Below are 115,343 nucleotides of genomic sequence, written 5' to 3' on the forward strand. Positions count from 1 at the left end.
CGATACGGTGCTTCGCCTCGAGGAGCTCGGGGCCGACCTCGTCTTCAACTGGGACCACTTCTTCCCGCTGACCGGGGACCCGGAAGGCTTGCACTTCGAGGCGTGGACCATGCTCGGCGCCTGGGCCGAGCAGACCGAGCGCATCGAGTTCGGCACGCTCGTGAACTGCAACTCGTACCGCAATGCCGACCTGCAGGCCGACATGGCCCGCACGCTCGACCACATCTCGGCGAAGGGCGGCGCAGCCGGCCGGTTCGTCTTCGGCACCGGGGCGGGCTGGTTCGAGCCGGACTACGACGAGTACGGGTACGACTTCGGCACGGCCGGCTCACGCCTGAACGCGCTCTCGGATGCGCTGCCGCGCGTGCGCGCCCGGTGGGCGAAGCTCAACCCAGCGCCCACGCGCGAGATCCCCATCATGATCGGCGGGAAGGGCGAGCAGAAGACGCTGCGCATCGTCGCCGAGCACGCCGACATCTGGCACTCGTTCGTGCGCCCCGACGAGATCGGCCACAAGCTCGACGTGCTGGCTCGCTGGGGCGATCGGGTCGGGCGGGACGTCTCGCAGATCGTGGTCTCGAACGAGCTGAACCGCGGCGACGTGGCGCGGGCGGACGCCCTCTACGACGCGGGGGTGCGCCTCTTCACGCTCGGTATCTCCGGTCCCGACTACGACCTCGACGGCGTGCGCGACTGGCTGGCCTGGCGCGACGCCAAGAACGCGTGACCCGCTCCGACGCCGAAGACCAGGACGGCCGCCGCAGCGTGTGCGGCGGCCGTAGCCAGGTCGGGGATCGAGCTCAGTTCTCGAGGTAGTTGAGGTCGAAGTACTTCGATGGGTCGAAGTCGCCCAGCTCGCCGCCGTCGACCTCGGCACTGATGCGCGCCACGTTCGTGAGCGCCTCCTCGGGGAACGACAGGTCTGCGCTGAAGATCTCGTTCGTGAAGATGAACTCGTACGCATCCAGCGCGGCCGACGCCTCGACGGAGGCGTAGTCGATCAGCGTCTGCACGACCGCGTCCTCGTTCGACGGGTCGGCGAAGAACGCCGCGGCATCGGCCAGGCCCTGGGTGAAGCCGGCGGCGGCTTCCGGGTTCGATGCTGCCCATTCGGTGTTCACGATCGCCGGCGTCTCGAGCCAGTACTCGTCGTACCAGCCGAGCTCGACTGCTCCCGCCTCCACTGCCGTGGAATCGAACGGCGGAATGAGGAGTGCGCCGTTCACCTGCCCGTTCTGTAGCGCGAGGACGCGATCGCTGGAGTTCGGAATGGCCACCGGCACGAGGTCGTCGGTGGAGACACCCGCGTCCTGGAGCATGTAGACCATCAGGTCGAACGTGCCGCCCTCGGTGGCGCCTGCGGTGACCTGGGCCCCGGCCAGGTCGCCGATCTCGGTGACCTCGGTGTTCCCGTACAACCGGAGTGCCGGTTTCTGGATGAGCGCGCCCGTGATGGTGATCGATGCACCCTCGTCCACCGCCTTGATGACGTTGTCACCCAGGGCGATGCCCGTGTTCGCGGATCCGGATGCGACCGCCTGCACCAGCGCACCCGAGTTCTGCACCTGGATGGATTCGACCTCGACGCCGCGGTCTTCGTAGAATCCCTGGTCCACCGCGATGGCATGCAGCCATTGCAGCGACCCCGGGCCGAGGACGGCGACGCTGACCGGGAGCAGCTCCGTCGAAGCGGCATCGGTCGGTTCTGCGTCGGTGTCGGGACTCCCGGAGGCGCAGGCTGTGAGACCGATGGTCACAGCAGCCACGATGGCTCCTGCTCGGATGAGGCGGCGATTCATCTGTTCTCCTTCTAACGGGGTGGGGTGAGGTGGTTCAGTGTCCGGGTCCGACGCCGAGGCTGTTGCGGACCTCGTCCTCGATGAGGGACCAGATGTGGTCGACGATCGCTCCGAACTCGGGGGTCCGCTTCAGATGCAGGTCGCGAGGACGGTCGAAGGGGACGGTCACGATCTCACGGATCGTTCCCGGGTGAGCGGAGAGCACGACGACGCGGTCCGCGAGGTAGACCGCCTCGTCGATCTGATGCGTGATGAACACCACGGTCTTCTGGTCTGCCGACCAGATGCCCAGCAGCTCGGAGGACATGATCTCCCGGGTCTGTGCGTCCAGTGCTGCGAACGGTTCGTCGAGCAGGAGCACCTGTGGGTCGACGGCCAGAGCACGGGCGATGTTGACCCGCTGTCGCATGCCTCCCGAGAGCTGGCGCGGGAACTGCTTGGCGGTGCGTGCAAGCCCCACGCGTCCGAGTTGCACGGCGGCCAGTCGGCGGGATTCCTTCTTGCTCATCCCGGCCAGGCGGAGCCCGTAGGCGACGTTGTCCTCCACGGTCATCCAGGGCAGGAGGTTGTCACTCTGGAAGACCATCGCCTGGTCGTCACCGGGGCCTTGGACGAGTCGTCCGCCGACGCTCACCCCGCCCGTCGTGGCGGGGAGCATCCCATCGATGACGCGAAGCAGTGTCGACTTGCCGGAACCGGACGCGCCCACGACGCAGACGAACTCGCCGGGTGCGATGTCGAGGCTGACCCCCTCGAGCGCGGTGACCGGTGGGCGCCGCGGGGGTGTGAATGTGAGGCCGACGTTGTCGATGAGGATACGGCCGGACAGGGTATCGGTCGTCATGTCAGTCTTCCCTCCAAGGGGCGAGCCGCCGCTCCAGCGCGGTGAGGGCGATTGATGCGAGCAGGCCGACGGCGCCGAGGACGACGACGTAGCCCAAGAGGCGGGCGGTCTGGTACGACTGGGCCGCGGCGGCGATCGCGAAACCGAATCCGGCGATCGCGCCGAAGAACTCGGCGACGATCACACCGACGAGGGCGCGGGCGAACGCGACGCGGATTCCACTGATGATGAATGGCACCGAATGTGGCAGCGTCACGGTCTTGAGGGTCTGCATCCGCGTTGCACGGAAGGATCGTGACGTCTCGACCAGCGCGGGATCAGCGCTGCGAAGGCCCGCGTCGGTGTTGGTGATGACCGGGAAGATCGCCATCAGGATGATGATGGCGATCTTGCTGGCGATGCCGAAGCCGAGGCCCGCCGTGAACAGCGGTGCGAGGGCGACGATCGGGAGCGAGTACAGCGCGGTGAGCATCGGATCCAGCGTCTGCCGGACCGGCTTGCTCGCAGCGAGGATGGCACCGATGGCGAATCCACCGGCGACCGCGATGGGGAACGCGATCGCGAGCTCCAGCATCGTGGTGCTGAAGTGGGTCCAGAAGATCCCGGAGGCGATCTCTTCGCCGAGGGCGGCGAACACCTCCGTCGGCGGCACCAGGAGCAGCCGGTTCTCGATGACGTAGGTTGCGATCACGTGCCAGAGCACGAAGAAGAGCGCGAGGGACAACACCAGTCGAAGCGTGGCGGCGCCTCGGGTGGCGCCCCCCAGCCACCCGCCGAACGAGCTCACTCCGCCGCGCCGGGTGCTCGGCAGGGCAGCGGTGGTGGTGGTCATACGGTGGCCTCCGCGCGGACCCTGCGGCTCTGGGTTCCCGTACCCGGCTCGCCGACGACGTCACCGTCCTCGAAGACGGTGACCCCGCCCACGAGGGTCCGCACCGGGAGCCCGGTGTAGGTCTGCCCGGCGTACGGCGTGTACCCGATCTTGCTCAGCACCTCATCGTCGGTGATGGTGGCGGAGCGCACCGTGTCGATCAGCACCAGGTCCGCGTCGGCGCCGACGGTGATCTCGCCCTTGCCGTGCAGGCGGAACAGGCGTGCGGGGGCGGTCGCTGCCGCGTCGACGACGCGCTCGAGCGAGATCAGGCCGCGGTGCGCTGCATCCAGGAACATCCGGGCGTAGAACTGGGTCGAGGGGGTGCCGGTGTGCGCCTTCCAGCCGTCCTCCCACCCGACTTCCTTCTCCTCGCGGGTGTGCGGGGCATGATCGGTCGCGATGATGTCGATCGTCCCGTCACGAAGCCCTTCCCAGAGGGGCTCGACGTTCCGGCTCGGGACCCAGTACGACAGCGCATAGGAGCCGAGTCGTTCGATGTTCTCCCAGTCATTGCCGAGGAAGAGCGCCCACGGGTTGATCTCGGCGGTCACCTTCTGCCCGCGAGCCTTCGCCTGCCTGATCAGCTCCACCGAGCCGGCGGTCTGGACGTGGAGCAGGTGCAGGTGGACGCCCGTCGCCGCCTGCATCCGCAACAGGGTCGCGATCGCGGTCTCCCAGATGAGCCCGTCGTGCGCGGCGTACGCCTTGGCGTAGGCGAGCGCATCGCGTTCGCCGCGCTCCCAGTACTGGGCCTCGATGTGGTCCATCAGCTCCTGGTCGTGCGGGTGCACCATCAAGGGAACGTCGGCGGCTGCGCACATCTCCATGATCTCCAGCAGCTTCCCGTGGTCATGCACGCCGATGCCGGGCATGTGCGGGTAGTCGCGACCGGTGTCGACGACCATGAACACCTTGAACGCGGCGATGCCCATCTCGGCCAGCCGGGGGATCTCCTCGACGATCGTCCCGGCCGGATTGATGTTCCAATTGACGATCGCGGAGCGCTCGTACAGGCCGAACATGTCGGAGAGGATCTCGGCGGTGTTGGGCGGCGGGAACACGTTCGGCATCGCCACGGTCGTCGTCACGCCGCCCGCGGCACACGCGGCCGTCACCGAGCGGATGTCCTCCTTGTGCGTGAACCCCGGCTCGCGATGGTGGCTGTGCATGTCGACGAAACCGGGAGCGACGGTGAGTCCGGTCGCGTCGATCGCCGTCGCGGTTTCGGGACCTGTGCCCGGCTCGTGGAGGGCCACGATCCGGCCGTCGCTGATCGCGATATCCGCGGCGACGATGCCTCCCGGTGTGACGACTCGACCATTGGTGATCAGGGTGGTGCTCATGCAAGCTCCTCGGCGTACGAGCGGACAGATTGCTCAGCAAGCTACGCGGGAATTGAGTCGAATGCATTACAACTGAACACATGAGTGATTCGAATCCTGAATCTCTGGATGTGAGCTTCCGCGACCTCCAGATCTTCGTCTCGGTCGCGCGCACCGGCAGTTTCCGCGCCGCCGCAGAGCGCATGTACACCTCTCAGCCGTCGGTCACGCGCGCGGTGGCTCGCCTGGAGAGCACGTTCGGGGAGCAGCTCCTCGATCGAGGCCCTCGAGGAGCGGTCGTCACCGTGGCGGGGCAGACGATGCTCGAGCACGCGCGGCGGCTCGGCGCTCAGATCACCGATCTGCGAGCCGAGCTGAAAGGCGGTGTTCGCAGCTCACTTCGACTCGGCGCGGCGGCCACCGCGGCCGGATCATACCTCGCGCCATTCCTCACACAGTGGATACCCGCGCACCCCACCGTGCGAATCGAGGTGATCGAGGACGGATCAGTGGCACTCCGAGAGCGACTCGCCGCCGGTGAATGCGATCTCGCGATCGTCGCCCTGCCCGCGGGCATCGGGCTTGAATCCGTCGTCGTCGCGGAGGCCGGGGTGCGGGCCTACTTCCCTCCCGGTCATCCGCTCGACACCGGTGAACGTGCGGTGACGATCGAGGAACTCGCTGACCACGCCATCGTGATGAACACCGAGGGGTTCATCGCGGCGCGCCTGTTCAGCCAGGAGTGCGAAGCATCAGGGGTGTTTCCGGAGATCCGGTACCGGTCGCAAGTCGGGCAGACCCTCGCCGCCCTGGCCGATGCCGGTCTCGGGGTCGGGGTCTTCGCCGACTCCGTATCGCTTCGAGGCTTCCAACTCGAGTCCCGGCTCGTGCAGAAAAGCTCTGGCGATCCGCTCGCGTTCACGCTCGCCGCAGCATGGCCCCGGATCGGTACACCGCCGTGGATCGAGGAGTTCGGACGATCCCTCGCTCGGTTCACTCAGGCAACGAAGGGCGAACGCAGGCTGCTCAACCCGCCGGCTCGACCCTGATCGAGCCGTTCGAGGTGCGGAGGTCGATCAGATGGCGGCCGGTGTCGGAGGTCGGGATCCGTACCTCCTCGCGGCCGTTCGAGGTCTGGGTCTCGACGCGATACGACCCGTCGGGCACGCGCACGTCGATCGACCCGTTCGAGCTCTCGGCCGAGACATCCTGTGCGCTCGCCAACTCGAGCTCGACCGAGCCGTTCGACGTGCTGACCTCGACGCCCGTGCCGACCAGGCCCTCGCCCTCGATGCGTCCGTTGGACGACGACGCTCGTACACGGCCGCTGGCCCCGTCGAGCGTGATCCGGCCGTTGGTGGTCTGCATGTCGACCTCTCCGACGTCGGAGAGGTCGATCGCGCCGTTCGCGGTGCGGCCCGTCACGTCGACGCCCTCAGGCACCCGCACCGTGTAGTCGACCGAACACCACCGGCCGCACCCGCTCAGCACGAGCGTCGAGCCGTCGACGGAATACGTGGGCCCGATCGTGCGATTCGCGCGCGTGCTCACCACCCACTCGAGCGACCCCTCGTCGTCGTCGCTGCCGGAGACGTTCACCGAGCCCGATGACGAGTCGACCCGAACCTCGGTGATCGTGGTGTCGAGCTGCGCCGACCCCTCGGTGCGCATGGTCGGCCCGATGATGCCGCAGCCCGCGGTGAGCAGCACCGCCCCCGCGATGCCGGCCGCAGCGACCGAACGCAGCCAGATTGCACGCATGATGCCCTCCCTGCGCGCACAGGGTACCGCGATCCGGCTGCGGCCGCCGCTGCCGCGAACCGCTCGAACGGGCGGATTTCACAGGCGTCACTCGGCGTCGCCGAACCGGGATACTATTCGAAGGATGCCCGGACCCCTCGTGGTGATTCCCACGTACAACGAGCGCGAGAACCTCGCCACGATCGTCGATCGTGTGCGCCGCGCTGCGCCCGAGGCATCCGTGCTGGTCGTCGACGACGCGTCGCCCGACGGGACCGGCCGCCTGGCCGACGAGCTCGCGGCCGCCGACGCGGCCGTGCATGTGATGCACCGCCCGGGAAAATCGGGCCTGGGAGCCGCGTACCTCGATGCGTTCGGATGGGCGCTCGCGCGCGGATATGACCCGATCGTGCAGCTGGACGCCGACGGGTCGCACCGTCCCGAGGAGCTGCCCGCGTTGCTCGCGGCGTTCGAGGGTACGGATGCCTCGGATGGGCCGGTCGACCTCGTGATCGGGTCGCGCTGGGCGCCGGGAGGCCGCATCGAGAACTGGCCGAAGCATCGCGAATGGCTGTCGCGCGGCGGCAGCGCGTACGTGCGGCGGATGCTGAGGCTGCCCACGCGTGACACGACGGCCGGCTACCGCGCCTTCCGCGCGGACGCCCTGCGGCGCATGGAACTCACCGACGTGCACACTCGCGGCTACGGATTCCAGGTCGACACGCTGTGGCACGCGCGCGAGGCGGGCCTCGGCATCGTCGAGGTGCCCGTCACGTTCGTCGAGCGTGAACGTGGCCGCTCGAAGATGAGCGTCGGCATCGTGCTCGAGGCCATGGGCAAGGTCACCGTCTGGGGACTGCGTTCGCGATTCGGCCGCGCGCGGCGGGTGCGCCCGTCACGAACGCCCTGAGCGGGCCGTCGCATGGCGGATCGTCGAGCGCGCGACGTCGCCCGCGTGCGGCCAGGGGTTGCGCGCGTCGAGGGGACTACACCTAGGGCCGTCGCTCGGGGCCGATGGGCTGAAGCGTGGCCCCTCCCGCGTATGCCAGTTCCGCCTCAAGTAAGGCGGAACTGGCATACGCGTATTGGCGGGTGGCGGGTGGCGGGTGGCGGGTGATGCGTGGCGGGTGGCGGGTGGCGGCTTGCGGGTGATGCGGGGCGGGTGGCGGGTGGCGGGTTGCGCGTGGCCCTCGGCCGACTCCTGGGTCCGATTGACGCGTGCAACCCCTTGCCGCAGACGGGCGACGTCGCGTAGACCGGAGGGGACGCTGGAGGAGGGTTCCGCATGGCGATCACGCTGAATGAGACGGCGCTCCGACACGCGAGATCGCTGGTCCGCGACGGCAAGGTGGTCCGCGACGAGCGGGATGCGTGGAGCGAGGACGCGCCGAGTGCGTCCGACGAGAACGCGTTCATCGAGCGCGAGGGTTGGACCGCGTTCCGGCACTGGCACCTCGGCATCGACGACGACGAGAACGACGAGACCAAACAGGCGTACTCGTTTCCCTACGGCGACTTCCACAAGGTGCATCGTTGCGCGGTGATCTCGCTCGAGAGCCGCGCCGGTCAGTACGACCACGACGAGATCCGCGATGCGGCGCGCAAACTGCTCGAACTCATCGACTCGGAGGGATGACCATGGCGAACAGCCGTGAGGAACGGAAGCGCGCGAAGGTCGCGATCCGCCATGCGAAGGCGGCCGAGAAGGAGGCGAAGCAGCTCGCGAAGGAGCTGCCCAAGGGCTCGGCGCGCACGCGCGTCCAGCTGCTCGTCACCGAGACCCGCGCGGTTCGCCGCGCGGCGAGCGCGGACCGGAAGCGCGCACCGGCCCGCGCCGCGAAGTCCGCCGAACGGGTGACCATCGTGCTCGATCAGATGGCCGGGCGGCTCGTTCCCGGTGCCGAGTCGATCAGCGTCCGCACGAGGCGGAAGGCCGATGCCGCGGCGAACGCGAAGCGCCGTTCGAAGCTGCTGAAGAAGCGCCGCAAGCAGGCGAAGAAGATCCAGGGCTGGGCGAAGAGCATCGCGGCCCGTACGGTCGTGCAGTCGGTCACGACGCCGACCGAGGCCGAGGCCGCGAAGGCCGACCGCGCCCGCGTTCGGCGCGCCCGCCGCGAGGACGGCCGCGCCGCGGCGGGCCGGTAGCGACCCTCGCCGCACGGTGAGGACACCATTCGTGCGCCGGCGGGCCGGTGAGGACGCTATTCGTGTACCGGCGGGCCGGTGAACGAACGAATGTCGTCCTCACGGAGATAGCGTGGACGAAAGGCGTCCTCACGGGTCGGGCGACCGTTCGAGGAGCCCGGCTGGGAACCTGGCGGGTCAGCCCTCGGCGGGCTCGACGACCGCCTGGACGGTCGTCTTGCCCGCGGCCTTCGCGGCGGCCGGCTTCTTCGGCGCGGCCTTCGCGGTCGTCGCCTTCGCGGTCGTCGCCTTCGCAGCGGTCGTCTTCCCGGTCCTCGCGTTCGACGCGGCGGACTTGGACGACCCGGTCGTCGCCGTCGCGCGCGGCGCACGCACGGTCTTCGGCTTCGCCGCGACCGCCTGCTCAGCGGCGGCCTGCACGGTGCGCGGCATGGGCTGCAGACGTGCGAGCTGTGTGACGTGCTGCGGGCCGAGCTCGTCGAGCGTCGACACCTCGAGCAGCTTCATGGTGCGCTCGATCTCGGTACGGAGGATCTGGATCGTCTTGTCGACGCCCCGGCGTCCGCCGGCCATCAGACCGTACAGGTACGCGCGGCCGATGAGCGTGAACCTCGCACCGAGGGCGACGGATGCCACGATGTCGGCGCCGTTCATGATGCCCGTGTCGACGTGCACTTCGAGGTCCTTGCCGACCTCGCGCGCCACGTCGGGCAGGAGGTGGAACGGGATCGGCGCACGGTCCAGCTGGCGGCCGCCGTGGTTCGACAGCACCACGCCGTCGACGCCACGGTCGGCGAGCAGCTTCGCGTCTTCGACCGTCTGCACGCCCTTGACGACGATCTTTCCCGGCCACATGCCGCGGATGATGTCGAGGTCGTCGAACGAGATCGTGGGGTCCATGGCGGAGTCCAGCAGCTCGCCGACCGTGCCGCCCGTCGAGGAGAGCGACGCGAACTCGAGCTTCGGGGTCGTCAGGAAGTTGATCCACCACGCGGGGCGCGGCAGCGCGTTGATGACGGTGCCGGGCGTGAGTTGCGGGGGAATGGAGAATCCGTTGCGCTTGTCACGGTGACGCGCACCGGCGACGGGCGTGTCGACGGTGAAGAACAGCGTGTCGAACCCGGCCGCCGCGGCGCGGCGCACCAGCCCGTACGAGATCTCGCGGTCGCGCATGACGTACAGCTGGAACCAGTTGCGACCCTGGGGATTGGCCGCCTTCACGTCCTCGATCGACGTCGTGCCGAGCGTCGAGAGCGTGAACGGGATGCCCGCGGCCCCCGCGGCGCCCGCGCCGGCGATCTCGCCCTCGGTCTGCATCATGCGCGTGAACCCGGTGGGGGCGATGCCGAACGGCAGCGAGCTCGGCCCGCCCAGGACCTCACGGCTCGTGTCGACGACGGGCACGTTGCGCAGGATCGACGGGTGGAACTCGACGTCCTGGAACGCCTGCCGGGCGCGGACGAGCGACAGCTCGCCCTCGGCGGCGCCCTCGGTGTAGTCGAACGGCGCCTTGGGCGTGCGGCGCTGCGCGATCGTGCGCAGGTCCCAGATCGTGAGCGCCTTCTCGAGGCGCCGGTCGGTCGGGTTCATCGTCGGCTTCTTGAACCGCATGAGCTCGGCGAGCTCTTTGGGGTTCGGGAACTGGCGCTTCACCATGGTGCGTGTGTCCTTCGGTCGGGGTTGAGTCGGTCAGTGCGAGTCGGGGAGCGTCTCGGCGTAGTAGCCCGAGATGTGGTGGCGGATGCGGGAGCGCGCGAGCGAGACATCCGCCGCCGTGATCGCGGCGACGACGCCGCGATGCTCATGCCGGAGGCGTGAGCACGTCGCGCCCCAGTCGGCGATGCGGTCGAGGCCGTCGAGCACGTAGGACTCGATGCCGCCGCGGAGGCCGGCCATCGTCGCGGTGATCACCTGGTTGCCGGATGCCTCGGCGAGCGCCAAATGGAACTGCGCGTCGAGCGCGAGGAACTCGGCGGGCGACAGCGATGGCGCGTCCATGGCGTCGAGCAGGGATTCGGCGATGACGAGGTCGGCCGCCGGCGAGGCCTCGGCGAGGTCACTCACGACCTGGGCCTCGAGGACGAGGCGTGTGCGGACGATGTCGGCCACGGGGAACCCGCGGGCGGCGACCTGCAGGCGCATGAGTGCGCTCATCGCGCCGCCCGGTGTGGCGATGATGATGGCGCCGGCGTTCGGGCCGGAGCCCGTGGCGGTGCGGATGAGTCCCATGGCCTCGAGCACGCGGAGCGCCTCACGCACGCTCGAGCGGCCCACGCCGAGCCCGGCCGACAGTGCACGTTCCCCGGGCAGGTGGTCGCCGGGGGAGAGCTCGCCCGCGAGCAGGCGGGACTCGACGTGCTCCAGCACGCTCTGCCAGGCCCGCGCGGGCGCGACGGAGGTCTCGGACATCGTCGGCCCCCCTCGCTGTGTGGTCAGACCACAGTAGCAGATGTGGTCCGACCACACAGGGCGCAACCCCTTTCGAGGGCCCGTCGCGTCGCGCAGACTGGGTGCTGATCACGAGACCGCACTGCGACAGGAGGCATACGTGAGCGACATCAACACCCCGCACGGGCGCGAAGGCGATCTCGAGGGGGACGAGAAGACGCCGGCCGACGAGATGTCGTCGTATGACATCGCCCCGCCGGCCGACGAGGACGCTCCGGCGGTGCCTGACGAGGACGGTACGGCCGACGAGTGACCTCAGTCGACGACTGACATGAGTGTCGCTCTTCCGTTTTGGCCGGTGCTACGGCACGCTTGACGCATGAGCGGATACGGCGAACACCCTGCACCTCAGAACGACGAATCGAGCGGCTCGCGCGCGCTCGGCGGCCGCGTCGGCGCCACGATCATGGCACTCACACCATTCGTGGCGCTCGTGCTGTTCCTGATCTTCGGCTTCGGGCTCGGCGCGTGGGCTTGGGCGTGGGTGTGGTTCCTGCTGATCCCCGTCGTGGGCATCATCATCTACGGCCCCGGATCGAGCCGTCGAGGCTAGCCGCGCTCAGTTCTTCTTCGGGTGCACGCGGATCCGGTTGCCGGCTTCGTCGAGCTCGATCGCGCCCGCGCGTGAGCGCACGAAGTCGGTGAACGAGCCGAAGCCGAGCTTGCGCTCCTGAAACGACGGGTCCATGCGCTGCATCTGCGACTTCACCGCTCCGGTCGGCTGCCACTCCTGATCGTTCTTCGCACGGAGCAGCTCGAGCGACTTGAGCAGCAGGCGGCCCGGGTTGCGTGACGGCGGGGTGGGCGACGTAACGGATGCCCCGTCGGTCACGGATGCCTCGGACGGGGCTTCGGCTTCGGCTGCGACCTCGGCGTCCGCCCGGCGCTGCCGCGCACGCGCGGGACGCGTGGGTGCCTCGTCCTCGTCGACCGCCGCATCGGTGGTGAGCAGCGCGTCGTAGTCGGCGAACTCGTCGCACGCGGCCGCGAGCGCGCGGCTCGTGCCGCCCGCGACGCCGATGCCGACGACGTACCGGCCGAGGCGCTTGGCCTTCTGGGCGAGCGGCACGTAGTCGGAGTCGCCCGCGACGATCACGATGTGCGTGAGGTCGTCGAGCCGGAACAGGTCTTCGACGGCGTCGACCGCGAGCCGGATGTCCGCGCCGTTCTTCATGGACGCGACGAGCGGGAAGAGCTGCACGAGGTCGACCGCGCGGTCGATCAGCTGGCCGCGGTAGCTGGCGTTGACCGGCGTCGACCAGTCGGCGTAGGCGCGGGCCAGGGCGATCGTGCCGAACGTGGCGGCGAAGTCGAGCACGGCGTCGATGTCGACGGTGGCCTCGAGTAGGCGGGCGGCGGTCTGCGTGCCCGCGGCGGGGGCCTTGCCGCGTGCGAGGTTGCGGCGGTAGGCGCCGTCGCCGTGCAGCTGGTCGTAGCGCGAGATGACGATGTTGTCGAAATCGAAGTAGAGCGCGACGCGCGGCTCGGATGGGTTGGGTGCTGCTGGGGTCGCCATGCCTTGAGCCTACGCCGGCGGGGTGTTGGGCGGTGGGAGGCCGGTCGGGCGCGGGCTCGACGGTGGCGCCCGGTTCGAGCTGAGCCGAGTGCGGTCAGCCCGCGATGAGCTCGCGCTCGTGCAGCGCCTCGTGCACGGCCACCGGGGTGCCGTCGGGTGCGATGCCGGCGGCGAGCGACTCGTACTCGGGCGTGCCGACCGCGTAGATCGCGACGCGGCCGTCGTGGTCGGCGTGGATGCCCCAGCCGTACCGGCGCGCGAGCTCGCTCGATCTGAGGCACGCCTGCGGCCGGGCGAAGAACTCGGCGCGCACCTGCCGGCGCGCGATCTTGGGCAGCCGGCGCAGGTCGGCCCACACGGTGAAGATCACGTCGGACGCGCGCCAGCGGTACGGATGCTCCGCGATGAGCTCGAACGTCGCCGAGGCGACCGACGGCGCGTCGGCGGGCGGCACCTGGCCGCCCCATGCCGACGAACCCCGTGCCGCCGAATCGGGCGACACGGTGATGAACGTGTCTCGATAGTCGACGGCTTCCATGGCCTCAACCTACGTTCGACCACCGACATCGCGCACCGGTCTTGACGACGCGATGGTTTCAGCAAATATGAACAGCGGGTGCTCAGACCTCGTGACCCGATGCACGGTGCTGGTACTTCCAGCGAACGCCCCAGCCGAAGAAGTGGTTGTCCCACATGATGAAGCCCTCCTTGTCAAGGTACTGATACCCCGGGACATAGACGACTGTCTTGTTTGCGCCTCTCGGATAGAGCCACTCCTGGCCGTTGGCGTTGCTCTGCTGGGACGATTCGAGGATCTTCGCGATACTGTCGCGCTCGTTGCGGACCTGGGTGGTCAGGGCGCGGCTCTGCCACATCGCCGCGAAGGCATCGGCCGCCACGACATTGCGCATCCGCTTCCCGAGGCCGCTGTCCACGTGCACCTTCTTGGCGCCCATGTTCTTGCCGTAGTCGAGCTGGTTCGGCCGCACCTGTTGCGATGGTTCCCAGTCCTTCACCATGTTGTCGAACTTCTCGAGCTCGGCCCGGTGGCCGCTGTACGTCCAGCCTGGTTCGCTCGTGCGGAGATCTTCGACGATCCGGTCGTTCAGGCTCCGCGCGAGATCACGGCGGTCGGCCGTGATCCCGAACTTCGAGAGCTTGTCCTGTCCTTGCTTCGCGATCCGCCCGGCCCACTCGACCAGGTGCCTGGCTTCGTTCTCGGCGACGCCTGGGCCCAGCGCGAGGGTCCGGTTGATGTCGACGCGGGTGAGGGCGCGGGCGCCGATGCCGGCGATCGCGGTGGCGGCGCCTGCGCCGACGCTGGTTGCGCCGAGGATCAGGGCGGTCTGGTCGTCGAGGAACTCGGGCATGAAGACGTCGACGGTGTCGAGCACGGTGGCGGTCAGGTCGTAGGCGGCGACGATGCCGGTGCCGAGGAGGACGGCTTTGGTGCCGATCGTCATGGCCCCGATGGATGAGGCCGTCGCCACGGCGCTGATCGCCGTGCCGAACCCGGTCAGGGCGAGGGCGAGGCCGACGCCGGCGAGGAGGGCTTTCCCCCAGTCGGGTAGGTCGGGGATGCGGCCGGTGGGGTCGGCGAGCGTGATGGGGTTGAGTGCGGCGTAGTGGTAGCGGTTGTGCTGCGGTTCGGGGTCGACGCTGGTCAGCCGCATGGTCGCGGGGTCGTAGGTGCGGACCTGCAGGTGTTGGGTGCCGGTGGGGTTGGTGTACTCACCCGCGTATTGGAACGGGTTGCGGTGCGCGTCGCCGACCAGCGGGCCGGCGTCGTGCTCGTCGTCGGTGTGCTGCCTCGTCGTGGTGACGCCGTAGTCGGTGTAGTCGTAGCTGGTCGTCACGTTCGCGTCGGGGCCGGTCAGCTCGGTGACGTTGCCGTGGAAGTCGGCCTCGGAGAACACGGTCGACGCTGGGCTGCCGAGGGTGCGGGCATGCCGGCCGACACCGAGCAGGTAGGCGGCGGTGCCGGATGCCTCGGGGCTGGTGTGCGTGTCGTTGAGGAGGGTGGTGCCGTCCCAGTGGAACACCGTCGCCGCGGTGGTGTCGTCTTGGGTGTGGGTGGCGCGTTGGCCGCTGGCCCAGTAGCCGGTGCGGATCGTGACCCCGTCCGGGGTGGTCTCGGTGACGGGCTGGTTGGTCGCGTCGTACGTGTACCGGGTGCCGTCCAGCGCGAGCGTGAGCCGGTCGAACCCGTCGTAGGTGTACGCGGTGGTCGTCGCGGGTGTACCGGTGTCGGGGCCGTCGGTGGTGGGGTCGGGTCGGGTGTCGGTGCGGGTGAGCAGCAGCCCCAACCCATCGAACTCGGACACCACCGTGCTCGACCCATCCGTGACCGCCGTGACATACCCACCAGCACCCGCGGTCACCGCCGAACCAGACCCCGCCGAATCGGCCACACCCGAACCGGCCACGGCCGAACCAGACACCGCCGAACCGGCCACGGCCGGCACCTGCTGCGCGGGCCACCCCGACGCGAGCCCGGCCTGCGCGGTCCACTGCCTGGCCGACAGCTCGGCCCCGGTGGCCTGCTCGATCACCCGGACCCGGTCCACCGCGGTCTGCCCATCGACCAGGGCCTGCCAGGACACCTCGGTCGCCGCACCGGCCACCGCCGTGATCGTCTTCACCAGCCCGGCCGGCGTGTACCCGACCCGCACCCGCCCGCCCGTGGCATCCACCACCGCGGACACCCGGCCACCGTCCACCTCGACCGCGCCCGTCACCTGCGACGCACCCGCACCGGTCACCACCTGCACCCGCCCCGGATCCGACCAATCCAGGGTCGTCGTCACGCCCGAGACATCCGTCGCCCGCACCAGCCGGTGACCCGGCTCCCACGACCAATCCGACCGGTTGTCGTTCGCGTCCAGCCGCACCACCGGATCGCCTTCCGCGCTGAAGAACGTGCGCACCCCACCCAACTCGACCAGCTCGAACGCCGCATCCACCGCACCCCGCGACCCATCAGCGCTGGCCGGCACCTGCACATGACCCTGCCGGAACACCACATCGCCGAGCAGATACCCCTCGAGCCCGCTCGGCACCGACGCGTTCGCCACGAACACCCCACCCGACGCCGGCGACACCCGCATTCCACCCTCGGTGTCGACCTTCGCGACCCCCGCCACCGACCAGCCCTCGCCGAGCCCCGACCGGTCCACGCCAGCCGCCCGCGAATCCCACCCCAACGACACCCCCGCCACCGGCAACGCGAACGAGAACGCCCCCGACCGCGGATCGATCATGCCCTCGACCCCATCACCCAACGCGAACCCACCCAGCACCGCCTGCTCAGCGCTGTCAGGCCTCTCCGCAGCCTCGGCCCACGACGGCGACACCACACCACCAGTGAGCACCGCACCACACGCCACCACGCCCACCACAGCCAGCACGACACGAACCCGCGCGGGATGCGGCATGCGCATGGACGACGAGTCGAATATCCGAGTCATGCATGATAGTATACAGGTTACCCGGCGATCATACCGACCAGTCCACAGCCGGCGACACCCGGCGAGGTCGACGCCCCGCCGCGCACATCAGCGCCCCGCGGCCACCGCGTTGTGCAGCTGGTCGGCGTCGACTCCCGGCCGGTCGAGGCGGTTGGTGAGCAGCACGAAGCACACGCCGAGCGACGGCGTGATCCAGAACTCGGTGCCCGACCAGCCGGCGTGACCGTACGTGTCGTGCGCGAGCAGGCCGGGCGCGGCGTGCCGCACGTTCCAGGTGAAGCCCCAATCCTGACCGCGCTCGGCCGGGTACGGGTCGAGCTTCGGAAGCCCCGCCGTCAGCGGGCGTCGCATCGCCTCGACCGTGAGCGGCGACACGACCGCCCCGTCGTCGCGGAGCAGCGCAGACCCCAGTGCGAGCAGGTCCGACGCCCGGCCGAACAGCCCGGCGCCCGGGTGCCGCAACCCCCTGAACCGGTTCCAGTCGAGGCCGGCCTCGGCGGCGTCCACCGGAGCGTGCCGGCTCGCCTCGGCGTCGAACGTCAGCCCCGAGGCATCCGCTCGCCTCGCGACCTCGGCGACGCGCTTTTCCCACGGCGACCCGCTCGCGTGCTCGATGAGTGCCGCGACGCCCTCGAATGCGATGGTCGAGTACCGCGAGACGGTGCCGGCCGCGAAGTCGCGGCCGGCCGCGACGAGCGCGGCGCGGAGCCCCGGTGCGTCGATCGCGGGCTCGGCGATGCCCGACGTGTGGCTCACGAGATGGCGCAGCTGCACCACGTCGTCGCGGCCCGCGCCGAACCCGGGGACCGCGGCCGCGAGCGGCGTCGTCGCCGTGAGCCGGCCCTCCTCGACGAGCGTGAGCGCGGCGAGGCCGACGACCGGCTTGGTGACCGAGAACAGCGGGTAGTGATCGTCGGCGGATGCCTCGCCGAACGCGTCGAGCGCGACGACGCCGTCTGCGGTCGCGATGCCGAGCACCGCCGTGGGCAGGCGGCCGTCGGCGACGTGACGGCGGGCCCAGTCGAAGGCGTGATCGAAGGCGGGCATGCGGTCCTCCGCGGGTGGGCGATTCGGTGGGTGGGCGTCAGGAACGATAGACGACGTTGAGCGGCTCCTCGCCGCGGAGCATCCGCTCGACCTGGCGGCGCACGAGCCGCGCCATGCGCGGCATCATCGCGCTCGTCGCGCCCCCGACGTGCGGCGAGATGAGCACGTTCGGCAGGGCGAAGAGCGCGTGGCCCTCGGGCAGCGGCTCGGGCTCGGTGACGTCCACCGCGAAGCGCAGCCGACCTGAGGTCGCCTCGGCGAGGATCGCGTCGGTGTCGGCGACCCTGCCGCGCGCGATGTTCACCACGAGTGCGCCATCGGGCAGCGCGGCCAGGAACTCAGCATCGACGAGCCCGGCGGTGTCGTCGGTGAGCGGCACGCCGACGATCACGATCTCGGCGCTCGGCAGCAGCTCGGCGAGCTCGTCGATGCCGTGGATCCGGCCGCGCTCGTCGTCGCGGGCACGGCTCGCCACGCGCGTGAGCTCGACCTCGTAGCCGTCGAGGCGGTCCTCGATCGCGCGCCCCACGCCGCCATAGCCGACGAGCAGTACACGGCGGTCGGCGAGGCTCGCGTGCCGCGCGGGCGCCCAGCGGCCCTCGGAAGCGGCCCGCACGAAGTCGGGCAGGCCGCGCTGTGCGGCGAGCGTGAGTGCGACGGCCAGCTCAGCGGTGGACGCCTCGTGCACCGAGGCGGCGTTCGCGAACAGGTGGCCGGGCGGCAGGTTGGCGGGGACGTCGTCGTAGCCGATGCTCTGCGACTGCACGAGCCGGGTCGCGACGCCCTCGAGGGCGCCGAGTCGCTGCGAGGCGCCCATGTACGGCGGCACGACGAGGTCGATCGTGCCGGTGGGGGCGGGGGACTCGAAGTCCCAGAGGACGACCTCGACGCCGTCGGGCAGATCGCCGACCGCGGCACGCAGGGTCTCACCGGGCAGGGACACGACGAGGTGCGAATCGCTCATCCCGCCATCCTCTCAGAGGGTCGGCGCCGGTTCGGGCGCGGCGGCGGGCCGGTGTCCGCGGTCGTGTTGGGCGTTCCGCTCTCTTGCGCGCCAGTTCTGCACGCCCGCGCCAGCACTGATGGCGCGGGCGTGCAGAAGTGGCGCAGCGGACGCGGACGGGTGGGACGGAGCATCCGACCTCGTCGGCTGGCGGGGTCGGCCGGGGTCGGCTGGGGTCGGCTGGGGTCAGGCCGGGTCGGGCTGGGTGGTGGCGCGCCGTGCCGGGTCGTGCCGGGTTGGGCGGTGCTGGGCGGGCACTCAGGGCAGTTGCGCGACCTGGGCGCGGACGATGAGCTCGGCGATGGCTGCCGCGTCGGCCGGATGCTCCGCGATCTGGTCGAACCCGTGCAGCAGACCGTCGACGGCGAGCGAGGCGATGCCGTGGCTCATGGCGCACAGCTGCAGGAACGCCGTCTCGACGTCGCCGCCGATCTCACCGTTCGCGTGCACCTCGGCGACGAGCGCGCGCAGGCCGCCGAGTGCGGCCAGCCGTGCCCGGTCGAGCGTCGCATCGCCGTCGGGGGGCGTGGGCGTGCGGAACATGGCGTCGTAGTGCGCCGGATGCCGCCGCGCGAACGCGACGAACTCGAGCGCGTCGGCGATCAGCCGCTCGCGGCCGGGGAGGTTCGCGGCGCGCTCCTGGGCTGTGCACATCTCGTCGTCGAGGAGGCTGAGGCCCTCGAGTGCGAGGGCACGGACCATGCCGTACCGGCTGCCGAAGAAGTGGGTCGGTGCGGCGTGGGAAAGGCCGGCGCGGCGGGCGACCTCGCGCAGGCCGACATTGCCGACGCCCTGCTCGAGCGCGAGCTCTTCGAGCGCACGGAGCAGGGCGGCGCGGCCGGGGGAGCCGGTCGAGCTGGTCTCGCCGGGTTCGAGGCGGCTGCCGCTCGGCGCGGACGTGGTGATCTCGGTACTTGACAATGTAAAGCCGCCTCCCGTAGGGTTCTTTACATTGTAAAGCCTTGACAATGTAAAGCGAGGAATCGATCATGGTCGACATCAGCAGCGACGAGGTCTGGCAGGCCATCGCGAAGGAGTGCTTCATCGTCGTCGGCATGGTGTCCGCACGCGGCGAGGCCCGCACGGCCGGCGTCATGCACCACGTCCATGACGGCGTGCTCTGGTTCACGACGAACGACCGGGAATGGAAGGCGCGGCACATCGCCGCGAACCCCGGCGTCTCGGTGACGGTGCCGATCGCGAAGCGCGTGCCGTTCATGCCGTGGATCACGGTGCCGGCCGCCACCATCACGTTCAGCGGCGTCGCCGAGACGGTGCCGGCCGGCGCGCTGCACCCCGACGTGCGGCATGCGCTCCTGCACGGCCTCGACGTCACCGACGGCGACGAGCGCGGCGCACTCGTGGGCGTCGGCATCCGCCCGGTCGGCGACTTCGTGACCTACGGCGTCGGCGTGCCGATCCTCGCGATGCGCGACACGGAGCGGGCGCGCGGGCGGGCGCCCGTGGCATCCGTCATGGTCTGAGATCGCCGCGCTGCTACGGTTGCGCCCATGGAAGACGGGGCGGCAGTCGACGCGGGCACGCCGCGCGAACGCGGGGGAGCGGTGCGTCGCCGATCGGACCGGCGTGAGACCCGACCCGTCGGCGAGCGCGCCGAAGCACTCAAAGAGCGGGTCTACGCGACGTTCACGGGGCTCGCGATCGTGCTCGTGCAGTGGGGCAATGTCGAGCATCTCGATGCGTCGCGGGCGACGTACGCACTGCTCATCGGCATCTTCGGCATCACGGTCGCCGGGTTCGTCGCCGACGTGATCGCGCACATGTCGGTGCACGCCGCGTTCCCGAACGGGGCGGAGCTCGGCCGAATGCTGCGCATCGCGGGAACGGCGCTCGCGTCCGCGTTCGTGCCCGTCGTGCTGCTCGTGCTGGCCTGGGCCGACGTGATCGGCCTCGAACCCGCGCTGCGCAGCGCGAGCATCGTGTACCTGGCGACGCTCGCCGTGATCGGCTACTTCGCGGTGCGCCGCACGCGGCTGGGCTGGTGGCAGCAGGTCGTCGCGCTCGCGATCCTCGTCGCACTCGGCGGGCTGGTCATCGTGCTGCAGCAACTCGCGCACGAGCACTGACGGCGCTGACGGGCTCCGGCTCGCGGCGCGGTGTCGGCCCGGGCGTGCAGCCGCCGACTGTGCTGCGCCGGGTGCGTGACTCCGGTGCGCTACGCCGGTGCGTGACTCCGGTGCGCGAGGTCGCGCGAATCGTCGTTGTGCGTGCTGGCAGAGATGCGAGCGCGCGACACGGGTTCGCACGGGTATACGTATCGACGGTTACGTCGCGACGTGGGCGCGCTCTGCGCGACAGGGCGGCAGGGCGCCGGGGCGGCAGGGCGACACGGTGGCGGCGCGGCGGCAGTGCGGCAGGGCGGCAGGGCGGGAGAGCGCCGGGGCGGCAGTGCGGCGGCGCGGCGGCGCGGCAGTGCGGCAGGGCGGCGGCGCGGCAGGGCGGCAGGGCGGCGCGGCGGCAGGGCCGCAGGGCGGCACGCTGGCGGGGCGGCACGGCGGTACGGCAGGGCGGGAGGGCGCCGGAGCGACACGGTGGCGGCGCGGCGGCGCGGCAGGGCGGCACGGCCGCAGGGCGACCGGCCCGCGCCGGGCGCGGGCACGTCACGCGCGCGGCCCGCGCCGGCGTCAGCGGGTGGCCGGGACGTACCGTTTCGGCTCGAACGCGCGGGCGACGATCGCGCGCAGCGACTCGAGGTCGCCCGCCGCGAAGCCCGCCGCGCGCGCCTGCACGAGCACATTGCCGATCGCAGTCGCCTCGACCGGGCCCGCGAGCACGGGGATGCCGGACCGATCGGCCGTGCGCTGGCACAGCAGCTCGTTGAGTGCGCCGCCGCCGACCACGTGGATCGTCTCGACGTCGACACCCGACAGGATCGACGCGTCGCGGACCGCGCCCGCGAACGCCTCGGCGAGGCTCTCGACGATGGACCGGGCGAACTCGGCCCGGCTCTGCGGGGCGCGGACGCCGCGCTCGGCGCACCACTCCGCGATGCGTCCGGGCAGGTCGCCCGGTGCCATGAACCGCGGATCGTTCGCGTCGAAGACCGTGACCTCGCCGGTCACCGCGGCCGCCTGCGCGAGCAGCTCGGGCAGGTCGATCGTCTCGCCGCCGCGCTCCCACCAGCGCAGCGACTCCGACAGCAGCCACAGCCCCATGACGTTGTGCAGGAACCGCACACGCCCGTCGACGCCGCCCTCGTTCGTGAAGTTCGCCTCGCGCGCGGCATCGCTCGTCACGGGCGCTTCGAGCTCGACGCCCACGAGGCCCCACGTGCCGCACGAGATGTACGCCGCGGACTCGGCCCGCATGGGCACCGCGACGACCGCCGACGCGGTGTCGTGCGAGCCCACCGCGACGACGTCGAGCCCCTCGGGCGCGCCCAGGTCGGCCGCGACCGCTGGTCGCAGGCCGCCGAGCGAGTCGCCGGGCGAGACGAGCCGCGGCAATACGGATGCCTCGAGCCGCAGCCGTTCGATGAGCTCGTGATCCCACTCTCCGGTCTCGACGCCGAGCAGCCCGGTCGTCGACGCGTTCGTGCGTTCGGCGACCTTCGAGCCCGTCAGTTGGAAGCCGATGAGGTCGGGGATCAGCAGGAGGGAGTCGGCCAGCCCGAGGCATCCGTCGCCGTCGCGCTCGGCCGCGAGCTGATAGACCGTGTTGAACGGCAGGAACTGCAGTCCGTTGCGCCGGTACAGCTCGGCGAACGGCACGACGCGGTGCACGCCGTCGACCGCGGCCTCGTTGCGCTCGTCGCGGTAATGGAACGGCTCGCCGAGCAGGCGCTCGCCGCGGAGCAGCCCGTAGTCGACCGCCCACGAGTCGACGCCGATCGACGCCACGGCGGGCTCGCGCCGGAACGCATCGGCGAGGCCGCGCGTGAGGTCACGGTAGAGCCCGGTGAAGTCCCAGTGCAGGCCGGACGCGAGCCGCACCGGCCCGTTCGGGAACCGTGCGACGTGGTCGAGCTCGAGCGTGCCGCTCGCGCCGTCGACGTACCCGACGATGACCCGCCCGCTCGTCGCCCCGAGATCGACCGCCGCGACCGCGCCCGCGCCGCCGCGCGCCCCGCTCATCGGAGCCCCTTGGCGCGCTCGTCGGCCGCCCCAACGCTGTCGAAAGTGGGTGTGCGACCGGGTGGTGGGTTGGCGCCCGCGCGGGGGCGACTTCCAACCCACTGTCGGTGGCGTGACCCACCTTTTGCGGCGCCGGCGGCACCCGTGCCAACGCCGCGGAAAGTGGGTGTGCGACTGGATGGTGGGTTGGCGCCCGCGCGGGGGTGACTTCCAACCCGCCGTCGGGGTGCGGTCACATTTCTCGCGGCGGTCGCGGCGGTCGCGGCGGTCGCGGCGGTCGCGGCGGTCGCGGCGGCGAAGCGCGCGCTCATCGGAGGAAGGCGGCGGCGACGCCGGCGTCGACGGGGACGTGGAGTCCGGTGGTGTGGCTGAGCTCGGGGCCGGTGAGCACGAACACGGCGTTCGCGACGTGCTCGGGGAGCACCTCGCGCTTCAGGATCGTGCGCTGGGCGTAGAACTTGCCGAGATCCTGCTCGTCGATGCCGTACGTCTTCGCCCGGTTGGCGCCCCAGCCGGCGGCGAAGATGCCCGAGCCGCGGACGACGCCGTCGGGATTGATGCCGTTGACCCGGACGCCGTACTCGCCGAGCTCGACCGCGAGCAGTCGTACCTGGTGCGCCTGATCGGCCTTCGTCGCCGAGTAGGCGATGTTGTTCGGGCCTGCGAACACCGAGTTCTTGGACGAGATGTAGATGATGTCGCCGCCGAGGTTCTGGTCGATGAGCACGCGCGCGGCGGCCTTCGACACGAGGAACGAGCCCTTCGCCATGACGTCGTGCTGCAGATCCCAGTCGGCCTCGGTGGTCTCCAGCAGCGGCTTCGACAGCGAGAGGCCCGCGTTGTTCACGACGAGGTCGAGCCCGCCGAATGCCAGCACGGCCTCGTCGATCGCGGCCTGCACCTGCGAGGCATCCGTCACGTTCGCGGCGACGCCGATGGCGACGTCGCTGTTGCCCAGCTCGGCCGCGGCGGCCTGCGCCTTCTCGAGGTCGAGGTCCGCGATGACGACGCACGCGCCCTCGGCCGCGAGGCGGGTCGCGATGGCCTTGCCGATGCCGGAGGCGGCACCCGTGACGAGCGCGATGCGCGTCGCGTGCGTCTTCGGCTTCGGCATGCGCTGGAGCTTGGCCTCCTCGAGCGCCCAGTACTCGATGCGGAACTTCTCCTCGTCGCTGATCGGCGCGTAGGTCGAGACCGACTCGGCGCCGCGCATGACGTTGATCGCGTTGACGTAGAACTCGCCGGCCACGCGCGCGGTCTGCTTGTTGGCGCCGAAGCTGAACATGCCCACGCCGGGGATCAGCACGATGGCCGGGTCGGCGCCGCGGATCGCGGGGGAGTCCTCGGTCGCGTAGGCGTCGTAGTAGGCCTGGTAGTCGGCGCGGTACGCCTCGTGCAGCTCCTTCAGGCGCGCGATCGAGTCTTCGACGGATGCCTCGGCCGGGAGGTCGAGCACGAGCGGCTTGACCTTCGTGCGCAGGAAGTGGTCGGGGCAGCTCGTGCCGAGCGCGGCGAGGTGCGCGAGCTTCTCGCGGCTCAGGAACTCGAGCACGACGTCGGCGTCGGTGAAGTGGCCGACCTGCGGCTTGTCGTACGAGGCGAGCCCACGGATGGTCGGCGCGAGCGCGGCGGCCTTCGCGCGGCGCTCGGCCGGGGGCAGCGGTTCGAAGCCGGGCACCACCGGGCCGAACGGCTCGGCCGCGCCGTGCTCGGCGAGGTACGCCGCGGCGGTGTCGATGATCCAGAGCGAGTTGCGCTCGGACTCCTCCGACGTGTCACCCCACGCCGTGATGCCGTGGCCGCCGAGGATGCAGCCGATCGCCTGGGGGTGCTGCGCCTTGATCTCGGCAATGTCGAGGCCGAGCTGGAAGCCGGGGCGGCGCCACGGCACCCACACGACCTTGTCGCCGAAGATCTTGGCGGTGAGCTCTTCGCCGTCGGCCGCGGTCGCGATGGCGATGCCCGAATCGGGGTGCAGGTGGTCGACGTGCGCGGCGTCCACGAGGCCGTGCATGGCCGTGTCGATCGACGGGGCCGCGCCGCCCTTGCCGTGCAGGGTGTACTCGAACGCCGCGACCATCTCGTCTTCGCGCTCGAGACCCGGGTAGACGTTCACCAGGTCGCGCAGGCGGTCGAGGCGCAGCACCGCGAGGCCCGACTCCTGCAGCGTGCCGAGGTCGCCGCCCGAGCCCTTGACCCACATGAGCTCGACGGGCTCACCCGTCACCGGGTCGGTCTCGGTGCCCTTGGCCGACGTGTTGCCGCCGGCGTAGTTCGTGTTCTTCGGGTCGGCGCCGAGGCGGTTCGACCGTGCGATGAGGTCGGCGGCAGCGGGGTTCGTCATCACGTGTCCTTCGTCGGAGCGGGCGGCACCTGAGCGCCGGTGGTGTTACAAGATGTCAAGTATTTCAAGAAATAACACTCCTGGCAAGACCATCGGTGATCGCTGGGTGGGAGCGCGGCGTCAGACGAGGTCGACGAGGTCGCGGAACGGATCGAGGCGCGGGTCCTCGGGGGAGAGTTCGGTGACCATGATCGTCACCTCGCTCCAGGCCAGGCAGACCGCGACGTCACGCTGCTCGAGCTTGCTCGCGTCCACGCAGACCACCGTCTCGTCGGCCGCACCGGCGAACTCGCGCTTGACCTGGGCCTCCGCGAGCGTGACGTCGGAGGTGCCGTGGATCGGGTCGACCGCGCTCGCGGAGGCGAAGAAGCGGCGGTAGAGCATCGAGGCGGCCCCTCGGCACGCGAGCGGACCGACGAAGCTGTCGGTCGCCTCCTCGAGCTCGCCCCCGATGAGGACGGGGTGCGCCCCGGTGTTGCGTGCCGCGGTGAAGTTCTCCCAGGAGTTCGTCGCGACGATGAGCTCGGTGCGCTCGCCGAGCGTCGCCGCGATGCGGCCGGTCGTCGACGACGCGTCGAGGGCGACCGCCCCCGAGGCCGGGAGCAGCCGGAGCGCCTTCTCGGCGATCACGCTCTTGGCGCGCGCGTTCACCGAGCTGCGTTCGCGGAACGGGCGTGGCCCCGAGGGGGCGATCGCGCCGCCGCGGACGCGCCGCACAAGCCCCGCGGCCTCCATCTCCGCGAGATCGCGCCTGATCGTCATCGCCGAGACACCGAGCTCGGTGGCGGCCGCCTCGTGCTTGATGCCGCCATCGCGCTCGAGGATCGCGACCAGACGCGCGCGTCGGTGCTCGCCGTCCACCGAGCTCGCCATGGTCATGCAGCGATCATGCTCGATGGCCGCGTCGGCGCACAAATGGACGCCACCACGACGAGATCTCACAAGAACTCACGGAACTTGTACAATCCTGAGCAATGACGTCACTCGCCGCCGAAGAACGCCGCACGTGGCTGCTCGAACAGCTGCGTCACGCGAAACGCCTGTCGCTGGCCGAAGCGGCGGCGGAGCTCGGCGTGAGCGAGATGACGGTGCGCCGAGACCTGAACGGGCTCGAGGTCGGCGGGACGGTGCGGCGCGTCCGCGGCGGCGCCGTCTACTCGGGGCCCGTGAGCTTCCAGAGCCGTGACCGATCGCAGGCCGAGGAGAAGACGGCCATCGCCCATAAGATCCTGCCGCTGGTGCCGGAGCACGGCGTCATCGCGATGGACTCGTCCACCACGATGTACCGGTTGGCACAGGTGATCAGCGGCTCGGGCGATCTGGTCGTGGTCACCAACGGGCTGCTGACCTTTCAAGCACTGCAAGAACGCCCGGGCATCACGGCGATCCTGACCGGTGGTGCCGCGGACCGCCGCAGCGACTCCCTGATCGGCCCGGTCGCCACGGCGTTCCTCGAGACCATGCGCTTCGCCGTCTTCTTCGCGTCCACCGCCGCGGTGGACGAACGCGCGTGCTACGAAGACACGCTCGAGGAGGCGGAGATCAAGCGCGCGTTCGCGAGGTCGTCCGCACGCGTGGTTATCGGTGCGCATGCCGAGAAGCTCGGCGGCATCGCCACGGCGGCGTCGGTCCCGCTGAAGAGCGTGAGCACGCTCGTGACCGAGCTCGATCCCGCGAGCGCCGAACTCGCGTCCTACCACCAGGTCATCTCAGACGTGCGCTGAGCCGTCGACACGCTCGCTCCGTCGGTCGTGTCAGATGCGTGTGCGAGCGTGCGCGGCAGTGGCATCAAGTCCTCCGCTTCGCACCGGATGCGACGCGCTCGTGCCGTCTTCTGGGCAGGTATTGCTCACAACATCTGACAGGAATTGACAAACACGAACACGCTCGCCCAGAATGATCCCGCCCGACGAAGCGTCACAACGGAGTGGAGACACCATGGACAGCGCCGCGACCACCTCGCCAAGCACCCACTCCATCTCCGGCCTCGCGCTTCGCGTCGACTCGCTGGTCAAGGAGTATCCGGGCGTCCGCGCGCTCGACGGGGTCTCGCTCGACGTCCGGCCGGGCGAGGTCCACGCGATCGTGGGCGAGAACGGAGCCGGCAAGTCCACGCTCATCAAGACGCTCGCGGGCGCCGTCGAGCCGACGAGCGGCACGATCACGATCGACGGCGAGACGTACGAACGCCTGACGCCCCAGCTGTCGCGCGCCCTGGGCGTCGCCGTGATCTACCAGGAGTTCACGCTCTTCCCGAACCTGAGCGCCGTCGACAACGTGTTCCTCGGCGAGTTCCTGACCAAGGGCCTCGTGCTCGACCGGAAGACCATGACGGCCAAGGCCGAAGCCCTGTTCCGCCGGCTCGGGGTGCGCATCGACCCGCACGCGCTCGTCGAGACGCTGACGACCGGCTACCAGCAGATCGTCGAGATCGCGAAGGCCCTCTCGAAGGATGCCCGGCTGCTGATCATGGACGAGCCGTCGGCGCCGCTCACCTCGTCCGAGGTCGACGCCATGTTCGCCATCGTCGACGCGCTCAAGCGCGAGGGCATGACGATCATCTACATCTCGCATCGGATGGATGAGATCTTCCGCCTCGCCGACCGGGTCACCGTGCTCCGCGACGGGGCCTACATCACCACCGTCGAGACCGCGGCGACCACGAGGAACGAACTGATCACCGCCATGGTCGGCCGGGACCTGAACGACGAGTACCCCGTGCGGACGAACGCGATCGGCGAGCCCACCCTCACGGTGGAAGGCCTCACCGGGAACGGCGTCGAGCAGATCAGCTTCCAGGCGCACGCCGGTGAGATCCTCGGCTTCGCCGGCCTCATCGGCGCCGGCCGCACCGAGCTCATGGAGCTCATCTTCGGCAGCGTGAAGCCGGAGTCGGGGACCGTCGACCTCCACGGCAGGTCCGTGCTGTCGGTCAACCCGGCGCAGGCGATCCGCAACGGCATCGCGCTCGTTCCCGAGGACCGCAAGCGGCACGGCCTCGTCCTCGAGTTCTCCATCACGCAGAACATCTCGCTGCCGCTGCTCAAGGGCATGTCCCGCCTTGGCACGATTCCCTCCGCGAAAGAGGACCGGCTCGCGGCCGACTACATGCGGAGTCTCCGGATCAAGGCACCGAGCGGTCACGAGATCGTCGGCAACCTGAGCGGCGGGAACCAGCAGAAGGTCGTCCTGGCGAAGTGGCTCGCGACCGACCCCGAGGTGCTCATCTTCGACGAGCCGACGCGGGGCATCGACATCGGCGCACGCCACGAGATCTACCTGCTCATGAGCGAGCTGGCCGCACAGGGCAAGACGATCCTCATGATCTCGTCCGACATGGAGGAGCTCATCGGCATGTCGGACCGGGTCGTCGTCCTGAGAGAAGGCGTGCAGCAGGGCGTGCTCGAACGACCGGACATCAGCCAGGAGAACGTCCTCACCCTGGCCTCTGAAGGAGAACTCGTATGAAATCGTTCCGGATGCCGCGGGTGCAGGAGCTCGCGATCGTCATCGTCCTGATCCTGCTGATCGTCGCGTTCAGCATCCTCTCGCCGAACTTCCTGGACGCGAACAACCTGTTCAACATCATGCGGCAGGTCACGACGCTCGGCATCGTGGCGGTCGGCTTCGCCTTCGTGCTCATCACGGGCGGCATCGACCTCTCGGTGGGCTACCAGATCTCGCTCTACGTCGTGGTCTGCGGTCTGCTCATGACGCAGTTCAGCCTGCCGTGGCCGCTCGCGATCCTGCTCGTCCTCGGACTCGGCATCGGCATCGGACTCATCAACGGCGCCATCATCACCTTCACGGGGGTGGCGCCGCTCATCGTCACCCTGTCGATGATGACCATCCTGAACGGCGTCAGCTACCTGCTCTCGCGCGGCCTGCCGATCTCCGGGTTCCCGAGCGACTTCTCGATCCTGGGTCAGGGTGCGTTCTTCGGCATCCCGATCTCGCTGTTCGTCCTGCTCGCCGTGTGGGGCATCGGCCTGTTCATCATCGGGAAGACGTACCTCGGACGCTACTTCTACGCGATCGGCAACAACGTGGAAGCGGCACGGCTCTCGGGCGTGAACACGCGCCGCACCCTGCTGTTCGTCTATGCGATCTCCGGGCTGTTCAGCGCGGTCGGCGCGGTCCTGCTCCTCTCCCGGCTCAACTCGGCGCAGTCGGCGACCGGCGCGGGCTTCGAGTTCAGCGTGCTCACGGCCTGCGTGCTCGGCGGCGTCAGCGTCATGGGCGGTCGCGGCACGCTGTTCGGTGCCTTCATCGGCGTGCTCATCGTCGGCGTGCTCGACAACGGACTCGTGCTCCTGAACGTCAGCGAGTACGTCCAGCTCGTCGTCAAGGGCGTCATCCTCCTCGCCGCGGTCATCTACGACGCCATGTCCAAGGCGTCGCGGGGCCGTGCCAAGCGCATCGGCGGCGTGACGATCGTCCCCGAGAAGGCGCAGACGCCGGCCTGACCCGGCCCGACCCCCGAACCGCGCCAACACACCCCGCACTCCGCCAACGAACCCTGCACTCTGCCAACGAAAGGAAACGCACCCCATGAAGAAGAAGATCAGCGCCATGGTCGCCGCTGCGGCCGTGGTGATCGGACTCGCCGCCTGCAGCAGCGACGGGTCCACCGCCTCCGAGGCCGGCGGCGACACGTACGACGTCGGCATCACCTTCTCCGACCTCAGCAACCCCGTGTGGGCCGAGCTGGTCCAGGAGGCGCAGAGCTACGGCTCCGAAGAGGGCATGTCCGTCAACTACGTCGACGCGACGAGCGACGCCGCCAAGCAGGTGACCCAGATCGAGAACTTCATCCAGCAGGGCGTCGACGCGATCATCGTCTGCGCCGTGGACGCGAACGCCGTCGCCGATGTGACCAAGCGCGCCCAGGACGCGGGCATCAAGGTCGTCGGCTACACCCAGGTGCTCGAGAACTACGACGCCCAGTACCTCGTCGACGCGTACAACACCGGCTACGCCAACGGTGAGGCGGCCGCGGCCTGGATCAACGAGAACTACGCCGACGAGCCCGTCGTGGAGTGGGGCCTCATGGACCTGCCGACCTTCCCCGAGATCATCGACCGCGCCAACGGCATCAAGGACGCGATCGCCGAGCTCGCGCCCAACGCCGAGCTCGTCGCGACCGCGTCGGCGCTCACCGCCGAGGAGGGCGTCAAGAACGCCGAGAACTTCCTCCAGGCGAACCCGAACCTCAAGGTCATCGCCACGATCGGTGGCGGCGGCGCACAGGGCGGCAACGAAGGCGTGAAGGCCAGCGGCATCACCGACTACGACTCGTTCGGGCTCTTCGGCATCGACGCGACCGACATCGAGATCCAGAACATCATCAAGGGCGACCCGCAGAAGGCCTCCATCAGCCTCGGCGGCGGCAAGGCCCACGGCCGCACCCTGATCGACATCACCGGCGGCCTGCTCGCGGGCAACGATGTCGAGAAGGACCAGTACATGCCGGTCGAGGTCATCACGATCGAGAACGCCCAGGCCTACTACGACGAGGTCTTCGGCAAGTAACACCAGACGGATGCTCCGGGCACATGTCGTGCCCGGAGCATCCGCCGCCCGTCGCCCTGCCAGCACCGCCCCTCAGTGAAAGAACGCCGACATGACGAAGATCCTTGCCGCTGGAGACCGCTTCATCCGGTCCTCCCTGTTCCGAGCCTCGCTCGAGCATGCGCTCGGTGACCGGCCGGCCGAGATCGTCGAGCTCGAGTTCGCGTGGCCGGACGAGCCCTTCGGGCGGGTCGGCGAGGTCGACGAGGCATCCGGCGACGAGGACCAGCTGATCGCGGCCCTCGAGGGCGCGACCGCCATCGTCACGCAGCTCGCGCCCATGACCGAGCGCGTGATCGCCGCGTCACCGGAGCTTCGCCTCATCGCGGTGTCGCGCGGCGGGCCGACCAACATCAACCTCGACGCCGCGCGCCGGCACGGCGTGGCGGTCGCGAACGTCCCCGGCCGCAACGGCATCGCGACCGCCGAGATGACCATCGGGCTCGCACTCGCGCTGCTGCGCCGCATCCCGCTCTCGCACGCGAGCCTGCTCGACCGGCAGTGGCGCGGCGACCTCTACCGGCACGACGCCGTCGGGGCCGAGGTATCCGGCGCGGTGATCGGCCTGCTCGGCGCCGGCGCCGTCGGCGCGCACGTCGCGAAGGTGTTCCGGGCGATGGGCGCCGAGGTGCTCGTGTTCGACCCGTACCTGCCCGCGGGGGCGCTCGAGGGTGTCGTGCAGCGCGTCGACTCGATCGACGAGCTGTTCGCCCGCTCCGACCTGCTGTCGGTGCACGCGCGGCTCAGCGACGAGACCCGTCACGTCGTCAACGCCGAGCGGCTCCGGCTCATGCGGCCGGGCTCGCGCCTCGTCAACGCCGCACGCGGCGGTCTGGTCGATTACGATGCCGTGGCGGAGGCGATCTCGCGCGGTCACCTCGCCGGTGCGGCGTTCGACGTGTTCCCGGAGGAGCCGGTCGACTTCACCCACCCCATCTTCACGCTCGCCGACCAGGGGAAGGACATCGTGCTCACGCCCCACATCGCCGGTGCGAGCCTGCAGACCGCGGAGCGCGCCGCCGACGGGGTCGCCGAAGAGGTCCGCCGTCTGCTCGACGGCGAGCCGCTGCGCAACCCGCTCGTCGACCTGTCTGCGGCTCCGGCGTGAGCCGGCGGGTCCTGCTCGGCCTCGACGTGGGCACGAGCTCGGTCAAGGCGGTCACGACCGATCTCGCGGGCCGACGGGTCGCGGATGCGTCGGTGCGGTATCCGACGAGCACCGAGGGCGCGGCCGCGGAACAGGACGCCCGAGCGTGGTGGGCGGCCGTGGTCGAGGCGACGCGCGGGCTCACCGCTGACGTCGAGGTCGTCGCGGTGGCCGTGACCTCGCAGGCGCCGACATTCGTGCCGGTCGGCGCCGACGACGAGCCCACCGCCCCAGCGCTGACCTGGCTCGACCGCCGCGCCGCCGTCGAGGCGGCGCGGATCGCCGAGGTCGTGCCCGATTCTCGGAACGGCGCCGACCCGTTCTTCGGCACCGCGAAGCTGCCGTGGCTCGCGGCGAACCGTCCCGAGGCGTTCGACCGGGCTGAGCACGTGCTCACCGCCAACGGCTACATCGTGCGCCGACTCACGTCCGTGAGTGTGCTCGACGACACCTCGGCATCGCTCATGCAGGGCTTCGACGACGCACACGACGGCTTCGACCCCGCGTTGCTCGACGCGGAGCCGTCGCTGCGGAAGCTCGCGCCGATCGTGCCGGCTCTGACGATCGTCGGCGCCGTGACCTCCGCGGCCGCGGCGGCCACCGGCATACCCGCGGGCACGCCCGTCGCGGCCGGCGGCATCGACTCGATCGGCTCGGCCATCGAGGCCGGCGCGGTCGCAGCCGGCGGACCGCTCGTCGACATGACCGGGTTCTCGAGTGTGACGATCCTGCCGGTGCCGCGCGGCACCCGGGTGCCGGGATTCATCCACTCCCGGCACTGCGTGCCCGGACTCGACCTGCTCATCACGGCGCAGGTCACCGCGGGAGCGACCATCGACTGGGTGAACGGGCTCGACGAGAGCCGGGATCTCCGTGACGACGAGCGGCTGCTCGCGCGCGAGCGGCCGTCCCGGCTCACGATGGTCACGAGCCTCGCCGGCGAACGCACGCCGACCTGGAACCCCCGCTCGCGCGGGATCGTCGACGGGATCGACCTCGCCACCGACAGCACCGAGCTGCTGCTCGCGGCGATGGAGGGCAACGCACGCGCGCTCGCGACCGACGTCGCGGCCATCGAACGCGCCGGATTCCCCGTATCGCACCTGCTCAGCACGGGTGGCGGCGCGCGTTCGCGCGCCTGGCTGCAGATCAAGGCCGACGTGCTCGGCGTGCCGGTGCATCGCGCGGAGCGCGGTCACGGCGCCGCGCAGGGTGCGGCCGTGCTCGCGGGAGTCGCGGCGGGCGAGATCGCGTCGTTCGCGGACGTGGTCGGCGCGGAGTCGGATCGGGATGAGCGGTTCGAGCCCGACGCGGGGCGGACGGCCGCGTACCGTGCGGGCGCGCAGCGTTACGCCGAGCTCGCGGCGCTCAACGCGACGCGCTGAGCGCGCGGTGCGCCGCGCTGGGCTCCCGGTGGGCTCGCGCCGGGGCTCGCGGTGGGCTCGCGCCGGGGCTCGCGGTGGGCTCGCGCCGGGCTCCTCGTTCGTGCTCGCGAGGACCCGCCGAGCCCTACCGAACGGTCGCGGATGGCGAGTGCTGCGCGTGACGACCCACCATTCGTGACCGCTCGGCACTCGCGCTGCCCCGCACACCGCTGCGGTGCGAGCCCCTGAGCACGACCGAACGGTCGCGGATGGTGGGTGTTGCGCAATGCAACCCGCCATCTGCGACCGTTCGAGGAGCCGGTCGATGGGTGCTCGGGTGTCGATGGGTGCTGGAGTTATGCGCCCCAGCTGGCCTGGACACCGCCGACGCGCTCCTCGGCGATCTTCGCCAGGTACCCGGAGTCCGCGAACGCCTTCATCGGGTCCGCGGGCAGGCCCCGCGACTCGCGCCACTCGGCGAGGGCCGGGCGAACGTCGGTGTAGAACGCGTCCATGAACACGGCATTGGCGCCGAGCACGTCACCCGCGAGCTGGGCGGCGCGGAGCGCCTCCTCGTCGACGAGCAGTGCGCGCGCGGTCATCTCCTGCACGTTCAGCACGCTGCGGATCTGGCCGGGGATCTTGTCCTCGACGTTGTGGCACTGGTCGAGCATGAACGCGACATCGGGGTCGCCGTAGCCGCCGCCGCGGATGACCTCGAAGATGATGCGGAACAGCTGGAACGGGTCTGCCGCGCCCACGATCAGGTCGTCGTCGGCGTAGAACCGGCTGTTGAAGTCGAACGAGCCGAGCTTGCCGAGGCGCAGCAGCTGCATCACGATGAACTCGATGTTCGTGCCCGGCGCGTGGTGACCCGTGTCGAGGCAGACCATGGCCTTGTCGCCGAGCGCGGCGACCTGGGCGTACGAGGTGCCCCAGTCCGGGACATCCGTGTGGTAGAACGCCGGCTCGAAGAACTTGTACTCGAGCACCAGACGCTGGTCGTCACCGAGTCGCGCGTAGATCTCCTGCAGCGACTCGTGCAGGCGGTCCTGGCGGCCGCGCAGGTCGGCCTGGCCCGGGTAGTTCGAGCCCTCGGCGAGCCAGATCTTCAGGTCGCGGCTGCCGGTCGCGTCCATGATGTCGATGCACTCGAGGTGGTGGTCGATCGCCTTGCGGCGGATCGCGGCATCCTCGTGCGTCAGCGCGCCGAACTTGTAGTCGTCGTCCTGGAACGTGTTCGAGTTGATGGTGCCGAGCGTCACACCGAGGTCCTCGGCGTGGCGGCGGAGGTCGTCGTACGAGTCGACCTTGTCCCACGGGATGTGCAGCGCCACCGCCGGTGCGAGCGCGGTGTACTTCTGCACCTGCGCGGCATCGGCGATCTTCTCGTACGGGTCACGCGGCGTGCCGGGCGTCGTGAAGACCTTGAAGCGCGTGCCGGAGTTGCCGAACGCCCAGCTGGGCAGCTCGATGGCCTGCTTGACCAGCTGGTCTTGGATGTGTTGCGGGAGGGTGCTCACGGGGTTCCTGCTTTCTCGTGGTGTGGGATGTCTCGTGGGCTCGCGGGTCAGCGCTCGAGGTCGAGCGCGGCGAGCTGGTCTTCGAGGTGGAACACCTCGCGGAGTCGTGGCGCGCCCTGGTCGGGGCGGCCGTCGAGGGAGATGAAGAAGGGGGCCATGTCGGCCTCCCATGCGGCGGTTCGCGGGTCGGCTTCGAGTGCGCGCTGGGATGCCTCGTCGTCATCGGTCTCGTAGTAGCCGATGAGCAGCCCGTCAGGGCGGAGGAAAAGGGAGTAGTTGCGGCGCCCGGACGCCTCGATGGCGCGCAGCATGTCGGGCCAGACGGCGGCGTGCCGCTCGGTGTACTCGTCGAGGCGGGCCGGGTCGACCTGGAGGTGGAAGCACACTCGCTGCGGCTTCGTGCTCAGGCTCATCTTCGAGCTCTCCGTTCAGTGTTGCCGAGCTGGAGCAGAGGTCTCGTCCAGCGGGGATCCACCTCGGGTCCGACCCGAAGATGAATCGTTTCAAGAGTACGTCGCACTGATGCGGAACGCAACTCTCTGCGCGCCGCTCACGGGAGGTTCCCCAGGTGCGCGCCGCGGGCGGTACGGGCGGCGCGCGCTGCCCGCTGCGCCGGCCCTGGCCCCTCGCCATTCCTTGCTCAGGAAGATGTGGCCGACGCGCCGTGTCGGCGGCCGTTGTGGGCGGCGTGTCGGCTCGCGGTTCCTGAGCTGGGATTCGGGGTGCTGGCCGTGGGGTGTGGCGCGCGCTGACGTCGGGGGAGCGCCGGGTCGACGTCGCTTCGCATCCTTGCTCAGGAAGATGTGGCGGACGCGCGGTGTCGGCGGCCGTGACGGGCGGCGTGTCGGCTCGCGGTTCCTGAGCTGGGATTCGGGGTGCTGGCCGTGGGGTGTGGCGTGCGCTGACGTCGGGGGAGCGCCGGGTCGACGTCGCTTCGCATCCTTGCTCAGGAAGATGTGGCGGACGCGCGGTGTCGGCGGCCGTGACGGGCGGCGTGTCGGTCCGTGGTTCCTGCGTTGGGATTCGGGGTGCTGGCCGTGGGGTGTGGCGTCGCCGATGCGCGGGGATGCGTCGCCGATGCGCGGGGACGCGTCGCCGATGCGGCCGGCGGTGTTCGTGCGCCGGTCAGTGGTGCTCGTCGGCCGCCCGGAGCTGGTCTTCCAGGTGGAACACCTCGGGCAGGCGGACGAAACCCTCGTCGGGTCGCCCGGCGAGCTCCTCGAAGAACGGCCCCATCTCGGCCTGCCAGCGGGCGTTGATCTCGAGCGCGGCCATGCCGGCCTGGGCGGCCGCGAAGTCCGTCGTCTCGAGGTAGCCGATCAAGAGTCCGTCGTCGCGGAGGAACAGCGAGTAGTTGCGCCAGCCGGTGGCCTCGAGCGCGCGCAGGAACTCGGGCCAGACCGCAGCGTGACGGGCCCGGTACTCGTCGAGCCGGTCGGCGCGCACCTGCAGCTGGAAGCAGACGCGCTCGACGCGCTCGGGGCGCTCGACGGGCTCGACGCGCTCGACGCGCGGGCGCTCCTCGTCGGTGGACATCGGGCTCACACCCGACGGAAGTCGATGCCGAGCAGCGAGGCCGCGGCGCGGTAGTCGGCGGAGCGGTGACCGATCGAGAGCGACCAGTGGTGGCCGACGCCCGTCGCCGACCACTCGTCGACCCACTCGCCCGGGTCGCGACCGAAGTCGACACGACTCGTCGTGTTGCCGATCTCGAGCAACGGACCGGGCACGACCGTGCCCTCGGAGGCGATGAACGAGAGCGAGCCGTCGCGGTCCTGCCCGAGCCCGAGCAGCGTGACGGGGCCGGGCTGCACGTCGAACTCGACGGAGACGCCCCATCCGCGTTTGCCGTGGTAGACGCCGAGTCCGCGCAGCAGCGGGTCACGGCCCGACACTGCGAGGTGCGCGGGGCCGTCGTGACCCATCTCGACGACGCCGTCCTCGAAGTTGAGGGCCTGGATCTCGCAGAACGAGCCGCCCGCACCGACGACCTGCGTCGCGAGCTGGGCGACGGTCGTGCGCAGCTCGTACTCGCCGGTCGCGGGGATGCCGCGCGCGGTCAGCAGCGAGGCGCCGAGGATCATGCCCGCGCCGAGGCGCTCGTGCTGCTCGCCGTCGAGTCCGCGGTGGTAGTACGCGAGCGAGTCGAGGTCGAAGTCGTCGATGAGCCGGTCGAGTCCGACGGACACCTTCGCACCCCAGGCGAAGTCCTCGTCGACCACGGTGTCGTCGAGCGTGAACAGCTCGCGCGCGAGCGCCATGCGATCGGCGACCTGCGCGTCGGTGACCTCGTCGACGCGCACGCGGAGGTCGTCGAACTCGAGCACCTCGACGTGCGACCCGAACGTGGTCGGCAGCAGGGTCAGGTCGGTCGAGACATCCAGCATGCCGGGGTAGAGGTGACCCATGAGGCCGTGCCGGGCGTGGCGCAGAGCTGCACGTACGTGCGCGGCGCGGATCCACTGGCCGATGCGCTCCCACGCCGACTCCTGACGGAGCCAGCCCGACACCGAGCGGAACGGGATGCCCGCGCGGCGGAAGACGTTGCCCACCTCGGGCACCGGGCATTGGCCGCAGTACGCCAGCCACGCGCCGGTGTCGAAGGAGGCGTGGTCCATCTTCTCGGTCGGCTGCAGGTCGATCACGAGCACGGGGGTGTTCGCGCGCTGCGCGATCGGCAGCACCATCGAGCTCGTGAGGTAGGTCGTGAGGAAGAGCACGATGAGGTCGCAGTCCTCGCGGCGGAGCTGTTCGGCTGCGGCGGCGCCCTCCTGCGCGTCGGAGATGAAGCCGACATCGGTCACGTCGGCGTCCATCTGCTGGAAGCGCTCGGAGACGTAGCGCGCGGACTCCTGGAGCTGGGGCAGCAGGTCGGGGAACTGCGGCCAGTAGGTGCCGAGGCCGCCCGCGACGAGTCCGATGCGCGGCTTGCGGCGCGCCTTCGGTGGCAGGAGGTGGTCGATCGAGGTTGCCTGCGACATAGGAGGTCCTTCGGGGTGTGTCGGGTTGGAACGCAGCGGAACATCGCCGGGTCAGTGCGGAATTGAATCGATTATATTCCGGGTTCCACTCTCCTCCCGATCGGGGGCGCTGTCAACCGCGTGTGCGGGCCCGCCAATGGCGGCTCGCGGTCCTGAATAGTGATTGACTGAGTGCCGTGTCTGCGCGCCGTGATCTCGGGCTCGCCGCTGTCGCGAAGCGGGCGGGCGTGTCGACGGCGACCGTGTCGAACGCGCTGAACCGCCCAGAGATCGTCCGCGCCGAGACCCGCGAGCGCATCCAGAAGGCGATCGACGAGCTCGACTTCGTGCCGAACCGCGCGGCGGCCACGCTGCGGCAGGGGCACAACCGGCTGCTCGGCCTCGTCATCCCCGACATCACGAACCCGTTCTACGCGGCGATCGTCGACGCGGTCGTCGATGCGGCCGATCGCGAGCGGTACGCGGTCGCGCTCTGCGCGAGCCACGACGATCCCGCGCGCGAGCGACGCCACCTCTCGGTGCTCGCCGAGCAGCGCGCTGCCGGCGCCATCGTGGTGCCGCTCACCGCCGACTCGTCGCGGCTCGCCCACCTCCGGCTGATCGGATCGCGGCTCATCATCGTCGACCGCGTCGCCGACACCGCCGAGAACTGCTCGGTCGCGGTCGACGACGTGTACGGCGGGCGCCTGGCCGTCGAGCATCTGCTGACCTGTGTCGGCGAGGGCATCACGCTCGTCAACGGGCCGACGTCGATCCCGCAGTGCGCGAGCCGCCGCGAGGGCGCGCTCGCCGCGCTCACCGAGCACGACGGCCCCCAGGCGCGGTTGACCGAGTACGAGGTCGCCGAGATGACGATCGACGCGGGTTTCGAGGTCGGCGTGCGGGTCGCCGCCGACGGCGCGCCGCGGCGGATCTTCTGCACGAACGACCAGCTCGCGACCGGGGTCATGCGCGGGTTGGCATCGGCCGGCGTGCGGGTTCCCGACGAGGCATCCGTCGTCGGCTACGGCGACCTCTCGCTCGCGAGCCCCGAACACGACGTGCTCACCTCGGTGAACCAGCCCAAGCAGGCGCTCGGTGCCGAAGCGGTGCAGCTGCTCCTCGAGGAGCTCACCGAGGGCGATCGGCACGAGCACGAGGCGCGGATGCTCCGGCCGGAGCTCGTCCTCAGATCCTCGACGCGCTCGCGGTAGCGCCGAAGGCGATCGTCCGGCGCCGTGCCCACGCGCGAGCGCCGCCGGCGAATCCTTGCTCAGGACGTTCAGGATGCCTCGCCGGCGTGTCGCGCGCTACGCACCGCGTGTCGTACCGCGATTCCTGAGCTGGGAACGGTGACGGCGGCGTCCTGCCTGGCGGGACAGCCTGATGCGCGCCCGCCGACGGCGAGCCTGGCGCGCGCCCGTGGATGGCGCGGCTGGTGCGCGCCCGCCGACGTAGAGCGCCGGCCTCTTGACGCGAAGCGGCGAGCTGCTTTACGTTTTAATCGATTCAACTGAATCGATTGAATTCACCCTGTCCGGTCAACGACGATTGGAAGCCGTCACCGTGCCATTCCATCAACGCCGTACGCGGCGTGTGAGAACGCTCCGTCTCGCCACCGTCACCGCCGCCATAGGCGCTCTCGTCGGCGGACTCCTCCTCCCGTCTGCGGCCACCGCGGCCCCCAATGCGGCGGCGATCCTCGCCGAGGATCCGCAGCTCGTCGTCCCCGGGTTCGACGTCGACGCCTTCGCCGCACCCGACGACGCGCGCCCCGCCGTGCTCTGGTTCTGGGATCGAGTGCAGAGCCGTGAGCAGGTCGAGGCCAAGCTCGACTCCATCCAGGCCGCCGGGTTCACCGAGACCGTCATCTTCCGATGGGCGTCGAACCTCCCCGAGGCGTATTTCAGCGAGGCCTGGTTCGACCGCGTCGAGCACCTGCTGAGCGCCGCACGCGATCGCGGACTGACCGTGTGGCTCAGCAATGACGCCCAGTTCCCGAGCGGATCGGCCGGTGGATTCATCATCAACGGCGGTCAGGTCGGCGACACGACCTACGAGCCGCGACCCGAACTCGGGGTGAAGACCCTCAAATACGACGGCGCCGCACTCCGGACCGGCGGCGGCCCGATCGAGCTGCACCCGCTGTTCGGCACCTCGCTCCGGCTCGAAGACGGGCGTATGGTCGCCGACTCGTCGACCGCGCCCGGAATCACCCTGCTCCGTGACAGCGCGGACTGGACCGACTACACGGTCGTCGCCGACTTCGCGATCCGTCAGGCCACTGCCGGGTTCATGGTGCGTTCGAGCGATGACCGCAACGGATACCTCGTCGATGTGCGCACCGACGGCGGCGTCGACATCTGGCGCCAGACCAACGGCAACTTCACGCGGATCCATCCCAACACCCCGCGCCCAGGGTTCGACCCGACCGGCGACCACCGGATCGAGATCCAGGTCGCCGGCAACGAGATTCGCGTGACCCTCGACGACATCGCCCTGCCGGTCGTCACCGACTCGGCGCATCCGGCCGGCGGCGTCGGCATGCGCGTCGACGGGCCCCAGGTGTGGGAGCTCGACGACCTGGCCGTCACCGCAACCGACGGCGCCGAGCTGTTCGCCTCGGCGTTCGACGACGACGCGGCGCTCGCCGCGTGGGACACCGAAGCCCGCTACCTCGAGAACGTCGTCGCGGTCACCGCGCGGCCCGCATCCGGCGAGGGCGCGAACGACGTCGACCAGATCATCGACGTCACCGACGCCTACCGCAGCGAGTCCGGTGAGTGGACGGCGCCCGAGGGCCAGTGGCGCCTCGAGGCGTACAGCTGGGCGCCGCGCGGCGGCGACCGGGCCCACTATGCCGACGTCATGAGTGCCGAGGCGCAGCAGCTCTACCTCGACATCATCTACGACGAGTACTACGAGCGCTTCTCCGAGTACTTCGGCACGACGTTCATCGGCTTCGCCGACGACGAGCCCGAGGTCGGCCGCCACGGCGACGACCTGCCGCCGTGGTCGCCGGATCTCGGCGACCGGATCGAGGACGGTGGGCTTCCGCTCGCCGCGATGATCGCCTCGATCTACCAGGACTTCGGCGCCGGAGGCGACGAGCTCCGCGCGAAGTACTACCAGGAGATGTCGGACCAGTGGGCCGACACGTACTGGAAGTCGAAGTTCGAGTGGGCCGACGAGCACGGGATCAACATGATCTCGAACCCGCTCTACGACGAGTACGGGCCGGCCGGCCGGCTCCACGAGAGCGGCAACCTGATGACCATGCACCAGTGGGCGCAGGTGCCGGGCACCGACCTCATCTACGACCACGTCGAACGAGGCTACGTGCGGCACCTGCCGCGCGAACCAGCGAGCGTGGCGCATCAGCTCGGATACCCGCTCGTCTACGACGAGATGATGGGCGCCACCGGCTGGCACAAGACGGTCGAGGACTCGCGCGTCGGCGTTGCCATGTCGGCGGTGCGCGGCATCAACAAGGCGCTCTATCACGCGACGTTCGACGCCCCGCTGACCGCTCCCTACCCGCCCGTCTACGGCGACACCAATGTGTGGTGGAAGTTCGTGCCGCAGTTGAACGAGTGGACGGCTCGGCTCATGCAATTCGGCCGGCACACCACCGCGGCCGAGACAGGGCTCGTGCAGATGCAGCGCGCTGCTGAGATGGTGCAGCGTGGTGACGAGGCATCCGTCGACGTGCCGTACTACGCGGCGCAGCGCGGCCTCGAGGACGTGCAGATCGACTTCGACATCGTGGACGAGGGCGCGTTGAGCGATGACGCGGCCAACCTCGCGCACGCGGTCGTGACCGACGACGGCGCGTTGCAGGTCGGTGAGGTGCAGTACCGGACCATCGTGGTGCCGAGTGCGCCGGTGATGTCGCTGGCGGCCGCGGAGCGGCTGCTCGAATTCGTCGAGGCCGGTGGCGAGGTCGTCTTCGCCGGCGGTGCGCCCGAGCGTGAGATCGGTCAGCGCGACGGTGAGCTCGCCGAGGTGGTCGCGGCGATGATCGCGGCCGGCGGTGAGCGGGTGGTCGTGACGGCGGATGCCGCGGACGCCGGTGCTGCGGCGGCCGGGTTCGGCCGGGCGGCGGTGACGCTCGCGGAGCCCGACTCGCAGGTGCGGGTGCTGCGGTTCGAGCAGGACGGCACGTCGGGCTTCATGCTTCTCAACGAGGGCACCGAGGCGGTATCGACGGACGTCACGTTCGGCGTGGCGGGCGTGCCCGTGCTCTGGGACCCGGACACCGGCGACGTCGGCGAGCTGGCGACGTACCGGATCGGCGACGCATCGACGACGGCACCGCTCACGCTCGAGCCGTTCGTGCCCGTCGGCGTGACGGTCTCGCCCGAGATGACCCCGTCTGCGCACGCGCTCGAGGTCGACGGACCCGCGAAGGTCGTCGGCGTGACCGCCGAGGACGGCACGATGAGTGTCGACCTGCGAAGCGACACCGCGGGGGAGACCTCGGTGCTCGCGACCGACGGCGCGATGCTGTTCTCCGGCACGCACACCGCGCCCGAGCTGCCCGGTGCGGTCGCGCTGGACGGCACCTGGTCGGTCGCGGTCGGCACCGGCTCGGCACAGAACCGCGAACTCGGGTCGTGGACGGAGTTCGCGCCGAACCACTCCGGCGATGTGACCTACACGCGCGACGTCGACGTGCCGGACGCGGATGTCTCGTGGGTGCTCGATCTCGGCGATGTCAGAAATGCCGCGCTCGTCGAGGTCGACGGCGAGCAGGTCGCCAGCGTCGTCAATGCGCCGTTCCGGGTCGACCTCGGTGGTCTGCTCGAGCCGGGAACGCACGAGATCTCGGTCACGGTGACGAACACCGACGCCAACGCGCGCGGCGGCATCTACACGTCGGGCCTGCTCGGCCCGGTCGCGCTGACGCCGTACACGACGACGACGGTCGAGCTCGCCGAGTACCAGGCACCGGACCCCGTGCTCACGGTCGCGCATGCGACCGTCGCGCCGGGTGACGAGCAGGTCGTCACCGGCAGCGGCTTCGCGGGCGAGGCCGAGTACGCGCTCGAGCTGCAGTCCGAGCCGGTCGCGCTCGGCACGGTCGGCACGGACGCCGAGGGCGGGTTCACGTTCGCCTTCACCGTGCCGCAGGACCTGACCGCCGGCGAGCATGCCGTCGTGGCGTTCGCCGACGGGGTCGAGGTCGCGCGAGCGTCCTTCACGGTCGTGGTGGACGGCGGGCCGGGTGGTCCTGGTGGTCCCGGTGGTCCGGGTGGTCCCGGCGGTCCCGGTGGTGGCGACACCGGCGGTGGCCCGGGCGAGCCCGGCACCCCGCCAGGATCCTCCGGTGGTGACGGCGGCTCGCTGGCCTCGACCGGTGTGACCGGCGTCGTCGCACTGCTCCTCGCCGCCGCGGCCCTGCTCGGCCTGGGCCTGCTCGCCAAGCGCCGCGGCTCCCTGCGCCGCATCCGCTCGGAGTGACCGGGGCGGCCCCCACCGCCTGAACCAGACGCCGGCCCGTCGACACGCAGCACGCGTGACGGCGGGCCGGCGTCGTCGTGCGCCGGCCGAGACCTGAGGCGTCATCCCGAGGCCGCGACCAGTCGTCGGGAGATTCGGCCGACACGCCGCGTGCGACCGGTGGATCGTCGGCGTGGCGTCGGATGTTCCCGACGACTCGCCGCGAGCCCGCGCCGCGGGCGTTCGGATGCTTCGGCGGATGAGCATGCACGAAACCCAGAATGCATACTAGGATGCGGATGGTGTGGCATCGGTGCCGCACCGCACAGGAAGGGGCATCCGATGCTGGGAAGCCAGGTTCAGATCCGCCGTCGCGTCGGGCTCGCCGTCGCGCTGAGCGGGGTCGTCGTGGCGCTGGGCGCGATCGCAGCGCCGGCGGCCGCGATGGCCGAAACGCCGCCGAGCGCTGCCGCGGGTTCGGTCGACTTCGGGGCCGTCACACTCGTCGAGGGCGGGGCGGCCGTCACCGCGTCGGTCACCATCACCTGTGGCCCGGGCACGGTGTCTCCCGTGCCCTTCGGGCTCAAGATCGTGCAGGTCGATCTCAATGGCGGCGTCGCGTCCGGGGCGGTCACCGGCATCGGGAGCTGCGGTGAGCCCACGACGGTCGCGCTGCACTCCACGGGCGACCTGTTCGCGGTCGGCCCGGCGTCGGGCCAGGTGTACGCCCTCCAGGCGGGCGGGCCGGTCACGCGCGCGAGGCACTTCCAGATCATGGGCTGAGCCGGATCACGGGCTGACCCGGATCACGGGCTGACTCGGCTCGCCGGCTGAGCGACGGGAACCACGCAGAAACGGCGGATGCCCCGGGCATGAGCCCGGGGCATCCGCTGTCTGAGGTGACGACGAAGACTTAGAAGTCGTAGTCGTCGATGTTGTCGGCGTTGAAGACCGTCGGCGGGCCGACGATGACGACGCCGCCCTCACCGACCTCACGCTCGCCGAGCTCGCCGGCCTCGAAGGTGTCACCCTCGGCGCCGGTGATGGTGCCGTCGGCCAGCGCCTTGCCGGCGAACGCCGACACGTAGCCGAGCTGAGCCGGGTCCCAGAGCGCGAACTCGGTGACGGTGCCGTCCTTGACGAACGGACGCATCTCGTTCGGCAGACCGAGGCCGGTCAGCGCGACCTGGCCCTTGTACTCCGACGTCGAGAGGTAGCGAGCCGTCGCGGCGATGCCGACCGTGGTGGGCGAGATGATGCCCTTCAGGTTCGGGTACGCCTGCATGAGGCCCTGGGCCTCCTGGAACGACTTGGTGTCGTCGTCGTCGCCGTAGACCTTCGCGACGAGCGTGATGTCCGCGTAGTCGGGGTTGGAGTCGAGCTCCTCCTCGATGTACTTGATCCACTCGTTCTGGTTGGTCGCGTTCGCCGTCGCCGACAGGATCGCGATCTCGCCCGAGCCGCCGATCTGCTCAGCGATGAGCTCGACCTGGATCAGCGCGACGTCCTTCGCGACCACCTGGCTGATGAACACGTCGCGGCAGTCGGGGTTCGTGTCCGAGTCGAACGCGACGATCTTCGCGCCACCGGCGCGCGCCTCTTCGAGCGACGAGCACACCGCGTCGGGGTCGTTCGCCGCGATCACGATGACGTTCGTGCCGGCCTGCGTCTCCGCGTTGATGAACGAGACCTGGCTCGACGCGCTCGCGTCGAGCGGTCCGACGACCTCGCTGGATGCGAAGCCGGCGGCCTCAGCGCCCTCTTCGCCGCCACCGAGCACGACGTCGGTGTACGGGTTGTTCAGCTGCTTCGGGATGAAGGTGATGGTCTGGTCGCCGTCCGAGCCCGAGCCGCCGCCTTCACCGCCTCCGCCGCCATCGCTTGCACACCCCGTCATGACCAGTGCGGCCGAGGCCGCGACCGCGACCACTGCTGCGAGTCGCCGTGCCTTTCGGGTCCGATTGCGAATCAACTCCATTGTTCTTCCCTTTCATTGGGCGCCCGGTGCCAGGCGCTCGCTCATCCCAAGGAGGTTGCCTGGGGAAGCTCTCTCTTGATGCGCCGATCGTGGCGCCATTTGGCGATCGCGGCGAAGATGCTCGGTGCGACGACCGACGCGATCAGCAGCGTGCCGGTGACAATGATCAGCACGACGTCGGACACACGCCCGAGCCGGAGGGCGTAGTTGATGACGCCGATGATCAGGACGCCCGCGACGACGCCGGGGATCGACCCCTTGCCGCCGAAGATCGACACGCCGCCGAGCAGCACGGCCGCGATGACCGCGAGCTCGAGTCCGCTCGCGTTGTCCGAGCGGGCGCTCGAGTAGCGCAGCGTCCAGTAGATGCCCGCGAGTGCGGAGACCGTGCCCGAGCTGACGTAGAGCCAGAACTTCGCGCGGGAGACGTTGATGCCGACGAAACGCGCCGCCTCCTTGCTGAAGCCGAGGGCGTACAGGCCCCGGCCGAACGGCGTGAAGTGGAGCAGCACGCCGAAGAACAGGATGACGATGACGACACCGATCATGACCGTCGGGATGCCCGTCGCGCCGATCTTCGAGGTGAAGAAGGCGGTCAGCTCGGGCGGGAAGTTCGCCACCGCGTTGTCGCCGATGACGACGAGCGCGAGCCCGCGGAACAGCGCGAGCGTACCGATCGTCACGGCGAGGGACGGGAGCCCGAGCACCGCCACGAGGAATCCGTTGAACGCGCCCGCGACGACGCCCGCGACCAGGCTGAGCACGAGCGCCAGCTCGATGCCGACGCCGGCCTGCCAGAGCACGCCCAGCAGCGCGCTCGTGAGCCCCGCGATGCTGGCCACCGACAGGTCGATCTCGCCGGTGATGATGATGAGCGTCATCGGCATGGCGATGAGCAGCACCGGGATCACGTCGAGCAGCAGGAAGCCGGTCGTGACCGGTGAGGCGAACCGGGGGATCGTGATCATCGCGATCACGATCGCCGCGATCAGGACGTAGATCATGGCCGCGTCGCGACCCAGCAGGATCCGTCGCCAACCGGTGCGGCCGGTGATCTCCGCCTCGATGATGCCGGCGCTCGTGGTACCGGTGCCGGGCGTGCCGGGCGTCTGGGTCGGGGCGGTCTTCACGGGTTCAGACATCTCGGGCCTCACTGATACGGAGCTTCTTCGCTGTGCGAAGGCTTGCGATGCGATCGATGACGATGGCGGCGATGATGAGCACGCCGACGATGGCCTGCTGCCAGAACTTGTCCACGCGCAGGGCCGTGAGCGCACTCGTGATCGTCGTGAGCAGGAGCGCGCCGATCGCAGCTCCGTAGACGGACCCGCTGCCGCCGAAGATCGCGACGCCGCCGACCACCGCAGCGGCGACCACGTCGAGCTCCATGCCGCTGCCGGTCGTCGCCCCGACCGAGTTGAACCGCGAGGCGTAGAGCACACCCGCGAGTCCCGCGAGCACGCCGTTCGCGAGGAAGGCGAGGAACACGCGCTTGGTGACCGGGATGCCGAACACGCGGGCCGCCTCGGGGTCGGACCCGATCGCGTACAGGTCGCGGCCGGACCGCGTGCCGGAGAGCACGACGCCGATGACGACGACCACCGCGATCGCCAGCAGGGTGATGATCGGGAATCCGAGGATCGTGTCGACGGAGAGTGCGCCGAACGCGTCGGGACGGTCGCCGGCGAAGTACTGGGTGCCGCCGGCCCACGCGTTGTTCAAGCCGCGATAGATGTAGAGCGTACCGAGCGTGATCACCAGCGCCGGAACGCCGGCGAGAGTGACGAGCAGGCCGTTGATCGCGCCGAGCACCGCGCCGAGCGCGATGCCGGCGAGGAACACCACCACGATCGGGATGCCCTCGACGTTCGCGAACAGCGAGCCGGTCATGAACGCGACGAGACCCAGGATCGACCCCACCGAGAGGTCGACGTTGCGGGTGATGATCACGATCGCCTGGCCCGCGGCGAGGATGATCATGATCGTCGCGTTGAGCAGGAGGTCTTTCGTACCCTGCGGGCTCAGGAAGAGCGGGTTCGCGGCGTACGTGACCACGACGAGGATGATGAGCGCGAGCGCGACCGGCGTCTCGCGGGCCCGGAGCACGGACCCCAGAGGCGAGGTCCGCTTGCTCGGACCGCCCGCGGCGGCCGAGCGCTCCGGCTTCAGATCGGTCGAGCTCACTTGGCTTCCTCCAGTACCGCGGTCGCGGCGTGCATGACGTTCTCGGGCGTCGCTTCCGCCCGTGGGATCACGGCGGTGACGCGACCCTCGTGCATGACGACGACACGGTCGGCCATGCCGAGGACTTCGGGCAGCTCGGACGAGATCATGAGGATCGCGATGCCGCGCCCGGCGAGGTCGGAGAGCAGGCGGTGCACCTCGGACTTCGTGCCGACGTCGATGCCGCGGGTCGGCTCGTCGACGATGAGCAGCTTCGGTTCGGTCGCGAGCCATTTCGCGAGCACGACCTTCTGCTGGTTTCCACCGGACAGTGTGGAGACCGCGTAATCGGCGGAACCGGTCTTGACCTGCAGGCGCTTGGACCACTCGCCGGCGGTCTGCCGCTCGCGGCGCCCGTTGATCAGGCCGAACCTGGCGAGCGAGTTGCGGAGCGTGAGCGCGACGTTGCGGGTGACGGAGAGGTCCATGACGAGACCCTGCTTGCGCCGGTCCTCGGGGACGAACCCGATGCCGGCGTCGATCGCGGCCTGCGGGTTGCCCGGCTTGAGCGGGCTCCCGCTCAGTTCGACCGTGCCGCCGTCGTACGGGTCGATGCCGAAGACCGCGCGAGCGACCTCGGTGCGGCCGGCGCCGACGAGGCCCGCGAGACCGACGATCTCACCCGCGCGGACCTCGAGGTCGACCCCCGAGAACACACCTGCGCGGCTGAGGTCGCGCACGCTCAGCACCACGTCGCCGATCTCGGCGGGCTCCTTGGGGAAGAGCTGGGCGATGTCGCGGCCGACCATCTCGCGCACGATCTCTTCGACGGTCGCGTTGGCGGTGTCGTGCGTCGAGATGTAGCGGCCGTCGCGCATCACGGTGATGCGGTCGGTGAGCGCGAACACCTCGTCGAACCGGTGGGAGATGAAGAGGATGCCCGCGCCGCGGTCGCGGAGGCTCCGCGCGACGGCGAACAGCCGGTCGACCTCGACGCCCGAGAGCGCCGCGGTCGGCTCGTCCATGATGAGGACCTTGGCGTCGAGCGAGATGGCCTTCGCGATCTCGATGATCTGCTGGTCGGCGATCGAGAGCCCCTCGGCGACGCGGTCCGGGTCGATCGGCACTCCGAGCTGCGCGAAGAGCTCGGCGGCACGCTTGCGCATGGTGGCGCGGCTGATGAGCCCGGCGCGGCCGCGCGGCTGGCGGCCGATGAAGATGTTCTCGGCGACCGTGAGGTCGGGGAAGAGCGTCGGCTCCTGGTAGATCACGGAGATGCCCGCGGCCTTGCTGTCGGCGACCGAGCGGAACTCGACCGGCTCGCCGCCGACGGTGAACACGCCCGCATCGGGGTGGTGCAGGCCGGCGAGGATCTTCACCAGCGTCGACTTGCCCGCACCGTTCTCGCCGACGAGCGCGTGGATCTCGCCGGCACGCAGTTCGATCGTGCCGTCGGCGAGTGCAACGACGGGCCCGAAGGTCTTCGCCGCCCCGGTGAGAGAGAGCGCCACGCGAGGTGGTTCGGTGCCGGTCGGGGACTCGGGCGTCATCGGAGCAGCCTCCACGTCGAGGGAATGAATCGTTTCATCTGATGCTACGTCCGGAAGCCGCGCTCGTCAAGCTGAAGTCGGGCCGGGCTCCGGGGCGCCGCGATCTCATCGGGCGGTCGCGCCTGGTGGGTGATTTCCGTGTGGACCCGCCATCTGCGCCCGTTCGGCGGGGATTTGCGGGTCTGCGGGCGGGCCTGCGGCGGGCTGGCGGGCGGGGGGAGGGCGGATGCATCGGCACGTCCTTGACCCTCTCATGGGGGGAATGATAGGTTGACATTTGAATCGTTTCAGGCATCGAACCGGCACCTCTTCCGCGTGTTCTTCGCCCAGCGCGTCACCCTTCGATTCACCCCGCACCTCCTGCTCGACTGCCCCGCAGCGGGCAGCACCTCCGATCAACGACGATGGGATGCACCGCGATGCCCTACGCCCGACTCAGCGCCCGCCGCACGACACGAGCCACCGCCGGGCCGCGAAGGATCCGCGTCCGGCCCGCGCTCTCCGCCCTGCTGCTCTCGTTCGCCCTCGTGGCGACCGGCGGCACGGTCGCGGCGGCCGCACCGGTCGACGCGGGCACCTCGGGACCGCGTGCCGCGGTCGACGAGGGACTGCGGCTCAGCGGGCTCCAGGTCGAGAAGAAGACCGAGCCGGTCGGCATCGACGTGGACCGGCCCCGGTTCTCCTGGATCATCGAGAGCTCGGCCCGCGGCGTGCTGCAGGAGTCGTACCGGCTGCGCCTCGCCGAGTCCGAGGCGGCCCTCAGCGCCGGCGAGACGGTCTGGGACAGCGGCGTCGTGGCGTCCGCCGAGTCGGCGAACGTGGAGTACGACGGCCCGGCGCTCGCACCCGCCACGCGGTACGTCTGGAGCGTCGAGGCCACCACGAACGCGGGCGCCGCGACCGCCGACTCGGAGTTCCGCTCGGGGTTGTTCACCGACGAGGACTGGCAGGGCAGCCAGTGGATCGGCAATGAGCGACTCGACGACCCGGACGGCGGCGAGGCGCTCACCGTCGAGGGCTCGTCCTGGATCTGGACCCCCGAGGCCACGGCCCCGGTCGCCCCGGCCGAGGAGCGCGCGTTCCGCCGCACCCTCGAGACGCCCGCCGGCAAGACGGCGACGTCGGCCGAGATCGTGATCACCGCAGACGATCTCTTCCGTCTCTTCGTGAACGGCGACACGCTCGGCGAGACCGAGGGCGCGGTGAACGAGTGGCAGCAGTCGCGTCGGTACGAGGTCGAGCTGCAGGCCGACCGCAATGTCGTCGCGGTGCTGACGAACAACGGCGAGGGCTCGCCGGCCGGCCTCATCGCCACGATCCGCGTGACCTACTCCGACGGCTCGGCGGACCTCGTCCGCACGGGCACGGACTGGAAGGCGTCGAAGGTCGTCGAGCCCGGCTTCGCCGAGCCCGACTTCGACGACTCAGCCTGGGGTGCGGCCGCCGTGCACGCCACGTACGGCTCCGGCCCCTGGGGCTCCGGCGTCCGCGCGCCGGTCGCCGATCCGAATCCCGCGCCGCTGCTGCGCAAGGAGTTCGACCTCAGCGCCGGCGTCCGCCAGGCCACGGTCTTCGTCGCGGCCGGAGGGTACGCCGACGTCACGCTGAACGGCGAGCCGATCAGTGCAGACGTGCTCTCGCCCGGGTTCACCGACTTCGACGACACCGCACAGTACGTCGCCACCGATGTCACCTCGCTGCTCGAGGCCGGCACGAACGCGATCGGTGTCGAGCTCGGCCGCGGCTTCTACGGCATGACCGGATCGAACGTCTGGTGGTGGGAGTCGCCGCCGTGGCACGACGAGCCGGTGGTCCGCGCGCTGCTGCGGGTCGAGTTCGCCGACGGCACGGTGCAGCACGTCGTCACCGACGACAGCTGGCGCATCGCCGACGGCCCGACCGTCTTCGACGACCTCTTCGGGGGCGAGACCTACGACGCGGGCGCCGTGCAACCCGGCTTCGACACCGTGGGCTTCGACGACGGTGCGTGGGCGTCGGCGACCGAGACCACGGGCCCTGCTGGCGTGCTCGTCAACCAGCGCCAGCAGCCCATCCGGATCACCGAGGAGCTGCCGGCGGTCGAGATCACCGAGCCCGCCGACGGCACCTACATCGTCAAGTTCCCGCGCGTGATCGCCGGCTGGGTCGAGTACACGGTCGAGGGGCCGGCGGGCACCACGATCCGCGCCCAGGCGGCGGAGAAGCTGCGCGCGAACGGCCGGCTGAACGCCGACAACAACGGCGGGTTCGGCTCGGGGTTCCAGACCGACCGGTTCATCCTCGCCGGGACCGGCGAGCCCGAGACCTGGGAGCCGAGCTTCTCCTACAAGGGCTTCCAGTACATCGAGGTGACCGGCTGGCCCGAGGGCGACGAACCCGAGCTCGCCGACTTCACGGCGAAGGTCGTGCACACCGATGCCGACGAATGGGGCACGTTCGAGTCATCCGAGCCGATCATGAACCGCGTCCACCGCGCGGTGGTGGACACGCTCAAGAACAACATCCACGGCATCCCGACCGACACCCCGATGTTCGAGAAGAACGGCTGGACGGGCGACGCCGCCGTCGGCGCCGAGATGTTCATGATGAACCTCGACACGCACGAGCTGTTCGCCAAATGGATGCGCGACGTGCACGAGAGCCGCGACGAGAACGGCGCCCCGTACGTGATCGCGCCGAGCTCGAGCGACTGGGGCCAGTGGGGCGTGAACCCCATCTGGCACTCGGCGTACGTCATGATCCCGTGGTGGCTCTACCAGTACGGCGGCGACGAGCGCGTGATCGCCGAGCAGTACGACGGCATGCAGGCCTACGTCGACCTCGAGTTCGGCCGTTCGGCGAACGGACTCGTGACGAACCCGCGCCTCGGCGACTGGGTCAGCCCCGAGGCGAGCCCGGCCGGCGGCAACGCGCCGGAGGACACGCGCGTATCGAACACCGCCTACCTCTACGAGATGCTCGTGTCGATGCAGCGCACCGCGGAGCATCTCGGGAAGAGCGACGACGCGGCCCGGTTCGCCGCGAACGCCGAGACCGTGAAGGCGACCTTCAACGCCACATTCCTCGATGAGGCCGCCGGCCACTACCGGGGCGTGGGCGACCGCGGCTACCGGCAGACGCACAACGTGCTCGCGCTCGCGTTCGGGCTCACGCCCGACGACCAGACGGCCGAGCGCGTGGCCGCGAGCCTCGTGGCCGACATCGACGCGAAGGGCCGCAAGCTCAACACGGGCGTGGCCGGCACCAAGTACCTGCTGCCCGTGCTCAGCGAGTTCGGTTACGCCGACGTGGCGTTCGACCTCGCCGTCGAGACCGCGTACCCCAGCTGGGGCTACATGATCGAGAACGGCGGCACCTCGATGTGGGAGCACTGGTCGCTCGAGTCGCGCTCGCTCGGCCACTACTTCCTCGGCACGGTCGACGACTGGTTCTATCACGGCGTCGCCGGCATCAGGCCGTCCGTCGACGACGGCTACCGCACGATCGACATCGCACCGGTGGTCACCGATCAGATGGACTGGGCGCGCGCCGAGACGCAGACCCCCTACGGCCCGGTCCGCGTGGACTGGGAGTCCCGCGACGGCGTGCTCGAGCTCGCGACGCACGTGCCGGTCGGCTCGACGGCGCGCGTGACGCTGCCCGCCGAGAACCGCTGGGCCGCGACCGAGGGCGGGCTCCCGCTCGACGAGGTCGAGGGCGTGGTCGGCGTCGAGGAGCTCGCGGGTGAGCTCGTCGTGACCGTCGGCTCGGGCGACTACGCCTTCGAGGTCGACGAGCGCGCGGGCGCCGTCGGCACGGTGTTCGCCGAGCTCGAGCGGTTCGCCGCGGCCGTGCAGGCCGCGCACGACGCCGGCGACCTCGGCGCCGACGCGTACGGTGACCTGCTGGCGCGCGTCGACGAGGCGCGAGACCATGTCGCCGGTGCGCTGAACGCGCTCGCCGACGGCGAGATCGCCGCCGCCGAACGGCTCGCGGCCGTCTCCGGCACGCTCGACGAGATCGATGGTCGGCTCCGGGGCGACGACGTCGCCGAGCCGGCGCGCACCGCGCTCGCCCAGGCCGCGCAGACGGTTCGCGACACGCACGGCGTCGCGGTGAGCGCGCTGCTCTCGGTCGGGGTGAGCGCCGAGCCGGTCGCCGCCGCATCCAAGCCGGGCGAGTCCGGCGCGGTCGCGGTGCGCGTGACGAACGGCGGCGACGCCGGGCTCACCGAGGTGGCCGCGTGGCTCGCCGATCTGCCCGAGGGCTGGCTCGAGGCATCCGCCGACCCGATCGTCCCGATCGCCGACGAGCTCGCGGCCGGCGCGGACGGCGCCGCGGAGCTGCCGTTCACGGTGCCGGTCGACACGGCTCCGGGATCCGTGCCGGGCGCGGCCGAGGTCGGCTATCTGTTCGCGGGTCACGCGATCGCGTTCCCGACGTCCTTCGCGCTGACTGTCGACTCCCCGGTCGCCTTCACGGATGCGCGGTTCGACCCCGCCACGGTCGAACCGGGTGCCGCGACGGCGCTCGTGGCCACGATCGAGAACACCGGCACGACGCCGGCGGCCGGCGAGGTCGCGGTGACGGCGCCGGACGGCTGGGTGCAGCCGCTGCCGAGTGCGACGGTCGTCGTGCCAGCGGGTGGGCAGACCGAGGTGCGGGTGCCGGTGTTCGTCCCGCTCGGCTCGCCGTCGTCCGGCGCGCGCGCCGGCTTCGACGTGGCGTTCGTGCGCGACGGCGCGACGTTCGCGACGACGAGGGCCGAGCTCACGGTCGACCTGGCCCCGGTCACCGAGGTGCCCGACGGCTACGACCACCTCGATCTCGGCGTGCCGGCCGACGAGCAGGCGCACGGCCTCACGGCGTCGGCCTCGTCGGGCATCAACACCGAGGCCGGGCTCACGAGGCGGTACGCCGGTCACCTCACCGACTTCTCGTTCTTCGAGTTCGACATGGCCGTGGTGGCGGGCGAGCCGTTCGCGATCCGCGCGATCGAGACCTACGACCGGGCGCAGACAAAGCGGTACAAGGTCTACATCGACGGCGAGGAGGCGCATCTGCGCCAGTACTCGCACACGACCGGCGTCGGGACCGAGACGTTCGAGTTCGTGGCGCCCGAGACGCCAGACGCCTCGAGCGTGCGCGTGCGGTTCGAGACGCAGGACGACCACAGCTTCTACGACCCGTCGATCGCCGACGTGTGGACGCTGCCGGTCGCGCCCGACACGACCGCACCTCAGCTGGTGCTGCGCACCGATCCGTCGGCGCCGGACGCGACGACCGGCTGGTTCACCCAGGCGCCCGTGAGCGTCTCGATGGCGGCGCGCGACGATCGCGACGCCGACGAGCAGGTCGAGATCGAGTACGCGATCGACGGTGCGGCGGCGCAGGCGTACGGGTCACCGGTCGGGTTCGCCGACGACGGCGACTTCGAGGTCGTGGCGCGCGCCACCGACCGGGCTGCCAACGTCTCCGACGACGTGCGCCTTCCGGTCCGCATCGACACGGTTGCGCCCGAGGCGACGGCGACGCTCGGCGACGAGTTCGTCGACGGCGAGGCGATCGGTTCCGGCACGGTGACGTTCCAGGCGACGGATGCCACGTCCGGGGTCCGCTCGATCGAGTCCCGAGTCGGCGACGGCGCCTGGGTCGAGGGCGACACGCTCACGATCGACCGGCCGGGCGAGCACCGCATCGAGTACCGCGCGATCGACGTCGCGGGCAACGTCGGCGCGACCCGGTCGGTCGACGTCACCGTCACCGCTCCCGACGTCACGGCGCCGACCGTCTCGCTCGAGGTCTCGAACCCCGGCACCGGCGGCTGGCACGTCGGGGGCGCGACGGCGACGCTCACCGCGACCGACGCCGAGAGCGGCGTCGCGACGATCGAGTACCGTCTCGACGGCGGCGACTGGACGGCCTACACCGCGCCGGTCGCGCTGGCCGACGGCCGTCACGTGTTCGAGTACCGCGCGACGGATGTCTCGGGCAACGTCAGCCCGGTCGGCTCGCGCACGATCGAGGTCGACGCCACGGCACCGGTCGTGTGGGGCTGGCTCTCCGACTCGGGCCGCGTGAGCGTGCTCGCCTCTGACGCGGGCTCCGGCATCGAGCGCATCGAGTACTCGGCCGACGGCGCCACGTGGGTAGCCGGTCTCGAACGTCTCGTCGCCACGACGCCGGCTCCCGACGCCCTGCTCGTGCGCACGATCGATCGGGCGGGCAATACGTCGGCCGAGCTGGCGCTCGACCGCACGGCGGCGCCCACGCCCGTCGACCTCGAGCCGGGCGCGCAGGTGCTCGTCGAGGCGAGCGGGTTCGAGCCTGGCGTGCAGGTCCGCATCGAGCTGCACTCCGACCCGGTGCTGCTCGCGACCGCGACCGCGAGTGCCGCCGGTGTCATCGCGGCGTATGCGACGGTCCCGGCCGGCCTGCCCGCCGGTCAGCACACCCTCGTGCTCGTACCCGTGGCTGCCGACGGCGGCCCGGGCGGCGGCGCCGTCGAGGTGCCGGCCAACGTGATCGCCTCGACCGGCTTCGACGCCGTCGTGTGGATCGGGGCGGTCATCGTGCTGCTCCTCGTCGGCGCGGCGGCGGTGTTCTTCGCCCGCCGCAGGCGGCGGGTCTGATGTGCGCCGTTCCTACCATCAGCGCCGGTCCGGTCGCCGCGGGCGACCGGGCCGGCCGGCTTGGTAGAGTCCGATCCGACGGTGGTCGTGCCGTGGTGCCGCGGGGCGTGGACAGAGACGCCCACCGAGTCGGCGTCGACAGAGGAAACAGGGGTGCCGCGTGGTCGTGAGTGTGCGCGACGTCGCGGCAGCGGCGTCGGTGTCCGTCGGCACCGTCTCGAACGTGCTGAACCGGCCCGAGAAGGTCGCGCCGGCCACGGTCGAGCGCGTGCTCGCGGCGATCGAGCAGCTCGGGTTCGTGCGCAATGACGCCGCCCGGCAGTTGCGGGCCGGCCGGAGCCGCTCGATCGGCCTCGTGGTGCTCGACGTGCGCAACCCGTTCTTCACCGACGTCGCGCGAGGTGCCGAGGACCGTGCCGCCGAAGACGGGTACACGGTGCTGCTCGGCAATACCGACGACAATGCCGACCGCGAGGCGGCCTACGTCGACCTGTTCGAAGAGCAGCGCGTGCGCGGCGTGCTCATCTCGCCGATGACCGACGACCCGGCCCGGCTCGAACGCCTGCGCGATCGGGGCACACCCGTCGTGCTGGTCGACCGGCAGGCGGGCGACCGCGTCTTCTCGTCGGTCGCGGTCGACGACGTGGTGGGCGGCACGGTCGCCGTGCGGCACCTGCTCGAGTCGGGCCGGCGCCGCATCGCGTTCGTGGGTGGGCCCCGGAGCATCCGTCAGGTCACCGACCGTCTGGACGGCGCGCGTCGCGCCGTCGCCGAGGTGCCGGATGCCTCGCTCGAAGTGATCGAGACCGATTCGCTGACCGTGCTGCAGGGGCGCGCGGCGGGCGAGCTCATCCGCGAGCGCGAGCCGGCCGAGCGCCCCGACGCGATCTTCGCCGCGAACGACCTGCTCGCGATGGGCGTGCTGCAGGCGCTCATGATGCTCGGCACCGTCCGCGTCCCCGAAGACATCGCGCTCATCGGCTACGACGACATCGACTTCGCGCGCGCGGCCGTCGTGCCGCTGTCGTCGATCCGCCAGCCCGCCGCACTGATCGGCTACACCGCGGTTGACCTGCTCTTGAAGGAGGCCGCGGGCGGCGGCGAGGCCGAGCGGGAACAGATCGTGTTCCAGCCCGAGCTCGTCGTGCGCGACTCGACGCGCGGGCGGTAGACGCGGAGCTTCGAACACCGAACGGTCGCAGATGGCGGGTGGTTCGCGACAGAACCCGCCATCCGCGACCGTTCGACGGCGTCGACGTCACTCGGCCGTCAGCGGCGGGCGACGTCATCCGGGTCGATCGCTCGGTAATGTGGAGATTTCGCGCGCTGCGGCCCGATTCGCCGCGCGGCGTCGCGTTGAGAGAGGAATCACCCACGTGGCACAGAACCACTCCGCGATCGAGCACGTCTACGAGCAGGTGCTCGCCCGCAACCCCGGCGAGGCCGAGTTCCATCAGGCGGTCCGCGAGGTCTTCGACTCGCTCGACCGTGTGCTCGAGCGGAATCCGCATTACGTGCAGGCCTCGATCCTCGAGCGGCTGTGCGAGCCCGAGCGGCAGATCATCTTCCGGGTGCCGTGGGTCGACGACGCGGGCCGCGTGAACATCAACCGCGGCTTCCGGGTGCAGTTCAACTCGGCGCTCGGCCCGTACAAGGGCGGGCTGCGCTTCCACCCGAGCGTGCTGCTCGGCACCGTGAAGTTCCTCGGCTTCGAGCAGATCTTCAAGAACGCCCTCACCGGCATGCCCATCGGCGGCGGCAAGGGCGGCAGCGACTTCGACCCCAAGGGCAAGTCCGACGGCGAGATCATGCGGTTCTGCCAGTCGTTCATGCTCGAGGCGCATCGGCACCTCGGTGAGTACACCGACGTGCCCGCGGGCGACATCGGGGTCGGCGCCCGCGAGATCGGGTACCTCTTCGGCCAGTACAAGCGCATGACGAACCGGTACGAGTCGGGCGTCCTCACCGGCAAGGGGCTCACCTGGGGTGGCTCGCTCGTGCGCACCGAGGCGACCGGGTACGGCACGGCGTTTTTCACGCAGCACATGCTCGAGACGCGTGGCCGGTCGTTCGACGGGGCTCAGGTGCTCGTCTCCGGCGCCGGCAACGTCGCGATCTACGCCGTCGAGAAGGTGCAGGAGCTCGGCGGCAAGGTGGTCGGCGTCTCCAACTCGGCGGGAGCGGTGCACGACCCCGACGGGATCGACCTCGAGCTGCTGCGCGACGTCAAGGAGCGCCGCCGCGAGAGCGTCTCCGTCTACGCCGAGGAGCGTGGCGGCCGGGCGACGTTCCGGCCAGGGGCATCCGTCTGGGAGATCGCGAGCGCCGAGCGCATCGACGTCGCGCTGCCCTGCGCGACGCAGAACGAGCTGACCGAGGCGCACGCGCGCGGCCTCGTCGCGAGCGGCGTGGTCGCGGTCGCCGAGGGTGCGAACATGCCCGCGACGCCCGACGCGATCCGGGTGTTCCGCGAGGCGAACGTGCTCTTCGGGCCGGGCAAGGCCGTCAACGCCGGCGGCGTCGCGACGAGCGCGCTCGAGATGCAGCAGAACGCGTCGCGCGACTCGTGGACGTTCGAGCACACCGAGGAGCGGCTCGCCGAGATCATGGCCGGGATCCACGAGCGCACGGCGTCGACCGCTGAGGAGTACGGGGCGCCCGGCGACTACGTCGTGGGCGCGAACATCGCGGGCTTCACGCGCGTCGCCGACGCGATGCTCGCGCTCGGCGTCATCTGAGGCGGAGGCCGGTCGGCGCGGTTCCGGTCGCGCCGACCGTGTCGTCTTCGGTGACGGATGCCTCGTCGGGCGCGGCCGTGACGGATGCCTCGTCGGTGACGGATGCCCGCTGACTGACAGCAGGCTTGGCCGGGACGGATGCTCCGCTCGGTGCCGATGCTGCGGTCGGCGCCGAGGCTTCGGCGTCGACGACCTGTACGGGCATCGTCGGGGTGATCGCGATGGCGGCCGTCGGCGTCTCGGTGAAGCTGAGCGCGGGCGCCCACCGCCGCTCGGGGTGCCGACCCAGCCGCATGCCGCGCGCCACGACGAGCCAGACGAGGCCGATCACGGCGGCGATGCCCGCCGCGATCGCCGCGAGCCCGAGGCCCCAGCGCGGACCCCACTCGTTCGCGACCGCGCCGATGATCGGCGCGCCGATGGGCATACCGCCCGCGAGGATCGCCATGTAGATCGCCATGACGCGGCCGCGCAGCAACGGCTCGGTCGTCGTCTGCACGTACCCGTTCGCCGTCGTGAGAATGGTCACGGCGCCGAACCCGATCAGCACGGTCGACGCGGCGAAGAGCCAGTACGTCGGCATGAGCGCCGCGGTCAGTGCGGCGACGCCGAAGAACGCGGTCGCGAGGATGATGACCCGCATGCGGGCCCGCTCACGACGAGCGGCGAGCAGCGCTCCGGTCAGCGAGCCGATCGCGATGATCGAGTTCAGCAGGCCGTAGTCGCCGGCACCGCGCCCGAACTCGACCGCCATGGTCGAGGAGAAGATCGGGAAGTTCATGCCGAACGCGCCGATCAGGAACACCATCGCGAACACGACCACGAGGTCGGGCCGCCGCCACGCGTACCGGAACCCGGCGACGAACGCGCCGCGTTGCTGCGGCGCGCGCGTCAGGCGCCGGACCGGCCGGCGCAGGAGGACGATGAGCGCGCCGATCACGGCGAGGAAGGTCGCGGCGTTGATGATGAACACCCAGCCCGAGCCGACCACCACGATCAGCAGGCCGGCGACGGCCGGACCGATCATGCGCGCGGCGTTGAACGAGGCCGAGTTCAGGGCGACCGCGTTCGACATGTCGCGGCCCGAGACGAGGTCGGAGACGAAGGTCTGGCGCGCGGGGTTGTCGACCGCGGTCACGATGCCGAGGAGGGTCGCGAAGACGTAGAGGTGCCACAGCTCGGCGCGGCCCGAGAGCAGCAGCAGGCCGAGCGCGAGGCCGAGCAGCATCAGCGCCGACTGCGTCGCGATCAGGATCTTGCGCCGGTCGAACCGGTCGGCGATGAGCCCCGTGACCGGTACGAGCAGCAGCTGCGGGGCGAACTGGAGGGCGACCGTGAAGCCCACCGCGAGCGCATCGTTGTCGCTCAGCTCGGTGAGCACGACCCAGTTCTGGGCGGTGGCCTGCATCCAGGCGCCGACGTTGGAGACGAGCGCGCCGATGAACCAGATGCGGTAGTCGATGTGGGCGAGTGAACGGAACATGGTGGTCACTGGTCGGCGAGCCTCCTGAGGATCGTGGTGGCCTTGGCGAGCGTCTCGCGTTCGTCAGGGGTCAGGGCGGTGTAGCGCTTCGCGATCCAGGCGTCGCGGCGGCGGCGGGTCTCGCGGATGATCGCGGCCCCCTCGGGCGTCGCGCGGAGCAGGACCTTCCGCCCGTCGTCGGGCGAGGCCTCTCGGGTCGCGTAGCCGGCGCCGACCAGCCAGTTCACCGTGCGGTTCATGGAGGGCGGGGTGACCCGCTCGAGCTCGGCGATGCGGCCGAGCGTGATCGGACCCTCGGTCGTGATCCAGCCGAGCGCGGCGAGCTGCGTCGCGCTGATGTCGGTGTCGGCGCGCTCCTGGCGGAGCCGTCTCGCGACGCGCATGACCGCGAGGCGGAACTCGGTGCTCTGCTCCGCGAGCGTCGGGCGACGCGAGCGCGCGGGCGCGGTCAGGGTGTCGGTCATACCCTTAGCCTAACTAATGAGCGGCGCTAATGATTCCTGGCTTCTCGGCTCAGCGATGTGCGCGGGTGCAGAATGTGCCCATGGCGACCTTCACCGATCCGCACGGCGTGCGCATCCACTACTCGTCGTGGCGGGTGGCCGAGCCCGTGGCCGCCGTGCAGCTCGTGCACGGGGTCGGCGAGCACATCGGCCGGTACGGGCGGCTGATCGAGGCGCTCAACGCCGCCGGGTACTCGGTGTGGGCCGACGACCACCGCGGTCATGGGCAGACCGGATTCGAGCAGCACGGCGGCGACCTCACGCGGATGGGCCGGCTCGGCCCGGGCGGACTGCGCGCCGCGGTCGCGGCGGTCGAACAGTTCACCGGCGTCATCCGCGAGGCCGAGGGCGACGAGCTGCCGCTCATCCTGCTCGGCCACTCGTGGGGCTCGCTCATGGCGCAGATCATCGTGAACCGCCACGCCGACCGGTACGACGCGGTCGTGCTCACCGGCACGGCCTACCGCACCGTGCGGCACATGGACGGGGGCGATCTCAACCGACGGCACGCGCATCTCGGGTCGACGGGCGTGGAGTGGCTCAGCCGCGACCCGTCCGTCGCCGCCGAGTTCACCGCCGACCCGTACACGACCGAGAAGCGGCTGCAGCGGCTGTTCGGCCTCGCCGACGCTGCGCGCCTGCTGGGCCGCCCCGCCCGCGGGCTGCCGCGCGAGCTGCCCGTGCTCATCGTGGTCGGCTCCGACGACACGCTCGGCGGCGAGGAGAGCGCCCGCAGACTGGCCGAGGCGTACGTGCGGCGCTCGGGTCTCATCGACGTCGAGGTCATCGTCTACGACGGCGCCCGCCACGAGGTGTTCAACGAGACCAACCAGGCCGAGGTCCGCGCCGACCTCATCGCCTGGCTCGACGCCCGCTTCGCCGTCGATTGACCTCCGCCCGCTCGCGCTGTGTCGCGCTCCCGCCGCATCAGTTCATCGAGCGGTCGCGGATGGCGGGTGTCGCGCGATCCGACCCGCCATGCGCGACCGTTCGATGAACGCCGGCGCGCGTGCTGTTCGGTGCGCGCGGCCCGGGCCTGAGGCATCCGCTCGCCGTAGGCTGTCCCTCATGCACGGCGAGTACAAGGTCCCCGGTGGCAAGCTCGTGGTCGTCGACTTCGACGTGGTCGACGGCCTCATCCGGAATCCGCGCGTCGCGGGCGACTTCTTCCTCGAGCCCGACGAGGCGCTCGACGACCTGAACCGCGCGCTCGACGGCCTGCCCGAGGCATCCGATGCGAAGCAGATCGCCGAGGCGATCTCGGCCGGGCTGCGACCCGATGCCGTCATGCTCGGGTTCTCGGCCGAGGCGGTCGCGGTCGCGGTGCGGCGCGCGCTGACGAACGCGCGCACCTGGGCGGACTACGAGTGGGAGCTCGTGCACGACGCCGCGGTGTCGCCGCGACTGCACCTCGCCCTCGACGAGGTGCTCGCGACCCGGGTCGGCGAGGGGCGCCGCAAGCCCACACTGCGCATCTGGGAGTGGGACGAATCCGCCGTCGTCATCGGCTCGTTCCAGTCGGTCACGAACGAGGTGGACGCCGAGGGCGCCGAGAAGTACGGGTTCGACGTCGTGCGCCGCATCTCGGGCGGCGGCGCGATGATGATGGAGCAGGGCAACGTCGTCACCTACTCGCTGTACGTGCCGGCCGAGCTCGTGCAGGGCATGAGCTTCGCCGACTCGTACGCCTATCTCGACGACTGGGTGCTGCAGGGGCTCCGGGCGATCGGCATCGAGGCCACGTATCAGCCGCTGAACGACATCGCGAGCCCGCTCGGCAAGATCGGCGGCGCCGCGCAGAAACGTCTCGGGTCGGGCGGCGTGCTGCACCACGTGACCATGGCGTACGACCTCGACAACGAGAAGATGCTCGAGGTGCTGCGCATCGGCCGCGAGAAGATCAGCGACAAGGGCATCGCGAGCGCGGCGAAGCGGGTCGACCCGCTGCGGTCGCAGACCGGGCTCAGCCGGGCGGCCATCATCGAGAGCCTCAAGCAGACGTTCACGTCGCTCTACGGGGCGACCCCCGGCGCCGTGACCGCCGACGAGTTCGCCGAGGCCGAACAGCTCGTGGAGACGAAGTTCTCGACGCGCGAGTGGCTGCACCGCGTCCCCTGAAGTTCACCTGGGTAATGCCCGGGTGCTGAGGAACGGTCGGGTGGCCTTCGTTAGACTCGCCGGGTGGAGTGGTGGATCTGGGTGGTGATCGCGGTCGCGATCGTCGCCGTCGGCTGGCTGGCGCAGCGCGCCGGCTGGATCGACCTCTCCGACAAGACCAAGCGCGGCGGCACCGCCGGCGGTGTGCTCATGATCGGCGACGAGGTGTTCGCGCCGCGCAAGTACGAGGCGCAGGTCGAGGCCGACCGGCAGAGCCGGCTCCCCGCGCCCGCACCGCTGCCCGGTGACGGCGACAAGGGCATCGCCTTCGCGTCGGCCGACGCCGACGACGACGATCCCGACCGGTTCCGCGGCCGCATCCGCCTCGACGTCGACCGCTGACCCGTCGGCCGTCAGGCCGATCGTCGGCTCCTCAGGTGGCTCATAGGCCCATTCGGGATATTACTATCCTCGCGACAGATCGTGGCGAGAGAAAGGGACCGGATCATGAAGCGCATCACGCGGGCGCTCATCGGGGCCGCGCTCGGGGCGGGACTGCCGCTGACGGGGGGCCTCGTCGCCATCGCCGCCGAGGACACCGCGGCGGTCGTCGAGTCGGGAAATGCATGCCAGTCCGAGCTCACGATGACCGAGCGCACCGCCGGGTACGTCGAGTATGAGCTGACGGCCACCTGCCTGCAGCTCGAACTGCGGGTGCAGGCCCGTGCCGTCACCACGTTCGAGAGCGCCGACGGGGTGCGGCGCGAGGTCGCCACCTCGTGGATCACGCGTGCGCCGGGCTCGGCGGGTACCACCATCGTGACGCAGGCCAGGGCCGTGGACACGCGCATCGAGTATCGTCGCAGCCCAGCCTGAGGCGTCGCCACGGCGCGGGGCGCGACGCGCTCGCTCCCCGCGCTGGCAGACTGGGCGCGTGGCGCTCGACGGACCCGACCGCATCATCCATGCGGACAACCTCGACGTGCTGCCGACCCTGCCCGACGGCGCGTTCACGCTCGTCTATCTCGACCCGCCGTTCAACACCGGGCGTCCGCAGACCAGGCAGTCCGTCCGGCATGTACGGCTCGATGGGCATACGGCTCCGGCCGAGGCATCCGCCCTCGCCGTCACCGGCTTCGGCGGCCAACGGTACGAACGGATCCGGGGCGACCTCATGCGATACGACGACCGGTTCGACGACTACTGGGGCTTCCTCGAGCCGAGGCTGACCGAGGCATGGCGGCTGCTCGCTGACGACGGCACGCTGTACCTGCATCTCGACTACCGCGAAGCGCACTACGCGAAGGTGTTGCTCGACGCGCTGTTCGGCCGCGAGTGCTTCCTCAACGAGATCATCTGGGCGTACGACTACGGCGCGAAGACCCGCAGCCGCTGGCCCGCGAAACACGACACGATCCTCGTGTACGTGAAAGACCCCGGCCGGTACTGGTTCGACTCCGCCGCGGTCGACCGCGAGCCGTACATGGCGCCCGGCCTGGTGACGCCCGAGAAGGCCGAGCTCGGCAAACTGCCGACCGATGTGTGGTGGCACACGATCGTGTCGCCGACCGGGCGTGAGAAGACGGGGTATCCGACGCAGAAGCCCGAGGGCGTGCTGCGGCGCATCGTGCAGGCATCGACCAGGCCGGGCGACTGGGTGCTGGACTTCTTCGCCGGATCGGGCACGACCGGGGCCGTGGCCGCGACGCTCGGCCGGCGATTCGTGCTCGTGGATCAGAACCCCGAGGCGATCGAGGTCATGCGCGCCCGCTTCGCCGCGACGCCGGACGTGGTCTTCGAGATCGCAGCCCCGGGCGAGGCATCCGCCTGAACCCGACGTATCACGCCGCGTGACGCACGTCACGGAGCGCCGCCCGAGCGGTGCGAGATGATGGCGGGATGAGATTCCGGGTGTTCACCGAGCCGCAGATCGGCGCGTCCTACCGGCAGCAACTCGACCTCGCGCTCGCCGCGGAGCGGCTCGGGTTCGACGCGTACTTCCGCAGTGATCACCTGCTCGCACAGTCCGGGAACGGGCTGCCCGGGCCGACGGACTCGTGGGTCACGCTCGGCGCGCTCGCACGTGAGACGTCGACGATCCGGCTCGGCACGCTCGTCACGAGCCTCACGTTCCGGCACCCGGGCCTGCTCGCGATCCAGGTCGCGCAGGTCGACGAGATGAGCGGTGGCCGGATCGAGTTCGGCCTCGGCACCGGCTGGCACGAGGGGGAGCACCGCGCGTACGGAATCCCGTTCCCCGCGAAGCGGTTCGGCCGTCTCGAGGAGCAGCTCGAGATCGTGACCGGCCTGTGGTCGACGCCCATCGGTTCGACCTTCTCCTTCGCCGGCGAGCACTACGAGCTCGAGGACGCGCCCGCTCTGCCGAAGCCCGTGCAGCAGTCCGTGCCAGTGATCATCGGCGGCGGTGGGCCGACCCGCACCCCGGCTCTCGCCGCGCGCTTCGCACATGAGTTCAATGTGCCGTTCCGGTCCGACGAGGTGATCGCGGCGCAGTTCGCGCGCGTGCGCGCCGCGGCCGAGGCGGCCGGCCGCGACCCGGGATCGCTCGTGTACTCGACCGCGCTCACGACCGTCGCCGGTGCGAGCGAGGCCGAGTTCCTGCGCCGCGCCGAGCGCGTGGACCGCGACCCCGCCCAGTTGCGGACGTCTGGCATCGGCGGCACGACGCAGCAGGTCATCGACCGCATCGCGGGCGTCGCCGAACTCGGCGCCGAGACGCTGTACCTCCAGGTGCTCGACTTCGACGACCCCGACCTGCTCGACTACCTCGCCGAGGATGTGTTGCCGCACGTCCCCTGACCCGCGCCACTGCCTGCCCCGCCCCGCCCCGCCCCGATCCGACCCGACCCGCCCCGATCCGACCCGACCCCACTCGACCCGATCCGCCCCAACCCGCCGAGTGTGAACGATATGCGCCGAGTGATGACGAAACGACGGTCACACCGACGCGTTTCGTCATCACTCGGCGGGGGCACTCGGCGGGGGCACTCGGCGGGGCGCGCGGCGGGGGCGCGCGGCGGGGGCGCGCGGCGGGCTTGCGCGGCGCGGGCGACGTGGCCGACACGGCCGGGCGCGTCAGGCGGAGGCGCGGACGACGAGCTCGGTCGGCAGGATGGTCTCGGCCTCGACCGGCTGGCCCGCGATGAGGCGCACGAGCTTCGTGGCCATCTCCGCACCCATCTTCGACGACGGCTGGCGCACGGTCGTGAGCGACGGGGTCGTCGTGGCGGCGTAGCGGTCGTCGTCGAAGCCGACCACGGCGACGTCGTCGGGCACGCTGCGCCCGGTCTCGGCGAGCGTCGCGAGCGCACCCATCGCCATCTGGTCGTTCGCCGCGAACAGGCCGTCGACCGCGGGCTCGCGTTCGAGCAGCCGGCGCATGGCCGCGGCACCCGACGCCGCCGTGAAGTCGCCGGGCTCGACGAGGTCGGCGGCGAGGCCGGCCGCGTCGAGCGACGTGCGCCAGCCGCGCAGCCGGTCGACACCGGGGGGCATGTCCTGCGGACCGGCGATCGTCGCGATCCGCCGCGCTCCGCGCTCCACGAGATGACGTGTGCCCATGGCGGCGCCGTGCTCGTTGTCGACGTCGACGGTGTACCCGCTCGATTCGGCCACGTCGAGCGGCCGGCCGCCGAACACGAGCGGCAGCGAGCCGCTGAGCTGAGCGTAGGAGTGGTCGCCCGTGTGGTGCGAGACCACGAGCGCGCCGTCGACGTTGCCGCCCAGCAGGTAGCGCCTCGTCTTGCCGGGGTCGACCTCCGACTCGATGAGCATGGTCAGCGTGTACTCGGTCGACGCGATCGCCACCGCGATGCCCTGCACGATCGACGCGAAGAACGGGTCGTCGAACACCTTCGCGGCCGACTCGGGCACGATCAGCGCGATCGACTGGGTGCGCCGGCTGGCGAGCGAGCGCGCAGCACGGTTCGGCACGTAGTTCAGGTCCGCGATCGCCGCCTGTACGCTCGCGACGACGTCGGGGCTGACCTTCGGCGAGCCGTTCACGACCCGCGACACGGTCGCCCGGGAGACGCCCGCTCGCGCGGCGACCATCTCGAGCGTCGGCGCGCCGCCGGAGGATCCGATCATCGCGTCCCCCATCCGTCCCGGGCGCGTCCGGCCCGGTTCACTCCACGATAGCGGCGGGCCGAGCGGATGCCCCGGCGCGACCGCCGTCCGCTGTGCCGCTCTCTGCCGTGCCGCCGTCTGCCGTGCCGCTGTCTGCCGTGCCGCTGTCTGCTGTGCCGCCGCGACCTTCCCGGGTCTCACCTCCGCGCCAGTTCTGCGCCTCCGCGCCCGCAGTGCTGGCGCGCGCGTGCAGAAGTGGCGCGGAGGCCGGGACGTGGGCGGAGGATTCCGCGGAGGCCGGGACGTGGGCGGAGGGTTCGGCGGAGGCGGGGCGCGGCGTCGAGCCCGAGGCATCCGCCTTCGCCTGCGCGATGAGCGCCGCGTACGCCAGCGCGCTGTCCTTCGGGATGCGCGCCATCGTGTCGCGTTCGACGCGAACGATGCCGAACCGCTTGTCGTAGCCCCACGCCCACTCGAAGTTGTCGAGCAGCGACCAGACGAAGTATCCGCGCACGTCGGCGCCCGCCTCGATCGCACGGCCGACGGCCGCGATGTGGTCGACCAGGTACTGCGTGCGCTCGACGTCGTGCACGCGGCCGTCGGCCGCCACCACGTCGTCGTACGCCGCGCCGTTCTCGGTCACGTACAGCGGCGGTAGCGTCGGGTACTCGCGGCCGAGGCGCACGAGCAGCTGCTCGAGCCCGGCCGGGTTCACCTCCCAGTCCATGGCCGTGCGCGGCAGCCCGCGGGACGGCTGCGTCACCCATTCGCTGCCGGGGAACGGCGAGCGCCCCGGCTTGTCGGTCGGCCGCAGCGACGGCACCGCGTCGGCGGGCAGCGGCCGCCCCGACACGTTGTCGTCGTGGTAGTGGTTCACGCCGAGGAAGTCGATGGGGGCCGCGATCGTCCCCAGGTCGCCGGCGAGGATGTGCGCCTCGAGCCCGAACCCGCGCACGTCATCGAGCAGGTCAGCGGGGTAGCGGCCGAGCACGAGTGGTTCGAGGAACATCCGGTTCCAGAGCGCGTCGATGCGACGCGCGGCCTCGACGTCGGCGGGGTCGGCCGGGTCGGCCGGCACCGCGTTGGTGAGGTTCAGCGTGATCCCGAGACGGATGTCTCGGCCTGCGTCCCGCGCGAGCGAGCGGAGCCGCCGCGTGGTGAGCCCGTGAGCCAGGTGCTGGTGGTGCACCGCGGCGAGTCCCGCTACCGGGTCGTTGAGCCCGGGCGCGTGCTCGCCCCCGATGTACCCGATCAGCGACGAGCACAGCGGCTCGTTGAACGTCGTCCAGTGCGTCACGCGGTCGCCGAGCGCGTCGTAGACGGCCTCGGCGTACTCGACGAAGCGGTACGCCGTGTCGCGGTTCGCCCAGCCGCCCAGCTCCTGCAGCGCCTGCGGCAGGTCCCAGTGATACAGCGTGAGCCACGGCAGGATGCCGGCGCCGAGCAGCTCGTCGACGAGCCGCGAATAGAAGTCGAGGCCCTCGCGATTCACGCGCCGGCCGCCCGGCACGACGCGCGCCCAGCTCGTCGAGAACCGGTACGAGTCGAGGCCGAGCCCGCGCATCAGCGCGACGTCCTCGGGTACGCGGTGGTAGTGGTCGACACCGGCGGCCGGGGTATCGCCGTTCGCGATCGCGTTCGGCACGCGCGCGAACGCGTCCCAGATGGAGTCCTCGCGGCCGCCCTCGTGGGCGGCGCCCTCGACCTGGATCGCGGCGGTCGCCGATCCCCAGATGAAGTCGCGCCCGAACGCCCCGAACGGGACGGCGGCGGGGACGACGATCGGCTGGGTGGGGGTGGTGAGCTGGTCGTTCAACCCTTCACGGCTCCTTGCATGATTCCGGAGATGAGCTGCTTGCCGGCCACGATGAACAGCACGAGCAGCGGGATGGTGGCGAGCACGGCGCCGGTCAGCACGATCGAGTAGTCGACGTAGTAGCCCGACTGCAGCTGGCTGAGCGCGGTCTGCAGCGTCGGGTTCTGCGGGCTCAGCACGATGAGCGGCCACAGGAAGTCGGTCCAGGCCATCATGAACGTGAACAGCCCCAGGATCGCCATCGCGGGCCGGGCGGCGGGCAGCGCGACGTTCAGGAACGTGCGGATCTGGTTCGCGCCGTCGACGCGCGCGGCCTCGATGAGCTCGTCTGGGATGACGTCCACGAGGTACTGCCGCATGAAGAACACCCCGAACGCGGTCACCAGCGTCGGCACGATGACCGCGCCGAGCTCGCCCGTCCAGCCGAGCTCCTTCATGACCATGAACAGCGGGATGATGCCGAGCTGCGTCGGGATCGCCATGGTCGCGATCACGAACACCATGAGCCCGTCGCGGCCGCGGAACCGCAGCTTCGCGAATGCGTAGCCCGCGAGCGTCGAGAACGTCACGACCGAGACCGTGATCACGGTCGACACGATGATCGAGTTGCCGAGCGCGAGCCAGAACGGGATCGCGTCGAACACCTTCGCCGCGTTCGTCAGGAAGTTGCCGCCCGGGAGCAGCGGGAAGGTCTCGCCGCGGGTCGCGTTCGTGCCGCTGCCGACGACGAACGACCACCACAGCGGGTACGCGCCGCCGATGATGAACGCGAGCAGCAGCCCGTAGGTGAGGAACCCGGGCCGGCTGCCGAGTCCCGCGTCGCCCTGACGGCTACGGCGCCGCGGCGGGCGGGCATCGGCGGATGTCTCGGGCTGGGGCCGCTCGGGCGGGACGAGGTCGACCCGCTCGGCGGGAATGGGTTCGGGGGTGGCGGTCGTCATCGGTTCGCCCCTTCGGTCGTGATCGAGCGGGTGTCGTCGGCGCCCGAGGCATCCGTCGCATCCGGGGCATCCGCTGAGCCCGAGGCATCCGCCCGCCCGCGCCGGCGCCGCTTGCGCGGCGCGCCCGTGTTCGCGATGCGTCGCGAGACGACGAAGTTGATCAGGCCGAAGCCCACGATGAGCAGGAACAGCAACCAGGCGACGGCGGATGCCTCGCCGAAGTCCCTGCGGAAGAACGCGAGCTCCCACATGTAGAGGACCGTGGTCTGGAACTGCCGGTCGCTGCCGCCGATGCCGCCGGCGTTCGAGACGTCGAACAGGCGCGGCTCGGTGAAGATCTGCAGGCCGCCGATGGTGGCCGTGATGATCACGAAGATGAGGGTGGGCCGGATGGACGGGATCGTGATCGAGAAGAAGCGGCGGGCGGCGCCTGCGCCGTCGATCGCGGCGGACTCGTAGAGGTCTTTGGGCACGGCCTGCATCGCGGCGAGCAGGATGAGCGCGTTGTACCCGGTCCAGCGCCAGTTGACCATGCTCGCGATCGCGAGGTGCGAGAGGAACGTGTCCTGCTTCCACGCCTGGTCGGAGATGCCGACGAGGTTCAGCAGGTTGTTCGCGAGCCCGTCGGCGTTGTTGAACACGCTCGAGAAGATCAGGGCGGCGGCCACGGGGGTGACGACGTAGGGGAGCAGCACGCTCATGCGCCAGATGGTCGGTGCGCGCAGTCCGCGGTCGAGCAGGGCCGCGATGAGCAGCGCCATCGCGAGCTGTGGGACGGCGGAGAGCAGGAAGATGCTGATCGTGTTGCGGATGGAGTTCCAGAAGAAGGCATCGCCCAGCACCTCGGTGAAGTTGCCGAGGCCGACGAACTCGCCCTGGCCCTTCAGCAGGTCCCACTCGAACATCGAGACGACGAACGTGTAGATGAGCGGGAAGAGCCCGACGAGCGCGAAGAGGAGGAAGAACGGCGAGACGTAGAGGTACGGGCTCGCCTTGACGTCGAATCGGCTGACCCGCTGGCGGAGCGTGAGGCGGGGCTGGCCCTGCCGGGGCGATCGCGGCTGCCCGCCGGTGTCGCCGGGCGTATCGCCGCGTGTGGGCGGGCGCAGGGTGGCGGTCATGTGGATCCTTCTCTCGAACCGGGGGTCGTCGTTGGTGCGGGGTCCCGGATGGGCGCCGGGACCCCGCACCGGTCCATCAGCCGACGAGTTCGTTCAGGAGCGAGATCGCCTCGTCCCAGGCCTGCTGCGTCGTGAGCTCGCCGCGGTCGAGCTTCTGCAGCGGCGGGCCGAAGACGTTCTCCTGGATGACCGAGTCGTCCGGGCCCTTGAACTGCGCGACGATGCCCTTGGCGCGCTCGGCGAGGATCGCGCCGGTCGGGGCGCCGTTGAAGAACTCGTTCGGCGTCGCGTCGGCCGCGAGCGTCTCCTGCGCCTCCACGGTGCTCGGGAAGTTGCCGGCCGCGGCCGACTGCTTCACCTGCTGCTCGGGCTGCGTGAGCCAGTCGGCGAGCTTGGCCGCCTCCTCCTTGTGCTTCGAGCTCTCGGGGATCGACAGGAACGCGCCGCCCCAGTTGCCCGCGCCGCCCGGGAACACGTCGGCGAAGTCCCAGCCGGTGCTGGCGTCGCCGCCGCCCGCCTCGACCTGGCCCTGCACGACGCCGAGCATCCAGCCGGGGCAGACGAAGGTCGCGAACGTGCCGTCGACGAACGACTTGCCGCCGTTCCAGTCCCAGACCGCCTGTGCGCCCGAGAGGCCGTCTTCGACGGCGGAGCCGAGCAGCTCGAAGTTCGCCTGCAGGTCGGCGTTGCCCTCGACGTTCAGGTCGCCGTCGGTCGTGTAGTAGCCCTCGGGCATCTGGTTGACCATGCCGTTCCAGACGAATCCGGCGTGGTCGAACCAGGCCTTGCCGGTCGCCTGCTGGTACTGGCGGCCGACGTCGAAGTAGTTCGCCCAGTCGCCCTCGAGCAGGCTCGCGACCTCCTCACGGTCGGTGGGCAGGCCGGCCGCGGCGAGCGCGGGACCGTTGTAGCAGATGCCCTCGGGACCGATGTCGGTGCCGTAGCCGATGACCCGGCCGTCGGGGTCGGTCGCCTGCTGGTACTTCCAGTCGACCCAGTCGGACTCCCGGTCTTCGATGCCGTAGTCGCGCAGGTCGACGAACTGGTCGGACACCTCCATGATCGCGCCGAGCCAGCCCTCCTCGATCGCGACGACGTCGCTGAGACCGGAGCCCGCGGCGATCTTGGTGAACGCGTCGGTGCGGGCGTTGCCGCCGGTGTCGATGTTGGTGGCCTCGATGGTGATGCCGGGGTTCAGCTCCTCGTACTCGGCGTAGAGGTCGTCGTAGCCGAAGGTGCCGAAGGTGGTCACCGTCAGGGTGAGGTCGCCGCCACCGTCGCCGCCGCCGTCGTCAGCGCCTCCGGCGCAGGCGGTGGCCACGAGGGCGATGGTCGCCGCGCCGGCGATGGCGGCTGCGGCGCGGATGGGTCGTGAGCGCTTCACGGTCACTCCTTTGTGTGCGTGGTTCAGGGCGGATGTGGTGCATGGATGGTGCGTGGTCGAGCGTGCGCAGGCGCGCCGGAGCGACGCGTCAGGCCGCGCGGGAGAAGCCCGGGAACGCTGGGTGAGAGCGCTCTCACGAGCTCAGGACGAGACTCTACGGGTGGCATCGATGCCTGTCAAGAGAGCGCTCTCACAGCGCGGTTCCCGCCTCCGTTCATTCGCTCAGGCCGCTCAGGTTCTCCGCTCGGGCCGCACGAGCCGACGTGCACTCTCGCCTCCGGATTCCTTGCTCAGGAAGAAATCGCCGACACGCCGCGCAGCGGCGCGAGCCGCACGGCATGTCGTGCGGAATGTCCTGAGCAGCGGAGCGGACAGAGGGCCTGTCGTGCAGAACATCCTGAGCAGGGGATCGAACCAGGGGGCCGGGACCCGCGCTCGGTAGACTTCGGCAATGGCTTCCGCACCCGATCAGCGCTCCGTCGAGCTCAGCCGGCGGCGCATGCGGGTCGCGATCCCCGCGATCGTCGCACTGCTCGGCGTCGCGGCGATCGTGGTCGGGGCGACCTCGGGCGGGGGTGCGGGCGCCGAGACCGCCGGCCCCGAGGCATCCGACGACGTGAACGCGCCCGAGGCCGCGAGCCCGCGCCCGGCGCCCGCCGAGGCGCCGCCACCCGCGAGCGTCGCGACGTTCGACCGCGCGGCGCACTCGATCGACGACCCGGCGAGCATCTGGGTCGTCGTGAACAAGCTCCGCCCGCTGAACCCGACGGACTACGTGCCGGCCGATCTCGTCGACGTGCCGGTGCCGCACACGTGGGACCCGCTGCTCCGGCAGGAGGCCAGCGACGCCATCGTCGCCATGTTCGACGCGGCGGCGAACGAGGCCGGGCTCTCGCTCGCCTCGAACAGCGCGTATCGCTCGTACTCGGCGCAGCAGTCGATCTACTCGGGCGACGACCTCTCGACGGCGCGCCCCGGCTTCAGCGAGCACCAGACCGGCCTCACCATGGACATCGGCGCCGAGTCGGGGGAGTGCTCGCTGAACGCGTGCTTCGGCGAGACCGCCGAGGGCATCTGGCTGCGCGACAACGCGTACCGGTTCGGGTTCATCCTGCGCTACCCCGCCGACAAGACCCCGGTCACCGGGTACGAGTACGAACCCTGGCACTTCCGGTACGTCGGCGTCGACCTCGCGACCGAGATGCGCGAGACGGGGTTCACCACGCTGGAGGAGTTCTTCCAGCTTCCGGCCGCGCCCGAATACGAGTGACGTGAGCGAGCCGCGCGGTTCCGGGCCCGTCGGGCGGACGCCTCGCCGCGGGCTCTCGCTCGCGATCCTGATCGGCAACCAGCTGCTCGCGGGCATCGGCGTCGCGTCGGGGATCGCGGTCGCCGCGCTGCTCGCGCAAGAGCTCACGGGCACCGTGATCCTTGCGGGCCTCAGCCAGACCGCCTCAGTGCTCGGCGCCGGGCTCGTGGCGATCCCGCTCGCCCGGCTCGCGGTCGCGCGCGGCCGGCACGTCGCGCTCGCGACCGGCTACGCGCTCGCGGCCGTCGGAGCCGGGCTCGTGATCGCGGCGGCGGTCACCGCGTTCGTGCCGCTGGTCTTCCTCGGGCTCGCCGCATTCGGCGCAGGTTCGGCCGCCGGCCTGCAGGCGCGATTCGCGGCGACCGAGGTCGCGAGTGCCGGCTTCGAGGCGCGCGCCATGTCGCTCGTGCTCTGGGCCACGACGATCGGTTCGGTCGCGGGGCCGAACCTGTCGGAGGTCGGCGATGCGCTCGGCCGGTCGCTCGGCCTGCCCCCGCTCGTCGGCCCGTTCCTGATCTCGGGCGCGGCGTTCGCGATCTCCACACTGGTGGTCGCGACCCTGCTCCGGATGCCTCGGCCGGGCGAGCTCGCGGCCGAAGCGCCGACCAGCGCTTCTGGCGACCGAACCGGTGCGCGGGCTGCCGTCGCGCCGGGGCCCGACGCTGCCGCGGTCGCCGGGCCGGCCGCCGCGACGGGGGAACCCGGCGCCGACGAGCGCGTGGGCCCCGAGGCATCCGCCCAGCCCGCGCAAGAGGGCGCGGCTCGCACCATCGGATCGTGGCGCGCGCTGGCGATCGCGGTGCGCGAGCCGCGCGCGCTGCTCGCCCTCGCGGCGGTGGTCTGCTCGCACACGGTCATGGTCGCGGTCATGGTGATGACCCCGGTGCACATGCACGCGCACGGGTCGTCGCTCGGCTTGGTCGGGCTCGTGATCTCGATCCACATTCTCGGCATGTACGGGGCGAGCCCGCTCGTCGGCTGGCTCGTCGACCGCCTCGGAGCGATCGGGGTGATCGGCGCCGGCGCCGCCGTGCTGCTCTCGGCGACCCTCATCGGCATGCTCGCGCCTCCAGACGATGTGCTGCTCATCCCGCTCGCGTTGGGCCTGCTCGGCCTCGGCTGGTCGGCCGGGATGATCGGCGGGTCGGCGCTGCTGACCACGTCGGTCGGCCGGGATCTGCGCGTGCCCCTCCAGGGCGCGTCGGATGCCTCGATGAACTTCGCGGCCGCGTTCGCCGCCGCGTTCTCGGGGCTGGTGCTCGAGCTCGGCGGCTTCGCCGCGGTGAATCTCGTGGCCGCGCTCGTGCTCGTCCCCCTCGTGCTCGCGGGTGCGCGCGTGCTGCTGGGGCGGAGTCGCGCGGGCACGCGCACTCCCGACCGCGCCGACGCCTGACCGCACCGCTGCGAACGCTCGGGTTCTGTGCGGGTCCGGCGCGGTACGACCCGCCATCTGCGACCGCTCGGGTTCTGTGCGGGCGGCCTGGGCCGGGCCGGGCGTTGAGGGGTTGTCCAGGGACTGAGAGGGTTCCTCACAATTTTGGGTGCTGAACTGTCGGCTTCCCCCGCCCAGCCCGACCCGGATCCGTGCTTCACCGTGCCCAAAGAACCCACAGCAGTCCACTCTTCACTCTCCGCTCGCCGATTCCTTACTCAGGACGGACCCGCGAACACGCCGCGGAGCGGCGCGAGCCGTACCGCGCGTCGCGCACATCTTCCTGAGCAAGGAAACGCCGGCCGCGCATCGAGAGGTGTGCCGAGACCGGGTGCGCCGAGACATCGCGTCGAACCCGTGCGGGCCCGGCAGCGCGCCGCCGGCGCGCCCCGGCGCGAAGTGCGCCGCTGGGCGGCGATCTCATCGGCGACGGCCATCGTCGGCGTGAGCGCGTTCGGTGCGCTCGCGGTCACGAGCGACGCGCCGTCGACCGCACAAGCGGCCGGGCGGGCGACGGTGCCGGGCACGCTGGGCGCGCAGGCCGCGCCGCTCGCGCCCGTCGCCGACGAGATCAGCACCGCGGTGGCGGCGGCCAAGCCGACGATCACGAGCGGGCTGTCGACCACGCAGGCGCCCTTCACGGGCGGCACGCAGGTGACCGTCACGGGCGAGCGACTCGACCGGATCACGCAGGTCGCGGTCGGCGGCGCGCCCGCCCCGATCGTCGAGTCGAGCGCGGATCACGTCACGTTCGCGGTGCCCGCGACCGCGGATACAGCGCTCGGCGCCACGGCGGTGACCTTCGCCGATGCGGCGGGCACCGCACCTGACATCCAGACGGATGCCTCGGGCAGCACCGCGTCCGTGGCATCCGCCGCCGACCCGGCGAACGTGACGGCCGTGACCGGCGCGGGTGCTGACGCGGGTGCCGGCGCCCTGACGTTGACCTACACGACGGACCCGCTGATCGACGCCCAGGTGGCGTACGTGCTGACGTACTGGAGCAGCTACAACACCGCCGAGTTCCCGGTCATCAGCGGGTACGACTGCGCGAACTTCGCGAGCCAGTCGCTGCTCGCCCGGGGCTGGACGATGGATGCCGGCTGGAACCTCGACCGCGCCTCCGGCGCCATGACGCCGAGCTGGGCGAGCTCGACCGCGCTGCGCGACTACCTCCGCACCCGAACCGACCGCGCCACCGAGCTGACCGACGCGCAGCGCGACCAGGTCAAGGTCGGCGACATCGCGCAGTTCGACTGGGACGACTCGGGCGACCGCGACCACACCGCCGTCGTCACGCGCGTCGAGCGCACCGACGCCGGCACGAAGGTCTGGGTCGGCGGCCACACCAAGGACGCCGACTACTGGGACGTCGACACCGCGCTCGCCACGGGCGGCGGTTCCGTCAGCTACTTCTCGATCCGCTGAGCGCGCATCGCCGCGAAAACCGATCGGTGGCCTCCGTGCTTGAGCAATCTCAGACGTTCGCATGCTGAACTGTCAGTCGCTCCCGCTTCCGATCCCCCCCCCTACGCCGTGACCCAGGATTCCTCCGCTCCCCGCCGCCGCTCGAACTTCCGCGCGCCCACGCCCGGCTCAGTCGACGCTGATGCGTTGACCCGGGTGTTCGGTGAGACCGCCGCCCGCCGCTCCGAAGCACCCGATGCGGCCGAGACGCACGCCAACGAGTCGCGGGCCGCCGCCGAGGCGCCTGCAGTTCCCCTGTCGCCCGCGAAGCCGGACCCACGCATGATCGGTGACGTGCCGGCGCCCGCGAGCCCGGCCGTCCCGGCCTCGCCGGAGCGCGGCGGCGGCGCTCGGACGGGCCGCCGTGCGTCGGCCGACCCGATCGACGTCCGAGCACCCGAACGCCGATCCCAGCGCACCGGTCGGCGGCGCGCCGCCGCCGAGCCGTCGGCACCGCCCGCATCGCGCGTCGACGGCGCGTCCGCTCCGCCCGAGGCGCCCCAGCCCGAGGCACGACTGGCCGAACCGGCCGTGCCCGAGACGGGTCCGATCGAGCTGGCCGTGTCCGAGGCCGCTCCGCCCACGGCGCCTCCGTTCACAGCGGCCGCGCCCGAGACGGGTCCGGCCGAGCTGGCCGTGCCCGAGGCCGCTCCGCCCACGGCGCCTCCGTTCACAGCGGCCGCGCCCGAGGCGCGACCGGCCGAGCCGGCAGCGTCCGACACCGCTCCGCCCACGACGGCCGTGCCCGAGACTGCTCCGGCCGAGCCGGCCATGCCAATGGCTGGGCTGGCCGAACCGGGCGTGCCCGAGACGGGGCCGACCGAACCGGCTGTCCCCGAGGCCGTTCGAACCACGGCGGCCGTGCCCAAGACGGCACCGACCGAGCCGACTGCGCCCGAGGCACGACCGGCCGAGCCGGCCGGTTCGGCAGCGCGCAACGAGACCGTGTTCCCGTGGCGGCTCACGCCGGAGGCGCCGGTCGACGTGCCCGACGGGCGCGCCCCGGCCGAGGAGCAAGCTCCCCGTCGCGGTCGCGGTCGCGGTCGCCGGCGCCTCGTCGTGGGTGCGTCCGCGGCCGCCCTGCTCGTCGTCACCGGCCTCGGTGCGCTCGCCGTGGTGAACGACGTGCCGGCGAGCCTGTTCGACGTGTCCGCCGCGAACGACCCGGCGCAGCCCGATGCGCTCGCGGGCGCGGCATCGCCCGCGATCACGAGCGACCTGTCGGAGCCCGCGGCGCCCTTCACGGGCGGCACCTCGGTCAGCGTGACAGGCGAGCGCCTGGACGAGGTGACGCAGGTCTCGGTCGGCGGTGCGCCGGCCACGATCCTCGAGGCCTCTGCCGACCAGCTCACGTTCGCGGTGCCCGCCACGACCGACGATGCCATCGGCGCGGCCGAGGTCGTCTTCGCCGACGCCGACGGGCGGCCCGTCAAGGTCGCGGTGCCCGCGTCCGGGGCCGCGGCGTCGGCCGAGGCATCCGCGGGCTCCTCGTCCGAGCCGGAGGCCGCCGACGGGGCATCCGCCTCCGACTCGCTCACGCTCACCTACACGACCGATCCCGGCATCGATGCGCAGCTCGCCTACGTGCTCGCGCACTGGGACGACTACAACACCGCGGAGTATCCGGCGGTGCCCGGCAAGGATGCCGTGAACTTCGCCAGCCAGGCCCTGATCGCGCGCGGCTGGACCATGGACGACGCCTGGAACGTCGACCCGTCGACCGGCGCGATGTCCGCGGCGTGGTCGAGCTCGACCGCGCTGCGCGAGTACCTGCTCACCCGCACCGACCGCGCGACCGAGCTGACCGACGCGCAGCGCGACCAGGTGAAGGCCGGCGACCTCGCCCAGTTCGACTGGGACGACTCGGGCGACCGCGACCACACGGCCGTCGTCACGCGCGTCGAGCGCACCGACGCCGGCACGAAGGTCTGGGTCGCCAGTCACACGAAGGACGCCGATTACTGGGACGTCGACGCCGCACTCGCGTCGGGCGGCGGCTCGGTCAGCTGGTTCTCGATCCGCTGATCCGCCGCCGCTGATCCGCGCTCGCGATCCGCGCGCCGCCGCTGAGCCGCGCCCCCCGAGCTGCACCCGCGCGCTCGACGGGCTCAGCCCGTCGCCAGCACATCGTCGAGCGCCGACACCCCGGCTGACGTGTCGAGCACGACGACCGAGCGCGCGGGGAGCACGAGCGCCGCGGCCTCGGCCGGCAGCGCGGCTGCGGCGTCGTGCTCGGTCAGGACGCCCGAGTGCAGCAGCACCCGCCCGCCGAGGGCGGTCGCCGCGCCGGCCGGGCCGAGGTTCACGGCGATCGCGATCGGGCCGCGGTGCACGATGACGGTGCGCGCCTCCTCGTCCACGTCGACCCGGGTGCCATCGAGCCGCGGGTCGGTGATCTCCGGGCGCGCCTTGCGCAGCGCGATGAGCGACCGGTACCACTCGAGCATGCGCGTGTGCGGGGACCCGGCCGTCGCGTCGCCGGCATCGGCGGCCGGATAGGGTTCGCGCCAGTCGAGCTTCGACCGCCGGAACGTCTCGGGGTCCTGCGGGTCGGGCACGACGTCGGGGTCCCAGCCCATGCGCGCGAACTCGGCGATGCGGCCCTCGGCGGTCGCTTTTCCGAGCTCGGGTTCCGGATGCGACGTGAAGAACTGCCAGGGCGTCGACGCGGCCCACTCCTCGCCCATGAACAGCATGGGCGTGAACGGCGAGAGCAGCGTGAGCGCGGCCGCGATGGCGAGTCCGCCTTCGTCGACGGATGCCCCGAGCCGGTCGCCGGCCGCCCGGTTGCCGATCTGGTCGTGGTCCTGGTCGAACACCACGAGGCGCCAGGCCGGGGTGCGCTCGAGATCGAGCGGCCGGCCGTGCTCGCGCCCGCGGAACGTCGATGTGGTGCGGGCGTGGAAGAACCCGCGTTCGAACACGTCGCGGAGCGCCGCGAGCGGTGCGAAGTCCTCGTAGTAGCCGACGGTCTCGCCCGACACCGCCACGTGCACCGCGTGGTGGAAGTCGTCGCTCCACTGCGCGTCGATGCCGTACCCGTGCGCTTCGCGCGGGCGGATCAGCTTCGGGTCGTTCAGGTCGCTCTCGGCGATGAGGGTGAGGGGCCGGCCGAGGTGCGCGGAGAGCGCGTCGACGCGCTCGGCGAGCGCTTCGAGCAGGTGCACCGCACGGTGGTCGACGAGCGCGTGCACCGCATCGAGCCGCAGCCCGTCCACGTGGTGGTCGCGCAGCCACATCAGCGCGTTCTCGATGATGAACTCGCGCACCTCGTCGGAGTCGGCGCCGTCGAGGTTGATCGATGAGCCCCAGGTGTTCGCGCGCCCTTCGTGCAGGTAGGGCCCGAACTCGGGCAGGTAGTTGCCGCTCGGGCCGAGATGGTTGTAGACCACGTCCTGGATCACCGCGAGTCCGCGCGCGTGGCAGGCGTCGACGAATCGCTGATAGCCGGCGGGGCCGCCGTACGACTCCTGCACGGCGTACCAGAGCACGCCGTCATAGCCCCAGTTCCATTCGCCGTTGAAGGCGTTGACCGGCAGCACCTCGACGGCGTCGACGCCGAGCTCGACGAGATGGTCGAGCCGCTCGACGGCCGCGTCGAACGTGCCCTCGGGCGTGAAGGTGCCGATGTGCAGCTCGTAGATCACGCTGCCCGCGAGCTGGCGCCCGGTCCATGACCCGTCCTGCCACACGTGCTCGGCCGGGTCGAACACGCGCGACAGTCCGTGCACCCCGTCGGGCTGCCACCGCGAGCGCGGGTCGGGCCGCGGCGTCTCGGCGTCGTCGATGAGGTACCCGTAGTCGCGGCCCTCGGCGGAGGTCGCCCACCAGCCGCCCGGCTCCTCGGTCATCGGATGTCTCGTCCCGTCGAGGTGCAGCGCCAGACGCTGCGCCTTCGGCGCCCACACGCGGAACTCGGTCACGCCGGATCCTCCCTCCAGGCTCACGCCAGCTCTCCTCTGATGGTCACAGCCCTTCCACGTCCACGAGCAGCGCGACGGGGTACCGGTCGAGCACCTCGGCGAGCCGCAGCTCGCCGCCCTGGTGATGGCGCCCGGTGAGCACGTCGACGACCGGCGCGCTGCCGACGTCGACGACGGTGTCACCCCAGCCGCCGCGCCGGGCGAGTCCGACGGGCAGCCGGGTCGCGAGCGTGATCGCGCCGCCGCGGTCGAACGCGACGAGATGACCCGCCGCGCCGCCGGATGCCGCGAGCGGCATATAGTCCATGAAGAGCTCGGGTCGGTCGCGGCGGAGCCGCAGGGCGCGGCTCGTGACGAGCAGTTTGGCGGCACCGCCGGCGTCGACCTCGGGCAGCGCACCCGTGTCGAGTTCGGCCAGCATCCGGCGGCGCAGCGCAAAGTCGACCGCGCGCCGATTGTCGGGGTCGACGAGCGACTGCTCCCACAGCTCGCTGCCCTGGTACACATCGGGCACGCCCGGCGCGGTCAGCTGGATGAGCTTGGCCGCGAGCGCGTTCGACCAGCCCGGCGCCTCGAGCAACGCCACCGCCTGTGCGACCAGGGCGCCGACGCGCGGGTCGTCGAAGACCGCGTCGACGGCCGCGTGCATGCGCGACTCGAACGCCGCATCGGGCTCGGTCCAGGTCGTCGAGACGCCGGCTTCGCGGGCGGCCTTCTCGACATAGGCGTGCAGGCGCTCGCGGCTCGCGGGCCAGGCGCCGACGACCGCCTGCCAGAGCAGGTGTTCGAACGGGCCGTCACCGAGCGGTGCGAGCGCGCGCAGCTCCTGGAAGACCGCGGCCCACTCGGCCGGGAGCTCGGCGATGACGTCGAGGCGCGCACGCACGTCCTCGCCGCGCTTCGTGTCATGGGTCGACAGCGTGGTCATCGACCGAGGCATCCGCTCGAATCGATCGCGCGATCGCGCGTGGAACTCGTCGACGTCGATGGCGAACTCAGCCGGGTCGCCGCCCACCTCCGTGAGGCTCGTGAGCCGGGTGTAGCGGTAGAAGGCGGTGTCCTCGACGCCCTTCGCCATGACCATGCCGCTGGTCTGCTGGAAGCGTCGCGCGGCCGGGTGCTCGGGGTCGGCGAGGATCGGGAGCAGACGCTCGACGACCGGGGCGAGCTCTGGCCGGAGCTGCACCGTCCGCTGGGCGGCCTCGTGCAGATGCTCGACGCCGAAGGGCAGGTACGACCGGTAGACGGGGAACCACGCGAGCAGCTCGGCGACGGCGTCGGCCACCGCGCCCGGAGCCTCGTCCGCCGAGGTCGCGTCGACGAGCATGCGATCGAGTCGCAGCACCTCCGAGCGCAGGATGCCGTCGGCGATCGCGCGCTTCGTGCCATGGATCATGGTCGCCCAGTGGGCCGTCTCGCCGCCGCGCAACGCGGTGTCGAGCTCGGTGAGCGGGGACTCGCCGGCCGGATCCACGAGCACGCGGTCGACGTCGGCGAGCGCGTCGTAGCCCGTCGTACCCTCGGTCGGCCACTCCTCGGGCATGCGTTCGTCGCCCTCGAGGATCTTCTCGACGAGCACGTACGCGCCGCCGGTCAGCTCAGCCAGCCGCGCGAGGTAGCCGCCAGGGTCGAGCAGCCCGTCGGGGTGATCGATGCGGAGCCCGTCGACGAGACCTTCGCGCAGCCAGCGCAGCACCTCGACGTGGCTCTCGTCGAACACCCATGGCACCTCGACGCGGATCGCGGCGAGCGTGTTGACCGCGAAGAATCGCCGGTAGTTGAGGTCGTGGTCGGCGCGCCGCCAGTCGATGAGCTCGTAGTGCTGGCGGTCGTGGACGGCACGGGGGTCGTCGCCCGCGTGCGCGGTTCCGGATGCCACGGGGAAGCGGTGATCGTAATAGTGCAGCTCGAACCCTTCGCCGCTGTCGGACGTCGCGACGAGGCGCAGCGCGGAGACGTCGTCGGCGCTGCCGAGCACCGGGTGCCGCACGCGGCCGGCGCCGAACTCCCAGTCGATGTCGAACGCCTCCGCGTAGCGCGAGGCCCGGCCGTTCGCGAGCACGTCCCACCACCACGCCATCGCCGCGGGCGTCGCGACACCCACGTGGTTCGGCACGAGGTCGGCGAGCACGCCCATGCCGAGCGCGTGTGCCGCCGCGGACGCCCGCGAGAGAGCCTCGGGCCCGCCGCGGGCGGGGTCGACGAGCGAGTGGTCGACCACGTCGTAGCCGTGGTCCGAGCCGGCTTCCGCCTCGAGCAGCGGTGAGAGGTAGACCCAGTCCGCGCCGAGGTCGTGCAGGTAGTCGGTCACCGCCGCGACCGCATCCAGGTCGAACGCCTGCCGCACCTGGATGCGGTACGTCGAGACGGGCGTTCGCATGTCCGCGCTCACTGCACCGGGGTGGTGATCGCGCCCGTGCCGGACTCCGAGTGGGCGGTGCGGCCGGCGAGCGAGGCGGCGACCGAGTGGTCGGGTTCGACCTCGGCCTCACGGTGGGCCCGCAGTACGAGCATCGACCGCTCTTCGAGCTCGAACGTGTCGCCGGCGCTCTTCGGCGCGCTGTCCGCCGTGCGACCGGCGGTGTCGATCACGACGTCCCAGGTCTGGTGCATGCGCCGGGGGATCGTGAAGCTCGTGGGCTCGGGCTCGGCGTTGTAGTAGAGCAGGAAGTCCACGTCGGTGATGGGCTCGCCGCGCGTATCGCGCTGCCGGATGCCATTGCCGTTGAGGTAGACGCCGACCGCCCGGCCGAGCGGTGCGTCCCAGTCCTTCGGCCGCATCTGGCTGCCGTTCGGCCGCAGCCAGACGATGTCGGGCAGCGGCCGCCCTTCGTTCTCGGCACCCTCTTCGGCTTCGACGGGGCGCCCGTCGAAGAACCGGTTGCGCCGGAAGGTCGGGTGGTCGTGTCGCAGCTGCAGCACCGCGGCGGTGAACTCGATGAGCGGACGGTCGGCCTCGTCCCAGTGCACCCAGCTCAACGCGGTGTCCTGCGCGTACGTGTTGTTGTTGCCCTGCTGGGTGCGGCCGAGCTCGTCGCCGTGCAGCAGCATCGGCACGCCCTGCGAGAGCAGCAGCGTGGCGATGAAGTTGCGCTGCTGACGGGCACGCAGCTGCAGCACCTCTGGGTCGTCGGTCTCGCCCTCCGCACCCGAGTTCCACGAGCGGTTGTGCGATTCGCCGTCGTTGTTGTCCTCGCCGTTGGCGTCATTGTGCTTCTCGTTGTACGACACGAGGTCGCGCAGGGTGAAGCCGTCGTGGGCCGTGACGAAGTTGATCGAGGCGACCGGCCGCCGGCCGTCGCTCTCGTAGAGGTCGGCCGAGCCCGTGATGCGCGCCGCGAACTCGCCGAGGGTCGACGGCTCGCCGCGCCAGAAGTCGCGGACGACGTCGCGGTACTTGCCGTTCCACTCGGTCCACTGCGGCGGGAAGTTCCCGACCTGGTAGCCGCCCGGGCCGATGTCCCACGGCTCGGCGATGAGCTTCACCTGCGAGACCACCGGATCCTGCTGCACGAGCTCGAAGAAGCTCGACAGCCGGTCGACGTCGTAGAACTCGCGTGCGAGGGTCGCCGCGAGGTCGAAGCGGAATCCGTCGACGCGCATCTCGGTGACCCAGTAGCGCAGGCTGTCCATGATCAACTGCAGCGAGTGCGGGCTGCGGACGTTCAGCGAGTTGCCCGTGCCCGTGTAGTCCGTGTAGTACCGCCGGTCGTCCTCCTCGAGCCGGTAGTAGGCCTGGTTGTCGATGCCGCGGAACGCGATCGTGGGGCCGAGGTGGTTGCCCTCGGCGGTGTGGTTGTAGACGACGTCGAGGATCACTTCGATGCCCGCCTCGTGCATGGCGCGCACCATGCTCTTGAACTCCTGCACCTGCTGGCCGAGCTCGCCGTTCGAGGCGTACTCGTTGTGCGGCGCGAAGAACCCGATGGTGTTGTAGCCCCAGTAGTTGCGCAGGCCCTTCTCGAGCAGGGTCGAGTCCTGCACGAACTGGTGCACCGGCATGAGCTCGATCGCGGTGATGCCGAGCTTCTTGAGGTGCTCGATCACCGCCGGGTGCGCGAGGCCGGCGTAGGTGCCGCGCTGCTCCTCGGGGACGTCGGGGTGCAGCTCGGTGAGGCCCTTCACGTGGGCCTCATAGATGACCGTCGACGAGTAGGGCGTGTTCGGGTGCCGGTCGCCGGCCCAGTCGAAGAACGGGTTCACCACGACCGAGTGCATGACGTGCGCGGCGGAGTCGTCGTCGTTGCGCGAGTCGGGGTCGCCGAAGTCGTAGCCGAACAGCGACTGGTCCCACGAGAACGCTCCCGCCATGGCCTTCGCGTACGGGTCGAGCAGGACCTTGTTCGGATTGTGCCGGTGCCCGTGCGTGGGATCGTACGGCCCGTGCACCCGGTAGCCGTACCGCTGTCCCGGCTGCACCTGCGGCAGGTAGGCGTGCCACACGAACGCGTCGACGTCCTGCAGCTCGATGCGCGTCTCGGTGCCGTCCTCGCCGAAGAGGCACAGCTCGACGCGCTCGGCCGACTCGCTGAAGATCGCGAAGTTCGTGCCGCTCCCGTCGAAGGTCGCGCCGAGCGGATAGGCGGTGCCGGGCCAGGCTTCCATTGGGCTCCTTCAGGAACACGTGACGTGGGTGACGGAACTCATCATGCGTGGTCGCGGCAGGGCGCCTGAGCGGGTTGCGCGATCCCGGCGGCCATGCCATGCGCATCGACCGCGGCTCGCGCGCGGTGACTCACGCGAGCCGCGGCCCGCGCGAATCAGCCGAGGGCGTCGCTGACGATCCGTTGCGCCTCGGCCTGCACCTGGGTGAGGTGGTCGGCGCCCCGGAACGACTCGGCGTAGATCTTGTAGACGTTCTCGGTGCCGCTGGGACGCGCGGCGAACCAGGCATCCTCGGTCTGCACCTTCACTCCGCCCACGGCGGCGCCGTTGCCGGGCGCGTGCGAGAGCTTCGCGGTGATCGGCTCGCCCGCGAGCTCGGTGGCGGTGATCGCCTCGCCGTCGAGCTTGCCGAGCGCGGCCTTCTGCGCGGGGCTCGCCGGAGCATCCGTGCGCTCGTATGCCGGGTCGCCGTAGCGCGCGACCAGGTCCCGGTAGAGCTCTGAGGGCGACTTCCCCGTGACCGCGCGGATCTCGGAGGCGAGCAGGCACAGCAGGATGCCGTCTTTGTCGGTCGTCCAGACGCTGCCGTCGAAGCGCAGGAACGACGCGCCGGCGCTCTCTTCGCCGCCGAAGCCGACCGACCCGTCGACCAGTCCGGGCACGAACCACTTGAACCCGACCGGCACCTCCCAGAGGTGGCGGCCGAGCCCGGCCGCAACCCGGTCGATCATCGAGCTCGACACGAGCGTCTTGCCGATCGCGGCATCCGGGCGCCAGCCGTCGCGGTGCCCGAACAGGTACTCGATCGCGACGGCGAGGTAGTGGTTGGGGTTCATCAGCCCGCCATCGGGCGTGACGATGCCGTGCCGGTCGGCGTCGGCGTCGTTGCCCGTGAGGATGTCGAACTCGCCCGCGTGGTCGAGCACCGACGCCATCGCGTGCCGACTCGACGGATCCATGCGGATCTTGCCGTCCCAGTCGAGCGTCATGAACGACCACGTCGGATCGACGCGCTCGTTCACGACCGTGAGGTCGAGGTCGTACCGGTCGCGGATCGCCGCCCAGTAGTTCACCGAGGCCCCGCCCAGCGGGTCCGCCCCGATCGTGATGCCCGCCGTGCGGATGGCCTCGAAGTCGATGACGTTCGCGAGGTCGTCGACGTACCGGCTGCGGAAGTCGTAGGTCTCCACGCCGCTCGGCTCGGCCTGGTTCACGCCGCGGAGCTCATCGGCGATGAGCTCGTTCGCGCGGTTCGCGATCCAGCCGGTCGCGTCGGAGTCGGCCGGTCCGCCGTGCGGCGGGTTGTACTTGAACCCGCCGTCCTGCGGCGGATTGTGGCTCGGTGTGATGACGATGCCGTCGGCCTCGCCCTCCGCGCGGCGCGCGGGGTCGTTGTTCCAGGTCAGGATCGCGTGCGACAGCGCCGGCGTCGGCACGTAGTCGTCGAACTCGTCGACGAGCACGCGCACGCCGTTCGCGACGAGCACGTCGACCGCCGTGGTCTGCGCGGGCGCCGAGAGCGCGTGCGTGTCGGAGCCGATGAACAGCGGGCCCGTGATGCCCTGCGCGGCGCGGTACTCGCAGATCGCCTGCGTGATCGCGAGGATGTGGTGCTCGTTGAAGCTCGTCGAGAGCGACGTGCCGCGATGGCCGGAGGTGCCGAACGCCACGCGCTGCTCGGGGACCGAAGGGTCGGGCTTCAGGTCGTAGTACGCCCGCACGAGCGCCTCCACGTCGATGAGGTCGGACTGGGTCGCCGGGGTTCCCGCTCGCTCGTGCATGAGGCCAGTCTGCCCCGGCTCGACGGTCCGGCTCCACCCCTTGCGCTGCCTCGCTCAGCCGAGCAGCGCGTGCAGGCCGGTCGCGATCGAGAAGATGGCGAGCCCCGCGAGGGCTCCGACGACCGTGCCGTTGATCCTGATGAACTGCAGGTCGCGCCCGACCTGCACCTCGATCTTGTCGGTCGCCTCGCGCGGGTCCCAGCGTTCCACGGTCTCGCTAATGACGCCCGCGATGTCGTGCCGGTACGTGCGCACGAGGTAGGCCGCGGCATCCGTCATCCAGGCGTCGGCCTTGGACTGGAGCACCGGATCGTCCGCGAGGCGCGTGCCGAACTCGAGCACCGCCTGCCGGAGCCCTTCGCGGAGCGCACTCGCCGGGTCGTCGAGCGCTTCGTCGAGCGTCGACTTGAGCGACGCCCACGCCTCGGCCGCGAACTCGCGCACGCGCGGGCTCTCGAGGAGGTCGACCTTGAGCGCCTCGACCCGCGCGATCATGGCCTGATCGTGCTGCAGCCGGTCGGTCAGCTCGCGCAGGTAGGCGTCAACGGCGAGCCGCAACGGATGCTCCGGGTCGTCGCGGACCGCCCGGATGAAGCCGAGCGCCTCGCGGTGGGTGCGGTCGTCGACGAACCGGTCGACGATGCCGGGGAGCCAGCGGGGGAGCCGGGCGGAGACCATCCGCCCGAGCGCGTCGGGGTTCGCCTCGAGCCAGGCCTCCGCCTGCTCCACGAACGCGTCGACGGCGTGCCGGTGCTGGCCGGCGGCGACGAGCTCCGAGCCGAGGCGGCCGATCGTCGGGCCCCAGTCGGGCGCGAAGAGGTGGCGGCGCGCGAGGCGCTCGATGACGTCTTCGACGTCCTCGTCGCCGAGCAGCGTCAGTGCGGCGCGCGCGGCGACCGCGGCCTCGTCGGTGAGCCGGCCGGCGTTCGCCGGTTCGCGGAGCCACTCACCGAGCCGGCGCGCCACGCCCATCGAGCGGAGCTTGCCGAGGACCACATCGTCGGAGAGGAACTCGAGCTCGACGAACGCGCCGAGCGTGCGCCCGATCTCGTCCTTCCGGGTCGGGATGATCGCGGTGTGCGGGATCCGCAGGCCGAGCGGGTGCCGGAACAATGCGGTGACCGCGAACCAGTCCGCGATCGCGCCGACCATCGCCCCCTCGGCGGCGGCACGCACGTAGCCGAGCCACGGGTAGCGGTCCTGGAGGGCGAACGCCACCGCGAACACGATCGCGGCCAGCACCAACAGGCCGGTGGCGAGCCGCTTCATCCGGCGGAGCGCGGCGAGGCGTTCCGCATCCGGGGTCCACGCGGCGGCGGACTGCGGTGTCGTGTCGAGCGTGGTCATGCCGGACCTCCTTGCGACTGCCTCACGGTACTCCCGGCGTACCGGCCGGCGTACCGGCGCCACGGTATCTTCACCGGTGCCCGCGCTGGCTAGGCTTGCCAGCATGACGGATGCCGTGCCACGCCCCTCGGAGACGTACTCGTATCTCGGGCCAGCCGGCACGTTCACGGAGGCCGCGCTCAAGCAGGTCCCCGAGGCGGCAGGCAAGCCGTGGCGGTCGGTGAACAACGTCGGCGAGGCGCTCGCCGACGTCACGAGCGGCCGCAGCGTGGCCGCGATGATCGCGATCGAGAACTCCATCGAGGGCGGCGTCTCGGCGGCGCAGGATGCGCTCGCGACCGTGCCCGGGCTCCGCATCATCGGCGAGGTGCTCGTGCCGGTGAACTTCGTGCTCGTCGCGCGTCCCGGCACGACGCTCGCCGATGTCCGGGTGGTCAATGCGCATCCGGTCGCGTACGCGCAGTCCCGCGGCTGGCTCGAGCGCAACCTGCCCGACCACGGCCACATCCCGGCGGCGAGCAACGTGCAGGCGGCCACCTCGCTCTTCGACCCGGACAGCAACGCCGACGCCGCGGTCGCGCCGCCCGGCATCGTCGACCAGCTCGACGTCGGTGTGCTCGCGATGGACATCGGCGACAACCCGAACGCGGTGACGCGCTTCGTGCTCGTCAGCCGCTCGCGCCGCATTCCGCCGCCCACCGGCGCCGACAAGACCAGCCTCATCGTCGAACTGCCCGACGACGAGCCGGGTTCGCTGCTCGCCATGCTCGAGCAGTTCTCCACCCGCGGCGTGAACATGTCGCTGCTGGAATCCAGGCCGATCGGCGACGCGCTCGGGCGGTACCGCTTCGTCATCGACCTCGACGGGCACGTCGAGGACGAGCGCGTAGCCGACGCACTGCTCGGCCTCCGCCGGTTCAGCCCGCGCGTCATATTCCTCGGCTCGTACCCGAGCGCCGACCGCCGCGAGGTCGAGTACCACTCGAAGTACGACGATGAGATCTTCATCGAGGCGCGGGACTGGCTGCGCGGCATCCTGACCGGCGAGCCGACGGGCGAACACGACGGCTGAACCTCCATCGGGACGCCTAAGCTGGCGGTGGCGCCACCCGAGAAGGAGGAGTCGTGAGTCAGGGCCCCTCGACGTTCGACCCACGGTACGACATCCGCTACCAGCGCGGGTACACCCCGCCATCAGACGAGCAGGTCGGGGCAACGGCGACGGATGTCTCGTCGACGACGGATGCCTCGTCGGCGACGCAGCCCGTCGCTGCGCAGCCCGTCGCAGTGCAGCCCGTCGCGCCGGATCCCGAGGCCGCTCGTGGAGCCCGGACCGAACCCGCGCCGACGGACGAGCGAGTGACCCGCGCGCCCGCCGAGCCCCGCCCGGCCGGCTCCGCCCCGGATGCGGCGGCGCCGGGTGCCGCCGCGGACCTGGCCGACCCGGTCGCACCCGTCACACCCGCCGCGCCTTGGGCGCACGCGATCGTCGCGCGCTGGCTCTGGCTCGTGTTCGGTGCCGGCGCGGCGTTCACGATCGTCGGCACCGCGCTCTACTGGAGCGTCGTCTCGCGGCAGAACCCGTTCGAGAGCGGCGCCGGAGCGCGGGACACCACCGTCGACCAGATCCTGACGTCGCTGACCCCGGCCATCGTGCAGGCCGGCGTGCTCGGCATGGTCGGCGCGCTCCTCGCCTGGGCGCTCATAGGTGCGCGCGGCGCGCACCGGGACCGAGCGCGATGAACACGGGGCGCATCGCGACGTTCGCGCTCGCCGTCTTCGCCGTGGCGGGTGTCGTGGGCACTGTGGCGGTGTGGCAGGCGGGCAACGCGAGCGCGGTGCTGTGGTCGGGTCGCGAGCCCGGCGACGCAGCCCTGATGGCGTTCGCGCTGCTGCAGATCAGCTACGGTCTGGGACTTCCCGCGTTCGCGACGCTCGCCGCGGCCTCGGCGTTCGCGCTCGTCGTGATCGGCGCACGCGCGGTCAGCGTGCGATGGGTCGAGCGCGAGGTGCGCGCCGCGGCGCCCGCCCAGGTGTCAGAGCGGCGCACGGACGATGAGCGCGTGCGGCTCGATGTGGAAGTCCGCCGCGACGAGTGACCCGAACTCGTCGCCGTCGATCTCCAACTCCTGCGGCTCGCCCTCGATCCGGATCGCGACATGCCGGCCACGACCGTAGACGACCTCGCGGCGCCGGTTGCCACCGGTGAGGTCGATGATCTGACGACCCATCGCCGACTTTCGGAGCACGCGGTTGTCGACCATGATCTTGCGCCACACGAACAGCCAGCCGAGCGCGTTGCGGGGCTGCAGCACGATCACGTCGAGCTGACCGTCGTCCAGTTCGGCGTCGGGGATGAGCTCGATGTTGCCGGGCAGATACCCGAGATTCGCGACCAGCAGGCTGCTGGCCTTGGGCCGGTGCAGCCGGCCCGAGTCCACGCGCCAGGTCGCCCGGAACGGGATCGAGGCCGGGAGCGAGCGGATGCCCGCGTCGACATACGCGAGCCAGCCGACCCGCTTCTTCAGGTCGGGGTTGGTGTTCGCGATCATCGTGGCATCGATGCCGATGCCCGCCATGACGAGCGAGGTATGCGATTCCTGGCTGCCGTCGGGGCGACGGATGTCGGCCACGAGCACGTCGACCTCACGATCCACGCCCGCGAACGCGAGCGTGATCGCGTCGTCCTGATCATTCACCGGGATGTCGAGGTTGCGCGCGAACAGGTTGCCGGTGCCGAGCGGGACGAGGCCCATCGGCACGCCCGTGCCCTTCAGGCCGGCGGCGACCGACCGGATCGTGCCATCGCCGCCAGCTGCGACCACGAGGTCGACGCCCGCCTCGACGGCTTCTCGCGCCTGGCCGGTGCCCGGGTCGTCGACCGTGGTCTCGAGCCACAGGCTCGGCCCATAGTGCTGACGTTCCTCGGCCTGCGAGACCGCGGCGCGGAGCTCGTCGATGCCCTCCTTGCTGGGGTTCGCGATGATCGCCGCGCGCGGCTGATCCGTCACGGCCGCCTCGGCGGTCGTGGCATCCGTCACTTCACGCTCCTGGTCGCCCACGATCGCAACGGTACGGCATCCCGGCCCGCCCGACGGGGCCTTGCGGAGCCGCGGCTAGACTGGCTCGCGTGATCGACCCCGTGCTGCTCCGCGAGAACCCCGACCTGGTCAAGCATTCACAAGAGCTGCGCGGCGAGTCCACCGCGCTCGTCGACGAGGCGGTCGAGGCGGATGCCTCGCGGCGGGCCGCCATCACCGAGTTCGAGTCGCTCCGGGCCGAGCAGAACGCGTTCGGCAAGCAGGTCGCCACGGCGCCGAAAGACCAGAAGGCCGCGCTCGTCGCGCAGGCGCAGACCCTCGCCGCATCCGTGAAGGCCGCGAACCAGCGCGCGAACGACGCCGAGACCGCGTTCACCGAGGCGGTGCAGCGGCTCGGCAACATCGTCATCGACGGGGTGCCTGCGGGCGGTGAAGACGACTACATCGTGCTGCGCGAGGTCGGCGAGATCCCCGCGTTCGGGTTCGAGCCGCGCGATCACCTCGAGATCGGCGAGCGGCTCGACGCCATCGACATGTCGCGCGGCGCGAAGGTGTCGGGCGCGCGCTTCCACTACCTGAAGGGCGTCGGGGCGCGGCTCGAGCTCGCGCTCATGAACCTCGCGCTCGACCGCGCGCTCGCCCAGGGCTTCACGCCGCTCATCACGCCCACGCTGGTACGGCCCGAGATCATGCAGGGCACCGGATTCCTCGGCGCCCACTCCGAAGAGATCTACTACCTGCCCGACGACGAGCTGTACCTGACGGGCACGAGCGAGGTCGCGCTCGCCGGCTACCATGCCGACGAGATCCTCGACGTATCGAAGGGGCCGCTGCGCTACGCGGGCTGGTCGACCTGCTACCGCCGCGAGGCGGGCAGCCACGGCAAGGACACGCGCGGCATCATCCGCGTGCACCAGTTCAACAAGCTCGAGATGTTCAGCTACATCGACCCGGCCGACGCCGAGGCCGAGCACGAGCGCATGCTCGGCTGGCAGGAGGGCATGCTGCAGTCCCTCGGGCTCGCCTACCGCGTGATCGACACCGCCGCGGGCGACCTCGGGTCGAGCGCGGCCCGCAAGTACGACGTCGAGGCGTGGGTGCCGACCCAGCAGGCGTACCGGGAGCTCACGTCGACGTCGAACTGCACGACGTTCCAGGCGCGCCGGCTCGACATCCGGCACCGCGTCGAGGGCGGCAAGACGCAGCCCGTCGCGACGCTGAACGGCACGCTCGCGACGACGCGCTGGATCGTCGCGATCCTCGAGACGCACCAGCAGGAGGACGGATCGGTCGTGGTGCCCGAGGCGCTCCGCCCCTACCTCGGCGGCCTCGAGGTGCTCGAGCCGGTCGCATGAGCGAGTTCCCCGCCGGTCGAATCGCGCCCGACGAGCGCGCGCGTGTGCCGAGAGCCGACCCGTGGCTCGTCGCGCTCGACGTCGACGGCACCGTCATGCACGAGGACGAGACCATCGATGCGGCCGTGGTCGACGCCGTGGCATCCGCGCGCGATCGCGGCCACCTCGTGACGCTCGCCACCGGGCGGTCGTGGGCGACGACCGCGCCCGTGCTCGCGCATCTCGGGCTCGATCCCGAGTACGTGGTGTGCGCGAACGGCGCGATCACCATGGGCCGCGACGACACCGAGCCGAGCGGCTACGCGCGTGTGCACGTCGAGACGTTCGACCCGACCCCGGTCCTCGAACGCATCCGCGGGTTCCTCCCGGCCGGCAAGTTCATGGTCGAGCTGCCCGACGGGTTCCGCTTGTACACCGAGGGCATGAGCGACTGGAACCTCGCGAATGCGCGCGAGGTGGTCTTCGAAGAACTGCTCGACCAACGCGCCACGCGTGTGGTGGTCACGAGCCTCGAACACGAGGTCGAGGAGTTCCTCGCGCTCGTCGACCGCATGGGCCTGCATCACGTGAGCTACGCCATCGGCTGGACCGCATGGATGGACATCGCGCCCGACGGCGTGAACAAGGCGACCGCGCTGGAGCGCGTGCGCGGCTGGCTCGACGTGCCGATCGACCGGGTGATCGCGGTGGGCGACGGGCGGAACGACATCGAGATGTTCACCTGGGCCGGGGCGGGCGGCCGCGCCGTGGCGATGGGGCAGGCGCCCGACGAGGTGAAGGCGGCGGCGACCGAGGTGACCGGGAGCATCGCCGAGGCCGGGCTCGCGGAGGTGCTGCGCACGCTGCCGTGAAGGGGGTCATGTCCCGAGCAGCAGCGCGATCGCGGCGAACTCGGGGGTCTCCTCGAGTGCGGGCATGATCAAGTTGAATGCCGCCCGTTCGTCGTCAGTCCCCTTGAAGGCGGGAAGGACGGCTCCACGGACCTTCGCGAACGTCTTCTCAGCGTACTCGATCAGGGTGCGGTGCTCCTTCAGGAAGTCCAAGAGCTGCTCGCCGGCGAGACTCGTGGTGTTCAGTCGGGTGACGGCGAGCTCGTAGTCCTTCGAGACGCTCGCGAGTCCGATACCGCTGACATTGAGCTCCCAGTCGAGGGCGGTGCTGACCTCCTGGGTAGCGGTGCGCTGGAAAACCTCATAGACCTCGGTGCGTCGCCCGAAGTCAGTCGCGCTCGTTCGCTGTGAGAGGTACGCGCGCGGTTTGAACGTTTTCAGCGCCTTGTCGAGCGGGGTCGTGTTCTCGGTCACGAGCTGAATGACCGGTTCGGTCTGCTGAGCGGTGGCTGCGCCCATTTTCGGTGCGACCTTGAGGGCGGCGACGGTGAGGCCGGTCGCCAGCACGCCTACGCCCATGAGGGCGTACTCCGAGTAGGTGAAGCGCTCGCGCGTTCCTTCGTCGAGGAACTGGACATGGTTGTCGTTGACATAGCCGAGGACCGCGAGCGTGGAGCCGGCGACGCCGGCGAGCGAGCTGACCGTGACGGAGGCGCCGGCCGAGGCGGCGACGGCGATCGCTGCAGCGGGGGAGAGGGCGGCGAGGGTCGCGCCGAAGGTCGCCCACGCGGTGACGACTGTGAACAGGACGCCCGCGGCGATGACGACGCCGTTGATCACGTCCGCGACCGAGAAGTGGCCGGTGGGGTCGATGTTGGTGATGGGGTTGGCGTTGGCGTAGCCGTACCGGTTCTGTAGCGGCAGAGTGTCGAGGGTGGTGAACGCGAACCGGTCGGGGGTGTAGGTGCGGACGGCGAGGTGTTGGGTGCCGGACGGGTTGGTGTACTCGCCGGCGTAGAGGAACGGGTATCTGGATGCCTCGTCGGGGGTGTGGGTCGTGGCTGTGGTGGTCGTGGTCGTGGTGCCGTAGTCGGTGTAGGCGTAGCGGGCGGTGGGGGTGCCGGTGGGGTCGGTGAGTTCGGTGGTGTTGCCGTGCCGGTCGTGGATGGCGTAGACGGTGTCGTCGGTGAGGGTGCGGGATTCGCGGGTGAGGCCGGTGAGGTAGCTCGCGGTCTGCGTCGTGTCGGCGGTGGTGTGGGTGTCGTTCAGGAGAGTGCCGTCGTCCCAGTAGAACCCGGTCGTCTGCTCGCGGGTGGTGAGGGTGGCGCGGTCGCCGGTGGCCCAGTACCCGGTGCGGGTCGTGGCACCGGTCGGGGTGGTTTCGCGGACGGGTTGATTCAGCGCGTTGTAGCCGCTCCGGGTGCCGTCGGCAGCGAGGGTCACCCCGCCCGCCTGATCGGTCACGGTCTGCTCCCGACCCAGCAGGTCATACACCCACCGCCCACCCGTCCGGGACTCGCCCGCCGCGGTCAGGGTCTTCTCGATGCTGGCGCCTCGCTCGTCGAAGCTCCGGGACGCGACCAAACGGTCGGTCGTCGCACCGGGGTCGTCATCGATGGGCGAAATGGTCGTGGTGATCGGCCGGCCGGCCGGATCGTACGTCGCCGTCGCGGTCCGGCCCAGCACGTCGGTGGCGGCGAGCTGCCGGCCGTGGATCAGGTCGGTGACGGTCGTGGTGATGCCCGCGAGGTCGGTGTGCGCCGCGACCGTCTCGGTCGTGGTCCGCGTGCCGGCCGCCAGATCGATCGACTCGGTGTGCTCGGTGACCAGCGGCTTGCCCTCACCGCCCTGCGGGTACACCCGCTCGGTGCTGACGAACCCGTCGGGGTCGACCACGAACTCCGTCCGCCCCGTCCGCGTGAGCTGGGCGTCGGTGCGTCGGCCCGCGTAGGTCTCGGCGACGGTGACCGCAGTGCGGGCCTCGTTGAGCGTGTACCTGGTCTCCGTGACCGACCCGTCAGGTGCCGCGGTGCGTTCGAGCACCGGCAATCCGATGGGCACCCGCTGGTCTTCCGGCAGGTCGGCCGGGACCTCGGCGTCGTACTCGGTCCTCGTGACCGTGCCATCCGCTGCGGTGTGCTCGGCGACCCGGCCGTACGCATCGAACACGAAACCCTCGGACACGGTCTTCGCCGTGCCGGTGACGTTGAACAGGGTCAGGTCGATGCCGCTCGGCCGGTCCACCCGCCCCGGTGCGCCGGCGTCGCGGTCGGGATACGCGAAGTGCTGCCGCTGGAGCACCCGCTCACCCGACGGCGAGCTCTCCGACGTGTCGCGACGCGTCATGGCCTGGGCGCCGTCGTACGTCGTCGTGACCCGGTTCACCCCGTCGGTGACCGCGGTCCGGAACTCGACCCCGCTGGTCGCCTGTGTCGCCGCGTCGGTGGCTGCGGGCCAGCCCGAGGCCAGCGCCGCGACGGCCTCCCAGTGACGCTCGACGATCACCTCGCCGGTCGCTGGATCGGTGACCGCGACCCGTTGCACCGCGGATGTGCCGTCCGGGAGCTGCTGCCAGGTGAGTCTCGTGACCGCTCCGCTCGCGGTGCCGACCTGTTCCACCAGCCCGGACGGGGCGTAGGTCACGGTCGTGCGCGCGCCCGAGGCATCCGTCACCTCGGCGACCTGGCCGCCGTCCAACTCGACCGTGCCGACCGGGCGGGCGTCGCCCGCACCCGCGCGCGACCGCACCTCGACCCTGGCCGGGTCCGACCAGTCAAGTTCGGTGACGACCCCGTGCTCGGTCACGACGCCCTTCAGCCGGTGACCGGGCCCCCACCGCCAGTCGACCCGGTTGCCATGCGCGTCCAGCTTCGCGACGGGGTCGCCCGCGGCGTCGAAGTACGACACCATGCCGCCGAGCTCTCGCAGCACGAACGCGTACTCGCGCTCGCCCAGCACGCCGTCGGCCCGTGGCGGCAACACGCCCGGCGTCTGCGCGAAGCGCACGTCGTCGCCGATGTAGCTGGCGAGCCCGGACGGTGCCGTCGCGTCGGCCTCGAACACGCCCTGCACCCCGCGGGACGGAATCACCCGAACCCCGCCCTGAGTGTCCACGTACGCGACCCCGCCCACGGACCAGCGCGGCCCGAACCCGAACCGGCCCTCGTCACGCCCTCGCGAATCCCACGCCAGGCTCAGCCCGCCCAGGGGCACCTCGAACGAGAACGACCCCGCGCGCTCGTCAAGCGTGCCCTGCACGCCGGCGCCGAGTGGCAATGCGCCCAGCACGGGCGAACCACCGCCGGCACCCGAGCCCTCATCAGCCGCCCACGACGGCGAGACGCCACCGAGCAGGAGGGCGGCACACAGTGCCCCGCCGAGCGCGGCACCCCGCCAGGTGTGCACCGAACCATCACGCACTACAGCCACCGCGAACTCCTGTGTTCGAACGAAGAGATGCCCAATTGTGACATATCAGTACAGCAACACACGACGTAATGAGACAGGTCGGCCCGGCGGGCCGTCGAGGCATCCGAGCGGAGCCTCAGCACCTTTTCAGGCGCGGCTGCGAGGCTATAGAGGATGTGCGTCCGCTAGAATCGGCCCATCTCCGCGCGAAGGCGAGCGTCGTGTCACTGCGCGGCGCCCGGATTGCGGGGTCGGGAGGGCTGTCCGAGCGGCCGATGGAGCTGGTCTTGAAAACCAGTGGGCAGCAATGCCTCGTGGGTTCGAATCCCACGCCCTCCGCACAATAGAGCCTGTCCAGTTCCGTCCCGCCGACCGTCCGAGAGGAGCCCGGTGAACCCCCAGGTCCCGCGTCCCACCTCCCGCCGCGCCGCGAAGACTCCGTCCGTGGCGCGCCACGGGCGCCTTCGCGCACACAATGTCTGGAAGTCCATCGCGAAGGTCGTGGCATCCACCGTCGCCGTCGTGCTCGTCTCGGGCACCGCGGTCGCGGCGTACGCCGCGTGGGACCTGGCCAACACGGTGCAGCCGACCGTCAAGCTCGACAGCGAGAAGGTGCTCGAGGGCGTGCCCGACGTCGGCGCGATCGAAGGCGGAGTGAACCTGCTGCTCATCGGCAGCGACAGTCGCGCCGGTCAGGGCACCGGGTTCGGCGACCCCGACGAAGAGACCGCCGTGCTGAACGACGTGACGATGCTCATGCACATCGCCGAAGACCACTCGCACGCCGAGGTCATCAGCTTCCCGCGCGACATGCTCGTGGACGTGCCCGCGTGCAACGACCCCGAGAACCCCGGCGAGACGCTCTACGAGCAGTACGACGTGAAGATCAACACGGTGTTGTCGTACGGAGGCATGGACTGCGTCGCGAAGACCGTCGAGAACCTCACCGGCGTGACGATCCCGTTCGCGGGCATCGTGCAGTTCCTCGGTGTCGCGGGGCTCTCCGAGGCGGTCGGCGGCGTGGACGTCTGCGTCGCGGAGCCCATCGAAGACGAGTACACGGGCATCTTCCTCGACCCGGGCACGCACACGCTCGCCGGCATCGACGCGCTGCAGTTCCTGCGCACGCGGCACGGCGTCGGTGACGGATCCGACCTCGGGCGCATCTCGAACCAGCAGGTGTTCCTGTCGTCGCTCGCGCGGAAGCTCCAGTCCGACGGCACGCTCAACGATCCGGTCAAGCTGTACTCGATTGCGAAGGCCGCGCTCGCCAACATGCAGCTCTCGAGCAGCCTCGTCGACCCGACGAAGATGATCTCGATCGCGAAGGCGCTGAAAGACACCGACCTCGAGAAGATCGCGTTCATCCAGTACCCGACCGCGTACGTCGACGGTGGTGGTGCCGTGGCTCCCACCGCGGCGGCCGAGCTGGTGAACACGGCACTGCAGCAGGACCTGCCGGTGACGTTCGACCCGAACGCCCAGAACAACGACTTCGGGTCGGCGGCCGACCCGAACGCGGTCCCGCCCGAGGCGCCCGTCGAGGGTGAGGCACCCGTCGAGGGCGAGGCGCCGGTCGAGGGTGAGGCCCCGGTCGAGGGTGAGGCGCCCGCCGACCCCGAGGCGCCCGCGCCGACGCCGACCGAGGCGCTGCCCAGCACGGTCGCGGGGCAGACCGCGGCCGAGACGCGCTGTTCGTCGGGCCGCACGCTCGGCGACCAGTAGCTCGAATCGTCATTCCCGGCGGGTCCGGGTTATGATGGCAGTCGCGTGTGCGCGAGCGCACGCGAGGAGACGTCGCATAGTCCGGTCGAGTGCACCACCCTGCTAAGGTGGAGTCCCCGTAAGGGGACCAGGGGTTCAAATCCCCTCGTCTCCGCTCATGTCCTGAGTCGCGACATCGTTGACAAACGGTGTCGCGGCTCGGGATTTTTTTGTGGGTTCGCGCTGTCGCCGTGCCGGTGGTGTTGGGATGCCACCTATCGCACACAAAGATGTCATGACAGGATGATTGTGAGCGGTACAGTTGCCCAATGGAACACAATGATGAGGCCCTGCTCGCTGAGGTCCGATCAGAGGCGCCGGTGCTGCAGGTGCCGCGCTTCGATCACGCGATCGCTCGCCGCATCGGCATGACTGCGGCGACCCGGGCGGAGCGGGACGGGCTTCCCGTCGCCATCGGGGTGATGCGCGGTGCGCAGCGGGTGTTCCACGCGGCGTTCGAGGGTACGACGGCCGAGCACGACGACTGGTTGCGCCGGAAGGTCAACAGCGCGGTGCTCCACGAGGTGCCCAGCCTCGAGCTCGTCCTCCGTCAGCGGGTCGCCGGCCGGGTGCCGGATTGGCTCGACCCGCACGAGTACGCGGTCGCGGGCGGTGCGGTGCCGCTCTTCCTCGCGGGCAGTCTCGTGGGCGTGGTCGTCGTGTCCGGGCTGACCGAGACGATGCGCGCCGACCATGACCTCGCGATGGCGGCGATCCATGACGCGATCGGTGGGGCCTCGTGAACGGCGTCGATCGACGCTCGCCGATCCCGTTCTATCTGCAACTCAAGGATGCGATCGTCGCGGACATCGCGCGCCGCGCGCTCGAGCCCGGTGATCGACTGCCAGGTGAGATGGAGATGTGCGAGCACTACGATGTCTCGCGCACGGTCGTGCGGCAGGCCCTGCTCGAGCTCGAGCGCGAGGGGTTCGTGCGGCGCGAGAAGGGTCGCGGCACGTTCGTCGGCGATCCGCACAGCTCACGCGGTATCGGCGGCGCGCTCGTCGGCACGTTCGAAGACATCCAGAGCAATGCGGGGGAGCAGCACTCGAGCCTGTTGCGGCGCGGCCTGGTCTCGGCCTCGCCGCAGGTTGCGCGCGATCTCGGCATCGACGAGGGCGTGGAGGTCGTCGAGATCGAGCGGCTCCGCGAAGTCGACGGGTCCCCTTGGGCCTACACGCGCACCCAGCTCCCGCTGGACATCGGCCGTCCGTTGCTCGACATTCCGCTCGAGGACGTGTCGCTGTTCGGCATCCTCGAACGCGAGTACGGCGTGCGCTTCGATCATGCGAAGCGTTCGGTCGAGGCGGATGTCGCGAGCGAAGCGGTGGCGAACGCGCTCGGTGTCGCGGTCGGCGCGGCCATGCTGATCATGCGGAGCCTCTCATTCGACGCCGACGGGCGTGCCATCGAGCGCTTCGCGGGGTGGCACCGGGGTGATCGCAGTCGGCTCGACATCGAAGTTCGAAACGCACATGACGCCCCGATTTGACATCCTGTAATTACAGGTTGCACACTAGCTCCAGCGCACGCGCCTGTGCGCACCTCGAGCAATGGAGCAGAGCATGGCCGTGAGACCTCGCACCGCAATCCTCCTGGGCGTCGCCGCCGCGGCGGTTGTCGCGATCGGCGCCACCGTCGCCATCAACGCCGCAGGATCGTCCTCCGACCAGGACACCGTGACCTGGTGGGTCCCCGACTGGGATGCCGCCGCGGCGGAGACCATCGTCGAACAGTTCGAGTCGGAGCACCCCGGCATCGACGTCGAGATGGTCACCACCACCGGCGACACCATTGCGAACCGCGTGTCGGTCGCGCTCGACTCCGGCACGACGCCCGACGTGATCACCGAGTCGATCGGCCGCATTCGCGGCTACGCGGACGCGGGACAGCTCGCCGACCTGAGCGATCTCTACGGCGGCGACATGCCGACCAGCGACTTCGCACCGGGGCTGGTGGAATCGCTCACCTTCGACGGCGGCACGTACGCCGTGCCGTACCGGTGGGCCACGAACGCGCTCATCTACAACCCGGAGCTCTTCGAAGCCGCCGGCATCGACGCGCCCCCGGCGACCTGGGACGAGTTCGTGGAGGATGCGCGCACGCTCACCCAGGGCGACGTGGTCGGCACCGCATGGCCGATGCAGGGCGACGCGATGGACCTCATCCTGCGCTACCTCGACTTCGCCGTGTCCGATGGCGCGTCGATCGAGAACGGGACGCCGCAGTTGACCGAGGCGTCGAGTGCCGCCGCGATCGAGCTCATCGGCACCGCGATCCAGGAGGGCTGGGCGAGCCCGAGCTCGTTCGAGCTCGACAACACCGGCATCCGCGAACTGTTCCTGCAGGGCCGGATCGCCATGTACCCGGCAGGCGTCTTCGACGTCGACGAGGCGATCGCACAGGGCGCTCCGGTCGCGAGCGCGCTGCTGCCCGGTCCCGACGGCCCCGGCACCGCGCAGGGCGTCGGCTGGGCGTACATCGTGCCCGAGGCATCCACGCAGCAGGATGCCGCGAAGGAGCTCGTCGCCTTCCTCGGCCAGCCTGAGAACATGGCCGCGCTCACCATGACCTTCCCCGCCCGGATCAGCGCGTCCGAGGACCCGAAGTTCACGACCCCGGAGCGTGCGGCCTACGCCGAACAGCTCGCCGAGCACTCCGTCCCGGCTCCGAACGACCCGCGCTGGACCGCGATCCTCCAGTCCGTGCACGACCAGATCCAGCAGGTCGCCCTCGGCCGTGAGACCGCCGAGGGTGCCGCCGCGGCCATCCAGCAGCTCGCGGACGACGCGCTCGCAGGCTGAACGAGGACCCGATGACGATCACCGCCCCCAGGCCGGTCCGGCCTGCCCCTCGCCGGCGACGGGCAGGCCACCCCGTGGCCCTCATGATCCCGGCCGCCGTGTTGACGGCCGTGCTGATGCTCGTGCCGATCGTGTCGACGATCGTCCGGGTGATCGGCGACGGCGGCGAGGGGCTCGTGCGCCTCTTCGATCTGCCGAACATCTGGCCGATCATGCTCAACACCGCAATCTGGACCCTGGGGTCGGTCCTGGGCGGAATCGTCATCGGGTACCTCGGTGCACTGGTCCTGCAGTCGCCACGGCTCCGGCTCGTGGGCGTCTGGCGGGCGCTCGTCATGGTGCCGTGGATCATCCCCGGCGTCGTCGCCGCGACCGTGTGGCGGTGGACACTCTCGACCGACTACGGGATCCTGAACCAGACCCTGCTCGATCTCGGCATCCTCGACGCCCCCGTCCGGTGGCTGTCCAACCCCGACATCGTCCTCATCGCGGTCGCGATGATCCAGATCTGGGTGACCGCCCCGTTCGTGATGCTCATGGTGTCGGCGGCGCTCGCCGGCATCCCGGAAGAACGCTACGAGGCGGCCCGGCTCGACGGCGCCAACGCGCGGGTGATCCTCTGGCACATCGTGCTCCCGGCGATCCGGACGACGACCGGCATCTGCGTGCTCACCCTCGCGATCTGGGCGCTCAACTCGTTCACGATCATCTGGGTCACGACCTCGGGCGGCCCGGCAGGCGCCTCGACGATCCTGCCGATCCTGCTCTACCAGGCATTCCAGAACGGCGATCAAGCGCTCGTCTTCGCCGTGGCGATGGTGCAGCTGCTCATCGGCGCCGGATTCGCGGTGCTCTTCGCCCGCACCATGCGCACCGACCTGGAGGAACAGTCGTGACCCCCCGCATCGGCCGGACGCTCATCGGCATCGGCATCTGGGCGCTGCTGGCGCTCATCCTCGTCTGGAGCCTCGCGCCCGTCGTGGTCATGGTCTTCACGTCGTTCAAGGCGCGCGGGGACATCTTCTCGGTGCCTGCGCGGCTCCTGCCCGAGACGTGGACGCTCGACAACTACGTCTCGGTCTTCACGGCGAGCACGATGCCCCAGGCCCTGTGGAACTCGATCGTCGTCGGCGTCCTCGTTGCCGTCGCGACGCTCGTGTTCTGCTTCAGCGCCGGCTACGCGCTCGCGCGGTTCCGCTTCCGGTCCGCGCGCCCGCTCGCCCTGTTCATCCTGCTCGGGCAGGTCGTGCCGCTCACCGTCGTGCTGCTCCCGCTGTTCCAGATCATCTCCTCGGCGAACCTGCTCGACTCGACGATCGGCGTCGCGTTTGCGCACCTCGCGATCACGGTCCCGCTAGTGACGTGGATGGTGCGCAACCAGGTCGCGGCCATCCCAGTCGAGCTCGAGGAAGCGGCGATGATCGACGGGGGATCGCGCTTCGACGCGGTCACCTACGTGACGCTGCCCATTTGCGCCCCAGGCCTCGCTGCGGCCGGCATGTTCGCCTTCCTGCAGTCGTGGCACGAGTTCCTCTTCGCGTCCGTGCTCACGAGCTCGGCCGCCTCCAGGACCGCGCCCGTGGCGCTCACCGAGTTCTCGAATGAGTTCAGCGTGGACTGGGGCGCCACGATGGCCGCATCGGTCGTGCTCACGGTGCCCATCGTCATCGCGTTCGTCGCGATGCAGCGCTACTTCGTCGGCGGGCTCACCGGGGGAGCGGTCAAAGGATGAGGATCGTCGACATCCGCTGCGCCCGCATCGGCCGCAGCCCGATCATCCGGGTCCTCACCGACGAAGGCATCGACGGGTTCGCCGAGATCGAGTACTCGAAGCCGTACGTCGCCGACACGCTGCCCGTGTATCGCCGTTTGTTGCTCGGCGCCGACCCCACCGAGGTCGAACGCTGCATGCTGCGCATCCGTCGGATGGGCGCGTCCAAGCCCTGGGGTGCGATCGTCTCGGCGATCGAGATCGCGCTCTGGGACATCGCCGGCCGTGCGCTCGACGTCCCCGTCCACCGGCTGCTCGGCGGCAAGGTGCGCGATCGGATCCGCGTGTACAACGGCGGCATCCGAACCGATCTGGGAACGCATACGCCGGAGGACTACGCCGCATCGATGGCGTACATGGCGGCGTCGCCGGAGGGGTTCTCGATCCTCAAGGAGGGCGTGGGACTGCACGGGTTCATGGCGCCGAACACGCCCGACTTCCTCTACGGCGACCTGCGTGAGGGTCCGCTGCACCCGAACCGCGGCTTCATCACGCCGAGCGCCGTGAGCCACATCGTCGACTGCGTGGCCGCGATGAAAGACGCGATCGGTCCCACGCGCCGACTCGCGCTCGACATGGGGCCGGGCTGGGTCGTCTCCGACGCCATCACGGTGCTGCGGGCGCTCGAGCCGTTCGACATCGCCTGGGCGGAGGACGTGCTCACGGGCGACTTCGTGCCGTGGAACGACGTCGCCGGCTATCGCGAGCTCACCTCCTCGGTCGCCGTGCCGACCCACACGGGCGAGCAGCTCTACCTGCGTCAGAACTTCCGCGAGCTCATCGAGCAGCGTGCCGTCCGGGTGATCGGGCCCGATCCCGGAGACGTCGGCGGGCTCGCCGAGCTGAAGTGGATCGCCGAGTTCGCCGACCTCTACGGCGTCGGCATGGCACCGCACGGGGTCAGTAGCGGTCTCTTGGGACTCGCCGCGCTCATCCAGGTGTCGGCGACGCTCCCGGACAATCTCATCGCGTTCGAGTACCCGCTCGCGCAGGACCCGTGGTGGTACGACATCCTCGACGGCTTCGACTCACCGATCGTCGTCGACGGGTTCGTGCGTGTCGGCGACCGGCCGGGGCTCGGCTTCGAGTGGGACCGCGTCGCGGCAGCGAGGCACCTCGAGCCGGGCGCCGAGGACTTCTTCGACTGGAACCTTCCGGAGGACTGACATGCAGTGGACCATGAACCGGCTCGGGCGGAGCGGGATCGAGATCACCCCGCTGACGGTGGGCGGCGCGCCCCTGGGCTCGATGCCCGGCAACTTCGGGTACGAGGTCGAGGCCGAGGCGGGTATCGCCACGGCCCAGGCGACGCTGACAGGCCCGATCCGGGCGATCGACACCTCGTGCGCCTACAGCCGGGGCGAATCCGAGCGGCGGATCGGCGAGGCGATCCGCCGCGTCGGCGGCGTCCCCGAGGACTTCGTGCTCGCGACCAAGATCACACGGGATCTCGACACCGGCGACTTCTCGGGCGAGGAGATGCGCCGTGCGATCGCCGGGAGCCTCGAACGGCTCGGTGTCGACCGGGTGCCGCTCCTGTATCTGCACGACCCTGAGAACACGACGTTCTCGCAGGCGACTGAGCCGGGCGGCCCCGTCGACGTCATCCGCGAGCTCAAGGACGCCGGCGTCGCGGGCGCGATCGGCGTGGCAGGCGGAGACACCGCCACGATTCTCGAGTACGTGGAGACCGGCGTGTTCGACGTGCTCCTGACCCACAACCGCTGGACGCTCGTGAACCGCACCGCAGACCGCCTCATCGACGCCGCGACCGAACGCGACATGGGCGTTGTCAACGCCGCGGTGTTCGGTGGGGGTATCCTCGCCGCCGGCAGTGACGGCCGCACGCGGTACGGCTACCGGGAGGCGCCCGCCGTGTTGCTCGACGCGATCCGCGAGATCGAGCGGCTCTGCGCCGAGGCCGACGTTCCGCTCGCGGCGGCCGCCGTGCAGTTCTCGGCGCGCGACCCGCGGATCGGGACGACGATCGTCGGGGTCTCCCGGCCCGAGCGCATCGCGCAGAGCGTCGCGCTCGTCGAGCGGGACATCCCGGATGCCCTCTTCGACGCGATCGACCGCGCCGTCGCGCACCTGCCCGCCGATCTCGGCCCGCGCTGACCCGCATTCGGCGTCTCGCCGACCCGCTGAAAGGACCCCGAATGGCCATCCGCACCGCGATCGTCGGGTACGGCACCGCAGGCCGTGTCTTCCACGCGCCACTCATCGCCGCCGATCCGGCGTACGAGCTCGCGACGGTCGTCACCGGCTCGCCCGAACGCGCCGCAGCTGCGGCGGTCGCGTATCCGGGCGCGACCGTGGTCGGTGGCGCCGACGCGCTCTTTGCCCGCGCCGACGAGTTCGACCTCGTCGTCATCGGCAGCCCGAACGAGACCCACGCGCCGCTCGCGCTCCGCGCCATCGACGCAGGCAAGCACGTCGTCGTCGACAAACCCGTCGCCGTCACCGTCGCCGAGGCCGAGGCGGTCGTCGAGCGCGCATGGGCCCGTGGTGTGGTGTTCTCCGTGTTTCAGAACCGCCGGTGGGACGGCGACTTCCTCACGCTCCGGGACGTGCTCGCGTCGGGCGAACTGGGCGAGGTGCGGCAGTTCGAGTCCGCGTTCGAGTGGTTCGCGCCTGAACTCGGCGAGCGGTGGAAGGACACCGCCCCGCATGCCGCGGGCGGCGGCATCGCCTACGACCTCGCCCCGCACCTCATCGACCAGGCTGTGCAGCTCTTCGGCCCGGTCGCCGACCTGCACGCCGAGCTCGACGTCCGGCGCGCGGGCGGTGCCGCCGACGACGAGGCGTTCATCTCGATGCGACACGGGTCCGGGGTGCGGGCGCGACTGTGGATGAGCGCCGTGGCGCCCGCATCACGACCTCGCTTCCGGGTGGTCGGCGAGCACGGCGTGCTGACCTTCCACGGGCTCGATCCGCAGGAGCCGCAGCTCATCGACGGCGTTCGGCCCGGGGACCCGGGCTACGGTCGGCACGCCGACGGTCGAGCAGCCGAGCTCGAAGGTCCGAGCGGCGCCCGTCGGATCCCGTTGGCCGCCGGCGACTATCCCGCGTACTACCGCGCCCTCGCCGCGGCGATCACGGAGGGCCGGCCGGTGCCGGTCGATCCGGCCGACAGCATCGCTGCGCTCGCGCTGATCGAACAGGTTGTCGCCGGCGCACGATGACTCGGATCGCGGTCCCGGAACCTCACTGTTCATCGAGGCGTGGAACCGAGGGTCGGCCCCGACGTGGAGAAGTGGCCGCTGCACGCGGCACCCTGACGTTCGATCAGATCACGAGTATATTGGCACGATGAGCGACGAAACCGGACGACACATGTTCCGCTCGGCCATCTCATCCACCGAGGCATCGGTCAACGCACCCGATCCTGACGTTGCTCGTCGGGTATTCGAGATCGGCAGCTCGCTCCAGGAGCACCTGCTGAACGCGGCTCGGCTCGGCTCCGACCTCGACGCAGCACTTCTCGAGCTCAGCGCGAGCGGCAGCAGTGTCGAAAGCGTGGCGAACGAGGCACATGTTGACGTTGCACTCGTTCAGCATGTGTTCGGTGGTCACCAAAGCCTGGATTACTTGCTCCGGCGGATGATCGAATCATCCCGGTGAGAGCGAGTCAAACCACCCAGGTCCGGGGATCGGCGTGCACAATAGTGCACGCCGATCCGGTCGTTACTTCTTCACGTGGCACTTCAGCTTGTAGTCCGGGTGGTATCGCGTCGAGACGTGGACACCGTCCCGCACGAACAATTGAACTGAGACCCGCATCTTGCGCTCCTCAGACGAACTGCAAGGCGACGTGTACGCCAGAATCTTCACGCGGCTGAAGTCCTGTTGCGAGGGGCTCCTGTACGGACCCCGTTTCGTCTCCCAGATGAAGCATGCATCAGCCGCGCAAGTGTCCTCGAAAGTGACGACAACCCAGGATGGTGTGTGATCTCCCTCACAGGTCGCCCCACCACCCCACTCCAGGCCACCATTCACGACTCGCATCTCCGGGATCTGTGTCTCGCAATACCACGCATCCTCCGACAAGATCGCTTCGCCATTGGCATCGCGCTCGATCGGCACGCTCGAGACAAGACTGCGCCCTTCGTCCGCCCAGGTCGTCAGCGTCAGATCTGGATCAGCCGGATCAGGATGGGTGGTCACACCCCCGCTCTTGTTCAAGAGCGCGCGCAGTTCGGCAGGATCACCAAACTCCTCGACGGCCACCCGTTCATCGGCATACGCGGTCGCCTCATCTTCCGTCTCTGCCCCCGCCGGGATTGCAGGAGCGACAGACAACGCGAGCAAAGCCCCCAGCATCGTTGTGAGGCGAACGCCGAGGCGCCGCAGTTTCCGCCGAGAGATCGGCTTCGCACTGGTCATGTTCATTCTCGATACCCTCTCCGCTGAGCGCGACACTCAGCGATATGACCCTTCCCGATCACGAACAGGAAGTCCAGTACTGAAATATTAAACAATAATAGGTTGGTGCGTACTGAGGTGGGGTGATCGCTGCTATCGAATGCCGCGAGGGTCTGTGGTGTCCCGTCGCCAATTCATGGAGTCGGCGCAGCCCCTCGATCGTCTATTGCTCGCCGAGGACGCGGGCGTAGAACTTGAGGACGTTCTGCATGGTTGGGTGAGTCCCTGCCTCAGTGCTTCAGGGGGTCGCGGGAAGACGTGCCCAGGGAGCATGTCGTCCTAGCCGAACCGGCAGACGGCTTGCTGTCGAAGCGTCAATGAGTGGGGCATCCTCGGTAGTGGCCGAGGTCAGTGCGTCGCACTACACGGGCCCAATGACTCCGAAGCTGGCGGACTACATGGAAGCGGGTAAGGCCTTCGATGCCGGCGAGCGCCTTGTGGCGGCTCACCAGCTCCTGCTCAGTGTCGATTCGAGACACCGGCGCAGACCAGGCCGGCACCGATTCAGCGTGGGACGAAGCTGGTGATCGCCGTGTCAGCGACATTCACGGCGGCGCGGCCAAGCTCGTCGATGGTCGCGAGGCTCACGTTCGTGTACGTGCCGAGGTCGCCGCGTCCCGCTACCCCGGCGGGGGTTGTACCCCGCACCGACATCTCCGCCGAGTCGACGCCGGCCGAACGAATCGACGCGGCATGCACTCTTCCCCGCCGCGCACCAGAGCCTGGCACGCGAACTCGACGTCGAGGTTCGTGCTCGGTGCAACTGCAGCCGCCGTGTTCTCGGCACTGGTGATGACCGGGGGCTCCGCGGCGGCCGAGGAGATCCCCAGCAGTCCCTCCGCTGTCATCGAGTTCCCGCCCGGACTGACCATGCGAACCCTCGAGACCTCCGGCGCGGGCTCGATCCTGATCTCAGGATGCCCTGCCGGCGGCGCAGTGACCGTCGAGAGCTACTTGGAGGTCCCCCTCGGTAACGATGAGACGTCGTCGCTGCCGGTGTCGGTGTTCCCCGCCTTGACCGTCCCCGACGATGGCGTCGTCGCCCTCCCGCTGCTGCCCTTCACTGAGTTCCTCAACACGGTCCGACCGATGGCCGCGGCGCAGTTGGTGGTCGCGGCCCGGTGCGACCTCGGCGGTCCGTGGGTGAGCCGGAACGTGCCGCTCGGCGGCGGCTTGGGTGCAACTTCGCCGACGCAGGTCCCGCCACGGCCTGCGCCAGCCGCACCCACCCCCGCAGCGGACTGCCACGCCACACCAGGCGAGCACACCTCAGCCGCCGTCCCGGTTGAAGCCGGCCGATCCGTGCTCCCCGAAACCGGTAGTCCGACGGGCCTGACCGGCCCCATCGGCGTCGGTGTCCTGCTCACGCTCATCGGCGGCGGGATGATCGCCCTGCGATCGTGGGTGGACCCACATCATCGGGCGGCCAGAGACTGAGCGCCGGGCGGCGCCCACGCAAGCGGGTCGCCCGCGTACTTCGCGGCGCGCACGTCGCCCGCACGGGCGTAGCCCTCGAAGGATTCCACGCGGGCCGCACGGCCGAGCAGTCGCCCGAGCTCGGCGCTCGCGGCGGGCGAGCGGACCTCCTGGTAGGTCACCGTCTTCAGGTACTTGCCGGCCCACAGGCCGCCGGTGTACCGCGACGCCTTCCGGGTGGGCAGGGTGTGGTTGGTGCCGATGACCTTGTCGCCGTATGAGACGCACGTGCCCTCGCCGAGGAACAGTGCGCCGTAGTTGCGGAGCCGGTCGAGCGCGGCTCGCGGCGTCGACGTGAGGATCTGCACGTGTTCGAACGCGTACTCGTCGGTGAGCGCCCAGGCCTCGTCGAGGTCGTCGACGACGACGATCTCGCCGTAGTCGCGCCAGGCCGGCTCGGCGAAGTCCTTCGTCGGCATCCCGGGAAGCAGCCGGTCGACGTGTGCCGACACCTCGCGGCCGAGGTCGGCGGAGGTCGTGATCAGCACGACCGGCGAGTCCGGGCCGTGCTCGGCTTGGCTGAGCAGATCGACCGCGACGATGAACGGATCGGCCGACTCGTCGGCGACGATCAGCACCTCGGTCGGGCCGGCGAACAGGTCGATGCCGACTTCGCCGAACAGCTGCCGTTTCGCCTCGGCATCGAACGCGTTGCCGGGCCCCGCCAGCAGGTCGACCTTGCCGACGGTCTCGGTGCCGATCGCCATCGCGGCAACGGCCTGCGTGCCGCCGAGCAGGAGGATGTCGTCGGCGCCGGCCAGGTGCAGTGCCGCGACCGTCGCGGCCGGAACCTCGCCCGAGATCGGTGGCGTGCAGGCCGTGACTCGAGGCACACCGGCGACCTTCGCGGTGACGACCGTCATGTGTGCGGTCGCGACCAGCGGGTACCGGCCACCGGGCACATAGGCACCGGTTGCTCCGACCGGGATGTGCTTCTGGCCGAGGAACACACCCGGTTCGGTCTCGGCCTCGAAGTCCCGCATCGAGGCGAGCTGCCGTTCCGCGAAGTCCCGGACCTGGGCCTGCACCGCCACGATGTCGTCGATCGCCTTGGCCGGCACCGAGGCGACGACCTCGTCGATCTGCTCGGGCGACAGCTTGAACGACTCGGGCGTCTCGGTCATCGGATTCGACGACGTGACGATGGCGGCCTGGGACGTGATGTCGCTCACCACGGTCCGCTGCGACCTGGACGCACTGGCCGCCGCGGCCGTCGAGATGCTCGTCCGACGCATCCGAGGCCTCGACGCCGGGAGCCGTCGGCGGATCCCGGTCGAACTCGTCCTGCGCGGAAGCCACGGTCGCCCTCACCGGCGGTCTCGGTGACCCAGCCGCGCCGGCCGCGCCGGCCGCGCCGGCCGCGCCGGAGCCGGCGCTCAGCCCCTCCCCGGTGAGGCGGCGTCGATCCGGGTCATGAGCAGCCGCCGCTCGGCGTGGTTCGCGGTCAGCTCGCGGGCCCGGTGGTCCGCCTCGAGCGCGGCGTCGGCGTGTCCCTCGCGGCGCAGCAGCTCCGCACGCACGGCGTGCCACAGATGGGATCCCGAGAGTCGCGGCTCGAGTTCGTCGAGCGCCCGCAGGGCGGCCGGTGTGCCGGCGACCTCCGCGAGGGCGACCACCCGGTTGAGCTTGACGAACGGGGACGGATCGTAGATGAGCAGCAGGTCGTAGAGCACGAGCAGCTGCGGCCAGTCCGTGTCGTCAGCAGATGTGGCATCCGCATGGCAGGCCGCGATCGCGGCCTGGAGCTGCCAGCGTCCGGGGCGTCGCAGCGCGGCCGCGTGCTCCAGCGCGACTCGCGCCTCGGCGATCATGGCTTCGTCCCACCGGCTCCGGTCCTGCTGCGGGAGCGGAACGAACTCGACGCCGACCGCGCGCGCCCCCTCGCGTGCACGATGGAACCGCAGGAGCGCGAGCAGACCATGCGCCTCGGCCTGCCGCGGGAGCTCGTCGACCACGACCCGGGCGAGCCAGAGCGCGTCATCGGCGAGATCCCGGTCTGCCGAGGCGTCCGCCTCGGCCCGCAGGTGCGCGGCGTCGTACATGACGGCGATCATCGCCAGGACGCGATCGAGCCGAGGCGCGAGCTCGTCGCCCGCGGGGACCCGGAGCGGAATCCCGGAGGCCACGATCTTGCGCTTCGCGCGGGAAATCCGCTGCGCGACCGTCGGTACCGGCTCCAGGGTCGCCCGAGCGATCTGCGCCGTCGTGAGCCCCAGGACCGCACGGAGCGACAGCGCCAGCTGTGCCTCCGGCGCGAGCGCGGGATGACAGCACCCGAAGAGCAGCGGCAACCGTTCATCCGCCGGCGCTCGCTGCGGTGCCGACGGTGCCATCGGCGCCGACGGCTCCGACGCATCCGGAAGCAGCGCGATCTTCTCGCGCAGCCGCCGCTCGCGCCGCACCCGATCGAGGGCATCGTGGCGCGCGGCCATGGTGAGCCATGCCCCCGGGTTCGGCGGGACGCCGCGGACGCGCCACTCGCCGAGCGCCGCCGCGACGGCGCCCGCGACGGCGTCCTCGGCGAGGTCGAGATCGCCGAACGAGCGCGCGAGCGCGGTGACGATGCGGCCCGCCTCCGCGCGCACCACGCGAGCGAGGACGAGATCGGATGCCGCGCCGGAAGCCGGCTCCGGCGTGGCATCCGGCCCGAGGCTCACTGGCCGAACAGCTCCGCCTCGTCGTACATCGGCCGGATCTCGACCGAGTTGCCCGGGAGCTCCAGCGACGGCCAGGTGCGCGCGAGCGCGATCGCGGCATCGAGGTCCGGGACGTCGATGAGCGTGAATCCGCCGATGACCTCCTTCGCCTCGGAGAACGGGCCGTCGACCACGACCGGCCCCTGATCGCCGGCGCGCACGGTCGTGGCCGTCGAGGCCTCGTGCAACGCGGCGCCGCCGTCGACGATGTGCGCGGCGTTGTCCTCGTGCCACTGGAAGATCCGCTGCATATCGGCTTCGCTCCGCTCGGCGGGGACGACTGCGTCGAGCTCGGGATCGGACGTGAACATGAGTACGTACTTCACGGTGTGACTCTCCTTCTCGCGGGCGGCGGTCCTTCCGACCGTCCCATGCAGACAGCGAACGGGCAACCGCGGATTCGACACGCGCCTCCAGAATGCTTGCGCGTGGCCGCGCGGTCCGAGCGCTACTCCCACCGGAAGAAGCGCACCGCCGCGATGCCGAAGATCGCGGTCCACGCGGTCAGGACGATGACCTCCTGGAGCTCGGGCCAGGCACCCGCCGCGGTCGCGTTCAGGGCGAGCGCGCCGGCGCCGAGCGGGGTGAGCGCGACGAGGTCGCCGAGCAACCCGGGCATGGTCTGCACCGGCAGCCAGACTCCCGCTGTGAACATCAGCGGGAACAGCAGGATCGAACCGAACGCCGTCGCGATCTTCGCGGTGCGAGCGATGCCGCCGACCAGTCCGCCGAGGGCGAGGCAGGACGCGAGCATCAGCAGCGCGATGCCGAGATATCCGACGCCGTTCTGCGGCAGCGCGACCTGATAGGCGAAGAATCCGATCAGGATCGGAACGGCGCCACCGACGACCGCGGCGGTGCCGTAGATCAGGTACTGCGCGAGCAGCACGGTCCGCGGCCGCACGGGCGTGGTCGCGAACCGGCGCAGGATTCGTTGCTCCCGGTAGGTGGCGAGCACGACGGGCATCGCCAGCAGCGACGCCATCAGCATCGCGAGGATCACCGCGACCGGCACATAGATCGTCAGGAAGCTGACGCCGATTCCGTCGATCGGCTCGCGGAGCACCGGGACGAGCCCGAGCACGATGACCAGAACGGCCGGGAACCCGATGATCCAGAAGACATATCCGGGTTCGCGCGAGAACAGTCTCACCTCGGCCTTCACGACCGAGAGCGCCGTCGACGACATCTCACTCCTCCCCGTCCGGTCCGGTGAGATCGAGGAACGCGTCGTCGAGCGTCGCGTCCACGATGCGGAGCCGCTCGGGATGCATCCCGTCGGCGGTGAGCGCCTGCAGCACCGGGAGGACCGCCTCGTCGGTGAGGCTGAGCTCGAGCCTGCCGTCGTCGCGACGGCGCGCGCTCGCCACACCGTCGATGCGCTCGAGCGCCTCGACCTCGACGGCTCCCGAGATCGCGAAGCTCATGACGGTCGGCGCACCGATCCCGCCGATGACGCCTTCCGGTGTGTCGAGTGCGGTCAGGCGTCCCCGGTCGATGACGGCGACGCGATCGCACAGGTGACGGGCCTCCTCCATGAAGTGCGTGACCAGGATGACCGTCGTGCCCGCGTCGCGGGCCTCCTCGACGAGACGCCACACCTCCCGCCGCGACCGCGGGTCCAGTCCGGTGCTGAGCTCGTCGAGGAGCGCGACCCGTGGCCGGCCGACGAGCGCCAACGCGATGGCCAGCCGTTGCTGCTGCCCGCCTGACAGGTCGGCATAGCGGCTGTCGAGCTTCGGGCCGAGGCCGAGTCGTTCGGCGAGCGCGAGGCCGTCGACCGGGTCGTCATAGAACGAGGCGAACAGCGCGATGGCCTCGCGGACCGTCTGCTTCGCGGGAAGGCCTGCCTGCTGGAGCTGCACGCCCACGATCCTGGTCACGCGTGCTCGTTCGGCGTGCGGGTCCAGTCCGGTCACCTGGACGACACCGGCATCCGGCCGGCGGAGGCCGGCGATGCACTCGACCGTCGTCGTCTTGCCCGATCCGTTCGGTCCGAGGATCCCGAAGATCTCGCCGTCCTCGACGTCGAGATCGAGGTGGTCGACCGCGACGGTCGAGCCGTACGTCTTGCGCAGCCCGCGCACCTCGACGATCGCCATGGGGGTCAGCCTGCCAGAACGGCCGCCCGCCGAACAGCCGTCCCCGGTGAGGATGTCGCCCGTCGTGCCACTTCGTCGCCGGTCGCCCGCACCGCTTCAGCCCCGATTCAGTCGCGATCCGCCACGATGGGGGCATGCGTCTGCTCGTGGTCGATGACGAGGTCCGCCTCGCCGAGGGACTGAAGCGCGGCCTCGAGGCCGAGGGCTTCGCGGTCGACGTCGCGCACGACGGCGCCGAGGGCCTCTGGTATGCGCGGGAGCACGACTACGCGGCGATCCTGCTCGACATCATGCTGCCGCGCATGAACGGCTACGTGCTCTGCCGGACCCTCCGCGAGGAGCGCATCTGGACGCCCGTGCTCATGCTCACCGCGAAGGACGGCGAGTGGGACGAGGTCGAGGGCCTCGACACCGGCGCCGACGACTACCTCACGAAGCCGTTCTCGTTCGCCGTGCTCGTCGCGCGCGTGCGCGCACTCATCCGCCGCGGCGGGAGTGCCCGGCCGGCCACCCTCGAGGTCGGCGACCTCACGCTCGACCCGGCCGCACGCACGGTCGCGCGCGCCGGCACGCCCATCGAGCTCACGACGCGCGAGTTCGCGGTGCTCGAGTTCCTCATGCGGCGTGCCGGCGACGTCGTGCCGAAGGCCGAGATCCTGAACGGCGTATGGGACTTCGGATTCGACGGCGACCCCAACATCGTCGAGGTGTACATCCGGCACCTCCGCAACAAGGTCGACCGGCCGTTCGGGCTCGAGACCATCGAGACGTTGCGGGGTGCCGGCTATCGCATCGGCCCGGGCCCCGCCGGCCCGGGCGGCGCGGGCGCCGACGTCGCCGACCGCGGTGGCACGATCGGCGCGAACCGTGACTGAACGCCGCCGCCGTGCCGGCGTCGCCGTCCGCGTCACGATCGCGGCGACGCTCGTCGTCGCGGTCGCGCTCGTCGCCGGCGCGCTCATCTTCTGGGCCACGCTGCGTGCGTCCCTCACCTCCCAGCTCGACGCGGCGGCCCGGCAGGATGCCTCGGCCATCGCCCAGCAGCTGGACGCCCTCGACCTCGACGGCGGGAGCGGCAGCAGTGACGACGACGATGACGACGACGATGAGACATCGGCCGACGAGGCATCCGCCACCGAGGCATCCGCCGCCGATCGCGACGCGATCGAAGCGATGCTGCCCGATCTCGACGACGACCGGTTCGTCCAGGTCATCGACCGCGACACCGGCACGGTCGTCGCCGCGACCGACGCCGCCGATGACGCGCCGGCGCTCGCGGATCGCGACGGCGCTGCCCCCGGCACCGTGCGTCTGCCCGGCGAAGACGAGACGTACGCCGCCGCGGCCGAGCGCGACGGCGACTGGGTCGTGGTCGCCGGGCGCAGCACCGCGCAGGCCGAGTCGACCCTCGCGACGGTGGGGATCATGCTCGCGATCGCCGTACCGCTGCTCGTCGGTCTCGTCGCGCTCACCTCGTGGCTCACCGCGCGCCGCGCGCTCGCACCCGTCGAGCGCATGCGGCGCGAGGTCGACGCGGTGACCGGCACCGACCTGTCCCGCCGGGTCCCCGAGCCGGAGACCGACGACGAGATCGGCCGGCTCGCGCACACCATGAACGGCATGCTCGCGCGCGTCGAAGCCTCCGCGAACACCCAGCGCCGCTTCATCTCGGATGCCTCGCACGAACTGAAGTCCCCGCTCGCGTCGCTCCGGCAGTACGCCGAGGTCGCGCGCCTGCACCCCGACCGCATCACCCAGGCCGAGCTCAGCGAGGCCGTGCTCGACGAGGGCGGGCGGCTCGAACGGCTCGTGCAGGGCATGCTCGTGCTCGCGCGCGCCGACGAGCGCGCGCTGCCGCTCACGCTCGCCGACGTCGACCTCGACGACCTCGCGCTCGCCGAGGCGCGCCGGCTCGGCGCGGCGGCGACGGTCGCGACGGATGTCTCGGGCGTGGCGCCCGCACGCGTGCGCGGCGACCTCGGGCTGCTGCAGCAGCTCGTGCGGAACCTGGCCGACAATGCGGCGCGGCACGCGACCGGCCGGGTCGCGTTCACGACGGTGGCGGATGCCTCGGGCGTGAGCCTCGTCGTCGACGACGACGGTGACGGCGTGCCGCCGGGGGAGCGCGAGCGCGTGTTCGAACGCTTCGTGCGCCTCGACGATGCGCGGGCACGCGACACCGGCGGCAGCGGGCTCGGCCTCGCGATCGTGCGCGAGATCGCGGCGGCGCACGGCGGGTCCGTACACCTCGAGGGCTCGCCGCTGGGCGGCGCACGCGTGGTCGTGCGCCTCGCGGCCGGCGTCTCGTCGCCCGCCGTATCGCGTGTCTGAACGCGGCTTCAGCTCGCTTCAGGCTGGCTTCAGCGGTCGCGCGGGAGAGTGGGCCTACCAACGAGGAGGAACCCCATGAAGAAGCGCACCATCTGGATCACGTCGGCCGCTGCGGCGGGCGTGCTGGCGATCGGCGCGACGGCGGCAGCCGCCTTCGCGATCGGCTCGGATGAGTCGGACGACCGCGCCGACCGCGCCGGGGTGTCCGCATCGCAGGTCGACGCGGCCGTCGAGGCCGCGCTCGCCGAGGTCGGCGCCGGCACCGTGACGGACATCGACGTGGACGACGACGCGAGCCACGCGTACGAGGTCGACGTCCGGCTCGACGCGGGCGGCTCGGTCGAGGTGAAGC

General features: G+C 70.7%; 93 protein-coding genes, 2 tRNA genes and 2 pseudogenes (2 of these 97 running past the window's edge). 53 read left to right on the forward strand and 44 right to left on the reverse strand.

Features of this window, described 5'->3' with window-relative positions:
* Window positions 1-727: the 3' portion of an LLM class F420-dependent oxidoreductase gene (locus QU602_RS01890; protein ID WP_308798458.1), read on the forward strand. 71 nt of this gene lie to the left of the window's left edge; the window shows 727 of its 798 coding nt (coding positions 72-798); its start codon lies beyond the left edge, outside the window; the stop codon is at window positions 725-727.
* A gap of 73 nt (window positions 728-800) precedes the next feature.
* Here QU602_RS01890 and QU602_RS01895 read toward each other — a convergent pair whose 3' ends face one another.
* From QU602_RS01895 to QU602_RS01910, 4 genes are all read right to left on the reverse strand, one after another.
* A complete protein-coding gene (locus tag QU602_RS01895; protein WP_308798459.1) occupies window positions 801-1,766 on the reverse strand; it encodes an ABC transporter substrate-binding protein in 966 nt (321 codons plus the stop codon).
* A 67-nt stretch (window positions 1,767-1,833) separates the two neighbouring features.
* Window positions 1,834-2,643 (reverse strand): ABC transporter ATP-binding protein, encoded by an 810-nt coding sequence (locus QU602_RS01900; protein WP_308798460.1) that lies wholly within the window; start codon window positions 2,641-2,643, stop codon window positions 1,834-1,836.
* Between the two features lies 1 nt (window position 2,644).
* Window positions 2,645-3,475 (reverse strand): ABC transporter permease, encoded by an 831-nt coding sequence (locus QU602_RS01905; RefSeq protein ID WP_308798461.1) that lies wholly within the window; start codon window positions 3,473-3,475, stop codon window positions 2,645-2,647.
* Window positions 3,472-4,860 carry a dihydroorotase gene (locus QU602_RS01910; RefSeq protein WP_308798462.1) on the reverse strand — a complete coding sequence of 463 codons (1,389 nt, stop codon included), beginning with the start codon at window positions 4,858-4,860 and terminating at the stop codon, window positions 3,472-3,474. Before QU602_RS01910 ends, QU602_RS01905 begins: the two co-directional genes overlap by 4 nt.
* Before the next feature lie 80 nt (window positions 4,861-4,940).
* Here QU602_RS01910 and QU602_RS01915 point away from each other — a divergent pair, with 80 nt between their 5' ends.
* Window positions 4,941-5,888, forward strand: a complete 948-nt coding sequence (locus QU602_RS01915) for a LysR family transcriptional regulator (protein WP_308798463.1) — start codon at window positions 4,941-4,943, stop codon at window positions 5,886-5,888.
* Here the strand turns inward: QU602_RS01915 and QU602_RS01920 are convergent.
* Window positions 5,866-6,600 (reverse strand): DUF4097 family beta strand repeat-containing protein, encoded by a 735-nt coding sequence (locus QU602_RS01920; protein WP_308798464.1) that lies wholly within the window; start codon window positions 6,598-6,600, stop codon window positions 5,866-5,868. The two genes, QU602_RS01915 and QU602_RS01920, sit on opposite strands and share 23 nt — an antisense overlap.
* Before the next feature lie 124 nt (window positions 6,601-6,724).
* Here QU602_RS01920 and QU602_RS01925 point away from each other — a divergent pair, with 124 nt between their 5' ends.
* From QU602_RS01925 to QU602_RS01935, 3 genes are all read left to right on the forward strand, one after another.
* A complete protein-coding gene (locus tag QU602_RS01925; protein WP_308798465.1) occupies window positions 6,725-7,489 on the forward strand; it encodes a polyprenol monophosphomannose synthase in 765 nt (254 codons plus the stop codon).
* A 375-nt stretch (window positions 7,490-7,864) separates the two neighbouring features.
* Window positions 7,865-8,215: a hypothetical protein gene (locus tag QU602_RS01930; RefSeq protein WP_308798466.1), complete on the forward strand. Its 351-nt coding sequence runs from the start codon at window positions 7,865-7,867 to the stop codon at window positions 8,213-8,215.
* Window positions 8,212-8,724: a hypothetical protein gene (locus QU602_RS01935; protein WP_308798467.1), complete on the forward strand. Its 513-nt coding sequence runs from the start codon at window positions 8,212-8,214 to the stop codon at window positions 8,722-8,724. The genes QU602_RS01930 and QU602_RS01935 overlap by 4 nt, the downstream gene beginning before the upstream one ends.
* A gap of 423 nt (window positions 8,725-9,147) precedes the next feature.
* On the opposite strand, the pseudogene QU602_RS01940 reads toward QU602_RS01935, so the two are convergent.
* Window positions 9,148-10,380, reverse strand: a pseudogene (locus QU602_RS01940) (alpha-hydroxy acid oxidase); the annotation flags it as partial.
* A gap of 33 nt (window positions 10,381-10,413) precedes the next feature.
* Window positions 10,414-11,133 (reverse strand): FadR/GntR family transcriptional regulator, encoded by a 720-nt coding sequence (locus tag QU602_RS01945; RefSeq protein WP_308798468.1) that lies wholly within the window; start codon window positions 11,131-11,133, stop codon window positions 10,414-10,416.
* 139 nt (window positions 11,134-11,272) lie between these two features.
* Between QU602_RS01945 and QU602_RS01950 the strand changes: the two genes are divergently transcribed.
* Together QU602_RS01950 and QU602_RS01955 are read left to right on the forward strand one after the other, a co-directional pair.
* Window positions 11,273-11,425 (forward strand): hypothetical protein, encoded by a 153-nt coding sequence (locus QU602_RS01950; protein WP_308798469.1) that lies wholly within the window; start codon window positions 11,273-11,275, stop codon window positions 11,423-11,425.
* Window positions 11,426-11,491: 66 nt separating this feature from the next.
* Complete coding sequence (locus QU602_RS01955; protein ID WP_308798470.1) at window positions 11,492-11,725, forward strand: hypothetical protein; 234 nt, start codon at window positions 11,492-11,494, stop codon at window positions 11,723-11,725.
* 6 nt (window positions 11,726-11,731) lie between these two features.
* On the opposite strand, the gene QU602_RS01960 is transcribed toward QU602_RS01955, so the two are convergent.
* From QU602_RS01960 to QU602_RS01985, 6 genes are all read right to left on the reverse strand, one after another.
* The gene (locus QU602_RS01960) at window positions 11,732-12,688 is read right to left on the reverse strand and encodes an NYN domain-containing protein (RefSeq protein WP_308798471.1); all 957 of its coding nucleotides are present in this window, start codon (window positions 12,686-12,688) and stop codon (window positions 11,732-11,734) included.
* Between the two features lie 94 nt (window positions 12,689-12,782).
* Window positions 12,783-13,226, reverse strand: a complete 444-nt coding sequence (locus QU602_RS01965) for a DUF6157 family protein (protein WP_308798473.1) — start codon at window positions 13,224-13,226, stop codon at window positions 12,783-12,785.
* An 82-nt stretch (window positions 13,227-13,308) separates the two neighbouring features.
* Window positions 13,309-16,155, reverse strand: a complete 2,847-nt coding sequence (locus QU602_RS01970) for an RHS repeat protein (protein WP_308798474.1) — start codon at window positions 16,153-16,155, stop codon at window positions 13,309-13,311.
* A gap of 87 nt (window positions 16,156-16,242) precedes the next feature.
* Window positions 16,243-17,202, reverse strand: coding sequence for a serine hydrolase domain-containing protein (locus tag QU602_RS01975; protein WP_308798476.1), 960 nt, complete (start codon window positions 17,200-17,202; stop codon window positions 16,243-16,245).
* Between the two features lie 37 nt (window positions 17,203-17,239).
* Window positions 17,240-18,166, reverse strand: a complete 927-nt coding sequence (locus QU602_RS01980; protein ID WP_308798477.1) for a 2-hydroxyacid dehydrogenase — start codon at window positions 18,164-18,166, stop codon at window positions 17,240-17,242.
* 297 nt (window positions 18,167-18,463) lie between these two features.
* The gene (locus QU602_RS01985; protein WP_308798478.1) at window positions 18,464-19,126 is read right to left on the reverse strand and encodes a TetR-like C-terminal domain-containing protein; all 663 of its coding nucleotides are present in this window, start codon (window positions 19,124-19,126) and stop codon (window positions 18,464-18,466) included.
* A 68-nt stretch (window positions 19,127-19,194) separates the two neighbouring features.
* On the opposite strand from QU602_RS01985, the gene QU602_RS01990 reads away from it, so the two are divergent.
* Together QU602_RS01990 and QU602_RS01995 are read left to right on the forward strand one after the other, a co-directional pair.
* Window positions 19,195-19,689 carry a pyridoxamine 5'-phosphate oxidase family protein gene (locus QU602_RS01990; protein ID WP_308798479.1) on the forward strand — a complete coding sequence of 165 codons (495 nt, stop codon included), beginning with the start codon at window positions 19,195-19,197 and terminating at the stop codon, window positions 19,687-19,689.
* Between the two features lie 27 nt (window positions 19,690-19,716).
* Window positions 19,717-20,292, forward strand: coding sequence for a hypothetical protein (locus QU602_RS01995; RefSeq protein WP_308798480.1), 576 nt, complete (start codon window positions 19,717-19,719; stop codon window positions 20,290-20,292).
* 558 nt (window positions 20,293-20,850) lie between these two features.
* Here QU602_RS01995 and QU602_RS02000 read toward each other — a convergent pair.
* From QU602_RS02000 to QU602_RS02010, 3 genes are all read right to left on the reverse strand, one after another.
* Window positions 20,851-22,299, reverse strand: coding sequence for a rhamnulokinase (locus QU602_RS02000; protein ID WP_308798481.1), 1,449 nt, complete (start codon window positions 22,297-22,299; stop codon window positions 20,851-20,853).
* 307 nt (window positions 22,300-22,606) lie between these two features.
* On the reverse strand, window positions 22,607-24,643 hold the full coding sequence (locus tag QU602_RS02005) for a bifunctional aldolase/short-chain dehydrogenase (protein WP_373692870.1): 2,037 nt from the start codon (window positions 24,641-24,643) through the stop codon (window positions 22,607-22,609).
* 120 nt (window positions 24,644-24,763) lie between these two features.
* Window positions 24,764-25,522 carry a DeoR/GlpR family DNA-binding transcription regulator gene (locus tag QU602_RS02010; RefSeq protein ID WP_308798482.1) on the reverse strand — a complete coding sequence of 253 codons (759 nt, stop codon included), beginning with the start codon at window positions 25,520-25,522 and terminating at the stop codon, window positions 24,764-24,766.
* A gap of 95 nt (window positions 25,523-25,617) precedes the next feature.
* Between QU602_RS02010 and QU602_RS02015 the strand changes: the two genes are divergently transcribed.
* The 6 genes from QU602_RS02015 to QU602_RS02040 all read left to right on the forward strand — a co-directional run bounded on the left by QU602_RS02015 (window position 25,618) and on the right by QU602_RS02040 (window position 32,746).
* Window positions 25,618-26,367, forward strand: coding sequence for a DeoR/GlpR family DNA-binding transcription regulator (locus QU602_RS02015; protein ID WP_308798483.1), 750 nt, complete (start codon window positions 25,618-25,620; stop codon window positions 26,365-26,367).
* A gap of 214 nt (window positions 26,368-26,581) precedes the next feature.
* Window positions 26,582-28,111, forward strand: a complete 1,530-nt coding sequence (locus tag QU602_RS02020) for a sugar ABC transporter ATP-binding protein (RefSeq protein WP_308798484.1) — start codon at window positions 26,582-26,584, stop codon at window positions 28,109-28,111.
* The gene (locus QU602_RS02025) at window positions 28,108-29,109 is read left to right on the forward strand and encodes an ABC transporter permease (RefSeq protein ID WP_308798485.1); all 1,002 of its coding nucleotides are present in this window, start codon (window positions 28,108-28,110) and stop codon (window positions 29,107-29,109) included. The genes QU602_RS02020 and QU602_RS02025 overlap by 4 nt, the downstream gene beginning before the upstream one ends.
* An 85-nt stretch (window positions 29,110-29,194) precedes the next feature.
* Window positions 29,195-30,175: a sugar ABC transporter substrate-binding protein gene (locus QU602_RS02030; RefSeq protein ID WP_308798486.1), complete on the forward strand. Its 981-nt coding sequence runs from the start codon at window positions 29,195-29,197 to the stop codon at window positions 30,173-30,175.
* A 91-nt stretch (window positions 30,176-30,266) separates the two neighbouring features.
* Window positions 30,267-31,322, forward strand: coding sequence for a 2-hydroxyacid dehydrogenase (locus QU602_RS02035; RefSeq protein ID WP_308798487.1), 1,056 nt, complete (start codon window positions 30,267-30,269; stop codon window positions 31,320-31,322).
* A complete protein-coding gene (locus QU602_RS02040; RefSeq protein WP_308798488.1) occupies window positions 31,319-32,746 on the forward strand; it encodes a xylulokinase in 1,428 nt (475 codons plus the stop codon). The genes QU602_RS02035 and QU602_RS02040 overlap by 4 nt, the downstream gene beginning before the upstream one ends.
* Window positions 32,747-33,081: 335 nt before the next feature.
* Here the strand turns inward: QU602_RS02040 and rhaI are convergent, their stop codons facing one another.
* From rhaI to QU602_RS02060, 4 genes are all read right to left on the reverse strand, one after another.
* Complete coding sequence (gene rhaI, locus QU602_RS02045; RefSeq protein WP_308798489.1) at window positions 33,082-34,248, reverse strand: L-rhamnose isomerase; 1,167 nt, start codon at window positions 34,246-34,248, stop codon at window positions 33,082-33,084.
* Between the two features lie 47 nt (window positions 34,249-34,295).
* Complete coding sequence (locus QU602_RS02050; protein WP_308798490.1) at window positions 34,296-34,661, reverse strand: L-rhamnose mutarotase; 366 nt, start codon at window positions 34,659-34,661, stop codon at window positions 34,296-34,298.
* 712 nt (window positions 34,662-35,373) lie between these two features.
* Window positions 35,374-35,784, reverse strand: coding sequence for an L-rhamnose mutarotase (locus QU602_RS02055; RefSeq protein ID WP_308798491.1), 411 nt, complete (start codon window positions 35,782-35,784; stop codon window positions 35,374-35,376).
* A 5-nt stretch (window positions 35,785-35,789) separates the two neighbouring features.
* Window positions 35,790-37,229: an L-fucose/L-arabinose isomerase family protein gene (locus tag QU602_RS02060; protein ID WP_308798492.1), complete on the reverse strand. Its 1,440-nt coding sequence runs from the start codon at window positions 37,227-37,229 to the stop codon at window positions 35,790-35,792.
* A 176-nt stretch (window positions 37,230-37,405) separates the two neighbouring features.
* Here QU602_RS02060 and QU602_RS02065 point away from each other — a divergent pair, with 176 nt between their 5' ends.
* The 3 genes from QU602_RS02065 to QU602_RS02075 all read left to right on the forward strand — a co-directional run bounded on the left by QU602_RS02065 (window position 37,406) and on the right by QU602_RS02075 (window position 43,433).
* Window positions 37,406-38,422: a LacI family DNA-binding transcriptional regulator gene (locus QU602_RS02065; protein ID WP_308798493.1), complete on the forward strand. Its 1,017-nt coding sequence runs from the start codon at window positions 37,406-37,408 to the stop codon at window positions 38,420-38,422.
* 382 nt (window positions 38,423-38,804) lie between these two features.
* Complete coding sequence (locus tag QU602_RS02070) at window positions 38,805-42,671, forward strand: family 16 glycoside hydrolase (protein ID WP_308798495.1); 3,867 nt, start codon at window positions 38,805-38,807, stop codon at window positions 42,669-42,671.
* A gap of 321 nt (window positions 42,672-42,992) precedes the next feature.
* Window positions 42,993-43,433: a hypothetical protein gene (locus tag QU602_RS02075; protein WP_308798496.1), complete on the forward strand. Its 441-nt coding sequence runs from the start codon at window positions 42,993-42,995 to the stop codon at window positions 43,431-43,433.
* A 130-nt stretch (window positions 43,434-43,563) separates the two neighbouring features.
* Here QU602_RS02075 and rhaS read toward each other — a convergent pair whose 3' ends face one another.
* The 4 genes from rhaS to QU602_RS02095 form a co-directional block, all read right to left on the reverse strand.
* Entirely contained in the window at window positions 43,564-44,547 is a 984-nt protein-coding gene (gene rhaS / locus QU602_RS02080) for a rhamnose ABC transporter substrate-binding protein (protein WP_457851476.1), read from the reverse strand.
* Between the two features lie 122 nt (window positions 44,548-44,669).
* On the reverse strand, window positions 44,670-45,770 hold the full coding sequence (locus QU602_RS02085; RefSeq protein WP_308798498.1) for an ABC transporter permease: 1,101 nt from the start codon (window positions 45,768-45,770) through the stop codon (window positions 44,670-44,672).
* Window positions 45,763-46,812 (reverse strand): ABC transporter permease, encoded by a 1,050-nt coding sequence (locus QU602_RS02090; protein WP_308798499.1) that lies wholly within the window; start codon window positions 46,810-46,812, stop codon window positions 45,763-45,765. Before QU602_RS02090 ends, QU602_RS02085 begins: the two co-directional genes overlap by 8 nt.
* Window positions 46,809-48,341: a sugar ABC transporter ATP-binding protein gene (locus tag QU602_RS02095; protein ID WP_308798500.1), complete on the reverse strand. Its 1,533-nt coding sequence runs from the start codon at window positions 48,339-48,341 to the stop codon at window positions 46,809-46,811. Before QU602_RS02095 ends, QU602_RS02090 begins: the two co-directional genes overlap by 4 nt.
* Before the next feature lie 419 nt (window positions 48,342-48,760).
* Here QU602_RS02095 and QU602_RS02100 point away from each other — a divergent pair, with 419 nt between their 5' ends.
* The 3 genes from QU602_RS02100 to gdhA all read left to right on the forward strand — a co-directional run bounded on the left by QU602_RS02100 (window position 48,761) and on the right by gdhA (window position 57,690).
* Entirely contained in the window at window positions 48,761-54,952 is a 6,192-nt protein-coding gene (locus tag QU602_RS02100; protein WP_308798501.1) for a family 78 glycoside hydrolase catalytic domain, read from the forward strand.
* Between the two features lie 160 nt (window positions 54,953-55,112).
* Window positions 55,113-56,123: a LacI family DNA-binding transcriptional regulator gene (locus tag QU602_RS02105; protein ID WP_308798502.1), complete on the forward strand. Its 1,011-nt coding sequence runs from the start codon at window positions 55,113-55,115 to the stop codon at window positions 56,121-56,123.
* A 205-nt stretch (window positions 56,124-56,328) separates the two neighbouring features.
* Window positions 56,329-57,690 (forward strand): NADP-specific glutamate dehydrogenase, encoded by a 1,362-nt coding sequence (gene gdhA, locus QU602_RS02110; RefSeq protein ID WP_308798503.1) that lies wholly within the window; start codon window positions 56,329-56,331, stop codon window positions 57,688-57,690.
* Here gdhA and QU602_RS02115 read toward each other — a convergent pair.
* Both QU602_RS02115 and QU602_RS02120 read right to left on the reverse strand, forming a co-directional pair.
* Window positions 57,683-59,173: an MFS transporter gene (locus tag QU602_RS02115; protein ID WP_308800249.1), complete on the reverse strand. Its 1,491-nt coding sequence runs from the start codon at window positions 59,171-59,173 to the stop codon at window positions 57,683-57,685. The genes gdhA and QU602_RS02115 overlap by 8 nt on opposite strands.
* 5 nt (window positions 59,174-59,178) lie before the next feature.
* Window positions 59,179-59,637 carry a MarR family winged helix-turn-helix transcriptional regulator gene (locus QU602_RS02120; protein ID WP_308798504.1) on the reverse strand — a complete coding sequence of 153 codons (459 nt, stop codon included), beginning with the start codon at window positions 59,635-59,637 and terminating at the stop codon, window positions 59,179-59,181.
* A gap of 80 nt (window positions 59,638-59,717) precedes the next feature.
* Here QU602_RS02120 and QU602_RS02125 point away from each other — a divergent pair, with 80 nt between their 5' ends.
* The 6 genes from QU602_RS02125 (at window position 59,718) to QU602_RS02150 (ending at window position 64,593) form a co-directional block, all read left to right on the forward strand.
* Complete coding sequence (locus QU602_RS02125; protein WP_308798505.1) at window positions 59,718-60,566, forward strand: alpha/beta hydrolase; 849 nt, start codon at window positions 59,718-59,720, stop codon at window positions 60,564-60,566.
* Window positions 60,567-60,744: 178 nt separating this feature from the next.
* Window positions 60,745-61,794 carry a lipoate--protein ligase family protein gene (locus QU602_RS02130; RefSeq protein WP_308798506.1) on the forward strand — a complete coding sequence of 350 codons (1,050 nt, stop codon included), beginning with the start codon at window positions 60,745-60,747 and terminating at the stop codon, window positions 61,792-61,794.
* A gap of 63 nt (window positions 61,795-61,857) precedes the next feature.
* Window positions 61,858-62,175: a hypothetical protein gene (locus QU602_RS02135; protein WP_308798507.1), complete on the forward strand. Its 318-nt coding sequence runs from the start codon at window positions 61,858-61,860 to the stop codon at window positions 62,173-62,175.
* A gap of 105 nt (window positions 62,176-62,280) precedes the next feature.
* Window positions 62,281-62,649 carry a hypothetical protein gene (locus QU602_RS02140; protein WP_308798508.1) on the forward strand — a complete coding sequence of 123 codons (369 nt, stop codon included), beginning with the start codon at window positions 62,281-62,283 and terminating at the stop codon, window positions 62,647-62,649.
* Window positions 62,650-62,707: 58 nt separating this feature from the next.
* The gene (locus QU602_RS02145) at window positions 62,708-63,604 is read left to right on the forward strand and encodes a DNA-methyltransferase (protein ID WP_308798509.1); all 897 of its coding nucleotides are present in this window, start codon (window positions 62,708-62,710) and stop codon (window positions 63,602-63,604) included.
* 68 nt (window positions 63,605-63,672) lie between these two features.
* The gene (locus QU602_RS02150) at window positions 63,673-64,593 is read left to right on the forward strand and encodes a TIGR03560 family F420-dependent LLM class oxidoreductase (protein ID WP_308798510.1); all 921 of its coding nucleotides are present in this window, start codon (window positions 63,673-63,675) and stop codon (window positions 64,591-64,593) included.
* A 276-nt stretch (window positions 64,594-64,869) separates the two neighbouring features.
* Here the strand turns inward: QU602_RS02150 and QU602_RS02155 are convergent, their stop codons facing one another.
* The 5 genes and pseudogenes from QU602_RS02155 to QU602_RS02175 all read right to left on the reverse strand — a co-directional run bounded on the left by QU602_RS02155 (window position 64,870) and on the right by QU602_RS02175 (window position 71,124).
* A complete protein-coding gene (locus QU602_RS02155) occupies window positions 64,870-65,883 on the reverse strand; it encodes a LacI family DNA-binding transcriptional regulator (protein ID WP_308798511.1) in 1,014 nt (337 codons plus the stop codon).
* Between the two features lie 325 nt (window positions 65,884-66,208).
* Window positions 66,209-67,645: pseudogene (locus tag QU602_RS02160) on the reverse strand (glycoside hydrolase family 1 protein); the annotation flags it as partial.
* 29 nt (window positions 67,646-67,674) lie between these two features.
* The gene (locus tag QU602_RS02165; protein ID WP_308798512.1) at window positions 67,675-68,619 is read right to left on the reverse strand and encodes a carbohydrate ABC transporter permease; all 945 of its coding nucleotides are present in this window, start codon (window positions 68,617-68,619) and stop codon (window positions 67,675-67,677) included.
* The gene (locus QU602_RS02170) at window positions 68,616-69,740 is read right to left on the reverse strand and encodes a carbohydrate ABC transporter permease (RefSeq protein WP_373692872.1); all 1,125 of its coding nucleotides are present in this window, start codon (window positions 69,738-69,740) and stop codon (window positions 68,616-68,618) included. The genes QU602_RS02165 and QU602_RS02170 overlap by 4 nt, the downstream gene beginning before the upstream one ends.
* A gap of 76 nt (window positions 69,741-69,816) precedes the next feature.
* Complete coding sequence (locus QU602_RS02175; protein WP_308798513.1) at window positions 69,817-71,124, reverse strand: ABC transporter substrate-binding protein; 1,308 nt, start codon at window positions 71,122-71,124, stop codon at window positions 69,817-69,819.
* A 451-nt stretch (window positions 71,125-71,575) separates the two neighbouring features.
* Here QU602_RS02175 and QU602_RS02180 point away from each other — a divergent pair, with 451 nt between their 5' ends.
* The 4 genes from QU602_RS02180 to QU602_RS02195 all read left to right on the forward strand — a co-directional run bounded on the left by QU602_RS02180 (window position 71,576) and on the right by QU602_RS02195 (window position 77,357).
* On the forward strand, window positions 71,576-72,394 hold the full coding sequence (locus tag QU602_RS02180) for a M15 family metallopeptidase (protein WP_308798514.1): 819 nt from the start codon (window positions 71,576-71,578) through the stop codon (window positions 72,392-72,394).
* Window position 72,395: 1 nt separating this feature from the next.
* On the forward strand, window positions 72,396-73,826 hold the full coding sequence (locus QU602_RS02185; RefSeq protein ID WP_308798515.1) for an MFS transporter: 1,431 nt from the start codon (window positions 72,396-72,398) through the stop codon (window positions 73,824-73,826).
* Window positions 73,827-74,222: 396 nt separating this feature from the next.
* On the forward strand, window positions 74,223-75,293 hold the full coding sequence (locus QU602_RS02190) for an amidase domain-containing protein (RefSeq protein ID WP_308798516.1): 1,071 nt from the start codon (window positions 74,223-74,225) through the stop codon (window positions 75,291-75,293).
* 195 nt (window positions 75,294-75,488) lie between these two features.
* A complete protein-coding gene (locus tag QU602_RS02195) occupies window positions 75,489-77,357 on the forward strand; it encodes an amidase domain-containing protein (protein WP_308800251.1) in 1,869 nt (622 codons plus the stop codon).
* Window positions 77,358-77,440: 83 nt separating this feature from the next.
* Here QU602_RS02195 and treZ read toward each other — a convergent pair whose 3' ends face one another.
* The 5 genes from treZ to QU602_RS02220 all read right to left on the reverse strand — a co-directional run bounded on the left by treZ (window position 77,441) and on the right by QU602_RS02220 (window position 86,988).
* Window positions 77,441-79,255, reverse strand: a complete 1,815-nt coding sequence (gene treZ / locus QU602_RS02200; RefSeq protein WP_308798517.1) for a malto-oligosyltrehalose trehalohydrolase — start codon at window positions 79,253-79,255, stop codon at window positions 77,441-77,443.
* Window positions 79,256-79,298: 43 nt separating this feature from the next.
* The gene (gene treY, locus QU602_RS02205) at window positions 79,299-81,635 is read right to left on the reverse strand and encodes a malto-oligosyltrehalose synthase (RefSeq protein ID WP_308798518.1); all 2,337 of its coding nucleotides are present in this window, start codon (window positions 81,633-81,635) and stop codon (window positions 79,299-79,301) included.
* Window positions 81,636-81,643: 8 nt separating this feature from the next.
* Window positions 81,644-83,860 carry a glycogen debranching protein GlgX gene (gene glgX / locus QU602_RS02210; protein WP_308798519.1) on the reverse strand — a complete coding sequence of 739 codons (2,217 nt, stop codon included), beginning with the start codon at window positions 83,858-83,860 and terminating at the stop codon, window positions 81,644-81,646.
* Between the two features lie 155 nt (window positions 83,861-84,015).
* The gene (gene pgm / locus QU602_RS02215) at window positions 84,016-85,641 is read right to left on the reverse strand and encodes a phosphoglucomutase (alpha-D-glucose-1,6-bisphosphate-dependent) (protein ID WP_308798521.1); all 1,626 of its coding nucleotides are present in this window, start codon (window positions 85,639-85,641) and stop codon (window positions 84,016-84,018) included.
* A 54-nt stretch (window positions 85,642-85,695) separates the two neighbouring features.
* The gene (locus QU602_RS02220; RefSeq protein WP_308798522.1) at window positions 85,696-86,988 is read right to left on the reverse strand and encodes a DUF445 domain-containing protein; all 1,293 of its coding nucleotides are present in this window, start codon (window positions 86,986-86,988) and stop codon (window positions 85,696-85,698) included.
* 103 nt (window positions 86,989-87,091) lie between these two features.
* On the opposite strand from QU602_RS02220, the gene pheA reads away from it, so the two are divergent.
* From pheA to QU602_RS02235, 3 genes are read left to right on the forward strand one after another with little or no spacing between them, the layout of a single operon-like run.
* Window positions 87,092-88,060 carry a prephenate dehydratase gene (gene pheA, locus QU602_RS02225; protein WP_308798524.1) on the forward strand — a complete coding sequence of 323 codons (969 nt, stop codon included), beginning with the start codon at window positions 87,092-87,094 and terminating at the stop codon, window positions 88,058-88,060.
* Window positions 88,061-88,113: 53 nt separating this feature from the next.
* Window positions 88,114-88,731, forward strand: coding sequence for a hypothetical protein (locus tag QU602_RS02230; protein WP_308798525.1), 618 nt, complete (start codon window positions 88,114-88,116; stop codon window positions 88,729-88,731).
* Complete coding sequence (locus QU602_RS02235) at window positions 88,728-89,087, forward strand: hypothetical protein (RefSeq protein WP_308798526.1); 360 nt, start codon at window positions 88,728-88,730, stop codon at window positions 89,085-89,087. The genes QU602_RS02230 and QU602_RS02235 overlap by 4 nt, the downstream gene beginning before the upstream one ends.
* On the opposite strand, the gene QU602_RS02240 is transcribed toward QU602_RS02235, so the two are convergent.
* Window positions 89,025-90,050: a diacylglycerol/lipid kinase family protein gene (locus QU602_RS02240; RefSeq protein WP_308798527.1), complete on the reverse strand. Its 1,026-nt coding sequence runs from the start codon at window positions 90,048-90,050 to the stop codon at window positions 89,025-89,027. The two genes, QU602_RS02235 and QU602_RS02240, sit on opposite strands and share 63 nt — an antisense overlap.
* 68 nt (window positions 90,051-90,118) lie before the next feature.
* On the opposite strand from QU602_RS02240, the gene serS reads away from it, so the two are divergent.
* Window positions 90,119-91,384: a serine--tRNA ligase gene (gene serS / locus QU602_RS02245; protein WP_308798528.1), complete on the forward strand. Its 1,266-nt coding sequence runs from the start codon at window positions 90,119-90,121 to the stop codon at window positions 91,382-91,384.
* Window positions 91,381-92,235: an HAD family hydrolase gene (locus QU602_RS02250; protein WP_308798529.1), complete on the forward strand. Its 855-nt coding sequence runs from the start codon at window positions 91,381-91,383 to the stop codon at window positions 92,233-92,235. Before serS ends, QU602_RS02250 begins: the two co-directional genes overlap by 4 nt.
* A 6-nt stretch (window positions 92,236-92,241) precedes the next feature.
* Here the strand turns inward: QU602_RS02250 and QU602_RS02255 are convergent, their stop codons facing one another.
* A complete protein-coding gene (locus tag QU602_RS02255) occupies window positions 92,242-95,643 on the reverse strand; it encodes an RHS repeat domain-containing protein (protein ID WP_308798530.1) in 3,402 nt (1,133 codons plus the stop codon).
* Between the two features lie 233 nt (window positions 95,644-95,876).
* Between QU602_RS02255 and QU602_RS02260 the strand changes: the two genes are divergently transcribed.
* From QU602_RS02260 to QU602_RS02315, 12 genes are all read left to right on the forward strand, one after another.
* Window positions 95,877-95,961: transfer RNA gene (locus QU602_RS02260), tRNA-Ser, on the forward strand.
* 105 nt (window positions 95,962-96,066) lie between these two features.
* Window positions 96,067-97,347 carry an LCP family protein gene (locus QU602_RS02265; protein ID WP_308798532.1) on the forward strand — a complete coding sequence of 427 codons (1,281 nt, stop codon included), beginning with the start codon at window positions 96,067-96,069 and terminating at the stop codon, window positions 97,345-97,347.
* A 65-nt stretch (window positions 97,348-97,412) separates the two neighbouring features.
* A tRNA-Ser gene (locus QU602_RS02270) sits at window positions 97,413-97,501 on the forward strand.
* Window positions 97,502-97,655: 154 nt separating this feature from the next.
* Complete coding sequence (locus QU602_RS02275) at window positions 97,656-98,129, forward strand: heme-binding protein (RefSeq protein ID WP_308798533.1); 474 nt, start codon at window positions 97,656-97,658, stop codon at window positions 98,127-98,129.
* On the forward strand, window positions 98,126-98,878 hold the full coding sequence (locus QU602_RS02280; protein ID WP_308798534.1) for a GntR family transcriptional regulator: 753 nt from the start codon (window positions 98,126-98,128) through the stop codon (window positions 98,876-98,878). Before QU602_RS02275 ends, QU602_RS02280 begins: the two co-directional genes overlap by 4 nt.
* Before the next feature lie 73 nt (window positions 98,879-98,951).
* Complete coding sequence (locus QU602_RS02285; RefSeq protein WP_308798536.1) at window positions 98,952-100,190, forward strand: ABC transporter substrate-binding protein; 1,239 nt, start codon at window positions 98,952-98,954, stop codon at window positions 100,188-100,190.
* An 11-nt stretch (window positions 100,191-100,201) separates the two neighbouring features.
* A complete protein-coding gene (locus tag QU602_RS02290) occupies window positions 100,202-101,086 on the forward strand; it encodes a carbohydrate ABC transporter permease (RefSeq protein WP_308798537.1) in 885 nt (294 codons plus the stop codon).
* Window positions 101,083-101,922, forward strand: a complete 840-nt coding sequence (locus QU602_RS02295; RefSeq protein WP_308798538.1) for a carbohydrate ABC transporter permease — start codon at window positions 101,083-101,085, stop codon at window positions 101,920-101,922. Before QU602_RS02290 ends, QU602_RS02295 begins: the two co-directional genes overlap by 4 nt.
* Window positions 101,919-103,127, forward strand: a complete 1,209-nt coding sequence (locus QU602_RS02300) for a mandelate racemase/muconate lactonizing enzyme family protein (RefSeq protein WP_308798539.1) — start codon at window positions 101,919-101,921, stop codon at window positions 103,125-103,127. Before QU602_RS02295 ends, QU602_RS02300 begins: the two co-directional genes overlap by 4 nt.
* 1 nt (window position 103,128) lies before the next feature.
* Window positions 103,129-104,079 carry an aldo/keto reductase gene (locus QU602_RS02305; protein ID WP_308798540.1) on the forward strand — a complete coding sequence of 317 codons (951 nt, stop codon included), beginning with the start codon at window positions 103,129-103,131 and terminating at the stop codon, window positions 104,077-104,079.
* Window positions 104,080-104,120: 41 nt separating this feature from the next.
* A complete protein-coding gene (locus QU602_RS02310) occupies window positions 104,121-105,146 on the forward strand; it encodes a Gfo/Idh/MocA family protein (protein WP_308798541.1) in 1,026 nt (341 codons plus the stop codon).
* A gap of 127 nt (window positions 105,147-105,273) precedes the next feature.
* Complete coding sequence (locus QU602_RS02315; protein WP_308798542.1) at window positions 105,274-105,585, forward strand: hypothetical protein; 312 nt, start codon at window positions 105,274-105,276, stop codon at window positions 105,583-105,585.
* A gap of 63 nt (window positions 105,586-105,648) precedes the next feature.
* Here the strand turns inward: QU602_RS02315 and QU602_RS02320 are convergent, their stop codons facing one another.
* Window positions 105,649-106,347 (reverse strand): hypothetical protein, encoded by a 699-nt coding sequence (locus tag QU602_RS02320; RefSeq protein WP_308798543.1) that lies wholly within the window; start codon window positions 106,345-106,347, stop codon window positions 105,649-105,651.
* A gap of 732 nt (window positions 106,348-107,079) precedes the next feature.
* Here QU602_RS02320 and QU602_RS02325 point away from each other — a divergent pair.
* Complete coding sequence (locus tag QU602_RS02325) at window positions 107,080-107,823, forward strand: hypothetical protein (protein ID WP_308798544.1); 744 nt, start codon at window positions 107,080-107,082, stop codon at window positions 107,821-107,823.
* Here the strand turns inward: QU602_RS02325 and hisD are convergent.
* Window positions 107,802-109,034, reverse strand: a complete 1,233-nt coding sequence (gene hisD / locus QU602_RS02330; RefSeq protein WP_308798545.1) for a histidinol dehydrogenase — start codon at window positions 109,032-109,034, stop codon at window positions 107,802-107,804. The genes QU602_RS02325 and hisD overlap by 22 nt on opposite strands.
* On the opposite strand from hisD, the gene QU602_RS02335 reads away from it, so the two are divergent.
* Window positions 109,024-109,188, forward strand: a complete 165-nt coding sequence (locus tag QU602_RS02335; RefSeq protein ID WP_308798547.1) for a substrate-binding domain-containing protein — start codon at window positions 109,024-109,026, stop codon at window positions 109,186-109,188. The two genes, hisD and QU602_RS02335, sit on opposite strands and share 11 nt — an antisense overlap.
* 50 nt (window positions 109,189-109,238) lie before the next feature.
* Here QU602_RS02335 and QU602_RS02340 read toward each other — a convergent pair whose 3' ends face one another.
* The 4 genes from QU602_RS02340 to QU602_RS02355 all read right to left on the reverse strand — a co-directional run bounded on the left by QU602_RS02340 (window position 109,239) and on the right by QU602_RS02355 (window position 112,660).
* Complete coding sequence (locus tag QU602_RS02340) at window positions 109,239-110,519, reverse strand: RNA polymerase sigma factor (protein ID WP_308798549.1); 1,281 nt, start codon at window positions 110,517-110,519, stop codon at window positions 109,239-109,241.
* Window positions 110,516-110,884 (reverse strand): YciI family protein, encoded by a 369-nt coding sequence (locus QU602_RS02345; RefSeq protein WP_308798550.1) that lies wholly within the window; start codon window positions 110,882-110,884, stop codon window positions 110,516-110,518. Before QU602_RS02345 ends, QU602_RS02340 begins: the two co-directional genes overlap by 4 nt.
* Before the next feature lie 122 nt (window positions 110,885-111,006).
* Window positions 111,007-111,747, reverse strand: coding sequence for an ABC transporter permease (locus tag QU602_RS02350; RefSeq protein ID WP_308798551.1), 741 nt, complete (start codon window positions 111,745-111,747; stop codon window positions 111,007-111,009).
* Between the two features lies 1 nt (window position 111,748).
* Entirely contained in the window at window positions 111,749-112,660 is a 912-nt protein-coding gene (locus QU602_RS02355) for an ABC transporter ATP-binding protein (protein WP_308798552.1), read from the reverse strand.
* 134 nt (window positions 112,661-112,794) lie between these two features.
* Here QU602_RS02355 and QU602_RS02360 point away from each other — a divergent pair, with 134 nt between their 5' ends.
* The 3 genes from QU602_RS02360 to QU602_RS02370 form a co-directional block, all read left to right on the forward strand.
* Window positions 112,795-113,535 (forward strand): response regulator transcription factor, encoded by a 741-nt coding sequence (locus tag QU602_RS02360; RefSeq protein WP_308798553.1) that lies wholly within the window; start codon window positions 112,795-112,797, stop codon window positions 113,533-113,535.
* Window positions 113,528-114,991: a sensor histidine kinase gene (locus QU602_RS02365; protein WP_308798554.1), complete on the forward strand. Its 1,464-nt coding sequence runs from the start codon at window positions 113,528-113,530 to the stop codon at window positions 114,989-114,991. Before QU602_RS02360 ends, QU602_RS02365 begins: the two co-directional genes overlap by 8 nt.
* 75 nt (window positions 114,992-115,066) lie before the next feature.
* Window positions 115,067-115,343: the 5' portion of a PepSY domain-containing protein gene (locus tag QU602_RS02370; protein ID WP_308798556.1), read on the forward strand. The gene runs 293 nt beyond the window's last position; the window shows 277 of its 570 coding nt (coding positions 1-277); its start codon is at window positions 115,067-115,069; its stop codon lies off the right edge, out of view.

The organism is Agromyces protaetiae (assembly GCF_030866785.1).
Classification (GTDB): Bacteria; Actinomycetota; Actinomycetes; order Actinomycetales; family Microbacteriaceae; genus Agromyces; species Agromyces silvae.

Coding starts and splice junctions, on each gene's coding strand:
- QU602_RS02325 (WP_308798544.1), top strand. CDS start 107,080: ATGCACTCTTCCCCGCCGCGCACCAGAGCCTGGCACGCGAACTCGACG.
- pheA (WP_308798524.1), top strand. CDS start 87,092: ATGACGGATGCCGTGCCACGCCCCTCGGAGACGTACTCGTATCTCGGG.
- QU602_RS02025 (WP_308798485.1), top strand. CDS start 28,108: ATGAAATCGTTCCGGATGCCGCGGGTGCAGGAGCTCGCGATCGTCATC.
- QU602_RS02015 (WP_308798483.1), top strand. CDS start 25,618: ATGACGTCACTCGCCGCCGAAGAACGCCGCACGTGGCTGCTCGAACAG.
- QU602_RS01990 (WP_308798479.1), top strand. CDS start 19,195: ATGGTCGACATCAGCAGCGACGAGGTCTGGCAGGCCATCGCGAAGGAG.
- QU602_RS02165 (WP_308798512.1), bottom strand. CDS start 68,619: ATGACGACCGCCACCCCCGAACCCATTCCCGCCGAGCGGGTCGACCTC.
- QU602_RS02250 (WP_308798529.1), top strand. CDS start 91,381: ATGAGCGAGTTCCCCGCCGGTCGAATCGCGCCCGACGAGCGCGCGCGT.
- treY (WP_308798518.1), bottom strand. CDS start 81,635: ATGCGAACGCCCGTCTCGACGTACCGCATCCAGGTGCGGCAGGCGTTC.
- QU602_RS02350 (WP_308798551.1), bottom strand. CDS start 111,747: ATGTCGTCGACGGCGCTCTCGGTCGTGAAGGCCGAGGTGAGACTGTTC.
- QU602_RS02235 (WP_308798526.1), top strand. CDS start 88,728: ATGAACACGGGGCGCATCGCGACGTTCGCGCTCGCCGTCTTCGCCGTG.
- QU602_RS01925 (WP_308798465.1), top strand. CDS start 6,725: ATGCCCGGACCCCTCGTGGTGATTCCCACGTACAACGAGCGCGAGAAC.
- QU602_RS02285 (WP_308798536.1), top strand. CDS start 98,952: ATGGCCGTGAGACCTCGCACCGCAATCCTCCTGGGCGTCGCCGCCGCG.
- QU602_RS02100 (WP_308798501.1), top strand. CDS start 48,761: ATGCCCTACGCCCGACTCAGCGCCCGCCGCACGACACGAGCCACCGCC.
- QU602_RS02085 (WP_308798498.1), bottom strand. CDS start 45,770: ATGTCTGAACCCGTGAAGACCGCCCCGACCCAGACGCCCGGCACGCCC.
- QU602_RS02170 (WP_373692872.1), bottom strand. CDS start 69,740: ATGACCGCCACCCTGCGCCCGCCCACACGCGGCGATACGCCCGGCGAC.
- QU602_RS01955 (WP_308798470.1), top strand. CDS start 11,492: ATGAGCGGATACGGCGAACACCCTGCACCTCAGAACGACGAATCGAGC.
- rhaS (WP_457851476.1), bottom strand. CDS start 44,547: ATGACGGGGTGTGCAAGCGATGGCGGCGGAGGCGGTGAAGGCGGCGGC.
- QU602_RS02000 (WP_308798481.1), bottom strand. CDS start 22,299: ATGAGCGGGGCGCGCGGCGGCGCGGGCGCGGTCGCGGCGGTCGATCTC.
- QU602_RS02035 (WP_308798487.1), top strand. CDS start 30,267: ATGACGAAGATCCTTGCCGCTGGAGACCGCTTCATCCGGTCCTCCCTG.
- QU602_RS02020 (WP_308798484.1), top strand. CDS start 26,582: ATGGACAGCGCCGCGACCACCTCGCCAAGCACCCACTCCATCTCCGGC.
- QU602_RS02300 (WP_308798539.1), top strand. CDS start 101,919: ATGAGGATCGTCGACATCCGCTGCGCCCGCATCGGCCGCAGCCCGATC.
- QU602_RS02055 (WP_308798491.1), bottom strand. CDS start 35,784: ATGTCCACCGACGAGGAGCGCCCGCGCGTCGAGCGCGTCGAGCCCGTC.
- QU602_RS01945 (WP_308798468.1), bottom strand. CDS start 11,133: ATGTCCGAGACCTCCGTCGCGCCCGCGCGGGCCTGGCAGAGCGTGCTG.
- QU602_RS02010 (WP_308798482.1), bottom strand. CDS start 25,522: ATGACCATGGCGAGCTCGGTGGACGGCGAGCACCGACGCGCGCGTCTG.
- QU602_RS01915 (WP_308798463.1), top strand. CDS start 4,941: ATGAGTGATTCGAATCCTGAATCTCTGGATGTGAGCTTCCGCGACCTC.
- QU602_RS02060 (WP_308798492.1), bottom strand. CDS start 37,229: ATGTCGCAGGCAACCTCGATCGACCACCTCCTGCCACCGAAGGCGCGC.
- QU602_RS01900 (WP_308798460.1), bottom strand. CDS start 2,643: ATGACGACCGATACCCTGTCCGGCCGTATCCTCATCGACAACGTCGGC.
- QU602_RS02275 (WP_308798533.1), top strand. CDS start 97,656: ATGGAACACAATGATGAGGCCCTGCTCGCTGAGGTCCGATCAGAGGCG.
- QU602_RS02030 (WP_308798486.1), top strand. CDS start 29,195: ATGAAGAAGAAGATCAGCGCCATGGTCGCCGCTGCGGCCGTGGTGATC.
- QU602_RS01910 (WP_308798462.1), bottom strand. CDS start 4,860: ATGAGCACCACCCTGATCACCAATGGTCGAGTCGTCACACCGGGAGGC.
- QU602_RS01930 (WP_308798466.1), top strand. CDS start 7,865: ATGGCGATCACGCTGAATGAGACGGCGCTCCGACACGCGAGATCGCTG.
- QU602_RS01935 (WP_308798467.1), top strand. CDS start 8,212: ATGACCATGGCGAACAGCCGTGAGGAACGGAAGCGCGCGAAGGTCGCG.
- QU602_RS01980 (WP_308798477.1), bottom strand. CDS start 18,166: ATGAGCGATTCGCACCTCGTCGTGTCCCTGCCCGGTGAGACCCTGCGT.
- QU602_RS02150 (WP_308798510.1), top strand. CDS start 63,673: ATGAGATTCCGGGTGTTCACCGAGCCGCAGATCGGCGCGTCCTACCGG.
- glgX (WP_308798519.1), bottom strand. CDS start 83,860: ATGGAAGCCTGGCCCGGCACCGCCTATCCGCTCGGCGCGACCTTCGAC.
- QU602_RS02290 (WP_308798537.1), top strand. CDS start 100,202: ATGACGATCACCGCCCCCAGGCCGGTCCGGCCTGCCCCTCGCCGGCGA.
- QU602_RS02095 (WP_308798500.1), bottom strand. CDS start 48,341: ATGACGCCCGAGTCCCCGACCGGCACCGAACCACCTCGCGTGGCGCTC.
- QU602_RS01970 (WP_308798474.1), bottom strand. CDS start 16,155: ATGACTCGGATATTCGACTCGTCGTCCATGCGCATGCCGCATCCCGCG.
- QU602_RS02360 (WP_308798553.1), top strand. CDS start 112,795: ATGCGTCTGCTCGTGGTCGATGACGAGGTCCGCCTCGCCGAGGGACTG.
- QU602_RS01920 (WP_308798464.1), bottom strand. CDS start 6,600: ATGCGTGCAATCTGGCTGCGTTCGGTCGCTGCGGCCGGCATCGCGGGG.
- QU602_RS02335 (WP_308798547.1), top strand. CDS start 109,024: ATGTCGCTCACCACGGTCCGCTGCGACCTGGACGCACTGGCCGCCGCG.
- QU602_RS02320 (WP_308798543.1), bottom strand. CDS start 106,347: ATGACCAGTGCGAAGCCGATCTCTCGGCGGAAACTGCGGCGCCTCGGC.
- QU602_RS01995 (WP_308798480.1), top strand. CDS start 19,717: ATGGAAGACGGGGCGGCAGTCGACGCGGGCACGCCGCGCGAACGCGGG.
- QU602_RS01965 (WP_308798473.1), bottom strand. CDS start 13,226: ATGGAAGCCGTCGACTATCGAGACACGTTCATCACCGTGTCGCCCGAT.
- QU602_RS02310 (WP_308798541.1), top strand. CDS start 104,121: ATGGCCATCCGCACCGCGATCGTCGGGTACGGCACCGCAGGCCGTGTC.
- QU602_RS02125 (WP_308798505.1), top strand. CDS start 59,718: ATGGCGACCTTCACCGATCCGCACGGCGTGCGCATCCACTACTCGTCG.
- QU602_RS02305 (WP_308798540.1), top strand. CDS start 103,129: ATGCAGTGGACCATGAACCGGCTCGGGCGGAGCGGGATCGAGATCACC.
- QU602_RS02050 (WP_308798490.1), bottom strand. CDS start 34,661: ATGAGCCTGAGCACGAAGCCGCAGCGAGTGTGCTTCCACCTCCAGGTC.
- QU602_RS02075 (WP_308798496.1), top strand. CDS start 42,993: ATGCTGGGAAGCCAGGTTCAGATCCGCCGTCGCGTCGGGCTCGCCGTC.
- QU602_RS02140 (WP_308798508.1), top strand. CDS start 62,281: ATGAAGCGCATCACGCGGGCGCTCATCGGGGCCGCGCTCGGGGCGGGA.
- QU602_RS02005 (WP_373692870.1), bottom strand. CDS start 24,643: ATGACGAACCCCGCTGCCGCCGACCTCATCGCACGGTCGAACCGCCTC.
- QU602_RS01960 (WP_308798471.1), bottom strand. CDS start 12,688: ATGGCGACCCCAGCAGCACCCAACCCATCCGAGCCGCGCGTCGCGCTC.
- pgm (WP_308798521.1), bottom strand. CDS start 85,641: ATGCACGAGCGAGCGGGAACCCCGGCGACCCAGTCCGACCTCATCGAC.
- QU602_RS02180 (WP_308798514.1), top strand. CDS start 71,576: ATGGCTTCCGCACCCGATCAGCGCTCCGTCGAGCTCAGCCGGCGGCGC.
- QU602_RS02220 (WP_308798522.1), bottom strand. CDS start 86,988: ATGACCACGCTCGACACGACACCGCAGTCCGCCGCCGCGTGGACCCCG.
- QU602_RS01905 (WP_308798461.1), bottom strand. CDS start 3,475: ATGACCACCACCACCGCTGCCCTGCCGAGCACCCGGCGCGGCGGAGTG.
- QU602_RS02130 (WP_308798506.1), top strand. CDS start 60,745: ATGCACGGCGAGTACAAGGTCCCCGGTGGCAAGCTCGTGGTCGTCGAC.
- QU602_RS02155 (WP_308798511.1), bottom strand. CDS start 65,883: ATGATCGGATCCTCCGGCGGCGCGCCGACGCTCGAGATGGTCGCCGCG.
- QU602_RS02115 (WP_308800249.1), bottom strand. CDS start 59,173: ATGTTCCGTTCACTCGCCCACATCGACTACCGCATCTGGTTCATCGGC.
- QU602_RS02120 (WP_308798504.1), bottom strand. CDS start 59,637: ATGACCGACACCCTGACCGCGCCCGCGCGCTCGCGTCGCCCGACGCTC.
- QU602_RS01975 (WP_308798476.1), bottom strand. CDS start 17,202: ATGCCCGCCTTCGATCACGCCTTCGACTGGGCCCGCCGTCACGTCGCC.
- QU602_RS02315 (WP_308798542.1), top strand. CDS start 105,274: ATGAGCGACGAAACCGGACGACACATGTTCCGCTCGGCCATCTCATCC.
- QU602_RS02355 (WP_308798552.1), bottom strand. CDS start 112,660: ATGGCGATCGTCGAGGTGCGCGGGCTGCGCAAGACGTACGGCTCGACC.